At 63.6% G+C, this 113350-nt stretch carries 107 protein-coding genes (2 of these 107 only partly in view); 64 read left to right on the top strand and 43 right to left on the bottom strand.

The window, feature by feature from the left end; all coding sequences use genetic code 11:
- From PAN31117_RS18530 to PAN31117_RS18505, 6 genes are all read left to right on the top strand, one after another.
- Positions 1-49, top strand: the final stretch of a protein-coding gene (locus PAN31117_RS18530) for a GNAT family N-acetyltransferase (RefSeq protein ID WP_150739491.1). 473 nt of this gene lie to the left of the window's left edge; only the last 49 of its 522 coding nucleotides appear in the window; its start codon lies off the left edge, out of view; it ends in the stop codon at positions 47-49.
- Between the two features lie 576 nt (positions 50-625).
- On the top strand, positions 626-3571 hold the full coding sequence (locus tag PAN31117_RS18525; RefSeq protein WP_150739490.1) for a xanthine dehydrogenase family protein molybdopterin-binding subunit: 2946 nt from the start codon (positions 626-628) through the stop codon (positions 3569-3571).
- A complete protein-coding gene (locus PAN31117_RS18520; protein WP_150739489.1) occupies positions 3568-4266 on the top strand; it encodes a (2Fe-2S)-binding protein in 699 nt (232 codons plus the stop codon). Before PAN31117_RS18525 ends, PAN31117_RS18520 begins: the two co-directional genes overlap by 4 nt.
- A gap of 160 nt (positions 4267-4426) precedes the next feature.
- On the top strand, positions 4427-5668 hold the full coding sequence (locus tag PAN31117_RS18515; protein ID WP_150739526.1) for a c-type cytochrome: 1242 nt from the start codon (positions 4427-4429) through the stop codon (positions 5666-5668).
- An 81-nt stretch (positions 5669-5749) separates the two neighbouring features.
- On the top strand, positions 5750-6433 hold the full coding sequence (locus tag PAN31117_RS18510) for a helix-turn-helix transcriptional regulator (RefSeq protein WP_150739488.1): 684 nt from the start codon (positions 5750-5752) through the stop codon (positions 6431-6433).
- A 228-nt stretch (positions 6434-6661) separates the two neighbouring features.
- Positions 6662-7036 carry a VOC family protein gene (locus PAN31117_RS18505; protein WP_039402439.1) on the top strand — a complete coding sequence of 125 codons (375 nt, stop codon included), beginning with the start codon at positions 6662-6664 and terminating at the stop codon, positions 7034-7036.
- A 108-nt stretch (positions 7037-7144) separates the two neighbouring features.
- Here PAN31117_RS18505 and msrA (PAN31117_RS18500) read toward each other — a convergent pair whose 3' ends face one another.
- The 3 genes from msrA (PAN31117_RS18500) to msrB all read right to left on the bottom strand — a co-directional run bounded on the left by msrA (PAN31117_RS18500) (position 7145) and on the right by msrB (position 10445).
- Positions 7145-7903, bottom strand: coding sequence for a peptide-methionine (S)-S-oxide reductase MsrA (gene msrA / locus PAN31117_RS18500; protein ID WP_150739487.1), 759 nt, complete (start codon positions 7901-7903; stop codon positions 7145-7147).
- A gap of 45 nt (positions 7904-7948) precedes the next feature.
- Positions 7949-9760: a cytochrome c biogenesis protein DipZ gene (locus PAN31117_RS18495; protein WP_150739486.1), complete on the bottom strand. Its 1812-nt coding sequence runs from the start codon at positions 9758-9760 to the stop codon at positions 7949-7951.
- Between the two features lie 76 nt (positions 9761-9836).
- Entirely contained in the window at positions 9837-10445 is a 609-nt protein-coding gene (msrB, locus tag PAN31117_RS18490) for a peptide-methionine (R)-S-oxide reductase MsrB (RefSeq protein WP_174991021.1), read from the bottom strand.
- A 236-nt stretch (positions 10446-10681) separates the two neighbouring features.
- On the opposite strand from msrB, the gene PAN31117_RS18485 reads away from it, so the two are divergent.
- Positions 10682-11437: a response regulator transcription factor gene (locus tag PAN31117_RS18485; protein WP_150739485.1), complete on the top strand. Its 756-nt coding sequence runs from the start codon at positions 10682-10684 to the stop codon at positions 11435-11437.
- Positions 11434-12924 (top strand): sensor histidine kinase, encoded by a 1491-nt coding sequence (locus tag PAN31117_RS18480; protein ID WP_150739484.1) that lies wholly within the window; start codon positions 11434-11436, stop codon positions 12922-12924. Before PAN31117_RS18485 ends, PAN31117_RS18480 begins: the two co-directional genes overlap by 4 nt.
- Here PAN31117_RS18480 and PAN31117_RS18475 read toward each other — a convergent pair.
- From PAN31117_RS18475 to PAN31117_RS18435, 9 genes are all read right to left on the bottom strand, one after another.
- A complete protein-coding gene (locus PAN31117_RS18475; protein WP_174991020.1) occupies positions 12908-13915 on the bottom strand; it encodes a hypothetical protein in 1008 nt (335 codons plus the stop codon). The genes PAN31117_RS18480 and PAN31117_RS18475 overlap by 17 nt on opposite strands.
- A 290-nt stretch (positions 13916-14205) precedes the next feature.
- Positions 14206-15585: a DASS family sodium-coupled anion symporter gene (locus PAN31117_RS18470; protein WP_150739482.1), complete on the bottom strand. Its 1380-nt coding sequence runs from the start codon at positions 15583-15585 to the stop codon at positions 14206-14208.
- Positions 15586-15948: 363 nt separating this feature from the next.
- Positions 15949-17421 carry an NAD-dependent succinate-semialdehyde dehydrogenase gene (locus PAN31117_RS18465; protein WP_150739481.1) on the bottom strand — a complete coding sequence of 491 codons (1473 nt, stop codon included), beginning with the start codon at positions 17419-17421 and terminating at the stop codon, positions 15949-15951.
- A 77-nt stretch (positions 17422-17498) separates the two neighbouring features.
- Positions 17499-18878, bottom strand: coding sequence for an aspartate aminotransferase family protein (locus PAN31117_RS18460; protein WP_150739480.1), 1380 nt, complete (start codon positions 18876-18878; stop codon positions 17499-17501).
- Positions 18879-19130: 252 nt separating this feature from the next.
- Positions 19131-20516 carry an aspartate aminotransferase family protein gene (locus PAN31117_RS18455; RefSeq protein ID WP_150739479.1) on the bottom strand — a complete coding sequence of 462 codons (1386 nt, stop codon included), beginning with the start codon at positions 20514-20516 and terminating at the stop codon, positions 19131-19133.
- A gap of 79 nt (positions 20517-20595) precedes the next feature.
- Positions 20596-22071, bottom strand: coding sequence for an NAD-dependent succinate-semialdehyde dehydrogenase (locus PAN31117_RS18450; protein ID WP_150739478.1), 1476 nt, complete (start codon positions 22069-22071; stop codon positions 20596-20598).
- Between the two features lie 155 nt (positions 22072-22226).
- On the bottom strand, positions 22227-22706 hold the full coding sequence (locus PAN31117_RS18445) for an Lrp/AsnC family transcriptional regulator (RefSeq protein WP_150739477.1): 480 nt from the start codon (positions 22704-22706) through the stop codon (positions 22227-22229).
- A 204-nt stretch (positions 22707-22910) separates the two neighbouring features.
- Positions 22911-23855, bottom strand: coding sequence for a 2-hydroxyacid dehydrogenase (locus PAN31117_RS18440; protein ID WP_150739476.1), 945 nt, complete (start codon positions 23853-23855; stop codon positions 22911-22913).
- Between the two features lie 11 nt (positions 23856-23866).
- Positions 23867-24460, bottom strand: coding sequence for an amino acid synthesis family protein (locus PAN31117_RS18435; RefSeq protein ID WP_150739475.1), 594 nt, complete (start codon positions 24458-24460; stop codon positions 23867-23869).
- A 221-nt stretch (positions 24461-24681) separates the two neighbouring features.
- Here PAN31117_RS18435 and PAN31117_RS18430 point away from each other — a divergent pair, with 221 nt between their 5' ends.
- The 12 genes from PAN31117_RS18430 to groL all read left to right on the top strand — a co-directional run bounded on the left by PAN31117_RS18430 (position 24682) and on the right by groL (position 37742).
- On the top strand, positions 24682-26565 hold the full coding sequence (locus PAN31117_RS18430) for a helix-turn-helix domain-containing protein (protein ID WP_150739474.1): 1884 nt from the start codon (positions 24682-24684) through the stop codon (positions 26563-26565).
- A 119-nt stretch (positions 26566-26684) separates the two neighbouring features.
- The gene (locus PAN31117_RS18425) at positions 26685-27737 is read left to right on the top strand and encodes a flavin reductase (RefSeq protein WP_150739473.1); all 1053 of its coding nucleotides are present in this window, start codon (positions 26685-26687) and stop codon (positions 27735-27737) included.
- Between the two features lie 15 nt (positions 27738-27752).
- Complete coding sequence (locus PAN31117_RS18420; protein ID WP_150739472.1) at positions 27753-29264, top strand: aldehyde dehydrogenase; 1512 nt, start codon at positions 27753-27755, stop codon at positions 29262-29264.
- A gap of 36 nt (positions 29265-29300) precedes the next feature.
- Positions 29301-30443: an LLM class flavin-dependent oxidoreductase gene (locus PAN31117_RS18415; RefSeq protein ID WP_246189160.1), complete on the top strand. Its 1143-nt coding sequence runs from the start codon at positions 29301-29303 to the stop codon at positions 30441-30443.
- 18 nt (positions 30444-30461) lie between these two features.
- Complete coding sequence (locus PAN31117_RS18410) at positions 30462-31364, top strand: alpha/beta fold hydrolase (protein WP_150739471.1); 903 nt, start codon at positions 30462-30464, stop codon at positions 31362-31364.
- Positions 31361-31738: an NIPSNAP family protein gene (locus tag PAN31117_RS18405; protein WP_150739470.1), complete on the top strand. Its 378-nt coding sequence runs from the start codon at positions 31361-31363 to the stop codon at positions 31736-31738. The genes PAN31117_RS18410 and PAN31117_RS18405 overlap by 4 nt, the downstream gene beginning before the upstream one ends.
- Positions 31731-32777, top strand: a complete 1047-nt coding sequence (locus PAN31117_RS18400) for a quaternary amine ABC transporter ATP-binding protein (protein ID WP_150739469.1) — start codon at positions 31731-31733, stop codon at positions 32775-32777. Before PAN31117_RS18405 ends, PAN31117_RS18400 begins: the two co-directional genes overlap by 8 nt.
- On the top strand, positions 32770-33726 hold the full coding sequence (locus PAN31117_RS18395) for an ABC transporter permease (RefSeq protein WP_150739468.1): 957 nt from the start codon (positions 32770-32772) through the stop codon (positions 33724-33726). The genes PAN31117_RS18400 and PAN31117_RS18395 overlap by 8 nt, the downstream gene beginning before the upstream one ends.
- Positions 33727-33897: 171 nt before the next feature.
- A complete protein-coding gene (proX, locus tag PAN31117_RS18390) occupies positions 33898-34920 on the top strand; it encodes a glycine betaine/L-proline ABC transporter substrate-binding protein ProX (RefSeq protein WP_150739467.1) in 1023 nt (340 codons plus the stop codon).
- A gap of 61 nt (positions 34921-34981) precedes the next feature.
- Positions 34982-35365, top strand: coding sequence for a carboxymuconolactone decarboxylase family protein (locus tag PAN31117_RS18385; RefSeq protein WP_039396565.1), 384 nt, complete (start codon positions 34982-34984; stop codon positions 35363-35365).
- A gap of 390 nt (positions 35366-35755) precedes the next feature.
- Positions 35756-36046, top strand: a complete 291-nt coding sequence (locus tag PAN31117_RS18380; protein WP_039396568.1) for a co-chaperone GroES — start codon at positions 35756-35758, stop codon at positions 36044-36046.
- A 49-nt stretch (positions 36047-36095) separates the two neighbouring features.
- Positions 36096-37742: a chaperonin GroEL gene (gene groL, locus PAN31117_RS18375; protein ID WP_150577223.1), complete on the top strand. Its 1647-nt coding sequence runs from the start codon at positions 36096-36098 to the stop codon at positions 37740-37742.
- A gap of 167 nt (positions 37743-37909) precedes the next feature.
- Here groL and PAN31117_RS18370 read toward each other — a convergent pair whose 3' ends face one another.
- Positions 37910-38842, bottom strand: coding sequence for a LysR substrate-binding domain-containing protein (locus PAN31117_RS18370; RefSeq protein WP_150739466.1), 933 nt, complete (start codon positions 38840-38842; stop codon positions 37910-37912).
- Positions 38843-38944: 102 nt separating this feature from the next.
- On the opposite strand from PAN31117_RS18370, the gene PAN31117_RS18365 reads away from it, so the two are divergent.
- Positions 38945-40156: an MFS transporter gene (locus tag PAN31117_RS18365; RefSeq protein ID WP_150739465.1), complete on the top strand. Its 1212-nt coding sequence runs from the start codon at positions 38945-38947 to the stop codon at positions 40154-40156.
- A 108-nt stretch (positions 40157-40264) separates the two neighbouring features.
- Here the strand turns inward: PAN31117_RS18365 and PAN31117_RS18360 are convergent, their stop codons facing one another.
- The gene (locus PAN31117_RS18360) at positions 40265-40780 is read right to left on the bottom strand and encodes a MarR family winged helix-turn-helix transcriptional regulator (RefSeq protein ID WP_150739524.1); all 516 of its coding nucleotides are present in this window, start codon (positions 40778-40780) and stop codon (positions 40265-40267) included.
- A gap of 115 nt (positions 40781-40895) precedes the next feature.
- Between PAN31117_RS18360 and PAN31117_RS18355 the strand changes: the two genes are divergently transcribed.
- Positions 40896-41774, top strand: a complete 879-nt coding sequence (locus PAN31117_RS18355) for an EamA family transporter (protein WP_150739464.1) — start codon at positions 40896-40898, stop codon at positions 41772-41774.
- Between the two features lie 65 nt (positions 41775-41839).
- On the opposite strand, the gene moaC is transcribed toward PAN31117_RS18355, so the two are convergent.
- A complete protein-coding gene (gene moaC / locus PAN31117_RS18350) occupies positions 41840-42319 on the bottom strand; it encodes a cyclic pyranopterin monophosphate synthase MoaC (protein WP_150739463.1) in 480 nt (159 codons plus the stop codon).
- 174 nt (positions 42320-42493) lie between these two features.
- Here moaC and PAN31117_RS18345 point away from each other — a divergent pair, with 174 nt between their 5' ends.
- On the top strand, positions 42494-44086 hold the full coding sequence (locus tag PAN31117_RS18345) for a M48 family metalloprotease (protein ID WP_246189159.1): 1593 nt from the start codon (positions 42494-42496) through the stop codon (positions 44084-44086).
- A 50-nt stretch (positions 44087-44136) separates the two neighbouring features.
- Here PAN31117_RS18345 and PAN31117_RS18340 read toward each other — a convergent pair whose 3' ends face one another.
- The 5 genes from PAN31117_RS18340 to PAN31117_RS18320 form a co-directional block, all read right to left on the bottom strand.
- The gene (locus PAN31117_RS18340; RefSeq protein ID WP_150739462.1) at positions 44137-44787 is read right to left on the bottom strand and encodes a DUF2946 family protein; all 651 of its coding nucleotides are present in this window, start codon (positions 44785-44787) and stop codon (positions 44137-44139) included.
- A gap of 46 nt (positions 44788-44833) precedes the next feature.
- Entirely contained in the window at positions 44834-45871 is a 1038-nt protein-coding gene (locus PAN31117_RS18335; RefSeq protein WP_150739461.1) for a YheT family hydrolase, read from the bottom strand.
- Positions 45872-45887: 16 nt separating this feature from the next.
- Positions 45888-46343, bottom strand: a complete 456-nt coding sequence (locus tag PAN31117_RS18330; RefSeq protein WP_046292789.1) for a nuclear transport factor 2 family protein — start codon at positions 46341-46343, stop codon at positions 45888-45890.
- A 57-nt stretch (positions 46344-46400) separates the two neighbouring features.
- A complete protein-coding gene (waaF, locus tag PAN31117_RS18325; protein ID WP_046292788.1) occupies positions 46401-47426 on the bottom strand; it encodes a lipopolysaccharide heptosyltransferase II in 1026 nt (341 codons plus the stop codon).
- A 79-nt stretch (positions 47427-47505) separates the two neighbouring features.
- The gene (locus PAN31117_RS18320) at positions 47506-47700 is read right to left on the bottom strand and encodes a zinc-finger domain-containing protein (protein ID WP_039396595.1); all 195 of its coding nucleotides are present in this window, start codon (positions 47698-47700) and stop codon (positions 47506-47508) included.
- Positions 47701-48154: 454 nt separating this feature from the next.
- Between PAN31117_RS18320 and PAN31117_RS18315 the strand changes: the two genes are divergently transcribed.
- The 5 genes from PAN31117_RS18315 to fba all read left to right on the top strand — a co-directional run bounded on the left by PAN31117_RS18315 (position 48155) and on the right by fba (position 53522).
- A complete protein-coding gene (locus PAN31117_RS18315) occupies positions 48155-49003 on the top strand; it encodes an AzlC family ABC transporter permease (protein WP_246189164.1) in 849 nt (282 codons plus the stop codon).
- Positions 49003-49326, top strand: coding sequence for an AzlD domain-containing protein (locus PAN31117_RS18310; RefSeq protein ID WP_046292787.1), 324 nt, complete (start codon positions 49003-49005; stop codon positions 49324-49326). The genes PAN31117_RS18315 and PAN31117_RS18310 overlap by 1 nt, the downstream gene beginning before the upstream one ends.
- Positions 49327-49412: 86 nt before the next feature.
- Positions 49413-50618 carry a phosphoglycerate kinase gene (locus PAN31117_RS18305; RefSeq protein ID WP_150739460.1) on the top strand — a complete coding sequence of 402 codons (1206 nt, stop codon included), beginning with the start codon at positions 49413-49415 and terminating at the stop codon, positions 50616-50618.
- A gap of 274 nt (positions 50619-50892) precedes the next feature.
- Complete coding sequence (pyk, locus tag PAN31117_RS18300; RefSeq protein WP_150739459.1) at positions 50893-52326, top strand: pyruvate kinase; 1434 nt, start codon at positions 50893-50895, stop codon at positions 52324-52326.
- A 131-nt stretch (positions 52327-52457) separates the two neighbouring features.
- Complete coding sequence (fba, locus tag PAN31117_RS18295) at positions 52458-53522, top strand: class II fructose-bisphosphate aldolase (protein WP_150739458.1); 1065 nt, start codon at positions 52458-52460, stop codon at positions 53520-53522.
- Between the two features lie 93 nt (positions 53523-53615).
- Here fba and PAN31117_RS18290 read toward each other — a convergent pair whose 3' ends face one another.
- Positions 53616-54257: a SecDF P1 head subdomain-containing protein gene (locus tag PAN31117_RS18290; RefSeq protein ID WP_150739457.1), complete on the bottom strand. Its 642-nt coding sequence runs from the start codon at positions 54255-54257 to the stop codon at positions 53616-53618.
- Between the two features lie 455 nt (positions 54258-54712).
- Between PAN31117_RS18290 and PAN31117_RS18285 the strand changes: the two genes are divergently transcribed.
- The 5 genes from PAN31117_RS18285 (at position 54713) to PAN31117_RS18265 (ending at position 60032) form a co-directional block, all read left to right on the top strand.
- Positions 54713-56122, top strand: coding sequence for a hypothetical protein (locus PAN31117_RS18285; RefSeq protein ID WP_150739456.1), 1410 nt, complete (start codon positions 54713-54715; stop codon positions 56120-56122).
- 157 nt (positions 56123-56279) lie between these two features.
- Complete coding sequence (locus PAN31117_RS18280) at positions 56280-57170, top strand: phosphoribosylaminoimidazolesuccinocarboxamide synthase (RefSeq protein WP_039402467.1); 891 nt, start codon at positions 56280-56282, stop codon at positions 57168-57170.
- A 16-nt stretch (positions 57171-57186) separates the two neighbouring features.
- Complete coding sequence (purE, locus tag PAN31117_RS18275) at positions 57187-57693, top strand: 5-(carboxyamino)imidazole ribonucleotide mutase (RefSeq protein ID WP_150739455.1); 507 nt, start codon at positions 57187-57189, stop codon at positions 57691-57693.
- Between the two features lie 40 nt (positions 57694-57733).
- The gene (locus tag PAN31117_RS18270) at positions 57734-58927 is read left to right on the top strand and encodes a 5-(carboxyamino)imidazole ribonucleotide synthase (RefSeq protein ID WP_150739454.1); all 1194 of its coding nucleotides are present in this window, start codon (positions 57734-57736) and stop codon (positions 58925-58927) included.
- 82 nt (positions 58928-59009) lie between these two features.
- Positions 59010-60032, top strand: a complete 1023-nt coding sequence (locus tag PAN31117_RS18265) for an L-threonylcarbamoyladenylate synthase (RefSeq protein ID WP_150739453.1) — start codon at positions 59010-59012, stop codon at positions 60030-60032.
- 15 nt (positions 60033-60047) lie between these two features.
- Here PAN31117_RS18265 and PAN31117_RS18260 read toward each other — a convergent pair whose 3' ends face one another.
- Positions 60048-60914, bottom strand: a complete 867-nt coding sequence (locus PAN31117_RS18260; protein WP_150739452.1) for a sterol desaturase family protein — start codon at positions 60912-60914, stop codon at positions 60048-60050.
- A 242-nt stretch (positions 60915-61156) separates the two neighbouring features.
- Positions 61157-62578 carry a D-alanyl-D-alanine carboxypeptidase/D-alanyl-D-alanine endopeptidase gene (gene dacB, locus PAN31117_RS18255; protein WP_246189158.1) on the bottom strand — a complete coding sequence of 474 codons (1422 nt, stop codon included), beginning with the start codon at positions 62576-62578 and terminating at the stop codon, positions 61157-61159.
- Positions 62579-63039: 461 nt separating this feature from the next.
- Here dacB and PAN31117_RS18250 point away from each other — a divergent pair, with 461 nt between their 5' ends.
- Together PAN31117_RS18250 and PAN31117_RS18245 are read left to right on the top strand one after the other, a co-directional pair.
- Positions 63040-63744, top strand: coding sequence for a response regulator (locus tag PAN31117_RS18250; RefSeq protein WP_150739450.1), 705 nt, complete (start codon positions 63040-63042; stop codon positions 63742-63744).
- Positions 63744-65153 (top strand): ATP-binding protein, encoded by a 1410-nt coding sequence (locus PAN31117_RS18245; protein WP_150739449.1) that lies wholly within the window; start codon positions 63744-63746, stop codon positions 65151-65153. Before PAN31117_RS18250 ends, PAN31117_RS18245 begins: the two co-directional genes overlap by 1 nt.
- 78 nt (positions 65154-65231) lie before the next feature.
- Here the strand turns inward: PAN31117_RS18245 and PAN31117_RS18240 are convergent, their stop codons facing one another.
- Positions 65232-65657, bottom strand: coding sequence for a hypothetical protein (locus tag PAN31117_RS18240; RefSeq protein ID WP_150739448.1), 426 nt, complete (start codon positions 65655-65657; stop codon positions 65232-65234).
- 310 nt (positions 65658-65967) lie between these two features.
- On the opposite strand from PAN31117_RS18240, the gene PAN31117_RS18235 reads away from it, so the two are divergent.
- Positions 65968-67518 (top strand): DegQ family serine endoprotease, encoded by a 1551-nt coding sequence (locus tag PAN31117_RS18235; RefSeq protein ID WP_150739447.1) that lies wholly within the window; start codon positions 65968-65970, stop codon positions 67516-67518.
- Between the two features lie 120 nt (positions 67519-67638).
- Complete coding sequence (locus PAN31117_RS18230) at positions 67639-68088, top strand: carboxypeptidase-like regulatory domain-containing protein (RefSeq protein WP_150739446.1); 450 nt, start codon at positions 67639-67641, stop codon at positions 68086-68088.
- Positions 68089-68263: 175 nt separating this feature from the next.
- Here the strand turns inward: PAN31117_RS18230 and PAN31117_RS18225 are convergent, their stop codons facing one another.
- On the bottom strand, positions 68264-69298 hold the full coding sequence (locus PAN31117_RS18225; RefSeq protein ID WP_150739445.1) for an XdhC family protein: 1035 nt from the start codon (positions 69296-69298) through the stop codon (positions 68264-68266).
- A gap of 368 nt (positions 69299-69666) precedes the next feature.
- Between PAN31117_RS18225 and PAN31117_RS18220 the strand changes: the two genes are divergently transcribed.
- From PAN31117_RS18220 to PAN31117_RS18200, 5 genes are all read left to right on the top strand, one after another.
- Positions 69667-70284 (top strand): SRPBCC family protein, encoded by a 618-nt coding sequence (locus tag PAN31117_RS18220; protein ID WP_150739444.1) that lies wholly within the window; start codon positions 69667-69669, stop codon positions 70282-70284.
- A complete protein-coding gene (locus tag PAN31117_RS18215; RefSeq protein WP_150739443.1) occupies positions 70274-70831 on the top strand; it encodes a winged helix-turn-helix domain-containing protein in 558 nt (185 codons plus the stop codon). Before PAN31117_RS18220 ends, PAN31117_RS18215 begins: the two co-directional genes overlap by 11 nt.
- Before the next feature lie 248 nt (positions 70832-71079).
- Positions 71080-71715 carry a cytochrome b/b6 domain-containing protein gene (locus PAN31117_RS18210; RefSeq protein WP_150739442.1) on the top strand — a complete coding sequence of 212 codons (636 nt, stop codon included), beginning with the start codon at positions 71080-71082 and terminating at the stop codon, positions 71713-71715.
- A 50-nt stretch (positions 71716-71765) separates the two neighbouring features.
- On the top strand, positions 71766-72584 hold the full coding sequence (locus tag PAN31117_RS18205) for a molybdopterin-dependent oxidoreductase (RefSeq protein WP_150739441.1): 819 nt from the start codon (positions 71766-71768) through the stop codon (positions 72582-72584).
- Between the two features lie 135 nt (positions 72585-72719).
- The gene (locus tag PAN31117_RS18200; RefSeq protein WP_150739440.1) at positions 72720-73046 is read left to right on the top strand and encodes a pentapeptide MXKDX repeat protein; all 327 of its coding nucleotides are present in this window, start codon (positions 72720-72722) and stop codon (positions 73044-73046) included.
- Between the two features lie 130 nt (positions 73047-73176).
- Here the strand turns inward: PAN31117_RS18200 and modC are convergent, their stop codons facing one another.
- The 4 genes from modC to PAN31117_RS18180 form a co-directional block, all read right to left on the bottom strand.
- A complete protein-coding gene (gene modC / locus PAN31117_RS18195; RefSeq protein ID WP_150739439.1) occupies positions 73177-74292 on the bottom strand; it encodes a molybdenum ABC transporter ATP-binding protein in 1116 nt (371 codons plus the stop codon).
- Entirely contained in the window at positions 74282-74980 is a 699-nt protein-coding gene (gene modB, locus PAN31117_RS18190) for a molybdate ABC transporter permease subunit (RefSeq protein ID WP_039396645.1), read from the bottom strand. The genes modC and modB overlap by 11 nt, the downstream gene beginning before the upstream one ends.
- A 6-nt stretch (positions 74981-74986) precedes the next feature.
- Complete coding sequence (gene modA, locus PAN31117_RS18185; RefSeq protein ID WP_246189157.1) at positions 74987-75808, bottom strand: molybdate ABC transporter substrate-binding protein; 822 nt, start codon at positions 75806-75808, stop codon at positions 74987-74989.
- 355 nt (positions 75809-76163) lie between these two features.
- The gene (locus PAN31117_RS18180; RefSeq protein ID WP_150739438.1) at positions 76164-76820 is read right to left on the bottom strand and encodes a TetR family transcriptional regulator; all 657 of its coding nucleotides are present in this window, start codon (positions 76818-76820) and stop codon (positions 76164-76166) included.
- A 489-nt stretch (positions 76821-77309) separates the two neighbouring features.
- Between PAN31117_RS18180 and PAN31117_RS18175 the strand changes: the two genes are divergently transcribed.
- From PAN31117_RS18175 to PAN31117_RS18145, 8 genes are all read left to right on the top strand, one after another.
- Positions 77310-78551, top strand: a complete 1242-nt coding sequence (locus PAN31117_RS18175; RefSeq protein ID WP_150739437.1) for an efflux RND transporter periplasmic adaptor subunit — start codon at positions 77310-77312, stop codon at positions 78549-78551.
- Between the two features lie 15 nt (positions 78552-78566).
- Entirely contained in the window at positions 78567-81746 is a 3180-nt protein-coding gene (locus PAN31117_RS18170) for an efflux RND transporter permease subunit (RefSeq protein WP_150739436.1), read from the top strand.
- A gap of 3 nt (positions 81747-81749) precedes the next feature.
- The gene (adeC, locus tag PAN31117_RS18165) at positions 81750-83231 is read left to right on the top strand and encodes an AdeC/AdeK/OprM family multidrug efflux complex outer membrane factor (RefSeq protein WP_150739435.1); all 1482 of its coding nucleotides are present in this window, start codon (positions 81750-81752) and stop codon (positions 83229-83231) included.
- A 288-nt stretch (positions 83232-83519) separates the two neighbouring features.
- Positions 83520-83777 (top strand): acyl-CoA-binding protein, encoded by a 258-nt coding sequence (locus tag PAN31117_RS18160; RefSeq protein WP_150665958.1) that lies wholly within the window; start codon positions 83520-83522, stop codon positions 83775-83777.
- A gap of 234 nt (positions 83778-84011) precedes the next feature.
- Positions 84012-84341 carry a hypothetical protein gene (locus PAN31117_RS27195; RefSeq protein ID WP_174991018.1) on the top strand — a complete coding sequence of 110 codons (330 nt, stop codon included), beginning with the start codon at positions 84012-84014 and terminating at the stop codon, positions 84339-84341.
- Positions 84342-84385: 44 nt separating this feature from the next.
- Complete coding sequence (locus tag PAN31117_RS18155) at positions 84386-85321, top strand: PilW family protein (RefSeq protein WP_174991017.1); 936 nt, start codon at positions 84386-84388, stop codon at positions 85319-85321.
- Positions 85300-85941: a pilus assembly protein gene (locus tag PAN31117_RS18150; RefSeq protein WP_150739433.1), complete on the top strand. Its 642-nt coding sequence runs from the start codon at positions 85300-85302 to the stop codon at positions 85939-85941. The genes PAN31117_RS18155 and PAN31117_RS18150 overlap by 22 nt, the downstream gene beginning before the upstream one ends.
- Before the next feature lie 55 nt (positions 85942-85996).
- Complete coding sequence (locus tag PAN31117_RS18145; protein WP_174991024.1) at positions 85997-86494, top strand: GspH/FimT family pseudopilin; 498 nt, start codon at positions 85997-85999, stop codon at positions 86492-86494.
- 85 nt (positions 86495-86579) lie between these two features.
- On the opposite strand, the gene PAN31117_RS18140 is transcribed toward PAN31117_RS18145, so the two are convergent.
- From PAN31117_RS18140 to PAN31117_RS18130, 3 genes are all read right to left on the bottom strand, one after another.
- Positions 86580-87122, bottom strand: a complete 543-nt coding sequence (locus PAN31117_RS18140) for a DUF3318 domain-containing protein (RefSeq protein WP_174991016.1) — start codon at positions 87120-87122, stop codon at positions 86580-86582.
- 13 nt (positions 87123-87135) lie between these two features.
- Positions 87136-87519: a phage holin family protein gene (locus PAN31117_RS18135; protein ID WP_150739430.1), complete on the bottom strand. Its 384-nt coding sequence runs from the start codon at positions 87517-87519 to the stop codon at positions 87136-87138.
- 117 nt (positions 87520-87636) lie between these two features.
- On the bottom strand, positions 87637-87945 hold the full coding sequence (locus PAN31117_RS18130; protein WP_150739429.1) for an ElaB/YgaM/YqjD family protein: 309 nt from the start codon (positions 87943-87945) through the stop codon (positions 87637-87639).
- A gap of 213 nt (positions 87946-88158) precedes the next feature.
- Between PAN31117_RS18130 and PAN31117_RS18125 the strand changes: the two genes are divergently transcribed.
- A complete protein-coding gene (locus PAN31117_RS18125) occupies positions 88159-88797 on the top strand; it encodes a peroxiredoxin (protein ID WP_150577184.1) in 639 nt (212 codons plus the stop codon).
- Positions 88798-89014: 217 nt separating this feature from the next.
- On the opposite strand, the gene PAN31117_RS18120 is transcribed toward PAN31117_RS18125, so the two are convergent.
- The gene (locus PAN31117_RS18120) at positions 89015-90208 is read right to left on the bottom strand and encodes an acyl-CoA dehydrogenase (RefSeq protein WP_039396682.1); all 1194 of its coding nucleotides are present in this window, start codon (positions 90206-90208) and stop codon (positions 89015-89017) included.
- A 193-nt stretch (positions 90209-90401) separates the two neighbouring features.
- Between PAN31117_RS18120 and PAN31117_RS18115 the strand changes: the two genes are divergently transcribed.
- On the top strand, positions 90402-91250 hold the full coding sequence (locus PAN31117_RS18115; protein WP_246189156.1) for an IclR family transcriptional regulator: 849 nt from the start codon (positions 90402-90404) through the stop codon (positions 91248-91250).
- 294 nt (positions 91251-91544) lie between these two features.
- On the opposite strand, the gene kynA is transcribed toward PAN31117_RS18115, so the two are convergent.
- From kynA to PAN31117_RS18090, 5 genes are all read right to left on the bottom strand, one after another.
- Positions 91545-92516 carry a tryptophan 2,3-dioxygenase gene (gene kynA / locus PAN31117_RS18110; RefSeq protein ID WP_246189155.1) on the bottom strand — a complete coding sequence of 324 codons (972 nt, stop codon included), beginning with the start codon at positions 92514-92516 and terminating at the stop codon, positions 91545-91547.
- 16 nt (positions 92517-92532) lie between these two features.
- Positions 92533-93786, bottom strand: coding sequence for a kynureninase (gene kynU / locus PAN31117_RS18105; RefSeq protein WP_150739428.1), 1254 nt, complete (start codon positions 93784-93786; stop codon positions 92533-92535).
- 67 nt (positions 93787-93853) lie between these two features.
- Positions 93854-94549 carry an arylformamidase gene (gene kynB, locus PAN31117_RS18100; RefSeq protein ID WP_150739427.1) on the bottom strand — a complete coding sequence of 232 codons (696 nt, stop codon included), beginning with the start codon at positions 94547-94549 and terminating at the stop codon, positions 93854-93856.
- Between the two features lie 242 nt (positions 94550-94791).
- Entirely contained in the window at positions 94792-95262 is a 471-nt protein-coding gene (locus PAN31117_RS18095; protein ID WP_150739426.1) for a MarR family winged helix-turn-helix transcriptional regulator, read from the bottom strand.
- 8 nt (positions 95263-95270) lie between these two features.
- Positions 95271-95789 carry a flavin reductase family protein gene (locus tag PAN31117_RS18090; RefSeq protein ID WP_150739425.1) on the bottom strand — a complete coding sequence of 173 codons (519 nt, stop codon included), beginning with the start codon at positions 95787-95789 and terminating at the stop codon, positions 95271-95273.
- A 145-nt stretch (positions 95790-95934) separates the two neighbouring features.
- Between PAN31117_RS18090 and PAN31117_RS18085 the strand changes: the two genes are divergently transcribed.
- From PAN31117_RS18085 to msrA (PAN31117_RS18040), 10 genes are all read left to right on the top strand, one after another.
- The gene (locus PAN31117_RS18085; RefSeq protein WP_150739424.1) at positions 95935-96984 is read left to right on the top strand and encodes a 2,5-dihydroxypyridine 5,6-dioxygenase NicX family protein; all 1050 of its coding nucleotides are present in this window, start codon (positions 95935-95937) and stop codon (positions 96982-96984) included.
- Entirely contained in the window at positions 96981-97817 is an 837-nt protein-coding gene (locus tag PAN31117_RS18080; RefSeq protein WP_150739423.1) for an alpha/beta fold hydrolase, read from the top strand. The genes PAN31117_RS18085 and PAN31117_RS18080 overlap by 4 nt, the downstream gene beginning before the upstream one ends.
- Positions 97818-97838: 21 nt before the next feature.
- Complete coding sequence (locus PAN31117_RS18075; protein WP_052252558.1) at positions 97839-99083, top strand: acyl-CoA dehydrogenase family protein; 1245 nt, start codon at positions 97839-97841, stop codon at positions 99081-99083.
- 113 nt (positions 99084-99196) lie between these two features.
- On the top strand, positions 99197-100747 hold the full coding sequence (locus tag PAN31117_RS18070) for a class I adenylate-forming enzyme family protein (RefSeq protein ID WP_150739422.1): 1551 nt from the start codon (positions 99197-99199) through the stop codon (positions 100745-100747).
- 245 nt (positions 100748-100992) lie between these two features.
- Positions 100993-101739: an IclR family transcriptional regulator gene (locus tag PAN31117_RS18065; RefSeq protein ID WP_150739421.1), complete on the top strand. Its 747-nt coding sequence runs from the start codon at positions 100993-100995 to the stop codon at positions 101737-101739.
- Between the two features lie 39 nt (positions 101740-101778).
- Positions 101779-102516 carry a transporter substrate-binding domain-containing protein gene (locus PAN31117_RS18060; RefSeq protein ID WP_150739420.1) on the top strand — a complete coding sequence of 246 codons (738 nt, stop codon included), beginning with the start codon at positions 101779-101781 and terminating at the stop codon, positions 102514-102516.
- Between the two features lie 126 nt (positions 102517-102642).
- A complete protein-coding gene (locus tag PAN31117_RS18055) occupies positions 102643-103311 on the top strand; it encodes an amino acid ABC transporter permease (RefSeq protein WP_150739419.1) in 669 nt (222 codons plus the stop codon).
- Positions 103308-104090 carry an amino acid ABC transporter ATP-binding protein gene (locus PAN31117_RS18050; RefSeq protein WP_039396706.1) on the top strand — a complete coding sequence of 261 codons (783 nt, stop codon included), beginning with the start codon at positions 103308-103310 and terminating at the stop codon, positions 104088-104090. Before PAN31117_RS18055 ends, PAN31117_RS18050 begins: the two co-directional genes overlap by 4 nt.
- A gap of 85 nt (positions 104091-104175) precedes the next feature.
- Positions 104176-105132 (top strand): formimidoylglutamase, encoded by a 957-nt coding sequence (gene hutG / locus PAN31117_RS18045; RefSeq protein WP_150739418.1) that lies wholly within the window; start codon positions 104176-104178, stop codon positions 105130-105132.
- 194 nt (positions 105133-105326) lie between these two features.
- Positions 105327-105899, top strand: a complete 573-nt coding sequence (msrA, locus tag PAN31117_RS18040; protein ID WP_150739417.1) for a peptide-methionine (S)-S-oxide reductase MsrA — start codon at positions 105327-105329, stop codon at positions 105897-105899.
- A gap of 160 nt (positions 105900-106059) precedes the next feature.
- On the opposite strand, the gene PAN31117_RS18035 is transcribed toward msrA (PAN31117_RS18040), so the two are convergent.
- Complete coding sequence (locus tag PAN31117_RS18035) at positions 106060-106410, bottom strand: hypothetical protein (protein WP_150739416.1); 351 nt, start codon at positions 106408-106410, stop codon at positions 106060-106062.
- 482 nt (positions 106411-106892) lie between these two features.
- Between PAN31117_RS18035 and PAN31117_RS18030 the strand changes: the two genes are divergently transcribed.
- Positions 106893-108431 carry an MFS transporter gene (locus PAN31117_RS18030; RefSeq protein WP_150739520.1) on the top strand — a complete coding sequence of 513 codons (1539 nt, stop codon included), beginning with the start codon at positions 106893-106895 and terminating at the stop codon, positions 108429-108431.
- A 200-nt stretch (positions 108432-108631) separates the two neighbouring features.
- Positions 108632-109825, top strand: coding sequence for an enoyl-ACP reductase FabV (gene fabV, locus PAN31117_RS18025; protein WP_150739415.1), 1194 nt, complete (start codon positions 108632-108634; stop codon positions 109823-109825).
- A 49-nt stretch (positions 109826-109874) separates the two neighbouring features.
- Here the strand turns inward: fabV and PAN31117_RS18020 are convergent, their stop codons facing one another.
- From PAN31117_RS18020 to PAN31117_RS18005, 4 genes are all read right to left on the bottom strand, one after another.
- Positions 109875-111014 (bottom strand): DUF72 domain-containing protein, encoded by a 1140-nt coding sequence (locus PAN31117_RS18020; protein ID WP_150739414.1) that lies wholly within the window; start codon positions 111012-111014, stop codon positions 109875-109877.
- Positions 111011-112231, bottom strand: coding sequence for a class I SAM-dependent methyltransferase (locus PAN31117_RS18015; RefSeq protein WP_150739413.1), 1221 nt, complete (start codon positions 112229-112231; stop codon positions 111011-111013). The genes PAN31117_RS18020 and PAN31117_RS18015 overlap by 4 nt, the downstream gene beginning before the upstream one ends.
- A 115-nt stretch (positions 112232-112346) precedes the next feature.
- Positions 112347-112994, bottom strand: coding sequence for a pyridoxamine 5'-phosphate oxidase (gene pdxH / locus PAN31117_RS18010; RefSeq protein ID WP_150739412.1), 648 nt, complete (start codon positions 112992-112994; stop codon positions 112347-112349).
- Between the two features lie 297 nt (positions 112995-113291).
- Positions 113292-113350 carry the end of an AsmA family protein gene (locus PAN31117_RS18005; protein ID WP_246189154.1) on the bottom strand. 2059 nt of this gene lie beyond the right edge of the window, so the window shows 59 of its 2118 coding nt (coding positions 2060-2118); its start codon lies beyond the right edge, outside the window; it ends in the stop codon at positions 113292-113294.

Below are 113350 nucleotides of genomic sequence, written 5' to 3'. Positions count from 1 at the left end.
GTTTGGCCGCTGGCTCGATCTGACGTGCATGGAATTGCGCATCGCCTGAGAAAAAAACTGCACCGCACCATCGCTTCGATGCCGCTGTGTCCTGTCGGATATAGCGGCATTTCTCATTGGGCATAGGCAACATCACGCGAAGCAAATATCGCCCGCACGCGCCCGTCGCACGGTGCGTCGTACGTCGCGCAGCGCATGCGTTCTCACGCAGTGCGTCATGTCCAATCTTGTCAATCTCAGAGGTGGCGTGTAGCCTTGAAACGTCCGGTGTCACTCATGAAGCGTGTTCTTATAGAACTTCACGAGCGCATCACGGCACGCGAATGTCACGCATTGTGAACATGCATCGTGGGTCAGCGACGTTGTGCAGCGGCGTCGTGTTTTCCGTCGTGACCGCGTGAATCGTTGCAGTGCCGTTTTGTCGTTCGGGAGTTGCAGGGCCGCAATCGTGATCGTGGCACGTCCCCCCCAAAACAAGACGGACGGAACGCATATGCCGCGCCTGCCAAGAAAACACTGTCCGACAGCGGCTGTGTCGAGCGATGACGCTCGTCATGACGCTGCTTCCGAAACACCTCAAACACTCCCGAATTCCGCCAATCCCGAAGCGTCTGCTGGCTTCGCGATGACACGTCGAGGCTTTCTCAAGGCGTCGGTCGTCGCGGGCATCTCCGTGTATATCGCGCCGATGGGAAGTCGCGCGTTTGCGGCGCTCTTCGAGGACAAGAACCTCACGCCTATGGCGTGGGACGCCGTGAAGGGACAAGCCAAATTCCGTATCGACGGCACGGCTAAAGTCACTGGTAGCAAGATATTTGCGCGTGACGTACGCGCGCGCGACATGCCGGGCTGGCCCGCGCAGCAGGCGCATGCGTTCGTGCTTCGCGCGACGCTCGCGGACCGTCCGTATCTCGGCTTCGATCTCTCGCGCCTGGACGACGGTCTGCAACCCGACCGTGTGGTGACGGCCGAGGATCTCGCACGCGACGGCGTCGCGTTCCCCGAGTTCTACGGCGACGACATGCTGTTGCCCGTCGGCAAGACGCCCGCGTATCTCGGCCACGCGGTCGCCATCCTCATCTATCGCGACTTCGCGCGTTTTCGCTTCGCCAAAGACAAGCTCAAGTTCCACGACGAAATTATTCGCTACGGCGACGTCACGGGGCCGCTGGAGCGCGACCCGTGGGGCAGCTTCCGTTACGTGCGCGTGGGCGGCAAGACCGCGTATGACGACGACGTCTACTCAAGTCTCAAGGACGCCCCGATCTTCCCGAGCATGATGCGCAAGCACCTGCCGGTGTGGCCCGACGGCAACGATCACGGCAAGCTCGACGAGCAGGGCATGGCGTACGCGGGCAAGATCGGCGAATCGCTCGCGCATCCGCCGGCGAACTGGCTGGTGATGTCGCGCGAGTACCGCACGCAGTCCGTCGACACGGCGGCGCTCGAACCCGATAACGCCAACTGCTGGTACGACGCCGCCACGCAAACGCTGCACATGGTGGTGCCCACGCAGTCGCCGTCCGAAGTCGCGGAGAACGCAGCAGCGATGGCCGCGAAGGGGCATTTCCCTGTGAAGCGGCTGATCGTCTATCCGTGCTACACGGTGGGCTACGGCTCGAAGGACCACTACAACATGCCGTTCTACGGGCTGGCCGCTGCGATGTATGGCGACGGCCTGCCGGTGCGGCTCGCCAACGATCGCTACGAGCAGTTCCAGACGTCGCTCAAGCGTCACGCCTTCACGATGCGCTATCGCATCGGCGTCGACAAAGAGAGTGGCATGCTGCAAGCGTTCGCGGCCGACATGGAGTGCAACGGCGGCGGACGCATGAACTTCTCGCCGTCGGTGGCGATGGTGGGCGCGACGGCGGCCCAGTCGATCTACTACTTCCCGCAGAGCGATCTGGCGAGCGTGGCGATTGCGTCGCGCGCCATCGACGCGGGGTCGGCGCGTGGCTACGGCACATTGCAGTCGATGGCCGCGACCGAAATGATGATCGACGAGATGGCCGCGCAACTCGGCGTCGACCCGATCGACTTCCGTCTCAAGAATGCGCTGCGCTCTGGCATGAAGAACACGCAGGGCGCGATTCCTGCAGGCGCTGTGCGGGTGGACGAAGTGCTCGCCCGCGCGAAGGCGCATCCGTTGTGGACGCAGCGCGACAAGAAGAAGGCCGAGTACGAAGCGGCGCATCCGGGCCGTCGCTATGGCGTGGGATTCGCTTGCGTGCAGAAGGACTTCGGCACGGGGGCGGAGACGTCGTTCGCGCGCGTGGAGTTCGACGAAACCGGCAAGATTTCGCTGCATCACACGGCGGCCGAAATTGGTACGGGTACGTCGACGTCGCAGGCCGTGGCCGTGGCGAAATGGCTCGGCATGCCCGCCACCGAGGTGCACATCGCCATTACCGACTGGCCCGAATTGCCGGTGGTGACCAGCGGCGATCCGTATCTGATGTCGCAGGCCGATCAGGACAAACTCGCCGCTAATCCGCGTTGGTCGCCGGGGTACGCGTCGCCGTCAAGCGCGACGAACTCGGCGTTCTATTTCACGCACAGCACGCGCGAAGCGGCGCGTCTGTTGTTCCTGCAAGGGCTATGGCCAGCGGCGCTGTCGATCTGGCGTCGCGGACTGGGCGGCGGGCAGGCCGCGCCGCTCGTCGTGCGTGCGGAAGATGCCCGCTGGGTCGACGGCAAGCTCTCGGCCGCCGGACTCGAAGCGTTGCCGCTCGGCCTGCTGGCGAAGACGGCCTATGAGCAGGGCTTTGTGACGGGCGCGACGGTGCATGTCTTCAATCGCTGGCAGTGGGCCGAAGCGGACTGGGATCTGGGGGACGGTGTGACGCAGCGTTTGCCGGTCGATGGCATCGCCCTGCGCTTCGGCAAGGGCGGGGCCAACCCGTCGGCCGCTGCTGCGCAAGCGCCTGCCGCACAGACTCCGGCTGCAAAGAGCGCGCATCGCAGCGGTAACGCGCCAGCGAAGTCCGCGTCAGCGAAGGGTGCGCCGCAGCCGAACGCCGCAGCGGGTCAGCAAGTGGCCGCCCCTACGCCCGCGACCGGCTATCGCACGATGGATCGCAAGCGCGTTTATTACCCGCCTGTGCAGCGAAACAACGCCGCTGTCACGTATTACAGCGCCGTGGGCACGCTGGTGGAGCTGTCGGTACACGAAGCGTCGGGCAAGGTCGAATTGCTCACGCACCACTCCATCATGGAGTGCGGCAATCAGATCTCGCCGCAACTCGTTTCGGGCCAGTTGCAGGGCGGTCTGGCGATGGGCATCGGTCATGCCCTGCACGAGTACCTGCCGCTGTATGAAGACGGCCCCGGCAATGGCACATGGAACTTCAATCGCTATCACCTGCCGCGCGCGGTGGACGTCGCCGTGTGGACGCAGACAGGTGAAGTCCTGCCCCCGATCTCCGAGACGGATGTGCCCAAGGGCATTGCCGAAGTCGTGATGATCCCTGTGGTGGGTGCGATTGTGAACGGCCTCGCGCACGCGATCGGCCATCGATTTACAGAGTTGCCGGTGACGCCGGAGAAAATCCAGGAGGTACTGGCATGACGGATACGAGTAGCGCACCGCAGGCCGCGTCGAATGCAAACGCGGATGCAGGTGCCCAAGCGCCAATGAACAACGCCAGCGCGGCGAGTGCCGCTGCCGCAGCACCGGCTGTTCCCGCTGCATCACCTGCGTCCGCCAGCGGCAAGAAGCCGTGGGAGACGCTGCCCGTCACGGTCAAGGTCAACGGCGAGTCGCACGGCCCGATGGACGTGCCCGCCGGTCTCATGATGATCGACTTCCTGCACGAGACGCTGGGCCTGACCGGCTCGCGTCTGGGCTGCGGGCAGGGCATTTGCCACGCGTGCGTGGTGATCGTCGATCACGCCGATGGCACCAGCGAAACGGTGCGCACCTGCATTACCGGCGCGAACTATTTCGACGGCAAGACCGTACGTACGGTGGAAGGCCACGCGACGCGCGACACCGACGGCAAGGTCACGCTCGCACCCATCCAGCAGGCGTTCCTCGATCACTTCAGCTTTCAGTGTGGCTACTGCACACCGGGCTTCGTGAACGCGGCAACGGTGCTCATCGAGCGGCTCAAGCGCAACCCGATTGCGCGCGCCGATCTGGAGGCCGCGATCACCGACGGACTGAACGATCAGATCTGCCGGTGCACGGGCTATGTGCGCTATTACGAGGCCGTGCGCGACGTCGTGCTGAAGACGCCCGGTTGCATCAAGGACTCGAAGTGAGGGGCGCGAAATGAGGGAAACTGCCATGCACCTGACGCGCGTCACCCGATGGAGCGTTCGCGCGGCGTGTCTCGCCGCCGTGATGCTCGTGAGCGCGTGCAACGACTCCACGATGCCGAAGCCGCCCGAGCCCGGCCAGCCGCCGCAGCCGAAGACATCGATGGTGCCATCGCTCGTGACGAGCGCGATGGCGGCAGACGCGCCTGCTGCGGCATCGTCCGCATCCTCCGTCCCGGCCGCCGCAGCCGCGCCAGCCACGACACTGGCCGCCCCGTCCGAGCTGATTGCTCGGGGCAAGTATCTGGCGCGCGCGGCCGACTGCGCGGCGTGCCATACGAGTGCGGACGGTGCGCCGTTCGCCGGTGGCGTGCCGCTCAAGTCGCCGTTCGGCACGTTCTATGGCACGAACATCACGCCGGACAAGACGAACGGCATCGGCGGCTGGACGGCCGAAGAGTTCTACCGTGCGCTGCATGACGGCGTCGCGCCCGACAAGGCGTTGTACCCGGCCATGCCGTACACGTCCTACCGGCAGATGACGCGCGCGGACAGCGACGCCATCTACGCTTACCTGATGTCGGTGAAACCGGCCGCCGTGCCCAACCGCAAGCACGACCTTTCGTTCCCGTACAACGTCCGCATCGCCATGCGCGCGTGGGACTGGATGTTCCTCAAGGACACGCTGCCCGATGCGTCGAAGGGCCAATCGGCGGACTGGCTGCGCGGGCGTTATCTCGCCAACGCACTGGGACACTGCGCGGAATGCCACACGCCGCGCGGCACGTTCGGTCAACTGGACAAAGCGAAGCCGCTCGGCGGCGCTGCGCTCGCACGTATCGCCGCACCCGATCTGACGCCTGAGGCGCTGGCCGCACGCGGCTGGACGGTGAAAGACCTGCAAACGTTCTTCGGCACGGGCATTGCGCCGCAAGGCTCGGCGTTCGGCGAGATGTATCCGGTCGTGCATCTGAGTACGCAGTACCTCACGCCGGACGACCTGCGGTCGCTCTCGACGTATCTGCTCGGCGACGCACCGCCTGCACCGAAGCCGCTGCCGCAGAACCCCGACACGAGCAAGCTGATGGCGGGACGCAATATGTACCTGGCCGTATGCGCCGGATGTCATGCAGCGGACGGCACCGGCAAGCCCCATGTGGCGGTCTCGATGCTGGGCAATTCGACCGTGCGTCAGAAGGATCCGCGCAATCTCATCATCACGATTCTCGATGGCGTGGAAGCGCAGAAATTCCCGGGGCTGGAAGCGATGCAGGACATGCCGGGCTTCGACAAACGTCTGACCGATGCGCAGATCTCCGAGCTGACCAACTACCTGCGCGTGGCCTACGGCGGGCAGGCGGGCGACGTGAACTCCGAGATCGTCAAGCAACTGCGTCAGAAGTAATGCGCACGGTGTAAGGCGGAAGCCGATCCGACCCACCGCAGGGCATCGCATCGGGCGGGACATGGCGCATAATGACGCGCCATGTCTCGCACACAACGTCTCTTCTCCCTCATGCAATTGCTGCGCCGTCACCGCTATCCGGTGCCGGGGGCTGCGCTCGCCAGTTCGCTGGGTGTGAGCCTGCGCACGCTCTATCGCGACATCGCCGAATTGCAGTCGCAGGGCGCGCATATCGAGGGGGCGCCGGGGTTGGGGTACGTCCTCAAACCGGGCTTCATGTTGCCGCCGCTGATGTTCTCGGAAGAGGAGATCGAAGCGATCGTGCTCGGCTCGCGGTGGGTCGCCAAGCGCACCGACGGAGCGTTGGCCGATGCGGCGGCGAATGCCTTGGCGAAAATCGCGGCGGTACTGCCGTCGGACCTGCGCACCTCGCTTGAGGCATCGACATTGCTCATCGGGCCGGGCGATCCGCTGCCACTGATGATCGTCGATCTGACCGACATTCGCGAGGCCATTCGCGCCGAGCGCAAACTTCATCTGTCCTATCGAGACGAGGCCGGACGTCTGTCCGAGCGCATTGTCTGGCCGTTCGCGCTGGGCTTCTTCGATCGCGTTCGCATGATCCTCGCGTGGTGCGAGTTGCGCGACGATTTCCGCAGCTTCCGCGCCGACCGCATCGAAGCCATGACCGTTGCCGACACCCGTTATCCGCGCGGACGCCGCACCTTGCTCAAGGCGTGGCGTGAGACGACCGGAAAGGGTTGAGTCGAATGAGGGTTCCCGGCGATCCGATGCACCCCGAAGTATGAGAAAAATCCACCCTCGGATGCATCGAATTCACGTTTGAAATCGGCGTTCGACTGCTGACAAAATCTGACAGCATCGCTTCGTACGATGGCGTCCATGGCAGCGCGCAACGGCTTTCATTCTCCGAGTGACCGATGCCGTGCTGTCGATGAGAACGTCATTGATAACGAACGACAGGAGCTTGTCATGCTGCATCCGGATATGGTCAATTTGTATGTCGCGAGTCCCCCCGAAAGCGCGGGTTTCTACGCCGAGCTGTTCGGCATGGAGCCGGTCGAAGCGTCGCCGGGGTTTGCGTTATTCACGCTGCCTACGGGTATGAAGCTGGGGTTGTGGGCGCGCTATTCGGTGGCGCCGACGGTCATCGCGCCACCAGGTGGCAGCGAGGTAGTGTTTCCTGTGCAGTCCAAAGCACACGTCGACGCGACGTGGGAAGACTGGAGCGCACGCGGCATCACGATCCTGCAAGCGCCGACGGATATGGACTTCGGCCGGACGTTCGTGGCATCGGACCCCGACGGTCATCGTCTGCGTGTGTACAAGCTGTCGGACGAGCGCTAATGGTTGGGGCGGCGACTCCCGCAGCGAACGGGCTGCGGTGATGTGCCTTGCCAGCAAATTGCCAGCGCATAGCCGGTGTAATGACCGGCTGTGCGCTGGATGCGTCGATTACTTCGCCGACGCGGTTTTCACGAGGACCGGTGTGTCGCGGTACTGCGTGGGGAAGACACGCTTGAGGTCCTTCACCTTCGGCAGATCGTTGATCACGATGTACGGATAGTTCGGGTGCTCCGTCAGGAAGTCCTGATGATAGGTCTCGGCGGCATAGAAACCTGAGTATTTCTCCACTTTCGTTGCGATGGGTTTGCTGTAGGCGTGCGAGGCGTCGAGCTGCGCGATGTAGGCGGTTGCGACCTGTCGCTGTGCGTCGGTCATCGGGAACACGGCCGAGCGGTATTGCGTGCCGCTGTCCGGACCCTGACGATTCACCTCCGTCGGGTTATGGGCGACCGAGAAGTAAATTTGCAGCAGCTTGCCGTAAGACACCTGCTGCGGGTCGAACGTCACCTGCACCGACTCGGCGTGTCCCGTCGTGCCGCTGCTCACGGTCTCGTAATCGGCGGTCTTGGCGGTGCCCCCGGCGTAGCCGGACTCTGCTTTCATCACACCCTTCACGTGCTGGAAGACACCTTGCACACCCCAGAAGCAGCCGCCTGCGAAGACCGCTGTTTCGGTGCGCGCGCCGGTCGACGGCTCGTCGAGCTTCGGTGCGGCGATGACAACGGACGGCTCCGCGCCGCCGAAGGCGTACGCGCCGATCTGCCACGCGAAGACCCCGGAGGCGACGGCGGCAGCGCCGAGCAATACGCGCCGCAGGCGCGATGCTGGCGACTTCTGACTGTGATGCTGCGAATTGGACTGGATCATTTCAAACTCCCAGCGGTAACGGAAATAAGGGACATGTTGGTTCGCTCAACCAAACGTGAATGCATAAGCCGATGCGCCCGGATCGAGAAACTCGATGGTGAACGTGCGGTCTTGCACGTCGCCCGTCTGGCGCACCAATTGATAGAGACGCTGCGAGGTCACGGTGCCCGTGCCGTCGGCTGCCGCGTCGGTGCCATGCGCGTTGCCCGGGGCCTGGCCGTCTACCGCAACACGAAAGCGCACGGGCTTGCCGTTGGCGTCCGGCCCGAGCACGAGGTGCAGATCGCGGGCATGGAAGCGATAGACGATACGTGCTCCGGCTTGCGTTGCCGTGGCTTGTTCCGGGCCGACATTCCAGCGTCCGGCAAGCCCCCAGTTGTTCAGCGACGGTGAGGTCGGCGCGCGATAGTCGCTGACGGCGTCCTTCACCGCACCGCCCGGCGACGTGAAGTTTTCGGCGCGTTCGTACCCGACATACGTCTCCGGCGAGCGCACGTCACTCATGTCGGGCGCTTGCTGGACACCGGCGGCCTTCACATCGGCGATGCTGTCCGCGACTTGTTTCGCACCGGCTTCGCGCAACAATTGCTGGATCACGCGCTCCGACTCGGCGTAATTGCCTTCGCCGAAGTGGTGGTAGCGCACGCGGCCTTGTGCGTCGACGAAATAGTGCGCGGGCCAGTACTGATTGTTGAAACCGCGCCAGATGGCGTAGTTGTTGTCGATGGCAACCGGATAGTCGACGCCCAGATCGTTCACCGCCTTCTTCACGTTGTTGATGTCGCGCTCGAAGGCAAATTCGGGGGCATGCACGCCGATGACGACCAAGCCCTGATCGCGATACTTCTGTGCCCACGCCTTCACGTAGGGCAGGGTGCGCAGGCAATTGATGCACGAGTACGTCCAGAAGTCGACGAGGACGACCTTGCCGCGCAGTGCCTGTGCTGTGAGCGGGGGCGAGTTGAGCCATTGGACAGCACCGTCGAGCGAAGGCAACTGCCCCTCGACCGGCAGCGGCGCGGGTTCATTCGCGGCGGTGCGGACCATGGCGTTGTTCGCATCGGCTTGCGGCGCCTGTGGTGCGCTGCCACTGTCGGTGCCATTGGCATTCCGACGTGCGCCCAACTGATCGACCAGACGCTGTTCGATGCCACCGGTCGAGGCCGTCGAGACCTGTGCCAGCACGCCCGTATCGAGGCCGAGGGCAATGGCGCCGACGCCCGCGAGCATCAGGCCGCCGAGCACGCGGCGAATCCACTCGCCTGCGCCAAGCGAGCGCTTCATGGTGGCGAAGACGCGTCCACCGACGAGCAGCGCCAGTGCGAGCGACGTGGCGGCACCTGCGGCGTACGCGACGAGCAGCAGTGTCGTGCCGACGCTCGCGCCTTGCAGTGCGGCGCCCGTCAGCACAAGGCCGAGGATCGGGCCGGCACACGGTGCCCAGAGCAGGCCCGTAGCAATGCCGAGCAGGAACGACGCACCCGGGCCGGTGCCCTTGGACTCGCCTGCGGCGGTGTCGTCGCCCTGCGCGGATTGCGTCAGACGGTTGCCCAGCGACACGAGCGGGTGCGTAAGGCGTTCGGCCAGCTTCGGAAAGAGCAGCGTCGCGCCGAACACTGCGACGAGGGCGAGCGCGAGCCAGCGGCCGTACTGGTTGGCCTGCACGACCCAGCTGCCGCCGACGGCGGCCAGCGTGGCGACCAGCGCGAACATCAGCACCATGCCCGCGAGCATGGGCAGCACGCTGCGTGAGAACGACTGACCGGCACGCGAGAACACGAACGGCAGCACCGGCAAGATGCACGGGCTGACGATCGTCAGAATCCCGCCGAGGTAGGCAAGGATGAGCAAAGTCATGAAGCGCTCCTTGAGCGGCGTCCGACGTGCGGGCGCTGCGAGCTTTTATTAGGGGTTACGTCGTAGTGGACCGATATCAGGCGGCTTGCGGAAGGAACGTCATCGCAAGACCGTTCATGCAGTAGCGCAGGCCGGTCGGTTTGGGACCGTCGTCGAAGACGTGGCCCAGGTGGCCGCCGCAACGGCTGCAATGCACTTCCGTGCGCACCATGCCGAAGCTCCGGTCCGTATGGGTGCCCACGGCCTTGTCGAGCGGCGTCCAGAAGCTCGGCCAGCCGGTGTGGCTGTCGAACTTGGTGCGCGACGAGAACAGCGGTTGCGCGCAGCCCGCACAGGCAAAGGTGCCCGCACGGTGTTCGTCGTTGAGCGGGCTGGAGTATGGCCGTTCGGTGCCTTCCTGACGCAGGATCTCGTACTGGCCAGCAGAGAGGCGTTTGCGCCATTCGGCGTCGCTGAAGGTCACCTCGAAGTGTTCGGTGTTGTTGGCGCCTTCGGCCGCTACGGCCGGGCGCACCAGGCGCGGCACTAACCCGGCGGCGACGGCGGCGGCTGCGGCCGACGCGCTCAGCAGAAACAGGCGGCGCGCGGGTGTCGGGGCGGCGCTGGTCGCCACTGCACGTGCGGGCTGCGTCGTCGGTGTGGCGGGCGTCCGGGGTTTGGGCGGGTACAAATCGGACAATCTCATAACATCCTCCGGTCAGTGGGACGATCCGGCACGGGCTGGCCCCGCCGCCATAAGCTGGGGAGCGCGACGGCGGTGGTACGGCACAGAGGGGATCCGTGCCGGATCGATGACTGAAGGTTAGTCCCCCGGCGATGGCAAAGTCCTCACGTAAAATTAAACAATTCGTGATACCTCCAGGGGCGCGATCTGCGCACAATGGGGCCTTCAAGACTCACTTTCCGGGAGCTTCCCGTCCGATGGAATCGCCGCGCCGTGTCCTGCTCGTCGAAGACGACGTGCATATTGCCGACCTGCTCACGCTGCATTTGCGCGACGAGCGGTTCGAGGTCGTGCATTGCGCCGATGGCAACGAGGGCCTGCGGCGGCTAGCCGAAGGCGGCTGGGACGCCCTGATCCTCGATCTCATGCTGCCCGGCGTCGACGGGCTGGAAATCTGCCGACAAGCGCGGCAGATGACCCGCTACACCCCCATCATCATCACCAGTGCTCGCTCCAGCGAGGTCCACCGGATTCTAGGACTGGAGCTGGGCGCAGACGACTATCTTGCCAAGCCCTTTTCGGTGCTGGAGCTGGTCGCGCGGGTCAAGGCGCTGATGCGCCGCGTGGATGCGCTGGCCCGTAACGCCCGCATGGAGGCGGGCAGTCTGGCGATTGCCGGACTGTTTATCGACCCGATTGCGCGCGAGGCCACACTTGGCGGCAAGCTGCTCGATCTCACGCCGCGCGAATTCGATCTGCTGTACTTCTTCGCGCGTCAGCCTGGCAAAGTGTTTTCGCGCATGGATCTGCTTAACGCCGTGTGGGGATATCAGCACGAAGGGTACGAACACACGGTGAACACGCACATCAACCGGCTGCGCGCCAAGATCGAAGCCGATCCCGCGCAGCCCACGCGCATCCTCACCGTCTGGGGACGCGGTTACAAGTTCGCGAACGACGGCGCGCCAGAGGGTGCGGGCACTGGCGGCGGCACCGACGCAGGAGCCGCATGATGCGTCGCTGGAATCTCTCCCTGACTCAACGCCTGTCGCTCGTGTTCGCCGTGCTGCTGATTGTGTGCAGCGGCACGTCGGCATGGATGCAGGTGCAGGCGAACCGCATGCACGAAGCCGAAGTGATTCAGGGGCTCTCGCGTGGACTGGCCGAGCACATCGCCGCCAACGCGCAGTTAATGGATGCGAACGGCATGAAGCCCGATGCGGTGCGACGTCTGTTCGGGCAACTGATGGTCGTGAATCCGAGCGTCGAAGTCTATCTGCTCGACGAACAGGGGCGCATTACGGGGCACGCTGCGCCGGAAGGGCATGTGCGTCGCATGCAGGTCGATCTCGGACCGGTGCATCGTCTGATCGACGGCGAGGCGCTGCCGATCTACGGCGACGACCCGCGCAACGCCGACGTGCGCAAAGTCTTCAGCGCCGCGCCGTTGCGCGTGGACGGGCGCGAAGTGGGTTACGTCTACGTCGTGCTGCTGGGCGAGGCGCACGACCGGTTTGCCGAACGCGGGGCGACGAGTGCGGCACTCAATACGGCGCTGTGGTCGATCGGTCTCGTCGCGGCGCTGTGTCTGATTGCGGGTCTGGCGGCGTTTGCGCTCATTACGCGTCCCCTGCGGCGTCTGACGGAGACCGTGCGCGATTTCGACATCGATGCCGCACCTCCACCGGTGCCCGCCCTGTCGACGGATGCGCTGGCGGCGGAGCAGGCGCGTCCGAGCGACGAGATCACGGTGCTGGAGCGGGCGTTCCGTCAGATGGCCGAGCGTCTGGGCACGCAATGGCGTACGCTGACGCGTCAGGATCAGGAACGGCGCGAACTCATCGCCAACATCTCCCACGACTTACGCACGCCACTTTCGTCGCTGCATGGCTATCTTGAGACGCTTTCGCTCAAGGACGCGACGCTCACGCCCGACGAGCGACGGCGCTATCTCGGCATTGCGCTGGATCAGAGTCGCAAGGTCGGTGCGCTGGCGCAGTCGTTGTTCGAGCTGGCGCGTCTTGAGCATGGGTTTGTGCAGCCGGAGCTGGAGCCTTTCTCCGTGACGGATCTGATACAGGACGTCTTCCAGAAATTCGAGCTGAGCGCCGAGTCGCGCGGTGTGGCGTTGCGTGCGCAACTCGCGCCGCAGATTCCGGCGGCGCGGGCCGACCTCGGTCTGATCGAGCGGGTCTTCACGAACTTGCTGGAAAACGCGCTGCGTTATACGCCGTCCGGCGGCGAGATTACGGTGGCGGTAGCACCGGCCGGTTCGGAGATCGAAGTTCGGGTGAGCGATACGGGTCCCGGGATTCCGGAGAGTGCGCGTGAGGGCTTGTTCGAGCGGCCGTTCACTGTCGGCGGGGCGCGCCGCGAGGGCGGACTGGGATTGCGGATCGTGCATCGCATCCTGCAACTGCACGACCGGCGCATCACGTTGGTGGACACGTCCGGTCAGGCAGCGCAGGGCGCGACGTTCCGCTTTACTTTGCCGACGTAAGTTTATCGCTGCTGGCCGGTGCGGTCGATTCAGCGGCCGGTGCCGGTGACGCAGCCGGGGTCGCCGGTAAAGCGGGTGCTGCCACCGTGGTATCGAAGTAGGTCAGCTTTCGCACGAAGACATTCGCGAACGGATCGACTCGGTCGCCGGGGGCCGTAATGACGATACGCACGATGTTGCCGTGGCTGTCGTACTTGTAGTGGTATTCGGAGACGTGGCGCTCGCCGGTGGCCGCGTCGGTGCGGGTCACGCGGATGAGTTCGTGGCGCGGCGAGTACTCCGAGACCTCGTTGTCCCACGCGAGCGGCAGCCATTGACCATCGATGAAGGCGGCCGCGCCGTTGTCGCGCACGATGCGTCCGCCATCGGGCTTGCGCTCCACGTTGGCGAACGTGCGATACGACACCATCTTCGGTGCCGGGCGGGCGCGCCCGTCGGCGGTAATCACCTGACGCGCCTCGTTCGGCGCTTCCCACTGACGCGACAGCGCGAAGCATTCGTCGTCGAACTGACGCGCCTGAAGCGTGCCGGGGCGGCGATGGCGCAGGCTGTTCGAGCTGGACACCAGCGTGCGCGTCCATTCCAGACGCCCGTCTTCCTGACGCACCTGTTCCTTCCAAGCGGGATGCCGTGTTGCGTGCACGATCCACTCGTCCGGCCCTTGCCAGTCGACACTACTGCCGTTGATGCTGTACAGACGGCCATCGGCGTCGTAGGTATAGCGGCCGCGATCGGTGCTGGCGAGCAGGTGACCCTGTGCGTCGAATTCCATCACGAAGCGATTGCCGTTATCGAGCGGGCCGACTTTGCCCGTGACGCGGTCGTAGCTGGCGATGAATCGGGTTTCCTCGATCTTGCGAACGCCAGCGGGAATGCCGCCGAAGTTGCGCATGAGGTCGTCTTCTTCACGCAGCGAGGTTTGCACACACCACGGCAGCGGCGCGACGGCCTGCGGTGTTTCGGTGGACGCAGCGGCGGAGGCGGTGCTCATCGGCGACGTCGTCGCAGCGCGGGGGGGCTGCGGGCTTGCCGGGGAGGCCGAGAATGCGCCGGGTCGCGTGCCTGCACAACCGGCAAGCACTGCGGTGAGTGCGGCGAGTGCCAGAGCACCGCGCACAGGACGTAAAGAAAGCATGGATTGGACAGTTCGGGCAGGTGAAGCAGACATCATCGCAACGGATTGCCGGAGGTATTTTTCCTAGATTGTACCGGCTCCGTGTGACGAGTCTGTCTGAGCGTCCGAGGGGAGGGGCACGAGAGGTCGCCCCCCGGCTCACGCCATTAGCGCCAGAGCGCCCACGCGAAGCCCGTGATCACAAGGATGCAGACGATGTTGATGACGAATCCTGCGCCGACCATCGAGCGTTGCGGCACGCAGCCGGTGCCGAACACGATGGCGTTGGGTGGCGTAGCCACCGGCAGCATGAAGGCGCACGACGCGCCGATGCCGATCACCATCGTCAGCAGCGCTTCGGGCATGCCGAGCGAGACCGAGATCGCAGCAAAGATCGGCACGAGAATCGCTGCGCTGGCGGTGTTGCTCGTCAGTTCGGTGAGAAAGACGATGAACGCAGCGGTGATCAGCAGAACGACAAGCGTCGGGCTGGTCGCAAAAGCGCTCGATACGGCCTTTGCCATGACGACGCTCGCGCCCGAATCGCGCAGCACGACGCTCAGGGTGAGGCCGCCGCCGAACAGCAGCAACACGCCCCAGTCGGTGTGTTCCTGAATCTGCTTCCATGAGGCGACGCCTGTCGTCGCGATGAGGATGGCGGCGAGCAGGGCGATCAGCGTGTCGAGCTGCTTGACGCCGCCGAGCCACACCGAGATTTGCTGGCTGAAGATCCAGGTCATGACCGTCAATCCGAAGATGCCGACGGCGGCGATGCGCTGGCCGGTCCACGTCATCGGCTCGGCGTCGAGGTCGACCTTCTGGTCCAGACGCGGGCGCAACACCACATACGTCGTGACAATCATCAGCGGCAGCAGCACGGCGACCAAAGGCACGCCGAATTTGGCCCACGTCAGGAAGTCGATGCCCAAATGCGACGCGACCATGGCGTTGGGAACACTGCCGACGACCGTGCCCAGTCCGCCGATATTGGCGCTATACGCAATGCCGAGCAGCAGGAAGGTGAACGTGCGGCGGTCGCGACTGGCGTCGAGTTGCGAGAGGATGCCCATGGCCAGCGGCAACATCATGGCGGTCGTCGACGTGTTGTTGACCCACATCGACAGCATTGCGGTGGTGAGGAACAGCATGATCGCGGCCCGATTCATGCGTCCGCCAGCGAGTGTCAGGAGCCGGTTCGCGAGGAAGCGGTCGAGGCCTTGAATACGCATGGCGGTGGCCAGCGCAAAGCCGCCGAAGAACAGGAAAACGATCGGGTGGGCGAACGACGTCAACGCGGTGGGGACTTCGAGAATGCCGAGCAGTACGGCAAGGACCGGCACCATCAATGCCGTGGCCGTCAGGTGGACGGCTTCGGACAGCCACAACACGGCGATGAAGACGGTGAGTGCGAGTCCACGGTTGGTCTTGTCGTCGAACGGCAAGAGGGCAATGAGCGCCACCATCAGGATGGCATTGGCCAGCAGCACGCAGGCGTCGCGGGCGGACATCGCCCATGGGCGGGTGACGGTTGCGGCAAGTTCGTTCATCTCCTGGTACCTCGGTATGCAATTGTTCTTCGTGGAGCTTCCCGTCGTAGCAAGCTACGCGGGAGAGGCGGGCGCGACATGACGCATTGCGGCGCATGAAGCTGCGCGATGCACGACATGCGGCGGACAGGCCGACATTCGCGCGTTCGCCTTTGATGCCACGGATCTGCGGGAGGTGCCTTAGGAAATCGCTCATACGTAATGCTGTGTGGTGGGAATGCTCACCCGCGCTTGGCCGGAAGCTGCCTCATGTCCGGCTGGCCGGGCAGTGTCAGTTATCTGAGTGAGCCGGTGAGCGACCAGATGTCGAGATTCACTGAACTTTGAACCGGATCGCCAAGCAGGTCGCGCTCATCAAAATCATCAGTCCAGCCCGCCCTGGCAGACGTACTTGATCGACAGGTAATCGTCGAGCCCATACTTCGAGCCCTCACGTCCATAGCCGGAGGACTTCACGCCACCGAACGGCGCGGCTTCGCTCGCGACGGCGCCTTCGTTCATACCGATGACACCGGCTTCGAGACGCCGTGCCACTCGCTCGGCACGGCGCATGTTCTGCGTGTAGAAGTAGGCGGCCAACCCGAACGGCGTGTCGTTGGCGCGTTGAATCACTTCATCCTCGGTGTCGAAACGGAACAGCGGCACCACCGGCCCAAAGGTTTCCTCACGGCAGACGAGCATCTCGTCGTTCACATCGGCCAGCACGGTCGGTGCGAAGTAATGCGGCCCGAGCGACGGCAGCGTCGTGCCACCGGTCAGCGTGCGGGCCCCATGAGAGCGCGCATCCTCGACATGACGACTGATCTTCTCCACTGCCCGACGATTGATCATCGGACCGATCTGCGCCTGTGCGTCGCTGGCCGGTGCCACATGCAGCGCGCTCACGCGCTGCGACAGCAACTCAGCGAACCGGTCGTAGACACCCGCTTGCACATACACTCGATTCGGGCACACGCACGTTTGTCCGCCATTGCGGAACTTCGACGCCATTAAGCCCGCGACCGCCGCATCGAGATCGGCATCGTCGAACACGATGAACGGCGCATTCCCGCCAAGTTCGAGCGACAGCTTCTTGAGCGTGCCCGCCGATTCACGCGCGAGATGCACCCCGACTGCAGTCGATCCGGTAAACGTCACCTTGCGCACGCGTTCGTCGGCGAGCCAATCCGCCACGGCGTCAATGCCTTGCGTGCGCGACGCCGTGATCATGTTCAACACGCCCGGCGGCACGCCGGCTTCGAGGGCCAGCGCCGCGAGGGCGAGCGCCGTGAGTGGTGTGTCTTCGGCGGGCTTTGCAACCACGGTGCAGCCCACGGCCAGCGCCGGGGCGATCTTGCGGGCAATCATCGCGAGCGGGAAATTCCACGGCGTGATGGCGGCGACGACGCCAATGGGCTCCTTCACCGCCGACATGCGCTTTCCGGGCTGTTGTTGCGGAATCAGGTCGCCATAGACACGCGTCGCTTCCCCCGCGAACCAGTCGACGTACGACGCCCCATACGCCACTTCCCCACGCCCCTCCGCCAGCGGCTTGCCTTGTTCGAGCGAGATGATCCGGGCCAGATCGTCGGCGTTCCCAAGAATGAGTGCGTGCCAGCGCTTGAGCACTTCGGCGCGCTCGCGCGGTAGCTTGTCGCGCCACGCGGGCAACGCGCGGCAGGCGGCGTCAGTGGCGGCGCGGGCATCGGTGGCCGTACTGTCGGCAACGTCTGCCAGCAACGCATCGCTGGCGGGGTCGTGCACGGCGTAGCGACCGGCATCGCGGGCGTTGGTCCATTCGCCGTTGATCAGGTTCTGACGGCGCATCAAATCGGGGCGTGACAGGGAAAGCGGCATTCGAACGAATCTCCGGGAAAGCGGGGCAGAAGTTATCGGGTGTAGCCGTGGCGCATCAGCAGATCCATCAGCGGACATCAACCGCGCAACGCGGCGCGCACATCGGCGGCGTCGAGTACTTCGTCGAGCGTCGTGCGCACGCGAGCGAAGAGTTCGGCGACGTCGTCCGCCGTATAGCAAAGGGCGGGAGCAAAGCCGAGAATGTTGTCGCCGAACGCGCGGAAAATCACGCCGTTCCGATACGCGGCAGCGCCGATCCGCTCGGGGAGGTTCAGCGACGCGTCAAAGCGCTGGCGTGTCGACTTGTCGGCCACGAGTTCGAGCGCACCGAGCAGACCGCGATGACGGGAGTCGCCGACCAGCGGGTGCTCGAGAAAGGCATCCAGACCGTCGGCGAATGCCTTTGCCTGCGCCTGACCGTTCGCGAGCAAGCCGCCTTCGTCATAGAGCTTCAGGCAAGCCAGACCGATGGCCGCACTGACCGGATGCGCCGAGTACGTCTGTCCATGACCGACGGGCGTGCCGCGCGCGGCATCGGCCATGGCCTGATAGATGGCGTCGGACATCAGCACGGCGCCCATCGGTGCATAACCGGCCGTCAGCCCCTTGGCCAGCGTCATGAGATCGGGCGAGACGTCTTCCGCTTCGCAGGCGAACATCGGCCCGGTGCGACCGAATCCGGTGATGACTTCGTCGGCGACGAACAGAATGTCGAGCTTCTTGCAGGCGTCTCGCATGGCACGCAGCCAGCCCCTGGGCGGCACGATCACGCCTCCGGAGCCTTGCACCGGTTCGCAGAAAAACGCAGCGACATGCTCGGCCCCCAACTCGCCGACCTTGGCTTCGAGCGCGGCGACCGACGCGGCGATGATGGCCTGCGGATCGTTGGGCGTGGCGCTGCGATAGGGATAGGGCGATGCGATGTGATGCTGTGTCGGCAACGGCAGATCGAAGTTGCGGTGAAACGCAGGCAGGGCGGTGAGTCCTGCGCCGGTCGACGACGAGCCGTGATATCCACGCTCCAGCGCGATGAAATGCTTCTTCGACGGTTTGCCGATGGCGTTGTAGTAATGGGTGATGAAGCGCACGGCGGCGTCGACGGCGTCCGACCCGCCAAGCGTGAAATACACGTGCTGCAGCGACGGCGGCGCGAGTTCCACGAGCTTCTGCGCCAGCTTGATGGCGGGTGCCGAAGCGAAGCCGAAATAGCCCGTGGCATAAGGCAGCCGGTTCAACTGCTCGGTGGCGGCCTTGACGATAGACGCCTGCCCGTAGCCGGTATTCACGCACCACAGCCCGGCAAACCCGTCGAGCAGCGCGTGTCCGTTGGCATCGTGCAGCCAGGCCCCGTTGCCGCTGGTGAGCACCGTCGCCCCTCGCGCCTCATGCGCCCGGTAGTCGGCTACAGGATGGATCAGGAACTGGCGATCGGCCTCAATCAGCGATTCGATGGACATGCACGGTACCTCGGGAGGATGGGAGTGGAGAAGTGGCCCCTGAGTCCCCCCAGAACAGGCCACTGTGTCATCCCATTAAAGCTTTGTCGAAAAGGGAGGTCATCCTACGAACCGATGGAGAGGGCGCGCGATATGTCCTGCGATGTGCACGGTATTGCGACGTGCGCCGTGCGCCGGAGCGTTCCGGTTGCCCGCGCAGCACGTCATCCATGATCCATCGCGGCAATCATCCGCACGACTCGCCGATTGCGCTCAGCGCAGCACCTGCTCTGCCACATCGTCGACCGCAGCGCGCGCGATGCTCACCATCTCGTCGACGTCCGCCCGCGTGGCGATCAGCGGCGGCGCGAAGCCCAGGATGTCGCCGTGCGGCATGGCGCGCGCGATCATGCCGCGTGCGAGCGCGGCGGCCGAGATACGTGCGCCGATCTTCATGGCGGGATCGAACGGCTGACGCGCTGCACCATCGGCCATGAATTCGACGGCGGCGAGCATGCCGACGTTGCGTACTTCCCCGACGAGTGGATGTGCGTCGAACGCGGCGTGCAGCTTCTCACCGAAGTATCGGCCGACGTCGGCGGCGTTCTGCGTCAGGTTCTCGCGCGCCAGAATATCGAGATTGGCGAGTGCGGCGGCAGCGCAGATCGGATGACCCGAGTAGGTCCAGCCGTGTCCCATCGGGCCGTGTTCGCGGGCGCCGCGCTCGATCACGTCCCAGACACGTTCACCGACGATCACGCCCGAGAGTGGGGCGTAGGCGCTGGTCAGACCCTTGGCAATCGTGATGAGATCGGGCGTCATGCCGTAGTGTTGCGAGCCCATCGGCGAGCCGAGACGGCCGAAGCCGCAAACCACTTCGTCGGCAATGAGCAGAATGTCGTGACGACGCAGCACGGCCTGGATGGCGTCCCAATATCCGGCAGGCGGCGTGATGATGCCGCCGGTGCCCATCACCGGCTCGCCGATGAAGGCCGCAATCGTGTCGGCTCCTTCGCGGGCGATGAGCTTTTCGAGTTCCTCGACGCAATGCGCAACGAATGCCTGCTCGCTCATTCCCTGATGCGCCTTGCGGTACCAATGAGGGCACACGGTGTGATGCACGCGCTCGACCGGCAGATCGAAATGCTGATGGAAACTCGGCAGACCCGTCAGGCTGCCAGTCACGATGCCGGAGCCGTGATAACCGCGCTCGCGCGAGATGATCTTCTTCTTTTGCGGTCGAGCCAGCACGTTGTTGTAGTACCAGACGATCTTGATCTGCGTCTCGTTGGCGTCTGACCCGGAGAGCCCGTAATACACTTTCTTCATGCCCGCGGGCGACCAGTCGATGATGCGTTTGGACAGCTCGATGATGGCGTCCGTCGAATGCCCGACGTACGTGTGATAGTAGGCGAGCGAGGTGGCCTGCTTGTGGATGGCGTCGGCCACTTCGGTGCGACCATAGCCGATGTTCACGCAGTAAAGGCCAGCGAAGGCGTCGAGATAGCGGCGGCCCTCGTGATCTTCAATGTGCATGCCTTGTGCGGTGCGGATGATCTTGCCCGGCAGCGTGCCGCTCGCATGGTCGGCCGCGTGGGTGGACGGGTGCATGAAATGCGCGCGATCCTGCGCGAACAATTGGTCGGTCGAAGCGGCCATGGGACGTCTCCTTGATGTCGATGAAGTGAAGCAATGAGGTGGATGGGGCGTGAATGCGTCGAGGACGGTGAACTTGGCGTCAGGCGTAGTGCACGGGGATGCCGAGATTGCCGAGGCAGAAGTACTTGGTCTCGGTGAACGGCTCGAAGCCGTCGACGCCGCCCTCGCGCCCGAGCCCGGACGCCTTCATTCCGCCGAACGGAACCGGTGCGCCGGTGAATTTCACGCCGTTCACGCTGACCATGGCGAAGTCGAGCCGCCGGATCAGCGTGAAGATTTCGTCGACGCGACGCCCGCACACATAGGCAGCGAGGCCGTACTCGGTGTCGTTGGCCTTCGCGACGACATCGTCGAGTGAGTCGAACGCGCATACGGCCGAAATCGGGCCGAAGTTCTCTTCGTCGTAAATGCGCATCCCGGGGGCGGCATCGGCCACCACGGTGGGGCTGTAGAACCAGCCACCCAGCACATGGGGTTCGCCGCCAACGGTGATCTGCGCGCCCTTGCGCCGAGCGTCTTGCACACGCTGGGCGGTCGCGTCCAATGCCGCCTGATGAATGAGCGGACCCACGTCGACGTTTTCCGCGAAGGCGGGGCCGACGCGCAGTTTTGCTACGGCCTGCGTGTAGCGATCCACGAACGCACCGTAACGCGCGCGAGCAACGAAGATGCGGTTGGCGGCGCAGCAATCCTGTCCGGACGTCTGAAACTTTGCGGCGACGGCGATACGCACGGCCTCGTCGAGATCTACGTCGTCGAGCACGATGAACGGGGCATTACCGCCGAGTTCGAGCGCGAGCTTCTTCACGCCGCTGGCAGCGGCAGCCTGTGCAACCAACTGACCGACGCGCGTCGAGCCGGTAAAGCTCACGGCGCGCACGCGAGCGTCGCCCACGAGGGTTCGCATGGCCATGTCGGGCTCGCCCAGCACCACATTGAACAGGCCCGGCGGCAGCCCGGCTTCATCGGCCAATTGCGCGAGCGCCAGCGCGCTGAATGGCGTTTCATGTGCGGGCTTCACGACGACGGCGCAACCGGCAGCCAATGCTGCCGCCGCCTTGCGCGTAATCATCGCGAAGGGGAAGTTCCAGGGCGTGATGAGTGCGGCGACCCCGACCGGTTCGCGCAGGGTGCCCAGTTGGGCGCCGTCGACATGCGAGGTGATGGTGCGGCCATCGAGGCGGCAGGCCTCGTGGGCGTACCACGCGATGAAGGACGCGCCATAAGCGATTTCCCCGCGCGCCTCGCGCAATGGCTTGCCCTGCTCGCGCGCGAGCAGGGTGGCAAGGTCGTCGGCATGTTGTTCGATCAGAGCATGCCAGCGGAGCAGGGTGGCGCAGCGTTTTGCGGCGGGCGTCCAGCGCCACGTGGTGAAGGCTCGCTGGGCTGCGTCGACGGCAACGCGAATCTGATCGCGCGTGAGCATCGGCACGTGGCCGAGCGTGGTTTGATCGGCAGGATCGACAACGGCAATGGACGCGGCGTCCTCGCTATGCGTCCAACGGCCGTCGATGTAGCACAGCGATTTGAACAGCACCGGGTGGTCGAGCAGCATCGGCAATCTCCTGGCATGGCATTCGTTCGTCATGCAGAGATTGTCGGGGGCGCGAGGCCGATGTTTTTTCTGATCGGTGGGTACGGATTGCGGTTTTTTTCTGAGTTGACGGCATCACGTAGAAAAATTTTCGCGCATCCGGTGGCGCAAGCGGATCAGTCCGGGTCGACCCAGCCGGGAACGGCGTTGCCGTCGTCCTTGACGACTTTCGTGACGATGTACGTGAAGTAGCGCTCGATGCCGAAGTCGGCCATCAGCAGATCGTCGATGAAGCGCTGGTAGTGGTCGATGTCGCGCGCGAGCACGTGCACGATATAGTCGACGCCGCCGCCCGTGGCATGACATTGCACGACTTCGGGGGCTCCGCGAAGGTGGGCTTCGAAGCGATTCATGTCGTGCGCGGTGTGTCGCGCGAGCGTGATTTCCACGATGATGCGGCTCACCTGCACTACGCCGCTCCAGTCGACATCGGCGCGATAGCCTCGAATGACGCCTGCTGCTTCGAGTCGTTGCACGCGCTCCCACGTGGGCGATACCGACAAGTGAATCCGTTCGGCCAGACGTGACTTGGTAATGCGACCCTCACGGGCCAGCACCTGAAGAATTGCGATATCGAAGCGGTCGAGTTTCACCATAGGCGCAGCGCTGGAGGGAACGGATGGTCAGGCAAACCTTCGGGTCCTGCGGCGCGTCAGACCTGCACGTGGACGAAAACACAGAGCATGTCGCCCATGCCGACGCGCCCCGGGAAATGTCGGCCGATCAGCATACCATCGCGCGCCGCGCGGTACTCGACCGGGGCGGTGCCTGTGCGTGCGCTTCGTAATTGCGGTGCACGCTCAGTACCCCCGCGCCAGATCGACGTTGCCGGGAATGCGACCCGTCGCGCGGAAATTCCGGAGATTGGCGGCAATGACGGCCGCCGCCGTTTCGTGATCGGTCGGAGCGGAGATGTGCGGCAACACGGTGACCGATGGGTGGTCCCATAGCGTCGACGTCACCGGCAGCGGCTCCGCGTCGAAAACGTCGAGCACGGCATGCGAGAGATGCCCCCGGTCGAGCGCAGCGATGAGGGCGTCGGTCACAACGACAGGACCCCGCGAGAAGTTGATGAGCGCGGCACCCGGCTTCATCAGATTCAGACGCCGCACGTCGAGCATGCCACGCGTCTGGGCCGTCAACGGGATCAGGCTCACGACGATGTCGCTCGCGGCGAGCATCGCTTCGAGTCCGTCGTCCCCGGCAAGGGTTTCGATGCCGTCGAGCGCCTTGGGCGAGCGGCTCCAGCCGCGAACGGTAAACCCGGCATCGCGCAGCCTTGCGGCAGCCGCCTGACCGAGTTCACCGAGCCCGAGTAAGCCGACGCCCGTTTGCGAGGGCTTGCGATACGCTTGCTGCCGCCATTCGCGCCGTGCCTGCTGCTTCGCGTAACGCGGCATGTCGCGTTGCAGGTAGTAGGTCCAGGCAAGCACGGCCTCGGCCATCGTGCGAGACATTTCCGGATCGATTAACCGCATGATCGGCGGGCTGCCCACCGGTAGCGTGCTGACGAGCGATTCGACACCGGCCCAGAGACTCTGGATCCACAGAAGGCGGGGGAGATCGGCGACGTCGACCGGGTCCGGATTCGCGACGATGGCAACCGACACCTGTTCGCGCTGGACGGTCGAAAGCTCGGCGAGCGGCGCGACGATGTCGCCCGGCAGTGCCGCACGCAAGGCGTCGAGATAGGGACGCTGATAGTCGGCGGACATCCGGCTAAGGAAGGCAATGACGAGCGGCATCGTGCGCTCGCTCAGGCGGTGGCGGCTGCGTCGTTCGCCATCTCTTCCATGTCCTGGAAGCGGTCGGCGATGCGCGGGTGTACACGACCGCCGTCTGCCGCCCCGATGGCCAGCAGAATTTCGTCTGCGGCCGGTGCGTCCGTCATCTGGAACGTGGCGGTGATGAAGTGCGAGCGTTTGCCGGTTTCCGACTTGTGGATCATCGGCACCGACACCAGCGCGCCGGGGCCGACGCGCGTGTTGGTGAAGGGCAGGAATGCCGTGCCGCTCACCGCGCTGCGAAACAGATTGCCGAAGCGCAGCGTGTGGATGATGGCGGAGGCGTGTTCGATCTCGCCGTTGGTGCCGACGACGGCGGCCTTGCCGTAGGCCTGAACACGATCGCCGGGCATCACGTCGACGAGATGTTGCGTCATGAGTGCGCCAAGCTCGGGCGCCAGACGAAGGATCTCGGGACGCAGGTTCTCCACGAAGCCAAGACCCGCCCACGGATTGCGAATCACGGCGGCGACGACGACGGTCGTGACGGGGTCGGCGGCCGCCTTGCCGCCTTCACGGTAGGTCGTCTCGACAAAGGTGGCGATCTTGCGCAGCTCTTGTTTCACGGGTGTCTCCTGTTGCGGTGCAAAAACCCGCCGCGAGTGCGGCGTGGCGGTGTCGGGGAAGTGCGCTGACGGACTGGGGCGCGTGCGGCAAACATCGGAGGCTCGCCGATGAGACCCATGCTATTGCGCGGCGGGGGGCGGGTCTTCCCCCGGATCGTCGGAAGATCTTTTTTTTCTTCCGACGCTTTGGTGTAGATTTTCCGCAGGCAAGGAGACAGACAATGCCGGAACAACACCAGCGGCTCATGGCGTTGCGCCATGTCGCCAGTCAGATCAGCAACGACGAAGACATCGAGGCACTGTTTCGCGATCTCGTGCGTTGCGCGGTGCAGCAAGGCGGTTGGGATCTCGGCTCGGTCATGAGCATCGATCTCGCGCATGGCTACGGACTCGTGATTACGCGCTACGAGACGAGCATGCTGCCGCAGCACGTCGAGGACCGCTGGGAGCTTGCGACCAGTCCGTCGCTCATCGCGTTGCAGACGAACGAGCCGGTCTACATTCGCGACGCGCTCGAGAGTACGCAATTCCCCGGCTATCGGCGTGAGGCGCACGAGCGCGGCTATCGCACGGTGCTCGTGCTGCCCATGGCGTCGCGCGATACGGAAGGGCACCCGATGGTGCTGACCGTTGCGTCGCGCAAGGTGCGCGACGTCGGCGACGACGATCTGACGTTCATGTCGACGGTCGTGCATCTGGGGGCGATCGCCGTCGAACGGGCGCACCGTCAGCGCGCGCAGGTGATGGCGCACGAGCGGCTGCAACGCACGCTCGAAGCGCAACGCACGCTCCTTGGCGACGTGCTCGCCGGCGGCTCGCTGGAGCAGTTAACGTCGTCGCTGGGCGAGTTGCTCGGTCGGCCCGTACTCGTGATCGATTTCCTTGCGAATCAGTGGCACGCCTCGGCCTCGCCGGTACCGTCGCAAATGGACGATGCCGCCTGGGCACGATGGCTTGCCGGCGCGCAGGGGCGAGAACTCGGCGGCACCGTGCGCGATGCACTTCAGCGCTACCGACAGTCGCGTCTCGACGTGCCGCTCGGGCGGCAGTCAGGCCAATCCACCGTCAGTGCGGCCATCGAGCCCCTGAGCGTCGACGACGATCTCGTCGGCGCACTGCTCACCTTCGGCGACGAAGCCCCGGGCGACCTTCAGCAATTGCTTTTGGAAAGCGCGCGCTTTGCATTGAGCGTCCAATTGATGCGCAGCGTCGTGCGGTTCCGCTTCGAGACGCGCACGCTGACCGAATTGTTCTTCGAAATCGTCGAACGCCGCTGGCGCGACGAGGACGATGCGCTGGGTCGCGCACGCCGTCTCGGCGTGGCGCTGGATGCGCCGCTGCGCATGATGGTCGTCGACTATCCCGATCAACTCGGGCAAGCCGAGGTGGGACGGGCAGCAGGTCATTTGTCGCTGGAAAGTCATAGCACGGTGGAGTTGCTGGCGCGTCAGTTGAATGTGTCCTTGCATGTCGTGACGGTCGGGGGCGGGCTGGTGTGTCTGGTGCCGCAGGACAGCGCGTTGGACGATGTGGCGCTCACGCGTTTCGCCCGACGCGTGAGCGAGGCATTGGCGCGCTCGCTGGGGCGTGAGCCCATCGTGGTGATGAGCGACGTGTGCGACGGGCTTGAGCCGTTGGCGCGCGAGTGGGAGCGCTGCTGGCGCATGATTCGCGTGGCGCGCAAGTTTGGCCGCAGCGGGCCGCTCGATATGCCGGGGCTGGGACCGTTGCCCATGCTCATGGGCGCGGCGGATTCGTCCGACGTTCACGGCTTCGTCGATGGCACCATCGGCAAGCTGGTGGAGCACGACAAGCAGTCCGGATCCCCTTATCTGGAGACGCTGGCCGCCTATCTGCGCTCCGGCTGCCGCAGTCAGTCTTGCGCCGACGCCATGGGGCTGCACGTGACGACTCTGCGTTATCGGCTCACACGCATTCAGGAACTCTTCGGCATCGACGTCGAAACACCCGAGCGGCGATTTGCGGTAGAGCTTGCGATTCACTTGCATACGCTCACGCGGGGGGTGTCACCGATGGCGTCCATGGCATCGAAGGAATCGGCGTCTGCCCCACGCGCTGGCGCTCGCGTGCCACGGCATCCATGAAAACCCTGCCGCGCAATCGAGAGTAAATGATTTCACTTCTCCTGCGAATCGACGGAAGCTGACAAAAAAGTCCTCGCATATCGTTGACCTCAACGTAATGACGTTTCGAGGTGAACGACATGCAAGCTGTCGCCAAACAGCGCCAGACGGCAGACGCCGGTGGTGCTATCGCTCCGGCCAACCCGGGTGCTCAATCCGCACAATCCGCGAGCGCGATTTCCGCGATTGATCCGGTCGCGCTGCGCCGCGCACTTGGCACGTTCGTGACCGGCGTCACCGTCGTCACGACGCGCGACGACGAGGGTCGCCCGCGTGGAATGACGGCGAATTCCTTCACGTCCGTCTCGCTCGATCCGCCGTTGTTGTTGGTGTGTGTCGGCAAAGGGGCGGCGAGTTATCCGGTGTTTCAGGGCACTGAGCACTTCGCGGTCAATCTGCTGCATGACGGGCAGACCGACGTGTCGAACCTGTTCGCATCGAAGTCGGCGGAAAAGTTTGCCGCCGTGGGGCACGATGTGGTTCACACCGGCGCCCCCGTGCTCACCGACTGCCTGACGTGGTTCGACTGCACCGTGCATGACCGTGTCGACGCGGGCGATCACGCGATCCTGATCGGCCGGATTCAGGCGTTCGGCACGAGCCCGGCCGCACCGCTCGGCTTCTGCCGTGGTCGCTATGCCCACGTGAAGGACCCGCTGCCGCCGGGCTGGCTTTCGTCACACGACATGATCGTTGGCTATCTGATCGATGCCGACGGCAGCCTGCTCCTAGCGCAGGATGGCAAGGGCGGCTGGGTGCTGCCCAGCGCACCCCGCCGCCTGACCAACGGGCGTCTGCCGCTGGCCGGTGGGGGCGAACTGGCGCTGGTGCCGCACGACACCTTCCTCTACTCGGTGTTCGACACCGCCGAGAGCGATCCCGGTTACCTGATGTACCGGGCACGTCTCGCGCAGCCGCTCTCGCAGGCCGAGTTGCCGCCGCAGTTCCGTTTCTTCCCGTTCGACCAGTTGCCCTTCGACGACATCGCTTCGCGCGAGATTCGCTCGATGGTTCGCCGGTATGTGCGCGAGACCGCAGGCGGCCACTTCGGCATCTACATGGATTCACACGACGGCGGGCGCATCGCGATGGTGAGCGACGCGCAGCCGTGGACCCAACTCTCCCAAGTCTGACCCTGGAGTCAATCGATGCATACGACGATTCAAACGCTGGAGGGCTCTCGCCAGCAGTTGTTTATTGACGGGCAGTTCACCGCGCCGCATAGCGCCGAGTACGTGCCGAGCTATGACCCGACGACTGGCCGTCAATGGTACGAGTTCGCGCAGGCCGACGCCGTCGATGTGGACCGCGCCGTGCGCTCCGCGCAGGCCGCGCTCGTCAATCCCGCGTGGCGTCGCATGACGCAGACCGAGCGCGGCAAGCTGGTGCGCAAGCTCGGCGAACTGGTGCTGGCTAACGCCGATGCGCTCGCCGCCATCGAATGCCGCGATAACGGCAAGCTGCTCAAGGAAATGCGTGCACAGATGCGCGCAATTCCCGACTCGTATCTGTATTTCGCGGGCATGGCCGACAAGCTGCAAGGCGACACCATTCCCGTCAACAAGCTCGACACGTTGAATTTCAATACGCGTGAGCCGATCGGCGTGGTGGGCATGATCATCCCGTGGAACTCGCCGCTGATGATGCTGACCGGCACGCTCGCCCCTTGTCTGGCGATCGGCAACACCATCGTGGTCAAGCCGTCCGAACACGCGACGGCGTCCACGCTCGCGCTCGCGGAACTGGTGATCGAAGCCGGGATTCCGCCGGGCGTGGTGAATGTCGTAACGGGCGATGGTGTGACCACAGGCGATGCGCTGACGCGTCACCCGGGCATCGCCAAATACGTCTTCACAGGCAGCACGGTGACGGGCCGCAAGATCGCGGGCAATGCCGCACAAAACCTCGTGCCGTGCCAGATGGAGCTGGGCGGCAAGTCGCCGCACGTGGTGTTCGGGGACGTGGATATCGAGCGCGCCGTCAACGGCGTGGTGTCCGGCGTGTTCGCAGCGGCGGGCCAGACGTGCGTGGCCGGCTCGCGCTGCTTCGTCGAGGCGTCGGTGTACGACCGCTTCGTCGAGGCGCTGGTCGAGCGCACGCGCCGTGTGCGCGTGGGGCATCCGACGCATGAAGACACGGACATCGGCCCGCTGGCGTTGGCGTCGCAACTCGACAAGGTCGAGACATATGTCGCCTCCGGCGTGCACGAAGGCGCGCGCGTGGCGGCGGGCGGTCAGCGTCCGGCACGTGATGACCTCGCAGGCGGCTGGTACTACGAGCCAACCGTCATGACGCAGGCGCGCAACGAAATGCGCTTCATGCAGGAAGAGATCTTCGGCCCGGTCGTTGGTGTGATGCCGTTCTCGGACGAGGCCGAACTGATCGCGCTCGCCAACGCCACGGAATACGGCCTGGCGGCGGGGATCTGGACCCGCGACATCGACCGTGCACTGCGCTTCGCGCGCGACGTGGAAGCAGGCACCGTCTGGATCAACACCTATCGCTCGGCCGCCTATATGTCGGCCAACGGCGGCACCAAACACAGCGGCTATGGACGTCGTGGCGGCTTCGAAGTGATGCGCGAGTTCTCGCGCCTGAAGAACGTCGTGATCGATTACTCCGGGGCGATGCAAGACCCGTTCGTGATCCGTCTGCGCTGATCTCACTACACGCCACACTCACTGGAGACACACCTCATGAAATTCTCCGTTTCGCTCAGCATGGAGCGCTTTTCGCCGCAAGACACGATGAGCGACGCCGTGCGCAACATGCTGCACCTCGCGCGCATCGCCGACGAAGGCGGCTTCGAGACGCTGTGGACCGCCGAGCACCACACCATCGAATGCACCATCTCGCCGAATCCGTTCATCACGCTGACGTGGCTGTCGCAGCATACCGAGCAGATTCGTCTGGGTACGGCCACCATCGTTGCACCGTACTGGTCGCCGATCCGCCTCGCGGGCGAAGCGGCGATGTGCGATCACCTGACCGGCGGGCGCCTTGAATTCGGTATCGCCCGTGGGGCTTATCAATACGAGTTCGATCGCATGGCCGGCGGCATTCCGCAGCAAGAGGGCGTGGCGTATATGAAGGAGCTGGTACCCGCAGTGAAGAAGCTGTGGGAGGGCGATTACGCGCACGAGGGGCACTACTGGAAATTCCCGCTCGCGACGTCGGTGCCGAAGCCGCTGCAACAGCCGCATCCGCCGATCTGGGTCGCGACACGTGACCCGGGCAGCTTCGACTGGGCCGTGGGGGTGGGCGCGAACATTCTGTCGACACCCCTCGCGGCGCCCGTGTCGGAGGTGGCCGTGCTCGGCGAGAAATTCCGCAAGGCGGTGGCCGATCATCCGGAGCGTCCACGTCCGCGCTTCATGATGCTGCGCCGCACATGCGTGTACGACCGTCCGCAGGACTGGGAAGTCGCGGTGCGTCACAGCGTGGACTTCGGCCGCACGTTCGAGAACCTGATGCAGAACATCGGCTCGGTGACCAACGGATTCCCGGAGGCGGTGCCGTATGAGGCCGTTGTCGGACGTGCCAACTACGATCCTGCGTCGATCCGCGAAAACCTGATGTTCGGCACGCCCGACGAGATCGTGCGCAAGCTCGAAGTCTACGAGGCGCAGGGCGTCGACCAGTTCTGTCTCGGCCTGTCGTTCAACCTGCCGTTCGAGTTGCAAGTGAAGACGCTGCGCCTGTTCATCGATGAGGTGATGCCGCACTTTGCGGCGCGCGAAGCTCACCGCGTCAAAGAGGCTCACGAGGCACAGGCCTCGCAGGCAGCGCATTCGCACACCGCCGAGCGTCCGGCAGCGTTGGCATCGGCAGGCCGCTGACGCATGGGCGCGCACGCTATGACTCAACCTCCCGAGTGTCTTGAACGTCCTGAGCGTTCCGAAGCGTCTGAAGCTTCCGACGCCCCGCGTGAGCAGACCTTGCAAGTCGGCGACGTCACACTTGCCTACCGTCTGCTCGGGCGTGGCTCTCGTGCGCTCGTCTGCATTCACGGCGTGGGCTCGTATCAGGAAGCGTGGGACGACGTGGCTGCCGCACTGGCCGACGATTTTCGCATCCTGACCTTCGACCTGCGCGGCCACGGTCGGTCGTCGCGGGTGAAAGGGCGCTACGAAATCGACGACTTCGTGACGGACGCGCTGGCGCTGGCCGATCACGTGGGTTTCACCACGTTCGATCTGGCGGGCTTTTCGCTGGGCGGGTTGATTGCCCAGCGGCTTGCGCTGTCGCATCCGTCACGGCTGCGCCGTCTGGTGTTGCTCGCGACGGTGTCGGGGCGCACCCGCGAGGAGCGTGAGCGCGTGCTGGCACGTCTTGCCGCACTGCAAAGCGGGGAGCGCGGCGCACATTACGACGCATCGCTCTCACGCTGGCTGACCGAGGATTTTCAAGCGAAGCACCCGGCGCGGATCGCCTACTTGCGAGAGCGCAACGCCCAGAACGACCCGGATTGCTACGCGTCGGCGTATCGCGTACTGGCGGAGACGGATTTCGGCGGGTTCATCGATCAGATTCGCATGCCGACGCTCATCGTCACAGGCGAAGACGATCAGGGCTCGAACCCGCGTATGGCCCAATTCATGCATGAGTGCATCGTCGGCTCGCAGTTGGCCATCCTTCCGGGCATGCGGCACTCGATCCTGATCGAGGCTTCGGGGCAAGTGGCGGATCTGATGCGGGACTTTCTTGCCGCTGACAGCGAGAACGTGGGCGTGAGCGAAGGAGCAGGGAGCGGAGCATGATTGTCGAAGAGCGTATTTACCGCATCCGGAACGGCTGCATGAGTCAGTACCTGAATCTCGTGCGTACTGAGGGATTGGCCATCCAGCAGCCAATTCTGGGGCATCTCGTCGGCTACTTCACGACCGATATCGGGCCGTTAAGTCAGGTGACGCATCTCTGGGCGTATCCCAGTCTGGACGAGCGGGCACGCCGCCGCGCGTCGCTCGCGCAGGACAAACGTTGGCAGGCGTTCATTCCGCGTCTGTCCGAATTGATCGAACACGCAGAGAACCGCATTCTGATACCGACCGATTTTTCCCCGCTCACGGCGTTCACGCCGCAGGCACCCCAGGCAACTGACGTAAAGGAATCATGGGAGAGAAGCCGTGACTGACCGACTGAGAATCGAAAACCTGTACAAGGTCTTCGCCGACAAGCCGGCGCGTGCGCTGGCCATGTTGCGCGATGGCAAACGCAAGTCCGACGTGCTCGAAGCGCTGGGCCAGGTCGTGGGCCTGGACGACGTGTCGCTGACCGTGCCGTCCGGCGCCATCTACATGGTCATGGGGCTGTCGGGCTCGGGAAAATCGACGCTTGCGCGCTGCATCAACCGGCTTAACGAGCCGTCCGATGGCCGGATTCTGCTCGACGGTGAAGACATCTGCGCACTCGACGAACGCGGACTGCGCGAGGTGCGCCGCAATCGCATCTCGATGGTGTTCCAGCACTTCGCGCTGCTGCCGAATCGTCGTGTGATCGAAAACGTCGAGTTTGGCCTCAAGCTGCGCGGCATGCCGGCGGCCGAGCGTCGCCGCCGGGCCGAGGAAGTGCTGAGCGTGGTGGGGCTGGCGCGTTGGGCATATCACATGCCGCACGAACTGAGCGGTGGCATGCGTCAGCGGGTGGGCCTCGCCCGCGCGCTCGCGACCGAAGCCGACGTGCTGATCATGGACGAGGCATTCAGCGCGCTCGATCCGCTGATCCGCACCGAGATGCAGGACGAGTTGCTGCGACTCCAACACACGCTCAACAAGACCATTCTTTTTATCACCCACGACTTTCAGGAAGCGCTCAAGCTCGGCACGCGCATCGCGATCATGGCCGATGGCCGTCTCGTGCGCGAAGGCACGCCACAGCAGATCGTGCTGGAGCCAGGGAGCGACTACGTGGCGGCATTCACGCGCGACGTCGACCGTGCGCGGCTGTTCGACGCCCGCTCGGTCATGAAGCCGCTCGATGCCGCGCGCGACCCCAATCAGCGAATCGTTTGCGTGCCATCGGACATGCGTCTGGTGGACGTCGCTGCACGCGTGCGGTTTGATGAGCCGGTAGGCGTTACCGACGACGATGGCAAGTTGATCGGCGTTCTGGATGTGAATCAGCTACTTGCCCGGATCGGCACCGCTGCGGGCGCAGGAGAACACCATGCTTAATGCCGATCAACTCGCGGTATTTCCTATCGACCAATGGATTCAGGAAGGGGTGCAGTGGATGGCGATGCACATGCGTCCGCTGTTCCTGCTGATCAAATGGCCTGTCGAGCGGTTGCTGACCTTCAATGACAGTGTGATCCACGCCGCACCGTTTCCGGTGCTGGTCGTGATCGCCTTTCTGATTTGCTGGCGATTGGCCAGCCTGAGCGTGGCGGCGTTCAGCGCGGTGGTGTTCGTGGCAATCGCCGTGCTCGGTGTCTGGAACGAGGCGATGACGACCCTCTCGCTCATCATGACGGCGATCTTTTTCTGTGCGCTCATCGGCATTCCGATCGGCATCTGGAGCGCGCGTAGTGAACGGGTTTGGTTGGTGGTGCGGCCGGTGCTCGACATCATGCAGACGACACCCACGTTCGTATATCTCGTGCCGGTGGTGATGCTCTTCGGCGTGGGCAATGTGCCGGGTGAGGTCGCAGTGGTGACCGCTGCGATGCCGCCGCTTATCCGGTTCACGCATCTGGGGATTCGCATGGTCGAGCATGAGATCGTGGAAGCGGGGCTCGCATTCGGTGCGGACAAGCGTCAGTTGCTGTGGGAAGTGCAATTTCCCCTGGCGATTCCGACCATTCTCGGCGGTCTGAACCAGACGGTGCTGACCGCGATGGTGATGTCGGTCGTGGTGGCGATGATCGGCGCGGAAGGCCTCGGGCTGGTGGTGCTGCAGGGACTGGGGCGTCTCGATGTGGGACGGGCGGCTGTCGGCGGCATCGCCATCGTGCTCCTCGCCATGATGCTCGATCGCTTCACGCAGAAGCTCGCGAGAACCCGACCACGCGACCAGCAGACATTCCGTGCCGTCATCTGGCGCTTGTTTCGCGGGGAGCCGAGGCGGCAAGGCGGGGCCGGTGTGGGGCCGACGACGCAGGCAGACGCGCGCGAAGCCCTCTGAGCACGAGCACTGACCCTTTGAACCACTGAAAACCGGTTTTGCAACAAATGGAAGGCTGGCCCTGACGACGGGGTGTTGACGTCAGGGACCGGCACCCGTGCCCGCATGCGCACGTCAGGCGGGCCGATAACTCGACGATCCGATGGATCGAACAAGTCTTGGAGAGCAGCAATGAAAGGATTGGTTAAGGCTTTCGCTTCGTTCACGCTTTCGCTCGTCGTGGCGGGTGCGTTGCACGCGCAGACGCTTCCGGGCACGGGAAAGACGATTCGCTACGCGCAGAGCGATAGTTTCGGCGGGAATTACGTCGTCGCCCAGATCGTCTCGAAGGCATTCAAGGCGCTGGGCTACGACGTCAAGCTCAGCACGATGAACACCACACTGTTCTTCCAGGCGGTAGCGCAGGGCGATATCGATATTGCGACCGACGTGAACTTCCCGCAGCGCGAGCCGGGCTTTCGCGCCGTGGCGGCGCAGGCCATGGTGGTTGGCTCCGGCCTGATTTCGGGCGATGGCATCAACGGCTATCTCATCGACAAGAAGACGGCGCTGCAATATCACATCACCAGTCTTGAGCAGATGAAGGACCCGAAGATCGCCGGACTCTTCGGCAGGGACGGAAAGGCCGAGTTGATCAGTTGCGACCCGGGATGGAGCTGTGGCGATGTCGTCGATTATCAGATCGACAAGTTCGGCCTGAAGCAGACGGTCAAGGCGGTGCGCGGCAAGTATGAAGCGCTGATGGTCGAGGCGGTGACGAAGGTCAAACAGGGCAAGCCGGCGTTCTTCTATGCGTGGAGCCCGTCGTGGGTGACGAACGCGCTCGTGCCCGGTGTGGATGTCGTGTGGCTGCCGACGCCGGCAGACGCGCTGCCGCCGAACGTCCCGAACAAGGGCTCCGCGCTCGTGAACAACGTGGAAGGGTGTGCGGGCGGCGCGAATCCGTGCCGCATGGCGATGGCGTCGTGGAACTGGGGTTCGGTGGCGAACAAGCAGTTCGTCGCGGCGAATCCGGCCGTGAAGACGCTGGTCGAGCAAATTCGTTTCCCAGGCAAGACGTGGTCGCAGTGGGAAGCCATCATCAGCAAGGAGGGCGGTTCGCCTGCGCTGATCACGAAACTGTCCGACGAGTGGATTGCTGCCAACAAGGCGCAGATGGATCAATGGGTGGCGACCGCGCTCAAGGCGCATTGAGCGATGGCATGGCCGCTCACGCGGCCTTGCGTCAGCAGGCAGGACATGAGGAGAACGTTCGATGAGTTCGGAATTGTTTGAAAGAGGGTTGAAGACACGCCGCGAGGTGCTGGGCAGCGAGTACGTGGACAAGTCGATTGCCTCGGCCGATGCGTTCAATCGTCCGATGCAGGAACTGGTTACGGAGTACTGCTGGGGGGAGATATGGAATCGCCCTGGGCTGGACCGGCGTACCCGCAGTCTGCTCAACCTTGGCATGCTCACCGTCATGAACCGTCCGCACGAACTGAAATTGCACGTGCGCGGCGCGTTGACCAACGGCGTGACGAAGGAAGAAATCACAGAGGTCTTCCTGCAAGCGGCGATCTACGCGGGTGTTCCTGCTGCGATCGATAGCTTCCGGGTGGCGCGGGAGGTCTTCGATACCTTGGCCGCCGAAGCCTGAGCCGAGAGGTCTTCAGGGACCGGTGACGATGTCTGCTGTCGTCGTCGCCGGGCGCCCACCCGCCGCATCGTCAGTAGCAAACATGTGCGCCCGAGGAGGATGAGGGCCGCGGTTTTTATGTATGTTGTTGATTCAAAACGGTTTGTCTTGGCCGTCGATCTGGCGAGTTCAAAGTTGAGTGAACAAAGTTCAGCATTCAACGAATCTCGACATCTCGACCGTTAGGGATAAATCTCATCTCCGGGAAAACCCCGCGTCTTGAAATCGTAAAACCCCGTCCCTATAATTAGCACTCGTTGGCGCAGAGTGCTAACGCCATGAATTCACTAAATATGCAAATGTTTGCATATTTGGTTTTGACGATCTCACTGAGAGAAAGAGGAGCTTGTAATGAACCTTCGTCCCTTGCATGACCGCGTAATTGTCAAGCGCCTGGATAACGAAACGAAGACGGCCTCGGGCATCGTGATCCCGGAAGCCGCCGCCGAAAAGCCGGACCAGGGCGAGATCCTGGCCGTCGGCCCGGGCAAGCGCGATGATCAAGGCAAATTGATCGCACTCGACGTGAAGGTGGGCGACCGCGTTCTGTTCGGCAAGTATGCCGGTCAAGGCGTGAAGGTCGATGGCCAGGAACTGCTGGTCATGCGCGAAGAAGACATCATGGCCGTCGTGGCCGCCTAAGACTGTCTGCCCCCAGACATCTACGTAAAGAATCCAAGGAGTTAATGCAATGGCAGCTAAAGAAGTCGTTTTCGGCGATGCCGCTCGTTCCAAGATGGTTGAGGGTGTCAACATCCTCGCCAACGCCGTCAAGGTGACCCTGGGCCCGAAGGGCCGTAACGTCGTGCTCGAGCGCAGCTTCGGCGGCCCGACCGTGACCAAGGACGGTGTGTCGGTCGCCAAGGAAATCGAACTCAAGGACAAGCTCCAGAACATGGGCGCGCAAATGGTCAAGGAAGTGGCTTCCAAGACCAGCGACAACGCCGGCGACGGTACCACCACCGCAACGGTGCTGGCTCAGTCGATCGTTCGCGAAGGCATGAAGTACGTTGCCTCGGGCATGAACCCGATGGACCTGAAGCGCGGTATCGACAAGGCTGTCGCCGCTGCTATCGAAGAACTGCGCAAGATCAGCAAGCCCTGCACCACGAACAAGGAAATCGCTCAAGTCGGCTCGATCTCGGCCAACAGCGACACCTCGATCGGTGACTACATTGCCAAGGCAATGGACAAGGTCGGCAAGGAAGGCGTGATCACCGTCGAAGACGGCAAGTCGCTGCAAGACGAGCTGGATGTCGTCGAAGGTATGCAATTCGACCGCGGCTACCTCTCGCCGTACTTCATCAACACCCCGGAAAAGCAAGTCGCGATCCTGGAGAACCCGTTCGTCCTGCTGTTCGACAAGAAGGTGTCGAACATCCGTGACCTGCTGCCGGTACTCGAGCAAGTCGCCAAGGCTGGCCGTCCGCTGCTGATCATCGCCGAAGACGTCGAGGGCGAAGCCCTGGCAACGCTGGTGGTCAACAACATCCGTGGCATCCTGAAGACCTGCGCCGTCAAGGCTCCGGGCTTCGGCGACCGCCGCAAGGCCATGCTGGAAGACATCGCCATCCTGACGGGCGGCCAGGTCATCGCCGAAGAAATTGGCCTGACGCTGGAAAAGGCCACGCTGGCTGAGCTGGGTCAAGCCAAGCGCATCGAAATCGGCAAGGAAAACACCATCATCATCGATGGCGCCGGTGAAGCTGTGAACATCGAAGCGCGCGTCAAGCAGATCCGCGCCCAGATCGAAGAAGCCACCAGCGACTACGACCGTGAAAAGCTGCAAGAGCGCGTGGCCAAGCTGGCCGGCGGTGTTGCCGTGATCAAGGTCGGTGCTGCGACCGAAGTCGAAATGAAGGAAAAGAAGGCACGCGTGGAAGACGCGCTGCACGCTACCCGCGCTGCCGTGGAAGAAGGCATCGTCCCGGGCGGTGGTGTTGCGCTGCTGCGTGCTCGCGTGGCCGTGTCGGACCTCAAGGGTGCCAACGCCGACCAGGACGCCGGTATCAAGATCGTGCTGCGCGCGATGGAAGAGCCGCTGCGTCAGATCGTCACCAACGGTGGCGAAGAAGCCAGCGTCGTCGTGGCTAACGTCGTTGCCGGCAAGGGCAACTACGGCTACAACGCATCGTCGGGTGAGTACGGCGATCTGGTGGAAATGGGCGTTGTGGACCCGACCAAGGTCACCCGCACCGCACTGCAAAACGCCGCTTCGGTGTCGGGCCTGCTCCTGACGACCGACTGCGCCGTTGCCGAACTGCCGAAGGAAGATGCTCCGATGGCCGGCGGTATGGGCGACATGGGCGGTATGGGCGGCATGGGCATGGGCATGTAAGTCTCGCAAGAGACTGCATGACCGGGGTGCCGCAAGGTGCCCCGAATGCCCGGCTGTCGGGCTTTGCGCAAGGATCTCGATCCGGACGCCAAAGCCCGCGCCTGAAACGGCAACGAACTCCTCGGAATTCGTTGCCGTTTTTTTATACGAGCTTCAAATGTGTTGATTCACGCGGACTTGATCGGCGACGGCGTCAACGGCGCCGTGGCCGCAATCTCGTCCTGCATCCAGTCCCAAAAGGCATGAATCGCCCGCTCGCGCGGATGATTCTCCCGCCAGCTCACGTGGTACTCCAGACTCGGCGCAATCTGCACGTCGCCGATCTGCACCAGCTCCCCTGACGCCAGCGAGTCGCGCACCAGCAAGCTACGCGCGGTGGCCACGCCATGTCCCGCCAGCGCTGCGCGCAATAGCAGCCCCGAATCGTCGAAGATCGGCCCGCGCGTCGGCTCATGCGGCGGCAATCCGGCGGCCACTTGCCAGTCGCGCCATGATCGGTAGGCGAAGCGCAGCATCGGCAGCTTGGGCGTATCCGCCACCGTGAAGCCCGGCACGCTGGCGATCAGTTCCGGGCTGCACACGGCGATCACGACGTCGTCGAGCAATTTTCGGGTGACGAACCCTGGCGTTTCCACGCGCTGATGCCAGATGCCGAGGTCGACGGAATAGGGATCCGGCGCGGGGATGTCCGCGTGAATGCGCACGACCAGATCGATGCCGGGGTGAAGCTTGCTGAAGCGGTCGAGCCGGGGAATCAGCCATTGCGCGGCCAGATCCGTCATCACGCTGATTTCCAGACGGACGATGGCCGGCGCGGCGTCGGGCGTTATGCCTGCTTTGGCTTCGTTCAACGCCTCGTCCAGTTCCGTCATACCGATGCGTACCCGCTCGGCCAGACGCGCCCCGACGCTCGTCGGAATCATCCGCGCGCCGACCCGTCGGAACAGCGCCGTGCCCAATTGCTGTTCCAGCGAGCGCATATGGTGGCTGACAGCACTGTGCGTCAAATTCAATTCCTCGGCGGCACGGGTAAAGCTCCGGTGACGCACGGCGGCTTCAAGCGCACGCAGGGATTGGAGGGGAGGGAGGTGTTGGAACATGATGTCAAATTTTACTCACAATACGAGCACAAAGGTTTCGTTGGCTTCACATCACACTTGCACGGACAATCGATACCCAAGCAATTCATTAGGGTTTACTCCATGTCGAAAGCACTTCGAATATTCGTGCTGTTCGCCTGCGGATACTTCGTCTCGTACGTGTACCGCGGTGTGAACATCGGGTTTGCACCGTTCATGACGCGCGACCTCGGTCTCTCGTCTGCCGATCTCGGTCTGCTCACGAGCCTTTATTTCCTCGGTTTTGCCGGTGCGCAATTACCGGCGGGCGTGCTGCTCGACAAGTTCGGGCCGCGCCGGGTGTCTTCGCTGGTGCTGCTGCTCGCGGCGGCCGGTGCGGCGTTGTTCGGTCTGGCGCATGGCGTTGGGGCGCTGATGATTGGGCGTCTGCTCATTGGCGTTGGCGTGTCGGTGTGTCTGGGCAGTGCATTCAAGGCGCTGGCGCAGTGGTTTCCGGTGGCGCGTCTGCCGTTGCTCAATGGTCTGGTGATGGCTGTGGGCGGCATGGGTGGCGTGGTTGTCGGCACACCGCTGAACTGGCTGCTCGGTCTGACGGACTGGCGCGTGGTGTCGTTCGGACTGGCGGCGCTCACGGTGTTCATATCCATCGCACTGTGGTTCGGCGCGCCGGAGAAGCCCGGTTCGCATGCGCAGGGTGGTTTGTCGGAGGCATTGCGGGGCGTGCGTCAGGTGCTCGGTAGCGCGATGTTCTGGAAGGTGACGTCGCTCTCGGGCATCACGCAGGGCGTGTTCTACGCGATGCAGTCGCTGTGGATGGCGCCGTTCATGCGTGACATTGAAGGGTTGTCGGCGGCGGAGGCGGCGTGGCTCGTCTCGGTCGTGGGGTTGGCGATGATGGCCGGCAGCGTGGTGTTCGGGGCGGCCGCCCGCTCGCTGGAGCGTCGGGGGGTGAGCGTGTTCGCCTTCTCCGGCGTCGGCATGGTGCTGTTCGTCGTGGTGCAGTTGCTGCTGATGCTGCGCACGCCGATTCCGCCGGTCTGGCTGTGGGCCGCTTACGGCATCTTCGGCGGTGCGGGCATTCTGTCCTATGCCGTGCTCGCAGAGTACTTCCACGGCACGCTGATCGGACGCGTCAATACGTCGCTCACCCTCGTCATCTTCCTGCTGATTTTCCTGTGCCAGGTCGGCGTAGGCTCGGTACTCGGCGCGTACACGGCACATAGCCCGCAGGGACACTTCTCGGCGTGGACGGTGCTGGTCGTGCTGCAAGTAGTCGGTGCGGTGTGGTACTTCTGGCCGCAGCGCCAGAGCGTGGGCAAGGTCGCAGCGGCCTGATCCGCGGAAGGTGCGAGTAGGCCACAGGATGGCTGAGGCACACTGAAGTTCAAAAGGCTCGCCATCGCGAGCCTTTTTCTTGAGGTCGAGACAACCCGACTTAGCGCCTCATTTCACGCCTTCCAGCGCCTTTAGCCAGTCGCTCAGCCCGGACTCGACATTGATCAGCGTCGCCTTGGTGAGCGGTGCGAGCATACGGTGTTCGTTGGCCACGTGCGCCTCGACTGCACGTTCGATCAGGGCGAAGCCATCGTCGGTGAGCTGGACGAGCGTGCTGCGCGCGTCGTCCGGATTCGGCACGCGAGCGATCCAGCCTCGCGCTTCGAGACGCTGCAACCGGTGTGTCATGGTGCCCGACGTCACCATTAGCGTGGAGAAGAGCGCCGTCGGCGCGAGCCGGTAAGGCGCACCGGAGCGACGCAGCGTCGCCAGCATGTCGAACTCCCACCCGCTCATATCGAACTCGGCGAACGTGGCGTCGAGCTGCTGCTGGACGAGCGCTGCGCACCGCTTGAGGCGGCCAATCACACCCATGGGCGACACGTCGAGATCCGGACGCTCGCGATGCCACTGCGCGAGGATGCTGTCGACCGCGTCGCCGCTCGTCAACGTGTTGCCCTTCATCTCATTCCCTGCATTCCCCATTGGCCGCTTCGCCATGTTACCGACTCCTTTTGTCTTGACATCAAGACAAAAGAATACCAAACTTCGATTTATCTTGAATTGAAGATAAATTGCGATGACCCGAATTTCTGCGCAGACGACAAGCACCGCGTGGCTGGATGTGCTCTTCACCGCACTCGCCCCGATGATCTGGGGATCGACCTACATTGTGACGACGCAGGTGTTGCCCCCCGACCGACCGTTCACGGCGGCGCTGATTCGCGTGCTGCCCTCGGGATTGCTGCTGTTGCTCTACGCGCGACGCTGGCCAGCGCGCGGCGACTGGGCGCGCCTGCTGACGCTCTCCGCACTGAACATCGGCGCATTTCAGGCGCTGCTGTTCGTCGCGGCCTATCGACTTCCGGGCGGTCTGGCGGCGGTCGTCGGGGCGATCCAGCCGTTGCTGGTCATGGGGCTGGCATGGGGCGTGGATCAGCGGCGGCCGCTGATGACGACGGTGTGGGCGGCGATTGCCGGTGTCGTCGGGATGGGGGTGTTGCTGCTCTCGCCAGGCACGGTGTTCGAGCCGGTCGGCATCGCGGCGGCGCTTGCCGGCGCGGCATGCATGGCGGCAGGCACTTATCTGACGCGTCGCTGGCGACTGAGCATGCCGGTGCTGGCGCTCACCGGCTGGCAACTGTTGCTGGGTGGCTTGATGCTGACGCCGGTCGCGTTGCTGGCCGACCCGCCGCTGCCATCGCTCACATGGTGGCAGACCGCAGGATATGTCTATTTGTCGATGGCGGGGGCGTTGCTGGCGTACGCGTTGTGGTTTCGCGGCATCGCGCGTCTTGCGCCGGTGGCGGTGTCGTCACTGGGTTTGCTCAGTCCGCTGACGGCCGTTGTACTCGGCTGGGTGCTGCTCGGTCAGGCCATCAAGGGGCTGGCATTCGTGGGACTTGCGATGGTCTTCGCGAGCATTCTGGCGGTGCAGTGGACGGCGTCGAGGACGTGATCGCTTCGTGGGCCCTGTCGGGGCCGCCGTCCGATGTGCTTGCGATGGTGTCGCCGATGCCGTGATTACTCGGCGGCCACCCAATCACCCGACTTGCCGCCGTGCTTTTCCAGCACGCGAACGTCGGTCATCGTCATGCCGCGATCCACGGCCTTGCACATGTCGTAAATCGTCAGCAGACCGACTTGCACGGCGGTGAGCGCTTCCATCTCGACGCCGGTGCGCCCGATGGTCTCGACCTGCGCGCGGCAGTGCACGGCGTTCGTGCCGTCGTCGACGAGAAACTCGACCGTCACGCGCGTGAGGGCCAGCGGATGGCACAGCGGAATCAGATCGGCCGTGCGCTTGGCACCCTGAATCGCGGCGATGCGCGCGATGCCCAGCACGTCGCCTTTCTTGGCCGTGCCGGTGCGAATGAGCGCCAGCGTTTCCGGCTGCATGCGGATGGTGCCGCGCGCGACGGCGATGCGGTGTGTGCTGTCCTTGCTGCCGACGTCAACCATGTGGGCCTGTCCGGCGGTGTCGAAGTGGGTGAGTTCTGCCATGAGTCGATGCTGAGAAAGTGCGGGAAATCAGTCTGAAATCGTGCGCGATCGTGCGGCCCGCGCCTGCGAATTCGCCACTATTTTTATCGTTCGGGCGACGGTGCGGAACGTCCGCGTCTGGCTGCTATCATAGCAGCAGCCTCGAATGATCAGCGCCACGCCGCGCCCACACCCATGACGTCCATGCCGACGCACGCCCGTCATCCCAATCCCCTTGATTCAAGTTCATATGGCGTCGCCCGCTGGCGGCGCATTGTCGCCGCTTTGATGCTGCCGGTGATGACGGCGACGACGTTCGCCACCGCCGTCATTCCGACGCAAGCCGTCGCGCAAGGCTTGCCCACGCTCGGCCAAAGCTCGGCGGCCGACCTCTCGCCCGCGATGGAGCGCAAGCTGGGCGAGCGTGTGATGCGCGAGATCCGCGCCGATCCCGATTACGTCAACGATTTGCTGCTCTCCGACTACGTCAATGCGCTGGGCAGCAAGCTTGTCTCGGCCACCCGCAAGGTCGGCATCGACGCTAGCCAGAGCTTCGAGTTCTTCGTCGTGCGCGACGCTGCGATCAACGCGTTCTCGCTGCCCGGCGGCTTCATCGGCATCAACACCGGGCTGATCGTCACCACGCGGACCGAGTCGGAACTCGCCTCCGTGGTCGGACACGAGACGGGGCATGTCCTTCAGCATCACATCGCACGCATGCTCGGCCAGCAGGCGCAGAACTCGTGGATCGCGCTGGGCGGCCTGCTGCTCGGTTTGCTGGCCGGTATCGGCGCGCGCAGCTCGGATCTTGGGATGGGCATTGCCATGGGTGGGCAAGGGCTGGCCGTCGACAGGCAACTGAGGTTCTCGCGCGACGCAGAGCGCGAGGCCGATCGTGTCGGCTTCCAGTTATTGCAGGCCGCCGGTTTTGACACGTATGCAATGCCGACATTCTTCGAGCGTCTGCAACGGGCCGATTCGATCAATGAGGCCGGTGTGCCGGAATACGTGCGGACTCACCCGCTCACAACCGAGCGCATCGCCGACATGCTCAACCGCTCGCGCAGCGCCGGTTATCGTCAGCCGGAGCAGTCGCCGGAATATGCGTTTGTGCGTGCGCGTTCGCTGGTCTTGCAGCAGAAATCGGCGAGCGATTTCGCGGCCATTGCCGACGCGCAACGTACCGCCATCCGGACGCAGACCGCACCGAACGTGGCGGGGGCATGGTATGCGGTGGCGCTGGCCGAAGTGAAGCAGCGACGCTGGGAGCCCGCGCGTGACGCACTTGAGCGCGCACGCACGGCCTTTGGCGGCACCGGGCCGGGCACGCCGAGTCTGGCGGTGCTGGCGTCCGATCTCGCGCGGCTGTCCGGTAAGCCGGACGAGGCGCTGCGCATCGCCACGCAGGCGCGCGCAGCCTTCCCGCTGTCACAGGCGGCGGACATGGCCTACGCGGACGCGCTCATCGCCAGCCAGCGCGTTCCCGAGGCCACGAAGTTCCTGCAATCGCAGGTCGAGCGCTACCGCAGCGAGCCGATCTGGTGGCGTGCATTGGCTGGCGCTTGGGCTGCGGGCGGCAAACGGGCGCGTCAGCATGAGGCGCTCGCCGAGCAATATGCCTTGCAAGGTCAGTGGATGGCGGCGGTGAGTCAGCTCAAGCTCGCGCGCGACGCCGGGGATGCCGATTTTTACGAGATGTCGACCATCGACGCGAAACTGCACGAGTTCCAGCGCCGGTACAAGGAAGACAAGGAAGACGAGAAGGAATTCAACAAGCAGTTCGGCTGACGGGCGCTTGGGGCGTCCCGTCGCGAAGTCTGTCGGAGCGTGGCCGAAAATCAGGCGACCGGCGCCTGGGGATCTCGCTCGAAGCCATACGTCTGCGGCAACGTGCCCGCGTGAACGACGGACAGCGGCAGCGAATCTCCCGAATCGCCATTGCGCCAATGCAGACGCACCGCAGCCTTCGCGTCCGCCGTGTCGTCCGCTGTCTCCGCCATTTCGAACGCCTGCGCCAGATCCGACACCTGCGTGAGCAGATCGATATCGTGATCATGCAGTAGCGCCAGCGGCGCGGTCGCGTCCCCCGCGCCCTTCGTCCCCACAAAGGCGACGCTGCCATCCTCGTCGAGCAGGCAGGCTTGCGGCACGAACGTCTTGCCCAACTGATCCGTCAGCACGGGCGCACCGCGTCCGTCGTTCGCTGCGGCGTCCCACGTGAGGCGCACCACAAACGGCGCGTAAGCCAGCGAGACGTACACGCGTTGCGGGCCGTTCTGGAAGTACCAGCGGCCGACGTCGTCGCTAGCGTAATTGCGGGCGATGAACGCGATCAGCGCGGTATGTCGAATGGGGTCGCCCGCCGAGCCTTCCGCCTGCGTCTGTTCGTCGCGCATGCGCCACTGGCCGCGACGATCGAGTGCGAGCCAGCCGTAGCAGTGCGGCACATTGGGCCATTTGGCCATCGCCTGTCGAACGATCTCATCCATTAGGTAGGATCCCTTAATATGTGCCGACGCCCTGCGCAATCGTCATTCAGCGCTCTAAGGCGGATGGCAGAAATTGACGGAAGTAGTCGACGACAGTACGCGGCATCCACGTCAGCCCGCCCGGAAACGGCCCGCTCATGAAGCCGACGTGTCCGCCGTGTGCCGGTTGCAGCAGTTGAACGAAACGGCCGACATCGCCTTCCCCGGGCAGGGCGCTGGCGGGTTGGAACGGGTCGTTGCGGGCGTTGATGACGAGCGTCGGGACTTCGATGGCAGGCAGAATCGGTTTGCTCGATGCGCGCGTGTAATAGTCGAACGCGCTGTGATAGCCGTGCAGCGGTGCGGTGACCACGTGATCGAATTCACCGAGATCGCGTGCGGCCATCATCAGATTGCGATCGTAAAGGCCGGGGTACTGGTCGAGCTTGGCGAGCGCCTTCTTCTTGAGCGTGCCGAGGAAGTTGCGCGTGTACACCATGTTGAAGCCGTGCGAGAGCGCCAGACCGCCCGCGCGCAGATCGAGCGGGGCGGAGATCGCGCAGGCGGCGCTGACGACTTGCGTCGCGTGCCCCTCGCGCTCGCCGAGCCAGCGCAGCAGCACATTGCCGCCGAGCGACACGCCCGCCGCGAAGATCGGGCCGGAAGTGTGCGCGCGCAAGCGTTGCAGCATCCAGTCGATTTCGGTGCTGTCGCCGGAGTGATAAAAGCGCGGGGCGCGGTTCATGCGTCCGCTGCAACTGCGAAAGTGCGGAATCACGCCGCGCCAGCCCTGCGCTTCGACCTCACGCATCAGGGTGCGGGCGTAGTGACTGCCCGAACTCCCTTCCAGACCGTGGAACAGCACGACCAGCGGTGTTTCGACGAGACCGTCGGGGGCGGGCGGGGACTTCTGCGAAGCGGGCGGCGCGACCAGCCAGTCGACGTCGACGAAATCGCCGTCGGGCGTATTCCACGTCTCGCGGCGGAACTCGACCGACGGACGGCGGCCCAGCAGCGCGGGATAGATCGTCTGGCTGTGGCCGTCGGGCAGCCACCGGGGCGGCCGGTAATCCTGAGGCGGAAAGACGGCCGGGCGCGCTGTCATGCGAACACCGTGCGCTTTAGTGCAGCCCGTCCGGACGCGCGTGCATCATCAGGCTGAATTGCTCGACGGCATGCGGCGGCAGGGGGCTTGAGTGGATGTGGGCGAAGCGCCAGTCGCCTTGCTCGTGCACCAGCACGTAGGTCGTGTGGATGAGCTGGGCGGTCGTTTGCCCGGCGTCTTCCTTGCCAACGCGAATGGCCTCGGTCGCCGTGTGCACGACCGTGCCGACGGTGTCGTACTCGGTCGTGTCGAGCGAGTCGATCAGCACGACGCTCTGCGCGAACTGGGCGACGAGACCGCTGCGGATCTGCTCAAGGCCGTCCCAACGCGTGCCGTCGGCACGAATGTAGCTGACGAAATCCTCGTTCGCCCAGAGCGTCATCGCGCGATCCGTCTGACCACGGCGCAGCGCGTCATAAAAGGCCGTGATGGTTTCACTGGCGGCATCGAACAGACGGACAAAACGTGGCATGAGGATTTACCGTTGAGTGTTACCGGGATCGAACCGAAAGCTTGCCTTGCGCGGCGCTCAGCGCTGCGTCAGCAGAATGTTGCGCAGATTCGCGAACACATGCTCGGGCATCAACTCGTTCAGGCAGCGTGTGTGGCCCAGCGGACATTCACGGGCAAAACACGGGCTGCACTCCAATTGTAGCCACAGGATGTGCGCGTGCTCTGACAACGGCGGCGTGTGGCGCGGATCGGACGAACCGAACAAGGCTATCTGCGGGCGGCGCAGGGCGGCCGTCACGTGCATCAGGCCGGAATCGTTGCTCACTACGGCGTTCGCGCGTGCGAGCAGAGCGCAGGCCTCGGCCAGCGACGTCTGTCCGCAAAGATTGCGCACGAACGGCGCATCGGCGGCGATTTGCTGGGCCAGCGCCCCATCCTTGCCCGACCCGAGCGCGACGATCTGCGCGTACGGGAACGAGCGGCGCACCAATTGCGCGAGTTGCGCGAAGTGTCCCGGCGGCCAGCGCTTGGCCGGTCCGAACTCGGCGCCCGGGCAGAACACCACGAGCGGCACGCGCAGATCGAGGCCGAAGCGCGCGAACACACGGGCCGATTCGTTCAGGTCGGCTTCGATGCGCGGTGTCGGCAGCGTCTCGGGTAGCTTGGCGCCCGGGGCGAACGCGAGCGCAGCGTAATGCCGCACCATCGGCGGGCGCTCGTCCTTGCGCGGATTGGCGTGACGCACGTTGAGCAGGCCGTAGCGCTGCTCGCCCTTGTAGCCGATGCGCAACGGAATGCGCGCCAGCCACGGAATCAGCGACGACTTCAGGGAATTCGGCAGCACATAGGCGGCGTCGTACCCCTCGTCGGCCAGCACGCTCGCGAGCCGGTAGCGCTCGAGCGGCTGCAACTTGCCGTGCGCGAGGTCGGTGGCGACGACGCGCGAAATCTCCGGCATGCGTTCGAGCACCGGGGCGACCCAGCCGGGCGCGATCGCGTCGATGGTCAGACGCGGATGCAGACGCTTGAGCAGGGTAAACAACGGCTGCGCCATCAGCGCGTCCCCAATCCAGTTGGGGGCGATCACCAAGGCTTTATGCATCGTGGCGGAGACTCAATTCGTTAAGCGTGGCGATGAAGCGGGCCCGGCGGCCGGGCCGTTTCACGAGAAAGACGGACGATCAGTGACCCTTGATCACGGTGCCGGGCTTCAGGCGATAGCGCGTGCCGCAATAGGCACAGGCGGCTTCGCCGTGGCTCACGTCGATGAACACACGCGGGTGGCTGCTCCAGAACTGCATCTTCGGGTTCGGGCAGTGGACCGGGAGATCTTCAGCGCCGACTTCGACGACCGGCATTTGTTTGACTTCGCTCATGGGGTTCGGACCGTGGTGATATTCGATGGATTCGCGGTGTGCCGTGAATCCGAAGTTTTGAGGATTGCCCGGACGGTGTCGGTCACTGGGTGACGTCCGCCCGTTTACCAAAAGACGCTATTGTAAAGCAGCCGCCGCCCTTTGCGGATGGCTAGCCGCCCCGACGGCCATGGCGTGGTCCGCGTGGCGCGTATGCCACAGCGGCGGCGTTGCATCAGAAAAAACAGGCGAGTGACGGCTTTTCACGTACTAAGTAACTATTTACCGTGGCTATAATGATCTGACGTCCGCCGCCAATGATGAACATATTCACGAGACAATCCGGCAACCCTGGCGGGCGCCGTGACCGCTAGCGGTCATCTCGGGCGTGCCGGGCGCCGTCGGGACCGCTTCGCCCCGCAATGCCAGACACCGCGTCGCTCACCCCGGCGCTGCCCCCCAGCCGACCATGTCAATGTTTCGTTTGCCTGCCGCTGAACGTGAAGGGTTCGCGGCCGGTTTTCGCATTATTTCGCCGCTTTTGCCCGCCATTTTTTCATGGGGTCTGGTGACAGGCGTCGCCATGAGCAAATCGGTGCTGACCGTGCCGCAGGCCATCGGGATGAGCCTGATGCTCTACGCGGGGTCGGCGCAACTGGCCTCGCTGCCGCTCTTTGCCGCCGGTATGCCGCTCTGGACAATTCTGCTGACGGTCGGCATCGTCAATCTGCGTTTCGTGATTTTCAGCGCAGGCCTCCAGCCGCATTTCTCCTATTTGTCGTTGCCGCGTCGCATCGCGCTCGGTTACGTCAATGGCGATCTCGGCTTTGTGATGTTCATGAACCAGAACTTCGCGAATGGCTATGTGCCGGGCAAGGAGGGGACGTATTACGGCATCACGCTGAGCAACTGGGCGGTCTGGCATGTGTCGTCTATTCTCGGCATCGTGCTCGGTGCGCTGGTGCCCGATAGCTGGGGACTGGGATTCGCAGGCACACTCGCGCTCATTCCCATGATGGTGCACACCATCAACAGTCGCTCCACGATGCTGGCGGTGGCGCTCGCGTCGCTCGTCGGTGTGCTCGCGTTCGATTTACCGTATCGCCTCAATCTGGTGCTGGGCGTGCTCGGCGCGCTGGCTGCGGGCATGGTGTGCGACGAACTGGCGGCGCGCCACGCGAAGCGCCTTGCGCTGGCCAATCCGGTGAGGGTACCGATTTCGACGGGCGACGCGGCGGCAAATGCGCCAATAACGACGAAGGTAGGTGAGCCGCAGCCGGACGCTGTCCATGAAGAACGCCGCACGTCGGGAGAGCGTCGCTGATGAGCACCTTCGAAATCTGGTTCGCCTTCGTGGCGATGACGGCCATCACCATCGTCACGCGCACCTTCTTCTTGCTCGCCGGGGAGCGTGTGACGCTGCCCCAGCGTCTGCAACGTGCACTGCGCTACGCGCCAGCGGCGGCGCTTGCCGTCATCGTCGTGCCGGAGGTCGTGCTGCTCGATCATCAGTTCGCCATGCATCTGGGTAATCACAAGCTCGCGGCGGCGGTGGCGGCCACCGGCTGGTTCATCTGGCGGCGGAACATGATCGAGATGATCGTGATCGGAATGGTCGTTTATACGCTGGGGCGACTGTTCCTGTAGGTGGAACGCCGGACCTGCAAAATGGGCATCGGGGCGGTCGGATCAGTTAAAATGCATGTTTTTCCCACCATTTATTCCGGATTCTCATGGCTTCCGTCGTACGTCTTTCCGATTTGATCGCCCAGGGCCGCCTCGCCGGCAAACGTGTCTTCATCCGCGCCGACATGAACGTGCCGCAAGACGATGAGGGCCGAATCACGGAAGACACGCGTATCCGCGCCTCGGTGCCGGCCATCCAGATGGCACTCGACGCCGGTGCCGCCGTGATGGTCACCTCGCATCTGGGCCGTCCGACGGAAGGCGAGTTCAAGCCTGCCGACTCGCTCGCCCCGGTGGCAAAGCGTCTGTCGGAATTGCTCGGTCGCGACGTGAAGCTGGTCTCCGACTGGGTCGACGGCGGTTTCGACGTGGCCCCGGGCTCGGTCGTGCTGCTGGAGAACTGCCGCGTCAATAAGGGCGAGAAGAAGGACAACGACGAACTGGCGCAGAAGATGGCCAAGCTGTGCGACGTCTATGTGAACGACGCATTCGGCACGGCCCACCGCGCTGAAGCCACCACGCACGGCATCGCCAAGTACGCACCGGTCGCTTGCGCAGGCCCGCTGCTCGCCGCCGAACTCGAAGCGCTGGGCAAGGCGCTGAACGCACCGGCGCGTCCGCTCGTGGCCATTGTGGCTGGCTCGAAGGTCTCCACCAAGCTCACCATTCTGAAGACGCTGGCCGATAAGGTCGATCAACTGATCGTGGGCGGCGGCATTGCCAACACGTTCATGCTGGCCGCTGGTCTGCCGATCGGCAAGTCGCTCGCCGAAGCCGATCTGGTCGAGGAAGCCAAGGCGATCATCGACGCCATGGCCGCGCGCGGCGCATCGGTGCCGATCCCGACGGACGTGGTGTGCGCGAAGGAGTTCAGCGCGAACGCCGAAGCGACCGTCAAAGCGTCGGCCGACGTGGCTGCCGACGACATGATTCTCGACATCGGCCCGCAAACGGCCGCCAAGCTGGCCGAGCAACTGGGCAGCGCGGGTACCATCGTCTGGAACGGTCCGGTCGGCGTGTTCGAATTCGACCAGTTCGGTCACGGCACGGAAACCCTGGCGCGCGCCATCGCCGCAGCCAAGGGCTTCTCGATTGCCGGTGGTGGCGACACGCTCGCGGCCATCGCCAAATACGGTATTGCCGATCAGGTCAGCTACATCTCGACCGGTGGCGGCGCGTTCCTCGAATTCCTCGAAGGCAAGACGCTCCCGGCCGTCGACGTGCTGGAACAACGCGCGGCCCAGTCGAACTGATCGGGCGGATTGCGCGGAATTTGCGTTGGGTTTGCTCTGAAACGTGCAAACCCAGGTGGAGCGGGGCTTGCAGGGGAGTTTGTTGGCCCGGAAAACGTTCGCCGAGGGCGGTTTTGATCGCTTTATTGCGAACGTTAGAGATCGAATCAAACGATTTCGTACGGACAATACAAACTTTTTGGTTAACCTGCGACGGCCTAATTGCGTTACAAACCTCTAAGCGCCAGTAATGTCGAAAGCGCTGCTACCCAAAGAGGATGAAGAGATGGATGTAATGAACCGCTCCACCAAGATCGTCGCCACCATCGGTCCGGCATCGAGCACGCCGGAAGTGCTTTCGCGCATGATCGCCGCAGGCGTCGACGTCGTTCGCCTGAACTTCTCGCACGGCAAGGCGCAGGACCACATCGAGCGCGCCGAAATGGTGCGCGCGGCCGCTAAGGCAGCGGGCCGCGAAGTGGCCATCATGGCCGACCTGCAGGGCCCGAAGATTCGCGTCGGCAAGTTCGAGAACGGCAAGACCACGCTGGAAGCCGGCGCCAAGTTCATTCTGGACAGCGAGTGCGAACTCGGTAACGACGAGCGCGTCGGTCTGGACTACAAGGAACTGCCGCGCGACGTGCGCACGGGCGACGTGCTGCTGCTCAACGACGGCCTGATCGTGCTGATCGTCGACCGCGTGCTCGGCAGCGAGATCCACACGACCGTGAAGGTCGGCGGCGACCTGTCGAACAACAAGGGCATCAACCGCCAGGGCGGCGGGCTGACGGCACCGGCACTCACGTCGAAGGACATGGAAGACATCAAGACCGCGATGGCGCTGGGCGCCGATTACGTCGCGGTCTCGTTCCCGAAGAACGCTACCGACATGGAAATGGCGCGGCGTCTTGCGAACGTGGCGGGCGAGCCGTACGGCATCAAGCCGCTGATGATCGCGAAGATCGAGCGTGCGGAAGCGATTCCGGCCCTCGAAGAAATTCTGGCGGCCTCGGACTGCATCATGGTCGCGCGTGGCGACCTGGCCATCGAAGTCGGCAACGCGGCCGTCCCGGCGCTGCAAAAGCGCATGATCAAGCTCGCGCGCGAAATGAACAAGACGACCATCACGGCCACGCAGATGATGGAGTCGATGATTCACAACCCGGTGCCGACCCGCGCCGAAGTGTCGGACGTCGCCAATGCGGTGCTCGACGGCACCGATGCGGTGATGCTGTCGGCGGAAAGTGCGGCGGGCAAGTACCCGGTCGAGACGATCGAGACGATGGCGACGATTTGCGTCGAAGCCGAGCGCTCGGAAACGGTGGAACTCGATCGCGACTGGCTGAACCAAACTTTTACGCGCATCGACCAGACGATTGCGGCCGGTGCCCTGTTTACCGCGTATCATCTTGGCGCGAAAGCCATCGTGGCGCTGACCGAATCGGGCGCGACCGCGTTGTGGCTGTCCCGTCACAAGATCCATGTGCCGATTTTTGCGCTGACGTCGCAGATGAGCAGCCATCGCAAAATGGCGCTGTATCGCAACGTCTACGCGATGCGCGCCGACGCCACGCATGACCGCGATCACGCGCTCATGCAAGCCGAACAGCTGCTGCTTTCGAAGGGCGTTGTGAAGCGTGGCGACACGATCGTGCTGACGGTAGGCGAGCCGATGGGACAACCCGGCGGCACCAACACGTTGAAGATCGTTCAGGTGGGCCAGGCATGACGAAGCGGGCCGCGCGAGTACGGCGAGGCGGGGCACAAGCACCGACCGCGCCGGGCGCGAGTTGTCGTCATGTGGGGCGCCTCCGGATCGAAGAAAGATTTGCTTAGTTTTGTGATTCCAAGGAGAACATCATGCCCCTAGTCTCTATGCGACAGCTGCTCGACCACGCCGCCGAAAACGGCTACGGTCTGCCGGCCTTCAACGTCAACAATCTGGAACAGGTTTCCGCGATCATGGCCGCCGCCGACGAAGTTGGCGCGCCGGTCATCATGCAAGCCTCGGCGGGTGCTCGTAAGTACGCTGGCGAAGCGTTCCTGCGTCACCTGATCTCGGCGGCCGTGGAAGCCTACCCGCATATCCCGGTCGTGATGCACCAGGATCACGGCCAGTCGCCGGCGGTGTGTATGGCCGCGATCAAGAGCGGCTTCTCGAGCGTGATGATGGACGGTTCGCTCGAAGCCGACGGCAAGTCGGTCGCCAGCTACGAGTACAACGTCGAAGTGTCGAAGAAGGTCGTCGAGTTCTCGCACTACATCGGCGTGACGGTGGAAGCCGAGCTAGGCGTGCTGGGTTCGCTCGAAACGATGAAGGGCGACAAGGAAGACGGTCACGGTGCCGACGGTACGATGACCCGCGAGCAACTGCTGACCGATCCGGATCAGGCCGCCGACTTCGTGCATCAAACGCAATGCGACGCGCTGGCCATCGCTATCGGTACCTCGCACGGCGCTTACAAGTTCAGCCGCAAGCCGACGGGCGATATTCTCGCCATCGACCGCATCAAGGAAATCCACCGCCGCATTCCGAACACGCACCTGGTGATGCACGGTTCGTCGTCGGTGCCGCAGGAACTGCTCGCCGAGATCCGTGAATTCGGTGGCGACATGAAGGAAACGTACGGCGTGCCGGTCGAGGAGATCGTCGAAGGCATCAAGCACGGCGTGCGCAAGATCAACATCGATACCGACATCCGTCTGGCCATGACCGGCGCGATCCGTCGCTATCTGTTCGAAAATCCGAGCAAGTTCGACCCGCGCGACTACCTGAAGCCGGCGCGCGAAGCCGCCAAGCAGGTTTGCAAGGCACGCTACCTGTCGTTCGGCTGCGAAGGTCAGGCGGGCAAGATCAAGACGGTCTCGCTCGACAAGATGGCCGAGAAGTACAAGAGCGGCGATCTCGCTCAGATCGTGAAGTAAATACGCGCATTGTCGCCGCGCCGGGGTTACCCGCACGGCGAAATGCCCGACCTGCGAGGGGGGCGCTGACAAACGTCAGAGGCCCACTCCCCCTCAGGTCGCAGGCCCGGCTTTTGCCAGCACGCGCTGGAATAGAAGCCGGGCCTTTTCTTTGGGCATCTGCAACTGGAATTTGCCGCCCAGTTCGGAGCGGATGGTCGCGGTGATCATCTCCACGCCGTCGACGATCATCGTCATCGGTTCGTTCATGTGCTGACGTGAGAAGTCGCGCATGCGTGCGGTCGCGCTGTCGCGCAGGCTCATCGTGACGACGACCTCAGTGTCGGTCGACCCGGACGTTCCATTGGCCGCCTGCGCCGGAAACTGCAATCCCAACTGTTCGATGTCGCGCGCCGCATAGAGAGCGAAGCGCGGGATGGCGTCGTCGTCGTCCGGAGGCGCAATGGCGATCAGCCGGGGGAGGACGGGGCGCTCGCTGGCGTCGGCCGCGCTCCCGGCGGAAGCCGCGCGGGGTGGTGTTGCCCGATGGACGGGGGCGTGCTGAGTTTGGGGTGCGGCCGTCGGTGCTGCCGTCTGCGCCAGCGCCAGCGGGCTCGACAGCGAGAGCAGGGCGGCGGCGAGCGCGGCCGAGACAAGGCGTTCAAAGACGGGGCCGCAGTGGCCTTCGTGGGGCCATCTCCCCATTCGTGCGATGAATGGCTGCCGTACAGTGCGCGGTGTCGATGAGATCGTCATGGCAGCCCCCTCGGCCTCGTCAGGCCACTTTGGTCGGGTGAACGTTTCCATTGTAGGTAACATCCGGGCCGGTCGACGGACGTTACAACGCTTCGTTGCGCGTCCTGTCCCGCTTTTTTCCTGGTTTCGTCCCGCTCCCCAACACCGATGCAAAACGACAGGCATTCGCCCGTTCCCGGAAGTTCGGTGGGATGACGCGTGGCAGTCTCCTGCCTCCCGTCAACCTGCCCGTTCCGGGCACTCCGGAGTTATCGATGCCGTTCAATCGCTTCCCCAAGACAATAACCTGGTGTTTTGGAATTTCCAGACCCGAAGCGTCTCCACCGCCCACACGTTCTCACGAGATGGGAAGCACGCTGAGAGGTGCCCGCCATCCTGATCCGTCGACGGCCGGGACAAGTGGCGCTTCCCAAGTGCCTCAAGCGTCGTCCACCACCGACTCGCCGTCATTTGAGATGCGAACGACGATGGCGGCGGACTGGAAGCGTGCCACGTCGCACGATCTCCGCGACCCTGCCGCATCCGGTCAAAGCACCGTTGTCGCGCCTCAGATTTCGCTTTGGGAGTGCGACGACCCGACGCCCGACTGGGCGGTCTCGCTGCGCGAGACGGCGCAAGCGTGGGTCGAGCGCTATGGCGTGAACACGGCGACGCTTATTCGCGTGGACCGCGAGTGCACCCGCTTCGGCCTGCTGGAACTGGAGGGCTACCGTTTCATCGTGGGGCCGACGGCGACGCCAGCGGAAGCGCGCAGCCTCACGCACATGCTCAAGATGAATCCGCAGATCGGCGCGATCTTCTGTGTCGAGCCGGGCACGATGCAGTTGCCGCGCGAGGGCGAGGGCGACGGCGGTGCGTCGGACGGGCCGGGCTATCGGGAGCGTCCGATCAGCGATTACATCACCCGGGTCACGCGCCGGGGCGGTCGACGCAGCGCGCCGGACGCAGGCGGGGACGCTGGCATGCCGTCATCCGCGACACCCGGCCATCTCGATGGGGGGCTGTCGCACGTGCAGTTCATGGAGTTCACGGGCATGGAGCGCTTCGACACCCAGATCGACGGTGCAGCGCTCTGGCGCGCCGGTCAAGGCGTGGCGGATTTCATGCGGCAGCATCCGGGCAAGATCCCGCTCGTCTGCTCGGAGCGGGGGATCGCCCGGCCGTGCGCCGTGATTGCCAGCGCGGCGCTGCAGTTGCACGGCGGCGACGCCCGGCTGCGCAGCCTGCTTGCGCACGAAGTCGTCCGGCAACGCGCCGAAGCCAGCGATCACCATATCAACGTGGCGGCCCGCAGCTTCGACCTGATCGCGGAACTATCCCGGCTCACGAGCATGCTGCGCGAACCGGGGCGGGGCGAAACGCGCAGCGAGCGCAAGGTGCACATCCTCAAGCAGCAACTGATGGGAGAAGATCGAGGCGTAAAGATCGACTGGCAAAGCCGGAAGGGACGCCGCCGACTCGCCGACTATCTCGAAGCGAACTTCGAGAAAGTGTCGCCGTTGCTGGCGTCGGGCGGCTTGCCGCCCGGCACGGCCATGCTGTGGTTGCGTGACGAACTCGACGTGCTGAACGGCATCCGCTTCCTGGCGGCCGAGTACATCGATGGCCACACGGACCGGATCTCGCAGGAGGCCATCGCCGCCAACGATCCGAATGCGGTGCGGCTGGTGTCGTTCGACGACTACGGCCTGACCTGCGACAACAAGTATTACGACGTAAGTTCGGTGGCCAGCTGGTACCGACACTGTCTGGGGGCGTCGAAGCCGCTGTCGAATCCGGTCTCGCGTGAGCCGGTCGTGGCGCTGCTGGTGCAGGCGGGCGAAAAGTCGCGGCTGGAAGCGCAGTTCCGCCGCTGGCCGGTCTAAGCCGTCGAAGGGTAAAGGCGGCGCGCAGCCCGTAGGACGTGAAGATGGCGGCCCCCACGATTCGCCGGACCGACATCTTCGTGAAACGACCCTCGACGCGCGTATAATTACGCCTTTGCCCTTCCTGATATTGGGTCCCGCCGTGACTACCCCCGCTCTGAACGCCCTGTACGAATCCTCCCTCAAGAGCCTGCCGCTGCTCTCGCGCGGCAAAGTGCGCGATAACTACGCCGTCGGCGACGACAAGCTGCTGATCGTGACGACGGACCGCCTCTCGGCGTTCGACGTGATCATGGGCGAGCCGATTCCGGGCAAGGGCCGTGTGCTCAACCAGATGGCCAACTTCTGGTTCGACAAGCTCGCACACGTCGTGCCGAACCACCTGACGGGCGTGGCCCCGGAGACGGTTGTCTCCGCCGACGAAGCCGCGCAGGTCGCCGGCCGTGCGGTCGTGGTCAAGCGTCTGAAGCCGATCCTCGTCGAAGCCGTGGTGCGTGGCTATCTGGCGGGCAGCGGCTGGAAGGACTATCAGGCAACGGGCGCGGTGTGCGGCGTGAAGCTGCCCGCCGGTCTGCAAAACGCGCAGCAACTCCCCGAGCCGATCTTCACCCCGGCGGCCAAGGCCGAACTGGGCGAGCACGACGAGAACATCAGCTTCGACGACATGGTGAGCCGCATCGGTCGCGAACTGGCCGAGCAGATCCGCGAGATCTCGATCCGTCTGTACAAGGAAGCCGCCGCTTACGCCGCCACGCGCGGCATCATCATCGCCGACACGAAGTTCGAATTCGGTCTGGATGACGATGGCAAGCTACACCTGATGGACGAAGCCCTGACCGCCGATTCGTCGCGCTTCTGGCCGGCTGACTCGTACGCCGTGGGCAGCAACCCGCCCTCGTTCGACAAGCAGTTCGTGCGCGACTGGCTGGAAACGCAGCCGTGGGGCAAGACCCCGCCCGCACCGGCGCTGCCGACGGAAGTCGTCGAGAAGACGGCCGCCAAGTACCGCGAGGCGCTCGAGCGCCTGACCGGCCAGCAACTGGCCTGAGCGGGGCACTGAGACTATGAGCAACAAACAAGCCGTGGCCCCGCGCATTGGCGTGGTAATGGGGTCCAACTCGGACTGGGAAGTGATGAAGAACGCGGCCGCGATTCTGGCCGAGTTCGGTGTGCCTTACGAGGCGCAGGTCGTCTCGGCGCACCGCATGCCGGACGACATGTTTCGTTACGCCGAAGCCGCACGCGAGCGAGGTCTGGTCGCGATCATCGCCGGTGCCGGCGGTGCTGCGCACCTGCCGGGCATGATCGCCGCCAAGACGACCGTGCCAGTGCTGGGCGTGCCCGTGCCGAGCAAGTATCTGCGTGGCGAAGACTCGCTGCTGTCGATCGTGCAGATGCCCAAGGGCGTGCCGGTCGCCACCTTCGCCATCGGTGAAGCCGGTGCAGCCAACGCGGCGCTGTTCGCCGTCTCGATGCTGGCCGCCGACGACAAGACGCTTGCCGACAAGCTCGAAGCGTTTCGTGCGAAGCAGACCGAAGCCGCGCGCGGCATGACGCTGCCCGCGCTGTAAAAGAAAAAACGTCCCCGCTACCGTCTGTTCCTAAACGTCGATGAATTCCGTCTCCGCTGCGCCCGTCCTTCCCGGCCAATGGCTGGGTATGCTGGGCGGCGGCCAACTCGGCCGCATGTTCTGTTTTGCCGCCCAGTCGATGGGTTACAAGGTCTGTGTGCTGGACCCGGACCCACGCTGCCCGGCCGGTGCCGTGGCCGACCGTCTTATCGTCGCCGATTATCGTGACGAGACGGCGCTCGCCGAGCTGGCCGCGCTGTGCCCGGCCGTGTCGACCGAGTTCGAGAATGTGCCGGCGCAGTCGCTCGATTTCCTCGCGCAAACCACGACCGTGAGCCCTGCCGGGCGCTGCGTCGCGATTGCGCAGGATCGAGTGGCGGAGAAACGTTTCATCGAAAGCTGCGGTGTGCCCGTGGCCCCGCATCTGGTGATCGAGTCGAACGAGGCGCTTGCCGCCATTGGCGACGCGGCCATCGACAGCGTGTTGCCGGGCATTCTGAAGACGGCGCGTCTGGGCTACGATGGCAAGGGGCAGGTGCGTGTGAACACACCCGCCGAAGCCCGCGAAGCCTATGCGGCACTCGGTGGCGTGCCGTGCGTGCTGGAAAAGCGTCTGGCGCTGGCCTTCGAAGTGTCCGTGTTGAGTGCACGTGGCGCTGACGGCAAGGTCGCCACCTATCCGCTCGCGCAGAACGTCCACATCGACGGCATTCTCGCGACGACGACGGTGCCTGCCCCCGATGCGGCACCGGCCATTGCCGACGCCGCGCGCGCGGCGGCTGCGGCGATTGCGTCGCAAATGGATTACGTGGGCGTGTTGTGCGTCGAGTTCTTCATCCTGAAGGACGGTTCGCTGGTCGCGAACGAAATGGCGCCGCGCCCCCACAACAGCGGTCACTACACCATCGACGCCTGCGCTTCGAGCCAGTTCGAACAGCAAGTGCGCGCGATGGCCGGACTGCCGCTCGGCGAAACGCGTCAGCATTCGCCAGCCGTGATGCTCAACATTCTCGGCGACATCTGGTTCGACGGCCCGGCCAAAGACCAGCCGCGTACGCCTGCCTGGGCGGCGGTGGCAGCGCTGCCGTCCGCACGTGTGCATCTGTACGGTAAGGAAGACGCGCGCGTGGGCCGCAAAATGGGGCACATCACTTTCGCCGGTGCGACGCTCGACGAAGCCCGCAAGGCGTGCGTGAGCGCAGCGGCAAGCCTCGATATCCCGCTGGAAGACTAAGCGCGCGATGTCCACGCCCTCTACGCCCTCCACGCCCTCCACGCCCCAGACGACGTCCCCGTCCGACGCCCCGTGCATTGTCATGCCGTCGGCGGTTGCCATCACGCGAGCGGCCGAGCAACTGGCGGCGGGCGAGCTGGTCGCGTTCCCGACGGAGACGGTCTACGGGCTTGGCGGCGACGCGGAGAATCCGGCGGCTGTTGCGTCGATCTACGCGGCGAAGGGACGTCCGGCCAATCACCCAGTCATCGTGCACTTTTCGCCGGAAGGCGATCCCGGTTACTGGAGCGACGACGTCACGCCTGCCGCGCGCAAGCTGATGGACGCGTTCTGGCCCGGTCCTCTCACACTCATTCTCAAACGCGCACCGCATATCCCGGACGCCGTCTCCGGCGGTCAGGATTCGGTCGGTTTGCGTGTCCCGTCGCATCCGGTGTCTCAGGCGTTGCTGCGCGAGTTCGCCCGGGTCAAGGGCGGGCAGGGCGGCGTAGCGGGCCCGTCCGCCAACCGGTTCGGTCAGGTGAGTCCGACTGCTGCGCAACACGTGCGCGACGAGTTCGCCGGACTGCCGGGCGTCACCGTTCATGTGCTCGATGGCGGAGAAGCGGCCGTCGGTATCGAGTCGACCATCGTGGATCTATCGCGCGGATTCCCGGCGCTGTTGCGCCCGGGGCATATCACGCCGGAACAGATTGCCGAGGCGCTGGGCGAGATGCCGCGTCTGCCGGGGCAGGACAGTAACGCACCGAGGGCCTCAGGCACGCTCAAGGCGCATTACGCGCCGCGCACACCCCTGTATCTGTGTGATGCCGGGCAGTTCGCGGCGGCGCTGGCCATGCATCCTGTGGGCGAACGTGTGGCCGTGGTGGCTTTCGCGCCGACGCTGGCGACACTGCCCGCCGATATCGCCGCCTCCACCGACATCGTGAAGCTTGTGCTGCCTGCCACGCCTGCCGGGCTCGCAACCGATCTGTACGCGATGCTGCGCCGTCTCGACCGCGCCAACGTCACACACATTCTGTTCGAGCGTTTGCCGGACACGCCCGCGTGGGCGGCCGTCGGCGACCGCCTGGGCCGCGCCGCTGCGGCATTCGAACGCGCTTAAATCTCACCTACCGATTCAGGTCGTCTTTCCCTGCGGCATCGGCGTCGTCGCACGTGCATGACGCCATTCCGGCGGCCCGAACAACGCCATCCACTTGTTTCTCCAGCCCGGCATCGTGACGACGTCACGCGCCATCGTGCGCCATTCGTGGAACGTCAGCGTGATCGGGTTATGGGTGTGAATCTGATCGACGATGCCGTATTCGCACGGCTCGGCGTCGCTTTCCTCGACGTATGAGCCGAACATGCGGTCCCAGATCACCAGCACGCCGGCGTAATTCCGATCGATGTATCGCGGGTTGCGTGCGTGATGCGCGCGATGGATCGATGGCGTATTGAGCACGTACTCCAGCCAGCCGAGTTTAGGAATTGCCTGCGTGTGCACGAAGAACTGGAACGCGAGGTTGAGCAGCACCACGCCGACGATCTGGATCGGTGTGAAGCCGATGAGTGCCATCGGCGTCCAGAACAGCCACATGCCCGCGACGGGATACATCAGGCTCTGCCGGAACGCCGTCGACAGATTCAGCCGCTCGGACGAGTGATGCACGACGTGCGCCGCCCATAGCCAGCGAATGCGATGGCTGGCGCGGTGAAACACGTAGTAGAGAAAATCCTGAACGATGAAGAGCAGCACGAAGCCGACCCATCCGGCAGGCATCGTGTAAATGCGGTGATGGTCGTAGAGCCACGCGTAGAACGGCACGATGAGCAGCCAAGCGAGTTTGTCCGCGCCCTGATGCATGAGCGCGAGCGTTGCGTTGCTGATGGTGTCCTTCAGGCTGTACATGCCGGGACGGCGGCGTCGCCAGTACCACGCCTCGATGCCGATGCACAGCACGAAGACCGGCGCGAGCGCCAGCAGGATCAACTCGACGTTCATGACCTCGCGTCTCCTCACGATTGGGTCATCTGAACCGGTGCCCCCGCATCTCTTGACGTGCCAGTACATCTGGCACGTCCGGTGCAGGTGACACCGATGGAACGTGTATTCTGACGCGAATCGCCCTCGCTGGCGCTGTCGTTAGAGGGAAACGTCAAGTACCGCGTCGGGCCTCGCTTCTACGTCGATATCCGATGACGCGCCTTGTCGACGAAGACATCGGGCATCGACGCCAGCCCCACTCAAGGGGCGTTTTCGTACACCCACGAAATCAACGCGTCGTTGAACGGACGCGCGTTGCTGGCCTTCGGGTCGTTGATCAGCGAGACCACGACGTACGTGCTGCCCGAGCGCGTTGCAACGTAGCCCGCGACCGCCCCCACGTCGTCGAGCGTTCCCGTCTTGATGTGCGCATTGCCTGCTACGTCACGATTGGCCAGACGATTGCGCATGGTGCCGTCGACGCCGACCGTTGGCATCGATTCGATGAGCACCTGCCCGGTCGGACTATTGATGCCGTGTTGCAGCAGGCGTGCCAGTTCCGAGGCAGTGATGCGTTCCACGCGCGACAGACCGGAACCGTTCTCCACGACGAGGCCCGGCGTGGCGAGATCGTTCTTCTCGAGCCAGCGCGTGAGCACTTCACGCGAGCGCGCAATGCTCGCTGGCGTTTTGCCGTCGGCGGCCAATCCCAGCGTGAGGAACAACTGACGTGCCATCACGTTGTTGCTGAACTTGTTCATGTCGTGCACGACTTCGGCCAGCGTCTGACCGCGATGCGTGACGAGCAGACGCGCACCCGGCGGTACAACACCTGTGCGCACATTGCCTGAGAACTGTCCGCCGGACGCCTGCCACAGTGCACGGAAGCCGCCGAGGAAGAAGCGATCGCGATCCGGCGCGGCGATGTTCCATCCCTTGTCCTCGCATGACGTCGGATACGTTCCCGAGAAGTGCGCCACGTAGGCGCCGTCGGGGGTCGTGCTCAGTGTGGGATGAATCCGTGTGAGCCAGTCGCCGCAATTGCCCGCGGGCGTCGACGACATTTCGTTCGCCACCTGCAGGTTCGCGAGCGGGGGCAGCACGCCGACGTCAACGGTGCCGTTCGGATTGCCGGTGAAGCTGAAAGACATCGCCTTGAACGAGTACAGCAACGGATCCGGCGCGACGTTGTAGGGACGGTCGCTGTCGCCGTCGATAGGCCCTTGCGCGCCGATGTCCGCGCTATAGGCCGAGCGGTCGAGCACGATGTCGCCGTTGATGTTCGTCACGCCGGCGTTGCGCAGTTCGGCGACGAATTTCTCCATCTCTTCCGGCACCAGCTTCGGATCACCCGTGCCCTTGAAGTAGAGATTGCCGTTGAGCGTACGCCCGTCGAATGCACCGTCGGTGAAGGCCTGTGTGCGCCAGCGATAGTCGGGGCCGAGCGTGTCGAGTGCGGCAATCGTGGTGACGAGCTTCATCGTCGACGCAGGATTGCGCGGCACGTTCGGATTCACGGCAAGCAGCGGTGCAGGCACCGCGCCACGCGTTTGCAGCGGATTGTCCACTTTCGCGACGATCACGCTGACGTGCGACGCGGGCACTTTGCTCGCCGCCAGTACGCGTGCCAGCGGTTGCGGCAGCGGCGTGGCATGCGGCGCCGTCACCGGCACCTTCGGCATTTTGCGTTTCGCCTGCTTTTCGGTTTTTGCGTGCACAGGCACGCTTGCCAGCATGGCAATGGCCAGCACCGCGCCACAGGCGCGCGCAAAGTCAGGCGCTGGGGAAATGGCGGAGCGCGACGAAAGTGACGATGGCGGGGGGGAGCTGAGGCGAAGCAGTGCGTCGGACGCGTGACGAAGGGAATGCAAAGGACGGTGGGGCAGGCGTAGCAAACGCATGACGGGCGGGGTTCTCCAGTGTTGCGCGCTGCGAAACCCCACAGCGCGGTGCGATGCGTGCCATTGTAAGTCCGACGTGCAACGAACTGTCGCTACAATGAGTCGAATTCCGGTGAGTGTCACGCGAAGGCAACATTGAGCGATCCCTCGCGACGTGCGTTGCGTCGTACAAATCGGTGGACTCCCAACGTTTGCGACCGATGTCAGACACCCCCGGGCAAAGCCTCAACCGGTGCCAAACCATGCGAATTTTGTTGGTGGAAGACGATACGATGATCGCCACGGCCGTCATGAAGGGTCTGCGTCAGGATGGCTGGACCGTCGACCATGTCGGCGATGGGCAGCGCGCGCTCGACGCGCTCGCCGTGGAGTCGTACGACGCGCTGCTGCTCGATCTCGGTTTGCCGCGTCGCGACGGCATCGACGTGCTGCGCACACTGCGCGGTCGTGGCCAGACGCTGCCGGTGCTCATTGCCACCGCGCGCGACGCCGTGGCGGACCGCGTCAGGGGACTGGACGCCGGTGCCGACGACTACCTTGTCAAACCCTTCGATCTCGACGAACTCGCGGCGCGACTGCGCGCATTGGTACGGCGTCAGGCCGGACGCAGCGAGCCGTTGCTGCGTCATGGCGGCATCGTGCTCGACCCGGCAACGCGTCAGATTACGTGCGACGGCGCGCCCGTCGTGCTCTCGGCGCGCGAATACGCCGTGCTCGAAGCCTTGCTCAACCGCCCCGGCGCGGTGTTATCCAAGTCGCAGCTCGAAGAGCGCATCTACGGCTGGGGTGAGGAAGTCGCGAGCAACGCCGTCGAAGTCCACATTCACGGGTTACGCAAGAAGCTCGGTGCGGATGCGATCCGCACGGTGCGTGGCGTCGGCTACATGATGCCCGCGCAGACGAACGAGACCCCGAACGGTGGTACATCGGCGTCGGAGGCGAACTGATGCGCTCGATTCGTCGCCGTCTGCTCTTCGGCTTGCTCATTACGCTCGCGATTGCGCTGGTGCTCGCAGGCATCGCCATCTTCCGTCAGGCACGCACCGAAGCCAACGAATTGTTCGACTTCCAGTTGCAGCAGATGGCGTTGTCGCTGCCTGCCGAATCGTTCTCCAGCGTGCCGGGCGAGCACAACGACACGGAAGGTCTTGTCATCCAGATATGGAGCCAGAACGGCGTGGAGTTGTACTATTCGCACCCGCGCACCCCACTGCCACCCCGTGCCGAACTCGGCTTCACCACTGTGCAGACTCCCGTCGGCGACTGGCGCGTCTACGCGGCGCGCGTAGGCGATAACGTCGTGCAACTGGCGCAGCCGATGGTGATCCGCGACTCGCTCGCTGTATCGATGGCGTTGCGCACGCTGCTGCCGCTGATTGTCGCAATGCCGTTGCTTGGCTTGCTCGTATGGATTGTCGTGGGACGCGGATTGAGGCCGTTGCGTCGTGTGACGAAGGCGCTCGATGCGCGTGCGCCGGGCGCATTGGAGGCGTTCCCCGAAGCTGGTTTGCCGGACGAAGTGCGTCCGCTGGTGCGTGCGCTCAACAGCTTGCTCGGCCGACTCGACGACGCACTGGTTCAACAAAAGGCCTTCGTTGCAGACGCTGCGCATGAGTTGCGTACGCCGCTCGCCGCCTTGCAGCTTCAGGTGCAGTTGCTCGAACGCGCGCACAGCGATGCAGAGCGCGCCGAGGCCATGCGCGATTTGCGTGAGGGCGTGCGTCGTGCGTCGCACATGGTGGCGCAGTTGCTGACGCTGGCGCGTCAGGAACCGGACGCCGCGCGTGCGGCAGCGGCGTTCACCGACTTGCCGTTGGCGCCCTTGTTGCAGGACGTCGTGGCGCACCACGCGGCGCTGGCCGTCGCACGCGGGATCGATCTGGGGCTGGACGCGCCCGACGCGCTGGCGCAGATCAGTCGTGTGCGCGGCGATGCGAACGCCCTGCAGACGCTCTTCGGCAACCTTGTCGACAACGCGCTGAAATACACGCCGCGCGGCGGACACGTGGATGTGCGTCTGATCTCGGCCACACCATCGCCGGTGGTTGAGATCGAAGACACCGGCCCGGGCATTGCACCGGCCGAGCGCGAGCGCGTGTTCGATCGATTCTTCCGTGGCGGCGCGGCCGCGACGGATGGCACGGTGCCGTCCGACGCGTCGGGCCAGTATCCAGCGGACGCGGTAAGCGAGCCGGACGCGCCGCGTGCGCAGGGCAGTGGTCTGGGTCTCGCCATTGTGCGAAACATCGCGCAGGCGCATGGCGCGCAGGTGGAATTGCTCGACGCTCGCAACGGTCGCGGATTGCGCGTGCGCGTGAGCTTCGGAGGCGCGACCTCGGTGCCGCCGGCGCTGTGATCCCGCGGGTGTCGTGGGTATCGCGTCTTGCGGTGCCGACGCTCGCGCCGACACCGCGTTGGCGACGGACTGCGTCACTCATCCGCGCGTCACGCTCGTGACTTTGTCGTTTTCAATCGTGAGTGTGCGCCGATCCGGCCGATGATCGCGCGTCGTCGGCATGGCCTTTCCGTCCTGCATGCCTATGCGCCACGGACACCCTTGTAGCATCGACTTCGCTTCCGCGAGCGACTTGCCGACGATGGCCTGATCGGCCGGTGCATCCTTCGAACATTCACCGTTCTGGCTTTGCATTTGCCCGGACATCGCCCCTTGCGTCGGTGTCGAGTCGGCCGGGCCCTGCGTACCCACCCCGTTGCCCGATGCGGCCTGCGCAGACATCGCCAGCGTCAGACAGAAAAACGCACCAGCCGCGCCGATCCAGCGCGAAGCACGGCGCGCGTGATAACGGGGCTGGGAGGACGTGGCCGCTTCGGATGTGCCCGACATATCGGTCTTGCGCATGGTGATTCTCCTGTCGACGAAAAGGCGCGGCGCGAAATTGCACCACCCAGCCACCGTAGACAGCGGCACGCGACGTACGCAAGTCGAACCACGCGAGGTGCGCCTTCAAACGCCAGTAACCGTGACGCATAGCAATCACTATCGCCCCGAATCGTCCTCGATGAATGACATTACGGCGTCGACGCCTTTTTCGTCGAATGGCTGCGTTGCCGTCCTAAAGTGTTCTTAAGTTTCGTCTTAAGGTTCTCTTAAGGGAGCCTCTCTACGATGACAGTCATGTTCAAACGTGGTCGTCGGTAAGGAGAGACTCATGCAGACTTCGAAGCTCACTCGTACGTTGGTTGCCGGTGCCGTGCTCGTCGCCCTGACGGGCGGCTATGTGGCCGGCCGTCAGCACTGGCAGACGCCTTTGACCTCGGAAATGGTCAGCGACGCGAGCGCTGCAAGCTCTCCGGCCGCGACCCCGGTCGCTGCGCCAAATTCTCCGAACACCGCGCCCCGCATGCTGGTGCCGGACTTCTCGCAACTGGCGGAACAATACGGACCGGCCGTAGTCAACATCAGTGTGACGCACGATGGGAAACCTTCGGCGCAACGCGGTTCGGCTGCGAATCAGTCGAATCAGTTGCCCCCGGGCATGGATCCGAACGATCCGCTGTTTCAGTTCTTCCGCCACTTCTACGGTGCGCCGGGCAATGACGGCGGCGACAGCGGTGGCGACGACGGCAGCAACGGGCCGACGCGCAGCCTTGGCTCGGGCTTCATCGTGAGCCCCGACGGTTACATCCTCACCAATGCCCACGTCGTCGACGACGCGAGTCAGGTGACGGTGAAGCTCACCGACAAGCGCGAGTACAAAGCGAAGGTCGTGGGCAGCGACAAGGCGAGCGACGTTGCGTTGCTGAAGATTGCCGCTACGGATTTGCCGACGGTGAAGATCGGCGATCCGTCGAAGTCGAAGGCGGGTGAGTGGGTTGTCGCCATCGGTTCGCCGTATGGCTTCGACAACACTGTGACGGCGGGTATCGTGTCGGCAAAAGCGCGCGCGTTGCCCGACGAGAACTACACACCGTTCATTCAGACGGACGTGCCGGTCAACCCGGGTAATTCGGGTGGACCGCTGTTCAACCTGAACGGTGAGGTCATCGGCATCAACTCGATGATCTACTCGCGTACCGGTGGATTCCAGGGCTTGTCGTTCGCGATTCCGATCGACATGGCGATGAAGGTCAAGACGCAGCTTCAGCAGTACGGCAAGGTGAGTCGCGGTCGCATCGGTGTGGCGATTCAGGAAGTGAATCAGTCGCTCGCGAAGTCGTTCGGTCTGCCCAAGCCTACCGGTGCGTTGGTGTCGTCCATCGACAAGAGCGGCCCGGCGGCGAAGTCGGATCTGAAGCCGGGCGACGTGATTCTGGCGGTGAACGGCGCGACCATCGAGGATTCGGTGCAGTTGCCGGAGAAGATTGCGGATATGCGTCCGGGGCAGACGGCCACGCTCACCGTGTGGCGTAACGGCGCGAAGCAGGATGTGGCGGTGAAGATTGCCGCGCTCAGCGACAAGAAGGACGTGGCGAGCACTGACGATTCGGCAACGCACGGTCGTCTGGGCCTGGCGGTTCGCGAACTGTCACCACAGGAGAAGCAGGCGGCGCAGGTGACGAATGGTCTGCTGGTCGCCCGCGCGGGTGGTCCGGCGGAGCAGGCAGGGGTGGAGGCGGGCGACATCATTCTGTCGCTCAACGGCACACCGGTCACGAGCGCCGCGCAACTGAGCGAGAAGCTTAAAAAGGCAGGTAATAATGTCGCGTTGCTCGTGCAGCGCGACGGGCAACAGATTTTCATCCCGGTCGATCTCGGCTAAGCCATTTACGCAACACCGGCCCCGAGAAAGACGCCAAGGGGTGCCACGCACTACCCGGGTACCGACGGCTTCGCTGTCGGTACGAACCGCATCGTTAAGTCATGCAAGGGGAGGTTGAATATGTGGCAACAACAATGGCAACGCTGGTCGGTGGCAGCCGCCACCGCCGCAGCACTGACGGGCAGTCTGGGCGGCATTTCCGTCGCTCATGCACAGGGCGGCACATTGCCCCCGACGATGCAGCAGGGCAACGTGACGTACGTGTCCGGCGGCATCGACAGCGACGAGTCGGGCACGTTCAAGCGTGAAGCGTCGCGTTGGCCGCTGTCCATCATGATGGCTGCACGCGGCAATGGGGCGAACGAATACATTGCCGATGCACAGGTGCAGATCATGCGCGGCGGCACGACAGTGCTCGATACGCGCTCGAAAGGGCCGTACATGCTGGTGAAGTTGCCCGACGGCGACTACACCGTGAAGGTGACGTACGAGGGCAAGCCCATGACGAAGGATGTGAAGGTTTCCGCCAAGGGGCATGCCGTCGCATCGTTTCTGTGGCCGCACGAATGATGTGCCGATCGGTCGGGCGAATGTAGTGCCACAGATGTTTGACGCGTAAGTTGAAGTTACCCAGGCAGTACCAGGCAGTACCACTCTGCAACGAGTGAGCGAGTTGCGCCGCCATGTTCTTCATGGCGGCGCTTTTTTTTGCAGATTCGGAAAGGGGGGGCGAGAGGCCGAGCTGTCAGGCGGCGCTGCGGCACGTGGCAGCAGAGGGGGCGTCGTCGTCTGACGCGTCAGATGCATCGTCGACACGCACGGCAAACGTCTGCGTGACGGCGATGCCGTTCTTGATCGCGGTCATCTCGGCAAGAATCGCCACGGCGATTTCGGCAGGGGTGCGCGCGCCGAGATGCATGCCCACGGGGCCATGCAGCCGCTCGATCTCCGTCGTGCTCAGATCGAACAGCGACAGCCGTTCGCGACGCCGCGCATTGTTCACGCGCGACCCGATCGCCCCAATGTAGAACGCTGGCGACTTGAGCGCTTCGAGCAGCGCCATGTCATCGAGCTTCGGATCGTGCGTGAGCGTGAGCACGGCACTGTGCGAATCGAGTTGCAGGCGGACGATGAGATCGTCCGGCATCTCGCGCGAGAGTTCGGTGCCTTCGACCTGCCATTCGTCGGCATACTCGCTGCGCGGGTCGCAGACGATCACGTGATAGTCGAGCGCGCACGCCATACTCGCCACATACTTCGAGAGCTGCCCTGCGCCGATCACCACCAGACGATGGCGCGGCCCATGCGACGTGATGAGACGCTCGCCGTCGAATTCGACGGACGGCGTGTGGTGTCCCGGCGCCATGCGGACCGCGCCGGTTTTCATATCCAGTTCGCGCACGACGAGCCGGAATTTACCGATGCTGTCGAGCAGTTCGGGAATGCGCGACGTCTCACGCACAGGTTCGAGCACCAGTTGCAGCGTGCCGCCGCAGGGGAGCCCGAAGCGATGCGCTTCCTCGGCGGTCACGCCATAGCTGGTGATTTGGGGGCGGTCCTGCGGCCAGTCGCCGTCGCGAATACGCGCGACGAGATCGTCTTCGACACAGCCGCCGGACACCGAGCCGACGAGATGACCGTCTTCACGGATCGCGAGCATCGAGCCCACGGGACGAGGGGCGGAGCCCCAGGTGCGCACAACGGTGCCCAGCGTGACGAAAAAGCCTGCGCGGGTCCACTGTACGGCGGACTTCAGCACTTCCAGATCGACACTATCCATAGCACTCTTCCTTCGCCAATACGCGAGCGGCTGACCGCTGGCCAGGGGACATTGGCTGCGATGGCTCTGATTTTGCGCCGCTCGATCTGATGCGGCGAAGTATATCGCGCCTTGGCTTGCGCTGTATTTCAGCCGATACTCCGGTCGGACGGGGTTCCGGTGGTGGTCAACGTGCGGTGGGGCGGCATCGCCATCCCGGGGATGCGATGCCGCAGCCGCGATCTGACGAGCGGTAACTCGTGTCACAATAGTTCGATGTTCGAGACAACGCCGCAATGCCGCAATATCCGTACGTCGCCACGTCGCGATGCTCCCATGCCACCTGAGAGATCAACGTCCATCGGGCGCAGACGCTAAGGAGAGAGGCTATGGAACTACAGAACAGTCGGCAGTTACCCGTCGCGCGGGACGTCGCGTGGATCGCGCTGAACGACCCGGGCGTACTGCAGGGATGTATTCCGGGATGCGAGTCGATCGAGCGCGTGGACGACACGACGTGGACCATCGCCATCGCAGCGACGCTCGGCCCCGTCGGCGGACGCTGGACCGGGCGCATCAAGCTGACCGACGTGATCGTGCCGACCTCTTACACACTGCATTTCGACGGAATAGGTTCGTCGGCTGGCCACACACGGGGTCAAGCCGCCGTGACGCTGCAACCGCAAGGACCGATGGGCACATTGATGACTTACGACCTGAAGGCGCAGTTCGGCGGCGAGTACGCCAAGCTCGATACGCCGCAGGTCGACGGCGCGGCCGCCGCGCTCGCCAACGAATTCTTCCGACGCCTGACGGCCGCCATCGCGCCACACCACAAGCTGAACGATCCCATTGCCGCCGATGGTGAAGTGGCCGCTGCGCTGGCGACCGACGCCGCCATGCGCGACATGCCTTCCATGCGTGGCAAATTCACGCGCTGGTGGCCATGGGCAGTGGCGTTGCTGATCCTGATCCTTATCGTGATGTGGGGCAACCATGCCAGCTGAGCGCCGTCAGGGCAAATCCGCGTCGGCCGATGCCGCATCCTCGCCACCCTCGCCACCCTCACCACCCTCGCCACCGTCACCGCAGGAAGACGCACGACGCGACTCGCTTGCGCGCGAGTTGCTGGCGACGGCCGAGGCGCTCGAAGCGGCTGGCAAGGAGCCGGCGTCGCCGGGCGTGGCAGGGTATGACGTGCGCGTGCGCATTCGGGACGGCGAGACGCCGGTGTTCGGCCCGGGGCGTCTCACGCTACTGCGCGCCATCGATGCAACGGGGTCGATCTCGGCAGCGGCGCGTCGCATGAACATGTCCTACCGTCGCGCCTGGCTGCTCGTCGAGGCGATGAACCACGAATTTCGCGAGCCGCTCGTGACGCGCCACATCGGCGGCGTGTCGGGCGGCGGGGCGCAGTTGACGCCGTTCGCGCAGAACCTCGTCGCGCACTACGACACCCTCATCAAGGAAATCCGCTCGCTGCTCGACGCGCACGTGCCGACCTTCGACGCCTATCTCAAAGACGGCAAAACCGTCGACCCGGACGACGAGTGAGTTTGTCCTGAGGCTCCCGACGTTCTTCACGTCCGGGGCGGCCGGGCAATCGTTCCGGCCCGCTTCGGCCCGCTTCCAACGATTCCCCTGCTGAACTCCCGGGCGCGGCGGCACCGCAACACCGTTTAACGGCCGGTATTCCCGCCTGCCCCGATCATCACGAAAAAGTTAATTCTTCGTGAGGACTTCGTCACCGGCACGCGGCGACACTGACTCCATCGAATAACACTTCTGCGATGGAGACCGCGATGACCACGATCACGAAGTCGGTGCCCCCGGCGGCACAGCCTCCGGCGCGTCCCGCTACGGTTCAGCCGTGGTGGCTGCGCGTGACGCACTGGCTCAACGTGCTGGCCGTCGTCGTGATGGTCATGAGCGGCTGGCGCATCTATAACGCATCGCCGATTTTCCCCTTCCGTTTCCCGAACGAGATCACGCTCGGTGGCTGGCTCGGCGGTGCGCTGCAGTGGCACTTCGCGGCGATGTGGCTGCTGGTCGCCAACGGTCTGATCTATCTGACGACGAACGCCGCGAGCGGCCGCTTCTTGCGTCGCTTCTTCCCGCTGACGCCGCGCGGTGTGCTGCACGATCTCTTCGCTGCACTGCGCGGTCGTCTGACGCACGACGATCCTCGCCACTACAACCAGGTGCAACGCGCCGCTTATCTGTTCGCGGTACTCGACCTGGTGTTGCTCGTCGCGTCTGGACTGGCTATCTGGAAGCCCGTGCAACTCGGATGGTTGTGCACGCTGTTCGGCGGCTTTCAGGGCGCACGTCTTGTTCACTTCATTGCGATGGCCGGCCTCGTGGGCTTCGTCGTCGTCCACGTGGCGATGGTGGCGTTGGTGCCCCGCACGCTGCGCACCATGATTACCGGTCGTTGAACGGGTGTTGCCCCCAGTTCATCGCACGCCGACACTAAGGAAGCCCCGCCATGACACCCCAACGCAAGTCCTCGATCCTGACGGCCGACGCCCCGGTCGTGCGCGACGGCGAGGCGATTCTTCACGAAGCCCGTGCGTTGATGACACGTCGCGTGTCCGAGCCATCGCGCCGCGCGTTCCTCACGCGCACCTTGTCGCTCGGCGGCGTCGCGTTGCTGTCCGGCTGTTCCCTCGACGACAACGCCAGTGTGGAGTCGGCGCTGACCAAAATCTCACGCTGGAACGATCGAGTGCAGGCCGCGCTGTTCCGAAAGAGTGTGCTGGCCCCGACGTTCCCGGCCTCGGCCATTACGCGTCCGTTTCCGTTCAACGCGTTCTACTCGATGGACGAAGCGCCCGTGGTGGACGAAGCCGAGTACCGGCTGGAGTTGTCCGGCCTGATTGCCGACAAAGCGCCATGGCGGCTCGACGCCCTGCGCGACTTCGCTGCACCGCGTGCTGCCGAGCAGATCACGCGTCACGTGTGCGTGGAAGGGTGGAGCGCCATCGGACGCTGGGGCGGCGTGACGTTCGCAGACTTCCTGCGCCGCATCGGCGCGGACACGTCGGCGAAGTACGTCGGCTTCAAGTGTGCGGACGACTACTACACGAGTATCGACATGCCCACGGCGCTGCATCCGCAGACGCTGCTGGCGCTCACCTACGACGGCCAGACGCTGCCCCGGGAGTACGGCTTCCCCATGAAGCTGCGCATCCCGACCAAGCTCGGCTACAAGAATCCCAAGCATATCCGCGCGATCTACGTGACGAACACGTACTCGGGCGGGTATTGGGAGGACCAGGGATACAACTGGTTCGGCGGCAGTTGATGCCGGGGCCGGTGGCGGAACGATCGCTCACTGGCTGGCACGGCTGCACGACTTACGAGACGTCGGCAAACGGTTGATTGTCGGTTGAACGCCAGATCGTCTCGATGGAAATTCTCACTCTTGGAGGTAACCGCAATGAAGAAGCAAATTCTGGCAGTGATGGCACTGGGTCTGGCACTCGGCACGGGCGCTGCTTTTGCGCAGGACGCAATGGGCAAGGGCGATGCAATGTCCAAGGGAGACGCCATGAGTAAGGGCGACGCCATGGGCAAAGGTGGCGCGATGAGCAAGCACGACGCCATGTCGAAAGGCGACGCGATGTCCAAGGGTGGCGCCATGAGCAAGGGCGATGCGATGGGCAAGGGCGGCGCGATGTCCAAGGGCGATGCCATGGGCAAGGGCGATGCCATGGGCAAGGGCGACGGGATGGACAAGAGTGGCGCGATGAGCAAGGGCCAGTAAGCACGCGCCGACGCTATCGAAGGGTAGCGAATGGCTCAGAACGGCTCAGCAGGACCCAGAGGAAACAAGGCGTCGCAACGGAACTCCGCTGCGACGCCTTGTGTTTTGCCGTGCGACTGTCTGCGCGCGATCACCGTGTCAGCGCCACCGATTTGATCAGCAGATAAACATCCCGCCCCGGGTGGAGTTGCAACTGATCGGCAGACAGGCGTGTGATGCGCGCGCGCAGCACGGTGCCTCTTTCGAAGTCGCGGCTTCCCTGCAACGTGACGTCAACTTCGACGGAATCGCCGAGATCGCGCAACGTCCTGATCGTCCCGGGAAGTACGTTCAGCACGCTGGTATCGACGGGGGGCGACGTCGCGACGGCTACATCGCGTTCGCGCACGAGAATTCGGCAGCGATCGCCGGGCTGACCGCTCGCGCGTGGCACGCGTAGCCGGATGACCTCGTCGCCGTACACGGCGACTTCCGTCAGGCCGTATTGCGCGTCGTGCGCGACGATGCGCGTCTCCAGCACCGTGCCCGGCGATTCGGTGATGCCGTCGAATGCGTCGCGATGCAGATTGAGGACATCGGCCGGTGCGCCCTGCGAGATCGTGCGTCCCTCCTTGAACAACACCACCTGATCGGCCAGCCGCATGACCTCGTCCAGCGAGTGCGTGACATACAGCACGGGTAGCTTCAGCTCGTGACGAATGCGGTTCAGGTAGTCGAGGACCTCCAGACGCCTTGCATGATCGAGCGAGGCCAGCGGCTCGTCCATGAGGAGCATGCGCGGGCACGACAGCAGCGCTCGGCCGATGCCTACACGTTGCTTCTCGCCGCCCGAGAGTGCGCCCGGACGACGATCGAGCAAGTGACTGAGGTTCAGCACATCGACGACATGTTCAAGGGCGATTGCGCCGCTACCTGCCGCAGCCACATCGCGACGTCGCAACCAGCGCCCGAAGAGCAGGTTCTGGCGCACGGTGAAGTGCGGCATCAAGCGTGCATCCTGGAACACGTAACCGATGCGGCGCTGCCAGGTCGGCAGTGCGATGCCGGCGGCGCTGTCGAAGAGCACGCTATCGCCCACGACGATGCGTCCGGCGTCGGGTTTGAGCAGGCCGGAGACGGCATTGACCACCGTGCTCTTGCCACTGCCGGACGGACCGAACAGGGCCGTCACGCCCATGCCCGCGGCGAACTCGGCGTCGAGCACGAAGCTGCCGAAGCGGTGTTGGAGACGAACTTCAACCGTCATGACCCATCGCCTTGCGGTTGCCGAAGCGAATCAGCACTTCGGAGAAGATGAGCGTGGCGACGGCCAGTACGACCGAAATCGCGCACATGCGCCAGACCATTGCGTCACCGTCGGGGACTTGCGTGGCCGTGTAAATCGCTAGCGGCAGCGTCTGCGTCTGTCCGGGAATGTTCGAGACGAAGGTGATCGTCGCGCCGAACTCGCCCAGTGCACGCGCAAATGCCAGCACGAAGCCGTGCAGCACGCCGGTCGCGGTGAGCGGCAGCGTCACGGTAAGAAAGGTGAGCCAGGGGCCGGCACCGAGCGTCTGTGCGGCCTGCTCAAGCTTCGTGTCGGACGACTCCAGCGCTTGCCGGATCGCACGCACGAGCAGCGGAAAGCCCATGACGCCAGCCGCGAGCGCAGCGCCCGTCCAACGAAACGCGAAGGTGAAATTGAACCACTCACGCAGCAGCTTGCCGATCGCGCCTTGCGCACCGAACAGGACGAGCAGTGCGAAGCCCACGACCACCGGCGGCAGTACGAGCGGTAAATGCAGGATGGCATCGAGCAGCGCCTTGCCGGGGAAGTGCCGGCGGGCGAGTAGCCAGGCGGCCGCGTAGGCGAAGGGCAGGCTGCAAAGCGTGCCCCACAGACCTACGCGCAGGCTAAGTTCGACGATGCCCCATTCTTCCGGGGTGAGGCCCATGCCGAATTACGGACGGCTGAAACCGAAACGCTGGAACGTGGCCTGAGCCGTCGGCGTTTGCAGGAATTTGAAGAACGGATCGGCGTCGGCGCGGTTGGCCTGCTTCGTCACGGCCACCGGGTAGACGATGGGTGCATGGCTGTCGGCGGGGAAAGTCCCGGCGATGCGCACACGCTTCTCGGCGTTGGCGTCTGTCTTGTAGACGATACCGTACGGCGCTTCGCCACGGGCGACCAGCAGCAGTGCGTTGCGCACGTTGTCGGCGGCGGCCACCTTGCCTTGCACCTTCGACCAGATGCCGAGCTTTTCAAGCGCAGCCTTACCATAGAGGCCGGCCGGCACGTGAGCGGGGTCGCCCATGGCGAGCTTGCCATTGCCCAGCTTTGCGTCGAGATCCGCACCCGACTTGAGGTCGACGTCACCCGAGGTCGTGGCAGGCGCGATCAGCACCAGTTCGTTTCCGAGCAGGTTGGTGCGGGTCTTCGTGTCGATCAGGTCGTGCTTCTGCGCGTAGTCCATCCAGTCCTGGTCGGCCGAGATAAAGACGTCGGCGGGCGCGCCTTTCTCGATCTGACGGGCGAGCGTCGAGCTTGCGCCGTACACGAGCACCGGCTTCTTGCCCGTCTCCTTGGTGTAGGCGGCCGACAGGTCGTCGAGGGCATCCTTCATGCTGGCGGCAGCGAACACTTGCTGGGCTGCGGCGTGGCCGGCAAACAACAGGCTGGCACCGACGGCGGCAACGCCAAGGGCGCGGCGCAGCATCGTGCCGGTGGTATTCGAGGCTTGGGACGTTTGGCTAACAGTGACAGTGGTTGCGACAGCTTTCACGAAAGTGGTCTCCAGCGTGTGATGGCAAGGCTGACTCGGCTGACTTGGCATTCGGTGCGCAGCGCCGTGAGTCGGCTCATGGATACGGTCGGGCAGCGAGGCCGGACCTTCGGCTGCGCGGGGTGCGCAACGCGTTGTGTAGGATTATATATAACGATGCGGCGCTGTACAGCGATACGCCTTATCACGGCATCTGAATGGCGCACGGCGCGGCGATGGCGCGTCGCGAAACGGAGAATTCGGGACAATGTGCACGTTCGCCGGACATGGCGAAAGCGAGATTCGGGTGTGATGTCTGTTAATTAATATATGTAGTAAGTCGCAAGGGGCCACGAATGGGCCCCTGGGTCGCATCTCAGGCTGCCGCCGTCTGCCCGCCCGGGCGCAACATCGCCGGGCTGGTGCGCAGCATGTCGAAGAAGCCGTCTACGACGGCGTCGCACTCTGCGCCGAGATCGTAGTCGGGCAGGAAGAGCCAGTCCGACATCATGCCGACAACCAGTGCGTGCAGCATGATCGCGGCCCGCCGTGTGTCGAGCGCCGCAGGCAACTGGCCGCGCTCGATGGCGCGTTCCATGTCACGCGTAATGCGCTGCTTGCCGTCCGCGCGGGCTTCGCGCTGACGCTCCAGCACCGAGAGCATCTCGTTCGTGTATTCACACTTGTGGAACAGAATGTCCAGCACGCGGCGGCGGCGCTCGTTGCGCGCAGTTTCCTTGAGTACCAGCTTGCAGATCTCATGCATGCGCTGCATCGGGTCACCGTCTTCCGGCTCGGTGCATTCCTCGTCGATCATGCGCTCCATCGGCAGACGGATGCGATCCGTCATGGCGTTGAAAAGATCGATCTTGTTCTTGAAGTGCCAGTAAATGGCGCCGCGCGTGAGGCCGGCGGCTTCGGCGATGTCGGCCAGCGACGTTCGCGACACGCCTTTCTGAGCGAACACCGTCTCGGCGGTGTCTAGCAACAGATTGCGGGTCTCGATCGCTTCTTCTTTCGTTCTGCGGGCCATCGTCGTGTCACAGGGGCAGCGGAAATTTGTGAAATGACATGTAAACAGCGCCGCACTATGGTGCGACGCAATGTGATTTACATACATTCATGAATGTATCTATAATAGCAGCCGCTTGCTCTATTGCACAGGGACCATTTAAGCTGCCTCCTCTAAGGGATAACTCCCTGACCGGAGAGAGTGAATTGATGAAGCTGCGCCGCCTGATTGGGGGTTAGGTGCGTGAGTCAAGGTCGCCTGATGTCCCGGAGCCTGTTCGACGATCTCAAACGAGTGCCAGCGTGCGCGGCCAGTGCCGTGCCCGGGGACGTCTTGTTGGCCCGCCCGTCCCATCCGGCGGGCCTGTCTCCGATGGCCCGCTCAACCGGGCCTTTTGGTATTTGCCGCCCGCCTTTGTGCGACGGGATTGCGGACCGGCCTTCGCCGTCGCAATCGTCGCAACGTTATTCGTCATTTTGTTTGACCGCATTCCATTTATCGGGGGCGTATATGCACGTCAAAAGAAGTTCACTGGGGATGGTCACTGCCGTCGCACTCGCGGTATTGACCCTGGCCGCGTGCGGCAAGAAGCCGCAGCAGCCGCAGGGCATGGTGCCGGAAGTCGGCGTCGTGACACTGCAACCCCAGAGCGTCACGCTGACGACCGACCTGCCAGGCCGTACCGCGCCCTACCGCGTCGCCGACGTGCGTGCGCGCGTCGACGGGATCGTGCTCAAGCGCGATTTCACCGAGGGCGGTGACGTCAAGGCTGGCCAGCGTCTGTACAAGATCGATCCGGCAACGTATCAGGCCGCTTACGAGAACGCCAAGGCAACGCTCGCGAAGGCTGTGGCGAATCAGGCGTCGACCAAGCTGTTGGCCGATCGCTACAAGCAATTGGTCGCCGTCGAGGCCGTCTCGAAGCAGGACTACGACAACGCGGTCGCCGCCGCACTGCAAGCCGACGCCGATGTGCAGGCCGGCAAGGCTGCCGTCGATACGGCGAAGATCAACCTCGGCTATACCGACGTGCCGGCCCCGATTTCGGGTCGCACCGGTCTGTCGCAAGTGACCGAAGGCGCTTACGTGCAGTCCGGCGCCGCCACGCTCATGACGACCGTGCAGCAGATCGATCCGATGTACGTGGACGTGACGCAATCGGCCGCCGATGGTCTGCGTCTGCGTCGCGCGCTGGCCGACGGCAAGCTGCAAAGCGCTGGCAAGAACGCCGCCAAGGTCGAACTGACACTGGAAGACGGCACCGCGTACCCGCTCGAAGGCAAGCTCCAGTTCTCGGACATCACCGTCGACCAGACGACCGGCTCGGTGACTGTGCGCGCTATCTTCCCGAACCCGAACCGCGAGTTGCTGCCCGGCATGTTCGTGCACGCCAAGCTTCAGGAAGGTGTGAAGGAAGGCGGTCTGCTCGTGCCGCAACAAGGCGTGACGCGTGACCAGAAGGGGCAGCCGACGGCACTTATCGTGAACAAGGAAGGCAAGATCGAACTGCGTCAGCTTGTGACCGACCGTGCGATCGGCGACAAGTGGCTGGTGAGCTCGGGTCTTGCCGCAGGCGATCAGGTGATCGTGTCGGGTCTTCAGAAGGCGCGCCCCGGTTCGCCTGCGAAGGCAGTGCCGGCACAGTTGCCGGGTGCTCAGGCGCAGCAGCCGGCAGGTGCGAGCGCACCGGCCGCCGCCAGCGCCTCGGGTGCCTCGCAGGCCGACGCCGCCTCGAGCGCCAAAGCCCAATAACGCGGAGCCTTATTCATGGCAAAGTTTTTTATCGATCGCCCGATCTTTGCTTGGGTGATCGCCATTGTCATCATGCTGGCCGGTGCGCTTTCGATTCTGAAGCTGCCGGTCTCGCAGTACCCGCCGATCGCACCGCCGTCCGTGCAGATCACCGCGACCTATCCGGGCGCTTCGGCGCAGACCGTGCAGGATACGGTCACGCAGGTGATCGAGCAGCAGATGAACGGTATCGATCACCTTGAGTACATGTCGTCGACGTCCGACGGCTCGGGTACCGCTCAGATCACGCTGACGTTCGCTCAGGGCACGAACCCGGACATCGCCCAGGTGCAGGTGCAGAACAAACTGCAACTCGCCACGCCGCTGCTGCCGCAGCAGGTGCAACAGCAGGGTATCAAGGTGGCGAAAGCGACCAAGAACTTCCTGCTGGTGATCGGCGCGTATTCCGATGACGGCAACATGACCGACATCGACCTGGCGAACTACATCGCAGCCAACGTGCAGGATCCGATCAGCCGTGTAAACGGTGTGGGTCAGGTTCAGCTGTTCGGTTCGCAGTACGCCATGCGCGTGTGGGTCGATCCGCAGAAGCTCAACGGCTACAACCTGACGGTCATCGACGTCTCGAACGCCATTCAATCTCAGAACGTGCAGATCTCGGCCGGTGAGCTGGGTGGCGCGCCTGCGGTGAAGGGCCAGCAGCTCAATGCGACTGTGACGGCGCAAAGCCGTCTGCAAACGCCGGAGCAGTTCCGCAAGATTCTGCTCAAGGTCAACAAGGACGGCTCGCAAGTGCGTCTGGGTGACGTGGCGCGCATCGAGCTGGGCGGCGAGTCGTATCAGGTGGTGGCACGTTACAACGGCAAGCCCGCCGCCGGTCTGGCGATTACGTTGGCGACCGGTGCGAACGCACTGCAAACGGCAACTGCCGTCAAGCAGGCGGTCACCGAGCTTGAGCCCTACTTCCCGCAGGGCATGAAGGTCGACTACCCGTACGACACCACGCCATTCGTGAAGATCTCGATCGAGGAAGTGATCAAGACCCTCATCGAAGGTATCGTGCTCGTGTTCCTCGTGATGTATCTGTTCCTGCAGAACCTGCGGGCAACGATCATCCCGACGATTGCGGTGCCGGTGGTGCTGCTCGGTACGTTCGGCATCATGGGGGCGGCAGGCTTCTCCATCAACACGCTTTCGATGTTCGGCCTTGTGCTGGCCATCGGTCTGCTCGTCGACGATGCCATTGTGGTGGTCGAAAACGTCGAGCGGGTGATGGCGGAAGAAGGGCTGAGTCCAAAAGAAGCGACGAAGAAGGCGATGGATCAGATCGTCGGCGCGCTGGTGGGTGTGGCGCTCGTGCTCTCGGCCGTGTTCGTGCCGATGGCATTCTTCGGCGGCTCGACCGGTGCTATCTATCGTCAGTTCTCGCTGACCATCGTGGCGGCCATGGCGTTGTCGGTGCTCGTGGCTATCGTGCTCACGCCGGCCATGTGCGCAACGATCCTCAAGCCGATCAAGAAGGGTGAGGTTCACGAGAAGCGCGGCTTCTTCGGTTGGTTCAACCGCAAGTTCGACAGCGGCTCGAAGGCCTATCAGGGGCAGGTGGAGCGCTTGCTCAAGCGCACCACGCCGCTCGTGATCGTCTATGTGGTGATCGTGGCGGTCGTCGGCTTCCTGTTCGTGCGCATGCCGACCGCGTTCTTGCCGGACGAAGACCAGGGCTACTTCTTCAACCTCGTGCAATTGCCGCCGGGCGCGACGCAGGAGCGTACGCTCGACGTCATGAAGCAGGTCGAGAAGCATTACCTGGAGAAGGAAAAAGACTCGGTTCGTTCGATCTTCACGGTGACGGGCTTCGGCTTTAACGGCCGTGGTCAGAACGTGGGCCTGGCGTTCACGATGATGAAGCCGTGGGAAGACCGCCAGGCATCCGACCTGAAGGTGCAGGCCGTGATTGCGCGTTCCTACCAGGCGTTCGCCAGCGTGAAGGACGCCATGATCTTCGCGATCAACCCGCCGTCGGTGCCGGAACTCGGTAACGCGGGCGGTATTGACTTCGAGTTGCAGGATCGTGCAGGTCTGGGTCACGACGCCCTGATGGCCGCCCGTAATCAGATGCTGGGCATGGCGGCGAAGAACCCGAATCTGGCGAACATGCGCCCGAACGGTCTGGACGACACGCCGCAGTACAAGGTCGACGTCGACGAAGAAAAGGCCGCGGCACTGGGTCTGTCGATTGCCGACGTGTATCAGACGTTGTCGGCATCGTGGGGCTCGTCGTACGTGAACGACTTCATCGACCGCGGTCGTGTGAAGAAGGTGTACGTGATGGCGGAACCGAAGGACCGGATGCTGCCGCAGGACATCAACAAGCTCTACGTGCGTAACAGCAGCGGGACGATGGTGCCGTTCTCGGCCTTCGCCACGGGCAAGTGGACGTACGGCTCGCCGCGTCTGGAACGCTACAACGGTGTGCCTGCCGTGGAAATTCAGGGTATGCCTGCACCGGGCAAGTCGTCGGGCGACGCGATGAAGGCAGTGGAAGAAATCGCGAAGCAACTCCCGCCGGGTATCGGTCTGGAGTGGACGGGGCTGTCGTTCGAAGAGCGTATTTCGGGCTCGCAGGCCCCGGCGCTGTATGCGATCTCCATCCTGATCGTGTTCTTGTGTCTGGCCGCGTTGTACGAAAGCTGGTCGATCCCGTTCTCGGTGATTCTGGTGGTGCCGCTGGGCGTGTTGGGTGCACTATTGGCCGCCACGTTGCGCGGGTTGTCCAACGACGTGTACTTCCAGGTGGGTCTGCTCACCACGGTGGGTCTGTCGGCGAAGAACGCAATTCTGATCGTGGAATTCGCCAAGGATCTGCAGGAGCAGGGCCGCACGCTGATGGAAGCGACGATGGAAGCCGTGCGACTGCGTCTGCGACCGATTTTGATGACGTCGATGGCGTTCATTCTCGGTGTGCTGCCGCTGGCGATCTCCAACGGTGCCGGCTCGGCTTCGCAGCACGCCATCGGTACCGGCGTGATCGGCGGTATGCTGGCCGCGACGTTCCTCGCGATTTACTACGTGCCGGTCTTCTTCGTGCTGGTGCGTAAGCGCTTCGCCCATGAGGATCTGGACACGGTGGAGCATCCGGAAGCGCGTCATGAGAACCCGGACGCAACCAACGGTCCCGCCAAGGAAGGAAACTGACCTATGAAGCACAAAGCATTGCCGATTGCCTTGGCGGCAGCGTTCCTGGCAGGCTGTACCCTTGCGCCGCACTATGAGCGGCCCGAGGCACCGGTCGCCACCTCGTTCCCCACGGGCCCGGCTTACAAGACGCCCGGCGCGGCGAACCAGAACGGTGCCGCTGACAGCAATGTCGTGGCCGCCGATCTGGGATGGCGAGATTTCTTCGCCGATCCGCGTCTGCAAAAGCTGATCGAGATCGCGTTGGAGAACAACCGCGATCTGCGTGTCTCGATGCTCAACGTCGAAGCCGCACGTGCGCAGTACCAGATCCAGCGCTCGGCGCTGCTGCCCTCGGTGGGGGCGGCAGGTCAGGCGTCGGTTCAGCGCTCGCCGGCGGATCTGTCGTCGTCGGGGCGTGCGGGGATCAGCCGCAGCTATCAGGTCGGCGTGGGTTTCACGTCGTACGAACTCGATTTGTTCGGTCGCATCCAGAGCCTGAAGGATCAGGCATTGGAGTCGTACCTGGCGAGCGAGGACACGGCCAAGGCGGCGCATATCACGCTCGTCTCGGAAGTGGCGACGGCATACCTCACGTGGCTGGCCGATCAGGAGCTGCTCAAGCTCACGTCGGACACGCTCAAGAGCCAGCAATCGTCGTATAACCTGACCAAGCGCAGTTTCGACGTGGGCACAGCCTCCGGGCTGGATCTGCGTCAGGCGCAAACGCCGGTCGATACGGCGCGTGCGAACTTCGCGCAGTACACGCGTCAGGTGGCGCAGGACGAAAACGCGCTGGCGCTGCTCATCGGCCAGCCGTTGCCGGCCGATTTGCCGCCGGCACGTCCGCTCGACGGGCAGGGTCTGCTGGCCGATCTGCCTGCCGGGCTGCCGTCGGACTTGCTGCTGCGTCGCCCCGACGTGACGGCTGCCGAGCACACGCTCAAGGGTGCCAACGCGAACATCGGTGCAGCACGTGCAGCGTTCTTCCCGTCGATTTCGTTGACGGCGAATGCTGGCACGGCGAGCGCATCGCTGAGCAATCTGTTCAAGGGCGGGCAGGGCGCATGGTCGTTCGCACCGACCATCACGCTGCCGATTTTCGCGGGCGGGCAGAACATCGCCAACCTCGATCTGGCCAAGGTGCAGAAGCGCATCGAGATCGCCAACTACGAGAAGGCGATTCAGACGGCGTTCCGCGAAGTGTCGGACGGCCTGGCTGCACGCGGCACGTTGGACGATCAGATTGCGGCGCAGGAATCGCTCGTGAAGGCGAGCGACGAGAGCTACAAACTCTCGGACCTGCGCTACCGCAATGGCGTCGACAGCTATCTGAACGCATTGGTCGCGCAACGCTCGCTGTACTCGTCGCAGCAAACGCTGATCGCGACGCGTCTGGCGCGCTGGACCAACCTCGTCACGCTGTACAAGGCGATGGGCGGCGGTTGGGAAGAACGCTCGGTGCCTGCGAATGCAGGTGCCGCGTCGGCGGCCTCTGCGTCGTGACGTAAGGTTCGATGATCGAGAAAAAACGCCCGGCGATGCCGGGCGTTTTTCATTGAGGCGTACGGTACGTCGTGATCGTTTCGTAACAATCCACTCAGTTCCCGAGAGGTTTAGACGCGGGGTTCTACGCTGGCCCCTACCTTGCGTAGGCCTTCATCGCTATCCTTGTTCGCGTTGTATTCGCAACATCCCGAGCGTCGACGCATGCGCTGCATTTGATTTGGCGGACATTGCCCAGTTATCGCTCGGGTCACATATAAGCTGACTGTTTTTCCAGGGAGAGACACCATGAGCGATCTTCAAGCCCGCTTCGACGAGGCGGTAGCCCAATCCAAGACGCTGCCCGAACGCCCCGACAATCTGACGCTGCTGCGCATCTACGCGCTGTTCAAGCAAGGTACGGAAGGCGACGTTTCCGGCTCCCGCCCCGGTGCGATGGATTTCGTCGCCCGCGCTAAATTCGATGCCTGGGAAATGCTCAAGGGCAAATCGAAGGAAGAAGTGCAAACGGCCTACGTCGAACTCATCGATTCCCTCAAGGCGTGATGACGGTGCATGGCGCGTTGGCGGTGTGCGATATGCCATAGGCGAGCATCGATGAGAAGAGAGACGGCGACCTCGGTCGCCGTTTTTTTTTGTGCGGGGGATGTGACATGTGTGAAAAGCGAGGTGGCGCATAACGGGGTGGGTTTTGCGGTGTTGTCCGATTGGTCGGGAGATGGCGATGCGCGACGATGGACACGTCAGCAACTAGCCATCAACGAGCTGAGGAATCGCACCATGCAACAGGATCGTCATCACATGCTGCAACGCATCGGGCATCACACGTCACGCGATGTACAGGTGAATCGTGTGCGCGCATCGTCCCCGCCGACACCACCGAGACCGCATTCGCCGCACGTTCGTTGTTGCCGCGTGATGCGAGGGGCGGCGCTGCTCGACGTCTTGTTCACGATGACCGCGCTCGTCGCCGGTGCGCAGGGTTTCGCACACTGGCAAGCGGCGGGCGGCGTATCGTCGGCCACAGGGACTGCTGCGCACAGCGTGGTAACAACCGCATTGCCTTCGCCTGCGACGCACGCCCTCATGGCTGTCGACCGTCAGCCATGACGACACCGCCAATGATTTGTCGTCTACCGGCATGCAAACGTCGCATGCACGGCTTTACCCTGCTTGAATGGGTGATCGCCATGCCGCTGGGGCTGCTGATCGTGATGGCTGCGACGGCGATCTACCTCGCGGGCATTCGACTGTGGCGTGTGCAGGCAGAACGATACGAGGTGAACGAGCGTGCCGCCTTCGCGCTGAACCAACTCACGCGTGCTGTCGGCATGGCCGGATATCGAAACTGGGATCCGTTGGAAGGCCCGATCCTCAACGCAGATCGATCTGTTCAACCCGGGCTAGGCGATTGGCCTTCACTGCGAGCTAGTGCCGAATGCGCAAGCACGGTCGACACCTGCCCGAAGCGAGGCTGGCAGGGCAGCACGATGCTGGAAGTGCAGTACCACGGTGCGGGTTTCGGAGACGAAAGCAGCAATGGCAACGGCGCGATACAGAACTGCGGCGGGGCAAGCGTCAGGGCGCGAAGCGATGGTGACGACCGTAACGTCAGTGCGTTCTACGTCGACAAAGGCGAAGACGGTGTCCCTTCGCTGTTCTGTCGGTACGGCGACCGGGGATACAAGATCACGACGCTGCGTCCTGCGCAGGTGCTGGTCATCGGTGTCGAAGCGATGTATATCCGGCTAGGCGTGCGCGCAGGGGCAAACGGAAACGGACCATTGCAATGGATGACACCGGTGAAGAGCGCGCGACGCAAACCACCCAGTGCGCCCGCAGGGTCCGGTGGCTGGGAGAACGTGAGTGCCGTGGCATTTTCGCTCGTGTTAAGGGGCGCACCACGACGTGGAGGAAAACAGCATGCGGGCCGGACGGTCGAAGTCTTCGATGCGACGTCCGGTGGTCGCGAGTACAAGTGGCTGACCAATGCCGGTGACGTCCATTTGCATGTGTTCACTGTGGTGGCCTACCGGCGCAACGATGGCGGTATTCGCGAGGAGGCGAAATGGTTGGTGTCTTCATCGTGATGTGGCTCGCGGCTCTGATGGCGCTGGCGGCCTCAGGGATGCAGCATCGTGAACTGGCGACCCGCTTCATCGCGTACACGAACGATAGAGTGTTCGCTTTCGGCGCGGCACACGATGCACTCCGGGCGGCCCGCGAGCGATTGGTCGACGGTGCTGAGGCGCCCGATATCGCCGAACCATACGAATTCGACGAGGGGCCGCACGGTGTTATCGGTGCGCGCTATCGAGACGGAAGCCGCGAGCCCAATCAAATGGCTAACTGGGTTGGGATTGGCTGGAACGATGTGCGCGTCGTTTCTGTGAACAGTGCGCGGTACTTCATCGAGCGAATCGCGTTCACCGAGTATTTGCCGGACGCGCACGCGGCGAAGGCGGCAAGGGAGTCGCTCGTGCGCCGCTACCGTGTGAGTGCGATGGGATGCGGCAAGTTGCCCGGGACACGGGTCTTCCTGCAAGCGATATATGAGGTTCGCGCGTCTCGCGGACGCAAGGCTGCGGGAGGAGCTGCGCCGATCTCGTTCTCGTCGCGCAGGTTGAACTGGCGCGAAGTCGCGACCTGGCACGACAGCGCGATAACGACGCATATGCCAGGCGCTAGACGTGAGCATTGCGATGCGTGATGGGAGCGGCGTGTCGCGACGGCGCGATAGGCGCGATAGGCGCGAGGCACGGCCGATGCGTGGCGTCACGCTGATCGAATGCCTTGTGGCGATGGCGGTGCTTGCGGTTGCGTTGTTTGCTGTCGCGCCGTCGATCGAGGCGGTGCGGCGTCGTGTGGCGGTGGAGACGACGGCGCGCGCATTTCTGGCGACCATGCAAGCGGCGCGCGCTGAGGCATTGGGGCGACAGCGGCGTATCGCGGTCGCGCCGCACGACGGCGTGAGTCTCAACAGTGGCTGGGTGACGTTTGTCGACGAGAACCGAAATCACCGGCTGGATGCGGGCGAGACGCTATTGGGGCGCCATGCGCCGCTGCCATCAGGCGTGCGTATCGAGGCGAGGTGGGGGCTGTATTACACGGAAGGGCTGGCGTTTGCCGAAAGCGGGTTCATCCGGACCGAGGCGCGCAAGTGGTTGTCGGGCACGGTGCGCATCGCAGGGCATGATCGACGCATCTGCATCACCATCAACGCCTACGGCCGCGCACGTGTCGCAAAGCGTTGCGAAGCGTAGGCGGCCGTATGGGCGAGGGGCGCGAGTGTGTGTCTGTGTAAGCGCAAACCGGACCCCGATGGCCAGCTTGCCGCGAATACCGTCATTACATCAACGGCGGGGAGCCGCGATCATTGTCTTTTGGGACTGCCGGTGATGGGGGCGTAGCGGAATTCGTGGAGGTCGCCCCGTTGGTCGAAGCGTCGGCTTGTGTCGACGATCCTTTCGTCGATTCTTGCCAGAGCTTGATGCCTTGCCACGCGAGCAAGCCGAGGCTGCCCCACTTGAGTCCGCGTCGGGCGATGCGTCCGACAGGCGTGTGGGAGAGGCCTGTGAGCGCAATCGACGCCACTGAGCTGACGAGCGGATAGCGTTCGAGCAGACCGCCGAGCTTGAGGCCGGAGTTGGCGAGGCCACCTAGACCGCCGAGTCCGGAGAAGCGGGCGAGACCACCGGGCAACAGGTAGCGAACCCAGCGGAAGTTGCGCAGGCGCTCGCGCGTCACATGCGACGCCTGAATCAGTTCGGCACGCTCGACGGCAATGCGCGTGAGCACGATCTCCTTGCGAATGGCGAGGAGTTCGTGACGGGAGCGTCGCGACTGGCGCGGGCGACGCGGTCGTTGAGGATGGTTCTGTTCCAGCGGCACGGGCGGGTCTCCTTCAGTCCGGACGCAAGGCGTCGCGGTCCTTTTCGAACTCGGCCAGTGTGGCTTCGAACGGCATCGGGGCATCGCGCAGAATGTTGCGCGCACGCATGGCGCACCAGCTCGCGAGCAAGAGATACACGACGAATATGCCGGTCATGGCCTGGAGGCGATAGGTGTCCCAGAAAATGACGATGACCAGCGCGGTCAGCGACACGAGGGCGAGAACACCGAAGAGCATTGCGGCAAGACCGAGAAACGCAACGCCCATCAGGCGTTCCTTCTCTTCGGTCAATTCGATGCCGATGAGTTCGATGCGCGACTGAAGGATCTCGAGCAACGCACCGGCGATGCGCCGCAGCGAAGGCCGCGGCGGGGTCGTGCGATCATTGTCGGTCATGGGCTGGACGGGGCGGCCCGCCCGACCCGTCGCACCGGTCAGGCAGGCTCCGCCTTTGGCAGAGTGGGCGAGAAAGTGACTTGTGCTGGTCGCGCTGACTGCGCGTATTCAGCGAGCTTACTTGCGGTTAAGCAGCAGGCCGATCACCACGCCAATACCGGCGGCGATGCCCACGGCTTGCCACGGATGATCGTGCACGTAGTCGTCAGTTGCGCGAGCGGCCTGCTTGCTCTTCTCAACCACGACGACCTGAACGTCGGAGGCCTTTTCCTTAGCTTGCTTGAGCAGGGTGAGGGCCTTGTCGCTCAGTTCGGAAGCACGCTCACCGGTCGTGTTGGCGGCTTGCTTGAGCAGGTCTTCGGCGTCGGCCAGTACGGATTTGATATCGGTCATGAACTTCTCCTTGTTGGTAGGCACTTGCGACATAGTCGTTACCCGTTTCTGGGAGGAAAATGCGGGGATCTGCGGCTGATATGGGGGTTATCGTACAGCTTTCAACGCGTCGTTGCCAGAAAACAACAGACAGGCTGCCGTATATTTCCAGAAATCATTTGGAACAAATTTTTTATTCGTTCTGACTAAGCTTAGCATCCTTTAGTCTTGTTCCCACTGAGTGAAAGGTTCTCAAGGAGACCGTAAATGACATTGCGTTTGGGTGATATCGCTCCCGACTTCGAGCAGGATTCGTCGATCGGCACGATCAAGTTTCACGAATTCCTCGGCGATGGCTGGGGTGTCCTTTTCTCGCACCCGGCCGACTACACGCCGGTGTGCACGACTGAACTGGGTCTGACTGCAAAACTCAAGGGCGAGTTCGAAAAACGTAACGTGAAAGCCATCGCCTTGTCGGTGGACGATGCGGAGTCGCACAAGGGCTGGATCAGCGACATCAACGAAACGCAGAACACCACGGTCAATTTCCCGATCCTGGCCGACGGCGATCGCAAGGTTTCGCAGCTGTACGACATGATTCACCCGAATGCCAGCGAAACCGTGACGGTGCGCTCGCTGTTCGTGATCGATCCGAAGAAGAAGGTGCGTCTGATCATCACTTACCCGGCAAGCACGGGGCGCAACTTCGATGAAATTCTGCGCGTCATCGATTCGCTCCAACTGACCGACAACTACTCGGTTGCTACGCCGGGTAACTGGAAGGATGGCGAAGACGTGGTGATCGTGCCGTCGCTCAAGGACGAGGCTGTGCTGAAGGAGAAATTCCCGAAGGGCTACAAGGCCGTGCGTCCGTACCTGCGCCTCACGCCGCAGCCGAACAAGTAATCGACGGGTGATGAATGGGCGGTTGCATATCGATGCGCCGCACATGCTGCATCACGAAACAAAAAGCCAGCTCGTATGAGCTGGCTTTTTTGTTGGGTACGCGCCGTCGCTCGTTGGATTGACGGCCCGCGACATGCGGCTCGAGAAACGACGCGTACCTAACAACGTTGCAAAGAAGTGGGCGCGATTTCGCGCCCACTTCTCAAACCTCCGGGAATCAGAAGAACGCCTGAATACCCGTCTGTGCGCGCCCCAGAATCAGGGCGTGGATGTCGTGCGTGCCTTCGTAGGTGTTGACCACTTCGAGGTTCACGAGATGGCGGGCGATGCCGAATTCGTCCGAGATGCCGTTACCGCCGAGCATGTCGCGGGCCAGACGCGCCACGTCGAGTGCCTTGCCGCACGAGTTGCGCTTCATGATCGAGGTGATCTCGACCGCGGCCGTGCCTTCGTCCTTCATGCGCCCCAGACGCAGGCAGCCTTGCAGGCCCAGCGTGATTTCCGTTTGCATGTCGGCCAGCTTCTTCTGAATCAATTGGTTGGCGGCGAGCGGACGGCCGAACTGTTGGCGATCGAGCACGTACTGACGTGCCATATGCCAGCAGAATTCGGCGGCGCCCAGTGCCCCCCAGGCGATGCCGTAGCGGGCCGAGTTCAGACACGTGAACGGACCCTTCAGGCCGGAGACGCCCGGCATCAGGTTCTCTTCCGGCACGAAGACCTGATCCATCACAATCTCGCCGGTGATGGACGCACGCAGGCCGACCTTGCCGTGAATCGCGGGGGCTGACAGACCCTTCCAGTCTTTTTCCAGAATGAAGCCGCGGATCTTCTCTTCGCCGTTTTCGTCGGCGAGCTTGCCCCAGACGACAAAGACGTCGGCGATGGGCGAATTCGTGATCCACATCTTGCTGCCGCTCAGCTCATAACCGCCGGCGACTTTCTTGGCGCGCGTGGTCATGCCCGCCGGGTCCGAACCGTGGTTCGGCTCGGTCAGACCGAAGCAGCCGATCCATTCGCCGCTGGCGAGCTTTGGCAGGTACTTCTGCTTCTGCGCTTCGCTGCCGAACTCATAGATCGGGACCATGACCAGAGACGACTGCACGGACATCATCGAGCGATAGCCCGAATCCACGCGCTCGACTTCGCGGGCGATCAGGCCGTAGGCCACATAGTTCAAACCGGGGCCGCCGTATTGTTCGGGGATCGTCGGGCCGAGCAGGCCGATCTCGCCCATCTCGCGAAAGATCGATGCGTCGGTACGCTCGTGACGGAACGCTTCGAGCACACGCGGTGCGAGCTTGTCGTTCGCATACGCAGCGGCTGCGTCGCGAATCATCCGCTCGTCGGTGGTGAGCTGCGCGTCGAGCAACAGCGGATCTTCCCAGTGAAACTGTGCATTGCCTGCCATGACCCATCTCCTCCAATCAACTTGACGAAAGTTCCGCAATGCGGAACAATGTTCTGAAATCGAAGTTAGTTTAACACTAAAATTTTTCGCCGGGCAACGGCCAGTGCATGCACTGGCCGAATCTGTTTGATCTTGTTCAATCCTGCTTGCCCGGTATGTTCAATGTGAGTGCGAAGTCGATGCGGAGTGCGCGATGGCTGTGATCAAAACGTCCCTGTCTGCCCTTACCGGTGCGCCGGCTCATGGTGTGTCGCCGTCGCACGACGAGCGCAAGTTCGTTACGGCGTTGGCGCGTGGCCTCGAACTGCTGCGCGCCTTCGGGCCGGACGACATGCTGCTCGGCAACCGCGATTTCGCGGCACGCACGGGCTTGCCGAAAGCAACAGTGAGCCGTCTGGCCTACACGCTCACCGAACTCGGCTACCTGCGCTACGACGCGGAGCTCGGCAAATATGCGCTGGACGCGGGCGTGCTGGCCCTCGGTTATGCCTTCCTGAACGGCACCGATATGCTGACGCTGGCGCGTCCTCATATGCGCGCGCTTGCCAGAGAAATGGGATGTTCGATCTCCCTCGGCTGTCGCGAGGGCGTGGACATGATGTATCTGGAGACGATTCGTAGCGACTCCGCGCATCTCACGCTTGGTCTTACAGCAGGCTCTCGTCTGTCGATGCTGACCAGTTCGATGGGGCGCGTCTACCTCGCGGCTATGTCGCCGACCGAGCGCGAGACGATGCTCTCGGATCTGCACGATGCCTACGACGCGAACCCCGCCGCACTACGCAACGTCGGCTGGGACGCACTGCAATCGGGCGTCGACAAAGGGATCGAATCGTACAAGCGGGAAGGGCTCTGCTACTCGTTTCGCGAGTGGCATGAAGGCGTCAACGCCGTTGCCGTGCCGCTTCGCGACATCCGGCAGAACCGTTGGCTCGCGATCAGCTGCAGCGGGCCGTCTTCTTCGATTCCGGATTCGGTGTTTCGGGAGGAGATCGGACCCCGATTGAAACAGTTGGCCGCTCGTCTTAGCGGAAACGCTTAATCGGTCTGTGGTCAATCGGGTTGGGTGTCGCCCGCGGCGCTCCACGACCTTTTAAGTCGCACCGCGGGCGACACCCAACCCGATTCGTCAGCGCTATCGATGCGACGACACCACGCGGTTAATAACCGTGCCGGGTTCTTGGACATCCGATGGCGGTGATTGTCCGGCCCCTGACGTAGCGACTTAAAAGGTCCTGGAGCGGAGTCAGGGGCCGGGCAAGCGCCGCTGCCCCGGGCGTGGGGCGAGGGCGCTAAGCGCTTCTATACGACGGTTTTCACAACACAACAAAAACACTCACAGCAACGTCCGCACGTGCCAAAGCTCGGGGAACAGCACGACGTCGAGCATCTTGCGCAGGTACGGCGCACCATTCGTGCCTCCGGTCCCTTGCTTGAAGCCGATGATGCGCTCGACCGTGGTCACGTGACGGAAGCGCCACTGACGGAAAGCGTCCTCGAGATCGACCAGTTCTTCGGCCATCTCGTATAGCTCCCAGTGTTGCGACGGGTTGCGATACACCTCAAGCCAAGCCGCTTCGACGGTCGTGTCGTGCGGCGTCGGCTTCGTCCAGTCGCGCTCCAGACGCTCCGGCGCAATCGCAAAGCCACGACGCGCGAGCAGACGCACCACTTCGTCATAGAACGACGGCGCGTTGAGCGCAGCTTCGACCTGCTGATACAGGTCCGGGCGATGCGAATGCGGCCCCAGCATCGCCGCATTCTTGTTGCCCAGCATGAACTCCAGAATGCGGTACTGATACGACTGGAAGCCCGACGAGCTACCCAGCGACGGACGCATCGACGAATACTCCGACGGCGTCATCGTCGCCAGCACGCTCCACGCCTGCACCAACTGCTCAAGAATGCGCGACACACGCGCCAGCATCTTGAACGCCGGCGGCAGTTCGTCGTTGTGAACGGCCGTGCGCGCAGCCTGCAACTCGTACAGCGCGAGTTTCATCCACAGTTCACTCGTCTGATGCTGAATGATGAACAGCATCTCGTTGTGATCGGTCGAGCGCGGATGCTGTGCATTCAGAATCGGATCGAGCGACAGGTAGTCGCCATAGCTCATGCTCTTCGAGAAATCGAGTTGGGCATCGTGCCACTGCGTGGCATTGGCGGACGTGCTGGCGGACGGGGAGGACGCGCCGCCGCTCGCTTCGCTCCCGTGCCCGAACGGGCACCCGCCCTGAGCGGGCGAGGCGGATGAAGAAGCGAGCGAGTCGGACGTCGGCGTCGTAGCCTTGGGGGACGGCTTGGTCATGCTGACAACTCCTTGCTCAGGTCACCGTGCCACGGCGATGGAACTCGGGCTTGTCCCACGAACCGGTGCTCAGCACGTCGCGCAGAATCTCGACCGAATCCCACACGTCGGCAAAGCTCGTGTACAGCGGCGTCATGCCGAAACGCATGATGCGCGGCTCGCGATAGTCGCCGATCACGCCGCGCGCAATCAGTGCCTGAATCACGGCGAAACCTTCCGGATGCTCGAAGCTCACCTGCGAACCACGCGACGCATGATCGCGCGGCGTCACCAGCGTCAACGGGAATTCGGCGCAACGCTCTTCGACCAGCTTGATGAACAGATCGGTCAGCGCGAGCGACTTGCGACGCAATGCGTCCATCGACGTCTGCGCAAAAATGTCCAGACCACATTGCACCAGCGACAGCGAGACGATCGGCTGCGTGCCGCACAGGTAACGGCCGATGCCGTCGTCCGGCGTGTACTCCGGCGTCATCGCGAACGGCGTGCGGTGGCCCCACCAGCCCGACAGCGGCTGCCAGAACGTGCCCTGATGCTTCTTGTTGACCCACACGAAAGCGGGCGAACCCGGGCCGCCATTCAGATACTTGTACGTGCAACCCACGGCGTAATCGGCGTCGGCACCGTTCAGATCGACCGGCACAGCGCCCGCCGAGTGGCACAGATCCCACACCGCCAGCGCGCCGCTCGCATGAATCTCGGCCGTGCGCGCCTTCATGTCGTACATCGCGCCGCTGCGGTAGTTCACGTGCGTGAGCAGCACCACGGCGACGTCGTCGCCCAGCGCGCTTTGCAGCTCGTCCGGCGAGTCGATCAGACGCAGCGAGTAACCGTCGTCGAGCAGACGCGTCAGCCCTTGCACGATGTACAGATCGGTCGGGAAGTTGCTGCGCTCGGAGATCACGACCTTGCGCTTGGGCGAACGCTCACGCTGCGCGTCGAGTGCGGCGGCCATCACCTTGAAGAGGTTGCTCGACGTGGTGTCCGTCACCACGACTTCGCCCTTGCCCGCACCGATGATCGGAGCAAGGTTGTCGCCGAGCGTGCGCGGCAGTGCGAACCAGTCGGCTTCGTTCCAGCTGCGGATAAGGCCCACGCCCCATTCGCCGGTAATCACTTCCTGCGCGCGCTTGGCCGACGCGATCGGACGCGCGCCCAGCGAGTTGCCATCGAGATAGATCACGTTCGGCGGCAGGTCGAACTGTGCGCGCAGAGGGGCAAGGGCATCGGCCGCGTCGAGGGCCAGACAATCGTTGCGAGAAGACGTCATGGTTTGCGTAGTTGAGTAATGAGTAAAAGCGTCGGATGAAAAAAGAAAATTGTGTGTGCCGCGATGCTCAGAGGGCGCGAAGCACTGCGCGCACCGGACTCGCATCGAGCCGCATGAATTTCAGCGGCAGCGCAATGAGTTCGTAATCTGCTGGCGTGATGGCGTCGAGTACCAGCCCTTCGAGGATCGCCATGCGATGCGCACGAATGCGGTGATGAGCGTCCATCGTCTTGCTCTGCTGCGGATCGAGCGAGGGCGTATCGATGCCCACGAGCTTCACGCCGTGCGACGCCAGCAAATCGATCGTCTCCGGTGCAACGGCGCAAAACTCGCTGTCCCAGCGCGAGACCGGCGCTTGCGTGTAAGTGCGCAAAAGCACGCGCGGCGGAACGTTGGCGAGGTGCGGCGCGACCATCTCGGGTGTGACGACCGGCGACGCCCCAATGCAATGGATCACCCGGCACCGCCCCAGATACGTCTGAAGGTCGACTTCGCCGATGCAAACGCCCGCGTCGTCGTAATGACGCGGCGCATCGGCATGCGCGCCGGTGTGTGGAGAGAGCGTGATGCGGCCGACGTTGACCGGGCAGCCGGGACCGATCTGCCACACGGCTTCCTCGGTCAGCGGCGTGTCGCCGGGCCATACGGGCGTGTCTGCGGACAAGGGCGCGCTGATGTCCCACACACGACGTTCGGTCGTGGTGGCCACTTCTGCGGTGTTGGCTGCTGTATTCGGAGCTTCCGGAGCGTTCGAAACGTTCATACGCAAGCGCTTGATAAGGCGCGTTTTGTGGAGGAAGAAATCCCAGATAGTGTAGGAAATTCTTCGCCGCAGGTGCTTGCGTATTCGAATGGCCGGGCAGCCCGAATTGAAATCAGGCAAACATTTACGCCGATTTCGCGGTGGATTCTTTTAAGTTTTGCGAATTTGATCGAATTCGATGCGAGTTCGCCTGAATTCGTCGGCGAGGTAATGCGAGGGGGATGAGTGAGCGCAGAGGGCGACTAGCATCGATGCGTCATCTGGTGGATGAGCTCGCGCAGCGCTTCCTTGAGTTGTGCCGACTGCGGCTCGCCGAATCGCGCGAGCACACTCGCCTCATGATGTCGCGCACCCGCCAGTAGCGGGGTGACGTGGGCGATGCCCGCGTCGGTGAGCGAGACCAGCGATTGTCGGCGGTCAGTGGCGCTCTCGCCCCGAACGACGTCGCCCGATGCTTCGAGCCGATCGATGACCTTGGTGACGGTCGGCTGCTTGGCGAGCACGATGTTTGCCAATTGATTGATGGTGCGCGCCTGCCCGTCGGACAACGTGGCCAGCACGCGCCATTCCAGCACGCCGAGCCCGGCGGCGGCCACTTCGCGGTGAAACTCGTCCGACACGAGCGCGCTCGCGCGGGCGAGCAGATACAGCAGATAGTCGTCGACGAACGGTGTGTCGGAGGAAGCCGGGGTGGCCGACCGCGCAGCGGACATGATGTACCTCAGCCCAGCGATTGCGGTTTGTGGAAGCTGCCTGCGTGGAAGATCAGCGGCATGCGCTCTGCCACGTCCGTATGCACGCCGCAACGCTCCACCTCACCCACGAAGATGACGTGATCGCCTTCGTCGTAACGGCTGCGGTTGTGGCATTCGAACCAGGCAAGCGCGCCGTCCAGCACCGGCGTGCCCGACGCCGACAGCGTGTACGGCACGCCCGCGAACCGGTCGCCCTTCATCGTCGCGAAGCGCTTGCAAAGATCGAGCTGATCGGCGGCGAGCACGTTCACGGCGTAATGTGTGTTGTCGCGGAAAACGGGCATGCTGCCCGCTCGCGTGGCAAGACTCCACAAGATGAGCGGCGGCGTGAGCGACACCGAATTGAACGAACTGGCGGTGATGCCGATGAGCGAGCCGTCGTCGGCCCGCGTGGTGATCACGGTGACACCGGTCGCAAATTGACCGAGCGCACTGCGAAAAGCTGCGCTGTCGAAATCAGGCGCCGAAGCGCGATTGGCGTTCACTTTCCCTGCACTCCCGTCCGGCTAATTTGATCGGGTTGATTTGTATGAATATTCATATACTATGGCACGAACAACAGATCGACAAGACGCGTGACGGCCAACGTTGCCCGGCAAGGGCGCAAGGGTCAGACGCTCAGGAGACGATATGCTGATCGAGCGAATCGAGCATAAGTGGATCGACGTATTTGCCGAGACCTTGCGGCGCTGCGACATACGACCCGGTGATGTGGTGGCGATTGTAGCTGAAACGCAATCCCGGCCTGTCAATGTGGAATTGGCGCAGTTGGCCGCCGAGGCGCTTGGCGCAAGGCCGTTCCGGCTGGTCGTACCCAGTGCGCGTGTCAGTGCGCCGGTGCCTGTGCGCTCGACCGGCGCAAGCGACGCGCTGGGGCAACTGGCCCCCGTCGTGGCCGCCCTCAAGGCGGCGACGCTCGTCGTCGACTGCACCGTCGAAGGCCTGTTACACGCCCCCGAACTGCCCGAGATTCTGGGCGGCGGCGCGCGCGTGCTGATGGTGTCCAACGAACATCCCGAGATTCTGGAGCGCTGCGCCACCGACCCGGCGCTGGAGCCGAAGGTGCGCGCCGCGATCAAGCGTTTGCGCAGTGCAGCAGAAATGCACGTGACGTCCGCTGCCGGTACCGATTTGCGCATCGGACTTCGCGACGCGCGTGTGGGGGGCGTCTGGGGCTGGTGCGCCAAACCGGGGCAGGTCGCGCATTGGCCTGGCGGCCTCGCGCTGGCGTTTCCCGCTGCGCATAGCGTCAACGGCCAGCTCGTGCTCGCACCGGGCGACATCAATCTCACCTTCAAACAATACTTGCGGGATCGCATCGCGCTTACCGTCGAGGACGACTATGTCGTGGCCATCGACGGAGAGGGCGTGGACGTCGATCTCATGCGCGACTACTTCGCCGCGTGGGGCGACCGCGAGGCGTACGCCGTGTCGCACGTCGGCTTCGGCCTGAACCCGCGCGCCCGCTGGGACGCACTCGCCTGCTACGACAAGCGCGATTGCAACGGCACGGAGCAGCGCGCCTTCGCAGGCAACTTCCTTTATTCGACGGGGGCCAACGAGGTCGCGGGACGCCACACGCTGGGTCACTTCGATCTGCCGCTGCGTAAATGCACGATCGCACTCGATGGCGACGTGGTTGTGCGCGAAGGGCAACTGCAAGGCGAATTCGCATCATGACGTCGCCCACGATGGCCGCGCCTGCCTGCCCTGCCTATCGCGAGTCCGGCGACGGCCCACTCACGCTCGTCCTGTTGCATGGTATCGGCGGCAACCGTCACGTGTGGCCCGGGCAGTTCGACACGTTCGTCGCCGCTGGTTACCGGGTCGTGGCGTGGGACATGCCGGGCTATGGGGACAGCGCGATGCCAGCCGAACCGACGATGGCGGCGCTTGCCGACAGCCTTCTCGTGTTGCTCGATACGTTGCGCTCGACGTCGCCTGCATCAGTCGCACCACGCTTTGTCCTGGTCGGACACAGCATGGGCGGCATGGTCGTGCAGGAACTGATGGCGCGCGGCGCACCCTCGACCTGCGACGTCGCTGGCCTCGTGCTGTGTGGCACGTCACCGGCATTCGGTAAGCCGGACGGCGACTTCCAGCGCGAGTTCGTGCGTCAGCGTACCGCGCCGCTCGACGCGGGCAAGACTCTGCGCGAGATGGCCGAAGCGATCGTGCCGGGCATGCTCGGCGAGCCTGATGACGTGACACGCGCGAGCGCACATGCACTGGCCGTCGACGCGATGGGCGCGCTCACGCCGCCCGCCTATCGCGCCGCGTTGCAGGCACTCGTCGGCTTCGAGCAGCGCGCGGCACTGATGCGTCTGAACGTGCCGGTGTTGCTGATCGCGGGCGAACACGACACCAACGCGCCGCCGAAAGTGATGGCGCGCATGGCTGAGTCGATTCCCGACGCGCGCTACGTCTGCCTGCCCGGCGCAGGCCACCTCATGAATCTGACACATCCGGCTGCCTTCGATGCCGAGGTGCGCACCTTCCTCGCAACGCTCTAGAACAAACATCAGGAGACAACCGTGGCCTATCAGCCTCCCTCGATCGTCGGCGAGCACTTCCCGCTCACGGACAAGCAGCGGCGCCTGCTGGCGCTGGCAGAACAGGTCGGCCGTGAATCGCTCGCCCCGCGCGCGGCGCGCTGGGACCGCGAAGCGTCGTTCCCGTTCGAGAACTACGACGACATGCGCGCCGCCGGTCTGTTGAAGTTGTGCATCCCGGAAGAAGACGGCGGGCTGGGCGCCGACTTCGCCACGTACATGATGGTGTCCGCCGAGCTGGGCCGTCATTGTGGTGCGACTGCGCTCACGTTCAACATGCACACCTGCTCGATGATGTGGACCGGCATTCTGTCCGACGATCTCGACATGACGCCCGAGCAACGCGCTGAACATGCGGGCTATCGCAAGCACCATTTCGAGCGTGTAATTCAGGACGGCGCGATCTACGCGCAGCCGTTCTCGGAAGGCAGCGCAGCGGCCGCAGGCAAAGCGCCGTTCGGCACCACGGCGACGAAGGTCGACGGCGGCTGGATGATCAACGGCCGCAAGATCTTTGCATCGCTCTCGGGCGCGGCGAACTACTACGGCGTGCTGTGTACGGAAGACAAGCCCGAGCTGTCGATGAAGGACACGTTCTACATCGCCGTGCCGGGCGATGCCCCTGGCGTGACCGTCACCGGCGACTGGGATCCGCTCGGCATGCGCGGCACCGTCTCGCGTACGCTGCTCTTCAAGGACGTGTTCGTCCCGGACGAACTGCAATTGATGCCACGCGGCGTCTACTATCAGGCTGCGAGCCGCTGGCCGCACATGTTCATGACGCTTGCGCCGACCTATATGGGGATCGCGCAGGCAGCGTACGACTTCACCGTCAAATATCTGCGCGGCGAAGCCGAAGGCATGGGTGCGCCGGTCAAGCGTCGCATGTATCCGACGAAACAGATCGCCGTCGCGCAAATGCACATCATGCTGGAGCAAACGCGCGCGCTGTTCCTGCGGGCCTTGCAGGACGGCCGTGCCGATCCGGGCAAGGAAGCCCGTCTGCGCGCGTATGCAGCGCAGTACACGATCATGGAGAATGCCAACGAGTTGTGCCGTCTCGCGATTCGCACGTGCGGCGGCCAGTCGATGCTCAAGACCTTGCCGCTCGAACGCATGTATCGCGATTCGCGTTGCGGCGCGCTGATGTTGCCGTGGACGGCCGAGCTGTGCCTCGACCGCATTGGCCGCGAAGCGTTGTACGAGCCGGGCGAGCGCGACGAGTAAGTTATCCGCGGGCGAGGCTTTCGCATCGCCCATCCGGAGTGCCGTGGTTCAGCGAATCGGCGAGGTTGCCAGGTGGCGATCGCCTCGCCGTCTCTCTTGTGACGGAGAAGAAGTTGACGCCTTTTGTAGAAGCGCTTGCCCGTCATGCGCGCGCCACGCCCAAACGGCTGGCGCTGCGCTGCGGTTTCGGTGACGAAGCCCTCACGACTGATTACGCCGCGTTATGGCGACGCGTGGAGCGCGTCGGCGGTCATCTGCGCGAGACGTGGCGCATTGCGCCGGGCGACCGCGTCGCCTGTCTCGGTCTGAACGACGAATTGCAACTGGCGCTGCTCTTTGCCTGCGCGCGCGCCGGTGCCATCTTTCTGCCGCTGAACTTCCGACTTGCCGTGCCGGAGCTGGCTGCCATCGTGCGTCATGCGGGCGTTCGCGTGCTGTGGTTCGACGCCACGCATCGCGACGCAGCACGTCAGATTCGTGACCTGCTCGAACAGGACGCCATCACCGATCTGCCGCCGCCAGCCATCGCGCCCATCGACGGCCTGATTGCGGTGCCGTCGGTCAAGCCGGTCGACTACCCGGACGTGCCTGCCGATGCCCCCGTGTTGCTGGCTTATACGTCCGGCACGACCGGCGAACCCAAGGGCGCGTTGCACACGCAGGCCGGGCTGCTGGCCAATGCCGAAGCGAGCTGGTGGTCGCACGATATGTGTGCCGACGATCACATTCTTTCGACACTGCCGATGTTTCACGTCGGCGGTCTGTGCATTCAGACGCTGCCCGCGTTGCTCTGCGGCGCGAGCGTCACCTTACATCCGCGCTTCGATCCGGCGGCGTGGCTCGCCGATGTCGCACGGCATCGTCCGACGCTCTCGCTGATGGTGCCCGCCACTCTGCGCGCGGTGCAAACGCACCCCGCGTGGGCGGCAAGCGATCTCTCGTCGCTGCGTGGTGTGATGGCGGGATCGAGCGTCGTGCCGATGTCCGCTATCGACGCCTTCCACGCACGCGGTATTCCGCTCGGGCAGGTGTATGGCGCAACGGAGACGGGGCCGGTGTCCATCGCGTTGCGATTCGGCGAGGCGAAGGCGCATCCCGGTGCGGTGGGGCGTGCGTGTCCGGGTGTGGAAGTGCGTTTGGTCGACCCGGCGGGGCAGGACGTGGCACTCGGCGACGTCGGCGAAATTCTCGTGCGGGCACCGAACGTGATGCGAGAGTACTGGCGTGCACCCGGTCACGTGTCGTTCGCCGACGGCTGGTTCCACTCCGGCGATCTGGCGCGCTTGCGTGAGGACGGTCACTTCGAAGTCGTCGGCCGCAGCAAGGACATGATCATCTCGGGCGGCGAGAACATCTATCCCGCCGAAATCGAAAACGCGCTGGTCGATTGCCCGGGCGTGCTCGAAGCATCGGTCGTCGGCGTGCCGGACGAACGCTGGGGCGAAGTTCCGGTGGCCGTGGTGGTGGCAACACCGCAAGCGGGTGCGACGCAGACCTCCGTACTCGATTTTCTCGGCACACGCATCGCACGCTTCAAACTGCCGCGACGCGTCGTCATTTTTGAGAACCTGCCCAAGAGCGCACTTGGGAAAGTGCAAAAACCGATTCTCATCGAGTGGCTATCGGACGCTGCGAATTCGCAAATGGCTACCAAGAGTCGCTAATCAGAAGCTTTATTCAAATCTTGCTTAAAAGCGCCAGATGCCTTGTCACACAAAGGCTCTGGCGTTTTTTTATGCCGAACTTCCGCGATGCATAAGGGAAAGTCCCTATGCGTAATCTCCCAATTTGTTACCATCCGGTGAGAATCACATTTTTTACTTTGGGAATTGCATCGCAAGATAGCGCCCATGTCGTCATCAGCGGCACAGCCTGCTGATTTTTTTGCTTTCTTTGGTTTTTGAAGACGATGGACACCACCGAAGCTCATTCGGTCTCCGAGCGCGTACTGCAAGTCCTCGTGACTGTAGCGCGTCATGGACGCCCGATCGCGGCACGCGAGATCGCCGCGCAAACGAGCCTGCCGCTCTCTACGGTTTACCGCCACCTCGTTCCGCTCAAGAAGTGGGGGCTGGTACAAGAGCACGCCCATGAGGCGCTCTACGAGCCGGGTCCGGTCGGCGTGCAGTTGGCGTGGGGTTTCGACCACAACTCGCATCTTGTGACTCAGGCACGTGAAGAGATCGACGCCCTCGTGCAGCGCACCGGGGAGACTGTCGGCCTGCTCGTCGCCGCCAACGGTCAGGTCGTCTGCCTCGACATGCACGAGAGCGAGCAATCGCTGCGTTGCTCGTTCGCGAAAGGCCGCGCGCACCCGCTGGTGCATGGCGCCTCGGCCAAGGCCTTGCTCTCCTTCCTGCCTCAGACCACCCGCGAGAATCTGATTGGCCGTCAACTGGCTGGCCAGCCGGTCGCGCAGGAGCGTTTGGCCGCGCAGATCGAAGAGATCCGCAAGCAACGCTATGCGGTGTCGGAGAGCGAAGTCGATTTCGGCGTCTGGGGCGTGTCGGCCCCGGTCTTTGCCGCGAAGGAACATCTGGAGGGCACCATCACGTTGATGGCGCCGGCCGTGCGTGTGGCGCAGCGCCACGAAGAGCTGATCCGCCTCACGGTGGCGGCAGCCGAGCGTATTTCGAATCGATTGCAGTACTTTTAACCGGTTTTTCCGAACCGAGACTACACGAAGGAGTACCAGATGAAATTGCGTCACATCCTGTTCACGATGGCGCTGGCCGTCACCTGCTCGAGCAAGGTCTTCGCTGCTGACGACGTGCTGCGTGTTGCCACCGACGCCACGTTCCCCCCGTTCGAATATGTGGATAACGGCAAGCGCACCGGCTTCGACGTCGAAATGATCGAAGCGCTGGGCAAGGCCATGGGTAAGAAGGTCGAGTGGACGGATATCGACTTCAAGGGTCTGATCCCGGCCGTGCTGTCCAAGCGTGTCGACGTGGCCGCATCGGCCATCTACATCACCGACGAACGCCTGAAGGCTGTGAACTTCACGCACCCGTACTACACCGGCGGTCTGGCCATCATGGTCAAGGCCGATAACACCAGCATCAAGGAACCGGCCGATCTGAACGGCAAGAAGGTGTCGGTGCAGGTCGGTACGAAGTCGGTGCAGTTCCTGACGGAGAACTACCCGAAGGTCTCGCGCGTGGAAGTCGAGAAGAACGACCAGATGTTCGAACTCGTGAAGATTGGTCGTGCCGACGCCGCAGTGACGGGCAAGCCGGCCGCGCTGCTGTACGCAAAGGCCAACCCGAGCGTCAAGGTGCTCGACAAGACCCTGACCATCGAGCGTTATGGCTTCGCACTGCGCAAGGACGACAAGGCGCTGACCGAAGAAATGAACAAGGCGCTGGAGAAGGTGCGTGCTGACGGCACCTACGCCGCGCTGGTGACGAAGTACTTCGGCACCTCGAAGTAAGTCGCGTCATTCGCATCACGTATTACCTAAGCAATACCGGGCGGGTTGGCCGTCACTTCTGCTGGAGTGACGTCGCTCGCCCAAGTAATAAAGCAATAGCGCAGTAGAGCAACTGACGGAGTACGCATGGAACTCGATTTTTCGCCGGTGTGGGCAAACTGGATGGACCTGGCGCGTGGCGCGCTCGTGACCGTCGAAGTCACCGCCTGCGCCCTGGCCCTCGGCTGTGTCCTGGGTTTGCTGGTCGGTATGGGCCGACTCAATCCGGCCAACCGCATTCGCTACGGCATCTGTACCGCTTACGTCACGTTCATTCGTGGCACGCCGCTGCTGGTGCAGCTCTTCATCCTGTTCTTTGGTCTGCCTCAGTTCAATATTCTGCTGCCGGCGTTCGTGTGCGGCGTGCTGGGTCTGGGCATCTATAGCGGTGCTTATGTCTCGGAAATCGTGCGTGGCGCCATCCAGTCGATCGAGCGCGGTCAGATGGAAGCCGCCCGCTCGCTCGGCATGCCTTACGGTCAGGCCATGCGCTCGGTGATTCTGCCGCAGGCAGTGGTGCGCATGATCCCGCCGCTGGGCAACGAATTCATCGCGCTGATCAAGAACTCCGCCCTTGTGTCGCTGCTCACGATTCATGACGTGATGCACGAAGGTCAGAAGATCATCAGCGTGTCGTATCGCTCGCTGGAAGTGTATCTGGCGATTGCTTTTGTTTATCTGATTCTGACCGGTGTCACCACGCTGCTGCTGCAGCGCGCCGAGAAGTCCCTGCGTGCCGGAGGTGCCGTGCAATGAGCGAAGTGAAGACAACCAACGGCGCCCCGATCCTCAAGATCGAAGGGCTGGGCAAGGCTTACGGCAGCCATCAGGTGCTCAAGGGCATCGACTTTGAAGTGCAGCCGCGTCAGGTCGTCGTGGTCATTGGCCCGAGCGGTTCGGGCAAGAGCACCTTCCTGCGTTGCTGCAACGGTCTTGAAACGGCTGAGCAGGGCACCATCGAGATCGTCGGCAAGAAGCTCGTAGATCACGGCAAGATGATGGGCGAGAACGCACTCAATCATTTGCGCACGGAAGTGGGCATGGTGTTCCAGTCGTTCAACCTGTTTCCGCATCTGACGGTGCTCGATAACGTGACGCTCGCACCGCGCAAGCTGCGCGGCATGAAGAGTGCCGACGCCGAAAAGCTCGCTCGCGAACTTCTCACCAAGGTGGGTCTCTCCGCGAAGGCGGACGTCTACCCGGGCACGCTGTCGGGTGGCCAGAAGCAGCGCGTGGCGATTGCCCGCGCGCTCGCCATGCAGCCGCAGGTCATGCTGTTCGACGAACCGACGTCGGCACTCGATCCGGAACTGGTCGGCGAAGTGCTGCAAGTCATGAAAGCGCTCGCGAACGACGGGATGACGATGCTCGTCGTCACGCACGAAATGGGCTTCGCTCGCGAAGTCGCCGACGTGGTGGTCGTGATGGATCAGGGCCGCATCATCGAAGCCGGCTCGCCGGAGCAGATTTTCACTGCGCCGCGCGAAGCGCGTACGCGTGAATTCCTGCAAGCGGTCATTTCGCGTTCGGCGTAACGACCTGGCGGCACCGGCAGCGCCGGTGCAAGGCAACGCAGAACGCAAAGTAATTCGGTAACGAGCAGGTAAGGCAGGAAAACGTATGACAATCGATCGAGCGGTCTGGCAAGGCCGTGTGGATACCGGCGAAACAGGCCACACGCTGCGTCTGCATCAGGTGCTGCGCGACTACGATGCTTGCGAAGCATCGGAAGTGGCGGGCGGCGCAGTGGTACTGGGCTTTTGCAGCGACGAAGGCGTGCGCCGCAATCATGGACGTCAGGGCGCTGTGGCCGGTCCGGACATGCTGCGCCGGGCACTGGCGAGCCTGCCCGTGCAGGGCACGCCGTCCGTGTTCGACGGCGGCAACATCGTGTGTGCCGACGAACGGCTCGAAGCGGCGCAAGCCGCGCTGGGCCATCGTGTAGCGGAAGTATTGGCGGCGGGAGCGCGTCCGGTGGTGCTGGGCGGCGGACACGAGATCGCTTATGGCACGTTCCTGGGCGTGGCGGAACACTACGGTGACCGTCTTCGCGACGAGCCGATTCTGATTCTCAACTTCGACGCCCACTTCGATCTGCGCGCCCAGCCCACGGCCAGCTCCGGCACGCCGTTCTGGCAGATCTCGCAGTTGCTGGCGGGCCGTCAGGCGCCGTTCCATTACGCGTGCCTCGGTGTGAGCCGTTACAGCAACACCGACGCGCTGTTCGAGCGCGCCACCGCGCTGAATGTCGACTACTGGCTCGACTCGACGATGCTTGCGCATCGTCTACCGGAAATGTGCGAACAGTTGGAGAAGAAGCTGGCGAAGGTGAGCCACGTTTATCTGACCATCGACATGGACGTGCTCCCCGGCGAGAAGGCACCGGGCGTGTCGGCACCGGCAGCGCACGGCGTGGCGTTCGAAGTGGTGGAAGCGCTCATCGGCGTGGTGCGTCGTTCGGGCAAGCTGCGCGTGGCAGACATCGCCGAGTACAACCCGACGTACGACCGCGACGGCCTCACGGCACGTGTCGGTGCACGTCTGCTGCATCCGCTGATCACGCAGTTGCAGGGCTGAGCGGCGTAGCTGCGGCGCGTGCGCAACGTCACGCCCCGCGCAACGCCTAAGGTTATTTGCGCCGTTCGCGGGACTTCTGCGCGACAATAGGGCGGGCGATCGAACTCTCGATCGCCCGCCCTATTTGTTTGGTGCACTGCGGCATGCCGGTCCGACGCAAGTGCGCACAATCGCAGTCGACAAGCGAGGTCAAGATGACAGAGCAGACGAACTCCCTGAGCGATACCCGTACCGAAGTCGCCACGCTGGCCGGCGGCTGTTTCTGGTGTCTCGAAGCCTGCTATCAGCAACTGGACGGCGTGAAGTCTGTCGTCTCGGGTTATGAAGGCGGCCATGTCGACAATCCCTCGTACGAGCAGGTTTGTGAAGGCGACACGGGCCACGCGGAAGTGGTCCAAGTGACCTACGACCCGGACGTCGTCACGTTCGAAGAAATCCTGATCGTCTTCTTCCAGATCCACGATCCGACTACGCTCAACCGTCAGGGCAACGATGTCGGCACGCAATATCGCTCGGCAATCTTCTATCACAACGACGCACAAAAGACGGCTGCCGAACATCTCATTGCCGAGCTGATGGCGGAGATGACGTACCAGCATCCCATCGTTACGCAGGTTGTCGCGACCCAGACGTTCTGGCCCGCCGAGGCGTACCACCAGAACTACTTCCGTCAGCATCCCGACCAGGGCTACTGTGCCTATGTCGTCGCGCCGAAGCTCAAGAAATTCCGCGAGAAGTTCGCCCGCCGGTTGAAGCCGGCGGCATAAGTTGGCGGACCAAGTCGAGCGCTGTGCGTCCTGCCCTGCCGTAACGCAATCGCCCGACGGGGCGCGGCGCTCGCGAGATCGTCCGATGCGTCAGAGAATGACGCAGGCGGGACCGGTCTACATCGTGTCCGCCCGCGGACCCCTCGAACGTCTACCGCATCTACCCGGCGACGCTTGCCGCGCCACCTGTCGCCGAAGCGAACAGGATCAGGCACGGCTCGCCCACGTCTGCCGCATGCCCATAGGCGGCGTCGAAGTGATCGAAGTAGAACGCTTCGGCCGGGCTGGGCACTTGCTGCGTGACGATGGCGAACTGGTGGTGATCGAAACGAATATCGAGATAGGTGAGGCTTGAGTAAAACCAGACGACATACCCGGCATTAGGCAATGTCGCGGGAGGTGCCGGAAGTGCGGCCGTTGTCTGAGCCGCCTGCTGTGCGTGAGCCGATGTCTCGCCGCGTTGTGCGTTCAGCCAGCGTCGGTAGTCTTCGCGCGCAGGGCGATGTTTCATGGGCGTATCTCCAGAAATGTGACGACGACGCTTTCCGAAGCGTCGAGCGATGGTGCGGCCGTTGTTAAAGCGCGGTTTTGGCGTATGCGCCCGGAATTGACGCATTTACTGCGGTGCGCGCCCGGTCAGGACACATCGATGATGCCCGCCGCGAGGTGATGCGGGGTTGTGGAGCGTCCGAAAGAGGTGTCGGACAACGCCCCGATTTGAGGGGACGAGGTGGCAATGCGAGTCGTGGATCGGGCCTTGGTTGAATTTTTTATTGATATTCGTTGAATTTTTTCGTTGGTGACTTCGCGACATGACAGGAGGAGGGGGATCGACGTAGAACAAGGCATACCGGGGGCTTCCGGCCGGAAATACGCGTCATGCATAACCGTTCATATATTCATTATTTTTCGCATAAAATGGCGGCTCCCCTCCATGAAGTCTTCAGGTAGTCTGCCGTGCGCCCCCTGCCTTTCCGCGATGCGTTGATGGCCATGATCGGCATCGCGCTCGTCAACATGCTGGTCGCCCTCGACCAGACCGTCGTCAGTACAGCACTTCCCTCCATCGTCGCCGAGCTCAAGGGTTTCGAGTATTACGCCTGGATTGCGAGCATTTACTTGCTGGCCTCCGTCGTGACCGTGCCGGTATTTGGGCGGCTCGGCGATTACTTCGGTCGACGCAAGTTCGTCATCGCGTCGGTGCTGACGTTCACGTTCGCCTCACTGCTGTGCGGCCTCGCCCCCAACATGCCATTCCTCGTGTTCGCACGCGGCCTGCAGGGCATTGGCGGCGGGATGATGGTCGGCACGGCGTTCGCGTCCGTCCCGGACCTCTTTCCGGACGCCCGTTCGCGCGTTCGCTGGCAGGTGGTGATCACGACGGCCTATGGCATCGGTACGGCGGCTGGCCCGTCGCTGGGCGGTCTGCTCTCCGAGCATTTTGGCTGGCGGTCCACCTTCTTCGTCAACCTGCCGGTCGGGCTGGCGGCGCTTTACTTCGTCTGGCGCTATCTGCCGAAATTCCCCCCGGCCCATAAGGGTGACGTTCGCGTCGACTGGCGCGGCGCGCTCTGGATCGCGGTGGTGCTTGGCGGTTTTCAGGTGTTTATCGAGAGCGTGCCCGAGCACGGCGCGTCACTCGTCAACCTCGCGCTGATCGCGGCTGTCGCCATCGGCTTCTGGGCGTTGCTGCGCACCGAGCGGCGCGCGACGCATCCGATCGTGCCGCTCGACATGTTCCGGCACCCGCAGCTCGTGGTGCTGTTCACGCTCTCCGTGCTGATCGGCTTTGTGATGTATTCGCTGATCTTCTTCGCGCCGCTGTTGTTGCAGGGCGGGTTCGGCCTCAGCCCGCAGGCCGCCGGGCTGATCGCGACGCCGATTGCGGCGTGCATTGCGCTGGGCAGTTTCATCAACACGCCGGTGGTCGTGCGTCTCGCGCGACCGACGAACATGCTGGTCATTGGCTTCTGCCTGCTGGCGGTAGCGTCGGCGGGTGTGGGGCTGGCGCACAACACGACGCCGCATGGCCTGCTTGCGTTGGCGATGGCCTGCGCGGGCATCGGTATCGGCTTCATTCTGAACAACATGAACGTGTTCGGGCAGGAGATCGCCGGGCGCGAGCGCTTCGGCATCACGACCGCGCTGCTGCAATCGACGCGGATGGTCGGCGGCATGCTGGGTACGACCATCGTGGGTACGCTGGTCAATCACTGGTACGCACGCGGTGTGGCGGGTGCCGTGACAAGCTACGACGGCACGCCCGCAGCACACGCGGTGGCGCGCGCCCTCGATCCGCGCATCCTGATCGACCCGGCGTTGCGCGCGGACTTGTTGACGGACCTTCGTGCCATGGGCATCGACGGCCTGCCGCTGGTCGAAACGGCACGTCAGACGCTGGTGAACGCTGTGCACGCCGGCGTGCTGCTCACGGGCGTGGCCGCTATCGTAGCGGCTTTGCTGGTGCGCCGCATTCGTCAGATTCAGTTCCCCAAGCGGGTCGACCGTACGGTCGTTGTTGCACCGGAATAGCACCGGAATAGCACCGGAATAATCCGAATATCGTTCGGCGCTGTCCGACCGGACATTGCCGATCAACGGAATGTGGCCGGAAATCGGGCGGTAGGCCGGGCAAAACGGTCTCAAACTGCCGGGCCCGGCCCGACCTCGTTTACAATGCGCGGTGTTTGCCGGGTGAGCCGGCATCACCGAATTTTGTGAACGAGGTTTCCATGATCATCAAGCCACGCGTGCGCGGCTTCATCTGCGTCACCACCCATCCCGTCGGCTGCGAAGCCAACGTCAAGCAACAGATCGAATACGTGAAGGCGCAAGGCCCGATCGCGAACGGCCCGAAGAAGGTGCTCGTGATCGGCGCGTCGACCGGTTACGGTCTGGCCGCACGGATTACGGCCGCCTTCGGCAGCAACGCCGACACGCTGGGCGTGTTCTTCGAGCGCGCAGGCAGCGAGACCAAGCCCGCCACGCCGGGCTGGTACAACACCGCAGCCTTCGACAAGTTCGCCACAGAAAAGGGCCTCTACGCGAAGAGCATCAACGGCGACGCCTTCTCCAAGGAAATCAAGGCCAAGACCATCGAGACGATCAAGAACGATCTCGGTCAGGTCGATCTGGTGGTGTATAGCCTGGCCGCGCCGCGCCGTACGCATCCGGAAACGGGGCAGGTATTCAACTCGGTGCTCAAGCCGGTCGGCAAGTCGGTAACGCTGCGCGGCATCGATACGGACAAGGAAGTCGTTAAGGAGTCGGTGTTCGAACCGGCCTCGCAGGAAGAGATCGAGAACACGGTCGCCGTCATGGGCGGCGAAGACTGGCAGATGTGGATGGACGCGCTGGCCGACGCCGGTGTGCTCGCCCCGGGCGCCAAGACGACCGCCTTCACGTATCTCGGCGAGAAGATCACGCACGACATCTACTGGAACGGCTCCATCGGCGCCGCCAAGAAGGATCTTGACGAGAAGGTGCTGGGCATTCGTGCGAAGCTCGCCCTGAGCGGTGGCGATGCGCGCGTTGCCGTGCTCAAGGCGCTGGTCACGCAGGCCAGCTCGGCGATCCCGATGATGCCGCTGTATCTTTCGCTGCTGTTCAAGGTCATGAAGGCCAAGGGCACGCATGAAGGTTGCATCGAACAGATCTACGGTCTGTACAAAGACAGCCTGTACAACGCTTCGCCGCTGCTCGACGAAGAGGGTCGTGTGCGCACCGACCAGAAGGAACTGTCGCCGGATGTGCAGAGCGAAGTCTCGGCGCTGTGGGACAAGGTGACGAACGAGAACCTGTACGAACTGACGGACTTCGCGGGTTACAAGCACGAGTTCCTGCGTCTGTTCGGCTTCGAGATCGAAGGCGTGGACTACGACGCCGACGTGAATCCGGACGTCGCGATTGCGCACCTCGTCGCGTAAGCACTTCGCGTTCGAATGACAATGGCCTGAGCTCGGCGTGATTGCCGGGTCAGGCCATTGTCGTTTCTGACGTCTGCGACAACTCGGAAATGCGCTCGGCCAGCGCCTTGCACGACAACGGCGACGAGCCTTCGGCCTTGTTGTTGACGATGACGTAGACAGGGTGCCCGGCCATCGCATAGTGCGTGGCCAATGCGGCGAGCACGTCGCGCGTTGTCGGATCGGGATCGATTATTTTGTCGAACGGCGCGTACTTCGCTTTCGCCTGCTCGTACTTATGGCCGCTGTTCAGATTCCAGCGCACAACGAGCGGTCCCGCGCCCATCTCATCAAGCAATGCCAATGCTGCGGCCTGACGCTCCACATGCGGCATGCGCGCGTGCAGACCGATGCAGTAACGCACACCCAATTGCCCCAGCGTGCGCATGAGACGCGGCGTCAGCAGCGCGCCATCGCGAATCTCCAGTGCGTAGCATGGCCCGGGCACTGTCGTTCCGTCGCCAAGCGTTTCGCCTTGAGGTAAGGGGGGGAGGGCGGAAAAAAACGCCTCGATGCGTTGAATCAACGAGGGGATGTCGCGCAGCAGCTCGGTTGGCAGCGGCGACACCTGGAACACCAGCACACCGGCCTTCGGCCCCAGCCCGGCGAGACACGGCGCGACGAACTGTTCGGTGGCGATGCGCGCATCGAGAAAACACGGATTCGTGCTGAGACCTTCGCCTTTTTCCCCACGCACAACGGCATCCGTCACGACACTCGGCGCTTTCACCAAAAAGCGAAAATCCTTCGGAACCTGCTCGGCGTACTTCTGGTACTCGACGATCGACATCGGCTTGTAGAACGACCGGTCGATGCCGACGCAACGCAGCACGGGATGGCGGGCGTAGGCGGTGAGTCCCTGACGCGAGAGTTTGGTGTCGCTGTAATCGTCGTCCCAGACGATGCCTTTCCAGCCGGGGAACGACCACGAGGAGGTGCCAAGACGGATGTTGCCGGGCAGTTGTTCGCCCAGCGCTTGCACTTCAGGCGGGAGATCGGCCGCGCCGACGCCGCCCGGACGCTGATCCGGACGTCGACCTTTGGAGACGGGGGCTGCGGCAGTAGAAGCGGACTTGCCATCGACCTGCCCTGCACGTACGCCTGGCGGCGGATCGTCAGGCGGCGTGCCGAACAGATCGATCTGACTCATTGATTGTTGCGATTCTCGTACATGTAACGGCGTGACCACGGAAGCTGCTTCGCCGATTGCCCTGCCTTGCGGCACACGACCTGATAGATCGAGACGTGATCATGCTCGAACGCATAGGCGCATCCCGCAAGATACACGCGCCAGACACGGAAGCGTTCTTCTCCGGCCAGCTCGCGCAGACGCGGCGCGTTCGCTTCGAAGCGCTCCGACCACAGCGTGAGCGTCTGGGCGTAGTGACGGCGCAGACTTTCCACGTCGCTCGCCTCCAATCCGCCGCGCTGCATCGACTCCAGCGCCAGGCTGATGTGCGGCAGCTCGCCGTTCGGGAACACGTACTTGTCGATGAACTCGCCGCCACCCATCGCCGTCTCGCCGCTGTCGGGATCCGTCGACGTGATGCCGTGGTTCATGGCGACGCCGTCGTCCTTGAGCAGCGAAGCCATCTTCGCGAAGTAGTCCTTCAGATTCTTGCGCCCGACGTGCTCGAACATGCCCACGCTCGTAATCCGGTCGAACTGACCTTCCACGTCGCGGTAATCCTGAATGCGGATCTCGATCTTGTCTTCCAATCCGAGCTTTTTAACACGCTCGGTGGCCAGTGCGAACTGATTTTCCGAGAGCGTCACGCCGAGGCACTTCGCCCCGAACTTCTGCGCGGCGCGAATCACCAGTGCGCCCCAGCCACAGCCGATATCGAGCAGCGTCTGGCCGGGTCGGAGTCCGATCTTCGTGAGGATGTGATCGATCTTCTTCTCTTGCGCCGTGTCGAGATCTTCGTCGCCATTTTCGAAATAGGCACACGAATAGACCATGTTCTTGTCCAGCCAGAGCTGGTAGAACTCGTTCGACACGTCGTAGTGGAACTCGATCGAGCGCTTGTCGGACTTCTTGGTGTGATTGAAGTGACGCACGGCACGCTCAAGCGGACCGATGGTCGTCAGACTGCTGCCCGCGAGCGCGTAGCTCATGTCGATGACGTCGGCCAGTCGGCCTTCGACATCGATCTCACCCTTCACATATGCCTCGCCGAGATTGTCGAGGCTTGGACTCAGTAGACGCGTCATGGCCGCAGGGCCATTGATGCGCAACGTTACGCTGGGGTTGTCGAAGGCACCAAAGTCGTATTGCTGACCGTTCCAAAGCGCGAGGCGAATGGGCAGGTTCGAAGAGGTCTTGACGCCGCTGACCCAGTTTTCGAGTTTTTTCTCCCACAACATGGATGTGCTCCAAGTGTCACCAAAAAAACTTTCATCCGTACCGTCGGCACGGTGACGTCTCCTCGTCAAACGGGCGGGCAGGCGTACCGCGTCGGCGTAGCCGACACAACAAGGTTCAGGGGGACAGGCGCGCGATGCGCCACGCTCCATCGGCAAGCCGGAAAAATTTGATTCGATCGTGCAGGCGCGATTCGCGACCCTGCCAGAACTCGATGGTTTCCGGCACAAGCCGGTATCCACCCCAGTGCGGCGGGCGCGGCGGGGCGTCGCCGAACTGGCGCCGGAACTCCGCTTCGCGTTGCTCGATGATTGTGCGATCGGCCACTTCGGCGCTTTGCACCGAGGCCCACGCGCCAAGCCGGGAACCCACCGGGCGCGAGTGGTAATAAGCGTCGCTTTCTTCTGCGCTCACTTTCTCGACACGTCCCTCGATACGCACCTGACGCTCAAGCTCGATCCAGTGAAACAGCAGACAACCGTACGGCGTGGCCGCCAGTTCCTGACCCTTGCGCGAATCGTAATTCGTGAAGAACGTGAACCCGCGTTCGTCGGCGCCCTTGATCAGCACGATCCGTGCATCGGGGCGGCCGTCCGGCGTGACGGTGGCGAGCGTCATGGCGTTCGGCTCGGCCAGTTGGGCGGCGAGCGCTTGCTCAAACCAGAGCCGGAATTGGTCGAACGGGCTGGACGCGACGTCGGTCTCCGAAAGTGAGCCGAGGGCGTAATTTTTGCGCAGGTCCGCGAGAGAAAGCGTCTGGGTCACGACGATCGTAATCGGTCTGGTGCGTTGGGGGTTGCGACACAGTATAGCGAAGAGTTAGGGAAATTGCGCACGTGGCGATTTGTCGCGTCACGCGCGCAACGATCCGCCGAACGCCCCGTGGAACGGGCATCTCGCGCTATGTGCTTGATATTTAATGAGTGAAGTATTTCCGTCCGGGGCCGCACCCTGTCCCGAAAATCACTCCGGAAGGCGACGGCAAATCCATCACGTTGGCATGGGCATTGCTTCGTATTTTGTGTGCCGTCGGCCGTGCCACGCCCATGCAACGCGAATCGGTCAGGGCTTCTCGCTCCCGGAGCCGACGGCGGCGGCCGGCGGTGACGACTGATGGGCGC

It is taken from the genome of Pandoraea anapnoica, from assembly GCF_902459765.1.
Classification (GTDB): domain Bacteria; phylum Pseudomonadota; class Gammaproteobacteria; order Burkholderiales; family Burkholderiaceae; genus Pandoraea; species Pandoraea anapnoica.
This window is presented reverse-complemented; position numbering and strand designations above follow the sequence as displayed.

What these genes read in the sequence shown, in the direction of transcription:
- PAN31117_RS18525 (WP_150739490.1), top strand. Translation starts at nt 626, where the DNA reads ATGACACGTCGAGGCTTTCTCAAGGCGTCGGTCGTCGCGGGCATCTCC.
- PAN31117_RS18520 (WP_150739489.1), top strand. Translation starts at nt 3,568, where the DNA reads ATGACGGATACGAGTAGCGCACCGCAGGCCGCGTCGAATGCAAACGCG.
- PAN31117_RS18515 (WP_150739526.1), top strand. Translation starts at nt 4,427, where the DNA reads ATGGTGCCATCGCTCGTGACGAGCGCGATGGCGGCAGACGCGCCTGCT.
- PAN31117_RS18510 (WP_150739488.1), top strand. Translation starts at nt 5,750, where the DNA reads ATGTCTCGCACACAACGTCTCTTCTCCCTCATGCAATTGCTGCGCCGT.
- PAN31117_RS18505 (WP_039402439.1), top strand. Translation starts at nt 6,662, where the DNA reads ATGCTGCATCCGGATATGGTCAATTTGTATGTCGCGAGTCCCCCCGAA.
- msrA (WP_150739487.1), bottom strand. Translation starts at nt 7,903, where the DNA reads ATGATCCAGTCCAATTCGCAGCATCACAGTCAGAAGTCGCCAGCATCG.
- PAN31117_RS18495 (WP_150739486.1), bottom strand. Translation starts at nt 9,760, where the DNA reads ATGACTTTGCTCATCCTTGCCTACCTCGGCGGGATTCTGACGATCGTC.
- msrB (WP_174991021.1), bottom strand. Translation starts at nt 10,445, where the DNA reads ATGAGATTGTCCGATTTGTACCCGCCCAAACCCCGGACGCCCGCCACA.
- PAN31117_RS18485 (WP_150739485.1), top strand. Translation starts at nt 10,682, where the DNA reads ATGGAATCGCCGCGCCGTGTCCTGCTCGTCGAAGACGACGTGCATATT.
- PAN31117_RS18480 (WP_150739484.1), top strand. Translation starts at nt 11,434, where the DNA reads ATGATGCGTCGCTGGAATCTCTCCCTGACTCAACGCCTGTCGCTCGTG.
- PAN31117_RS18475 (WP_174991020.1), bottom strand. Translation starts at nt 13,915, where the DNA reads ATGAGCACCGCCTCCGCCGCTGCGTCCACCGAAACACCGCAGGCCGTC.
- PAN31117_RS18470 (WP_150739482.1), bottom strand. Translation starts at nt 15,585, where the DNA reads ATGAACGAACTTGCCGCAACCGTCACCCGCCCATGGGCGATGTCCGCC.
- PAN31117_RS18465 (WP_150739481.1), bottom strand. Translation starts at nt 17,421, where the DNA reads ATGCCGCTTTCCCTGTCACGCCCCGATTTGATGCGCCGTCAGAACCTG.
- PAN31117_RS18460 (WP_150739480.1), bottom strand. Translation starts at nt 18,878, where the DNA reads ATGTCCATCGAATCGCTGATTGAGGCCGATCGCCAGTTCCTGATCCAT.
- PAN31117_RS18455 (WP_150739479.1), bottom strand. Translation starts at nt 20,516, where the DNA reads ATGGCCGCTTCGACCGACCAATTGTTCGCGCAGGATCGCGCGCATTTC.
- PAN31117_RS18450 (WP_150739478.1), bottom strand. Translation starts at nt 22,071, where the DNA reads ATGCTGCTCGACCACCCGGTGCTGTTCAAATCGCTGTGCTACATCGAC.
- PAN31117_RS18445 (WP_150739477.1), bottom strand. Translation starts at nt 22,706, where the DNA reads ATGGTGAAACTCGACCGCTTCGATATCGCAATTCTTCAGGTGCTGGCC.
- PAN31117_RS18440 (WP_150739476.1), bottom strand. Translation starts at nt 23,855, where the DNA reads ATGCCGCTCGTCATTGCCTTCCTTAGCCGGATGTCCGCCGACTATCAG.
- PAN31117_RS18430 (WP_150739474.1), top strand. Translation starts at nt 24,682, where the DNA reads ATGCCGGAACAACACCAGCGGCTCATGGCGTTGCGCCATGTCGCCAGT.
- PAN31117_RS18425 (WP_150739473.1), top strand. Translation starts at nt 26,685, where the DNA reads ATGCAAGCTGTCGCCAAACAGCGCCAGACGGCAGACGCCGGTGGTGCT.
- PAN31117_RS18420 (WP_150739472.1), top strand. Translation starts at nt 27,753, where the DNA reads ATGCATACGACGATTCAAACGCTGGAGGGCTCTCGCCAGCAGTTGTTT.
- PAN31117_RS18415 (WP_246189160.1), top strand. Translation starts at nt 29,301, where the DNA reads ATGAAATTCTCCGTTTCGCTCAGCATGGAGCGCTTTTCGCCGCAAGAC.
- PAN31117_RS18410 (WP_150739471.1), top strand. Translation starts at nt 30,462, where the DNA reads ATGACTCAACCTCCCGAGTGTCTTGAACGTCCTGAGCGTTCCGAAGCG.
- PAN31117_RS18405 (WP_150739470.1), top strand. Translation starts at nt 31,361, where the DNA reads ATGATTGTCGAAGAGCGTATTTACCGCATCCGGAACGGCTGCATGAGT.
- PAN31117_RS18395 (WP_150739468.1), top strand. Translation starts at nt 32,770, where the DNA reads ATGCTTAATGCCGATCAACTCGCGGTATTTCCTATCGACCAATGGATT.
- proX (WP_150739467.1), top strand. Translation starts at nt 33,898, where the DNA reads ATGAAAGGATTGGTTAAGGCTTTCGCTTCGTTCACGCTTTCGCTCGTC.
- PAN31117_RS18385 (WP_039396565.1), top strand. Translation starts at nt 34,982, where the DNA reads ATGAGTTCGGAATTGTTTGAAAGAGGGTTGAAGACACGCCGCGAGGTG.
- PAN31117_RS18380 (WP_039396568.1), top strand. Translation starts at nt 35,756, where the DNA reads ATGAACCTTCGTCCCTTGCATGACCGCGTAATTGTCAAGCGCCTGGAT.
- groL (WP_150577223.1), top strand. Translation starts at nt 36,096, where the DNA reads ATGGCAGCTAAAGAAGTCGTTTTCGGCGATGCCGCTCGTTCCAAGATG.
- PAN31117_RS18370 (WP_150739466.1), bottom strand. Translation starts at nt 38,842, where the DNA reads ATGTTCCAACACCTCCCTCCCCTCCAATCCCTGCGTGCGCTTGAAGCC.
- PAN31117_RS18365 (WP_150739465.1), top strand. Translation starts at nt 38,945, where the DNA reads ATGTCGAAAGCACTTCGAATATTCGTGCTGTTCGCCTGCGGATACTTC.
- PAN31117_RS18360 (WP_150739524.1), bottom strand. Translation starts at nt 40,780, where the DNA reads ATGAAGGGCAACACGTTGACGAGCGGCGACGCGGTCGACAGCATCCTC.
- PAN31117_RS18355 (WP_150739464.1), top strand. Translation starts at nt 40,896, where the DNA reads ATGACCCGAATTTCTGCGCAGACGACAAGCACCGCGTGGCTGGATGTG.
- moaC (WP_150739463.1), bottom strand. Translation starts at nt 42,319, where the DNA reads ATGGCAGAACTCACCCACTTCGACACCGCCGGACAGGCCCACATGGTT.
- PAN31117_RS18345 (WP_246189159.1), top strand. Translation starts at nt 42,494, where the DNA reads ATGACGTCCATGCCGACGCACGCCCGTCATCCCAATCCCCTTGATTCA.
- PAN31117_RS18340 (WP_150739462.1), bottom strand. Translation starts at nt 44,787, where the DNA reads ATGGATGAGATCGTTCGACAGGCGATGGCCAAATGGCCCAATGTGCCG.
- PAN31117_RS18335 (WP_150739461.1), bottom strand. Translation starts at nt 45,871, where the DNA reads ATGACAGCGCGCCCGGCCGTCTTTCCGCCTCAGGATTACCGGCCGCCC.
- PAN31117_RS18330 (WP_046292789.1), bottom strand. Translation starts at nt 46,343, where the DNA reads ATGCCACGTTTTGTCCGTCTGTTCGATGCCGCCAGTGAAACCATCACG.
- waaF (WP_046292788.1), bottom strand. Translation starts at nt 47,426, where the DNA reads ATGCATAAAGCCTTGGTGATCGCCCCCAACTGGATTGGGGACGCGCTG.
- PAN31117_RS18320 (WP_039396595.1), bottom strand. Translation starts at nt 47,700, where the DNA reads ATGAGCGAAGTCAAACAAATGCCGGTCGTCGAAGTCGGCGCTGAAGAT.
- PAN31117_RS18315 (WP_246189164.1), top strand. Translation starts at nt 48,155, where the DNA reads ATGTTTCGTTTGCCTGCCGCTGAACGTGAAGGGTTCGCGGCCGGTTTT.
- PAN31117_RS18310 (WP_046292787.1), top strand. Translation starts at nt 49,003, where the DNA reads ATGAGCACCTTCGAAATCTGGTTCGCCTTCGTGGCGATGACGGCCATC.
- PAN31117_RS18305 (WP_150739460.1), top strand. Translation starts at nt 49,413, where the DNA reads ATGGCTTCCGTCGTACGTCTTTCCGATTTGATCGCCCAGGGCCGCCTC.
- pyk (WP_150739459.1), top strand. Translation starts at nt 50,893, where the DNA reads ATGAACCGCTCCACCAAGATCGTCGCCACCATCGGTCCGGCATCGAGC.
- fba (WP_150739458.1), top strand. Translation starts at nt 52,458, where the DNA reads ATGCCCCTAGTCTCTATGCGACAGCTGCTCGACCACGCCGCCGAAAAC.
- PAN31117_RS18290 (WP_150739457.1), bottom strand. Translation starts at nt 54,257, where the DNA reads ATGACGATCTCATCGACACCGCGCACTGTACGGCAGCCATTCATCGCA.
- PAN31117_RS18285 (WP_150739456.1), top strand. Translation starts at nt 54,713, where the DNA reads ATGCGAACGACGATGGCGGCGGACTGGAAGCGTGCCACGTCGCACGAT.
- purE (WP_150739455.1), top strand. Translation starts at nt 57,187, where the DNA reads ATGAGCAACAAACAAGCCGTGGCCCCGCGCATTGGCGTGGTAATGGGG.
- PAN31117_RS18270 (WP_150739454.1), top strand. Translation starts at nt 57,734, where the DNA reads ATGAATTCCGTCTCCGCTGCGCCCGTCCTTCCCGGCCAATGGCTGGGT.
- PAN31117_RS18265 (WP_150739453.1), top strand. Translation starts at nt 59,010, where the DNA reads ATGCCGTCGGCGGTTGCCATCACGCGAGCGGCCGAGCAACTGGCGGCG.
- PAN31117_RS18260 (WP_150739452.1), bottom strand. Translation starts at nt 60,914, where the DNA reads ATGAACGTCGAGTTGATCCTGCTGGCGCTCGCGCCGGTCTTCGTGCTG.
- dacB (WP_246189158.1), bottom strand. Translation starts at nt 62,578, where the DNA reads ATGCCGAAGGTGCCGGTGACGGCGCCGCATGCCACGCCGCTGCCGCAA.
- PAN31117_RS18250 (WP_150739450.1), top strand. Translation starts at nt 63,040, where the DNA reads ATGCGAATTTTGTTGGTGGAAGACGATACGATGATCGCCACGGCCGTC.
- PAN31117_RS18245 (WP_150739449.1), top strand. Translation starts at nt 63,744, where the DNA reads ATGCGCTCGATTCGTCGCCGTCTGCTCTTCGGCTTGCTCATTACGCTC.
- PAN31117_RS18240 (WP_150739448.1), bottom strand. Translation starts at nt 65,657, where the DNA reads ATGCGCAAGACCGATATGTCGGGCACATCCGAAGCGGCCACGTCCTCC.
- PAN31117_RS18235 (WP_150739447.1), top strand. Translation starts at nt 65,968, where the DNA reads ATGCAGACTTCGAAGCTCACTCGTACGTTGGTTGCCGGTGCCGTGCTC.
- PAN31117_RS18230 (WP_150739446.1), top strand. Translation starts at nt 67,639, where the DNA reads ATGTGGCAACAACAATGGCAACGCTGGTCGGTGGCAGCCGCCACCGCC.
- PAN31117_RS18225 (WP_150739445.1), bottom strand. Translation starts at nt 69,298, where the DNA reads ATGGATAGTGTCGATCTGGAAGTGCTGAAGTCCGCCGTACAGTGGACC.
- PAN31117_RS18220 (WP_150739444.1), top strand. Translation starts at nt 69,667, where the DNA reads ATGGAACTACAGAACAGTCGGCAGTTACCCGTCGCGCGGGACGTCGCG.
- PAN31117_RS18215 (WP_150739443.1), top strand. Translation starts at nt 70,274, where the DNA reads ATGCCAGCTGAGCGCCGTCAGGGCAAATCCGCGTCGGCCGATGCCGCA.
- PAN31117_RS18210 (WP_150739442.1), top strand. Translation starts at nt 71,080, where the DNA reads ATGACCACGATCACGAAGTCGGTGCCCCCGGCGGCACAGCCTCCGGCG.
- PAN31117_RS18205 (WP_150739441.1), top strand. Translation starts at nt 71,766, where the DNA reads ATGACACCCCAACGCAAGTCCTCGATCCTGACGGCCGACGCCCCGGTC.
- PAN31117_RS18200 (WP_150739440.1), top strand. Translation starts at nt 72,720, where the DNA reads ATGAAGAAGCAAATTCTGGCAGTGATGGCACTGGGTCTGGCACTCGGC.
- modC (WP_150739439.1), bottom strand. Translation starts at nt 74,292, where the DNA reads ATGACGGTTGAAGTTCGTCTCCAACACCGCTTCGGCAGCTTCGTGCTC.
- modB (WP_039396645.1), bottom strand. Translation starts at nt 74,980, where the DNA reads ATGGGCCTCACCCCGGAAGAATGGGGCATCGTCGAACTTAGCCTGCGC.
- PAN31117_RS18180 (WP_150739438.1), bottom strand. Translation starts at nt 76,820, where the DNA reads ATGGCCCGCAGAACGAAAGAAGAAGCGATCGAGACCCGCAATCTGTTG.
- PAN31117_RS18175 (WP_150739437.1), top strand. Translation starts at nt 77,310, where the DNA reads ATGCACGTCAAAAGAAGTTCACTGGGGATGGTCACTGCCGTCGCACTC.
- PAN31117_RS18170 (WP_150739436.1), top strand. Translation starts at nt 78,567, where the DNA reads ATGGCAAAGTTTTTTATCGATCGCCCGATCTTTGCTTGGGTGATCGCC.
- adeC (WP_150739435.1), top strand. Translation starts at nt 81,750, where the DNA reads ATGAAGCACAAAGCATTGCCGATTGCCTTGGCGGCAGCGTTCCTGGCA.
- PAN31117_RS18160 (WP_150665958.1), top strand. Translation starts at nt 83,520, where the DNA reads ATGAGCGATCTTCAAGCCCGCTTCGACGAGGCGGTAGCCCAATCCAAG.
- PAN31117_RS27195 (WP_174991018.1), top strand. Translation starts at nt 84,012, where the DNA reads ATGCAACAGGATCGTCATCACATGCTGCAACGCATCGGGCATCACACG.
- PAN31117_RS18155 (WP_174991017.1), top strand. Translation starts at nt 84,386, where the DNA reads ATGCACGGCTTTACCCTGCTTGAATGGGTGATCGCCATGCCGCTGGGG.
- PAN31117_RS18150 (WP_150739433.1), top strand. Translation starts at nt 85,300, where the DNA reads ATGGTTGGTGTCTTCATCGTGATGTGGCTCGCGGCTCTGATGGCGCTG.
- PAN31117_RS18145 (WP_174991024.1), top strand. Translation starts at nt 85,997, where the DNA reads ATGCGTGGCGTCACGCTGATCGAATGCCTTGTGGCGATGGCGGTGCTT.
- PAN31117_RS18135 (WP_150739430.1), bottom strand. Translation starts at nt 87,519, where the DNA reads ATGACCGACAATGATCGCACGACCCCGCCGCGGCCTTCGCTGCGGCGC.
- PAN31117_RS18130 (WP_150739429.1), bottom strand. Translation starts at nt 87,945, where the DNA reads ATGTCGCAAGTGCCTACCAACAAGGAGAAGTTCATGACCGATATCAAA.
- PAN31117_RS18125 (WP_150577184.1), top strand. Translation starts at nt 88,159, where the DNA reads ATGACATTGCGTTTGGGTGATATCGCTCCCGACTTCGAGCAGGATTCG.
- PAN31117_RS18120 (WP_039396682.1), bottom strand. Translation starts at nt 90,208, where the DNA reads ATGGCAGGCAATGCACAGTTTCACTGGGAAGATCCGCTGTTGCTCGAC.
- PAN31117_RS18115 (WP_246189156.1), top strand. Translation starts at nt 90,402, where the DNA reads ATGGCTGTGATCAAAACGTCCCTGTCTGCCCTTACCGGTGCGCCGGCT.
- kynA (WP_246189155.1), bottom strand. Translation starts at nt 92,516, where the DNA reads ATGACCAAGCCGTCCCCCAAGGCTACGACGCCGACGTCCGACTCGCTC.
- kynU (WP_150739428.1), bottom strand. Translation starts at nt 93,786, where the DNA reads ATGACGTCTTCTCGCAACGATTGTCTGGCCCTCGACGCGGCCGATGCC.
- kynB (WP_150739427.1), bottom strand. Translation starts at nt 94,549, where the DNA reads ATGAACGTTTCGAACGCTCCGGAAGCTCCGAATACAGCAGCCAACACC.
- PAN31117_RS18095 (WP_150739426.1), bottom strand. Translation starts at nt 95,262, where the DNA reads ATGTCCGCTGCGCGGTCGGCCACCCCGGCTTCCTCCGACACACCGTTC.
- PAN31117_RS18085 (WP_150739424.1), top strand. Translation starts at nt 95,935, where the DNA reads ATGCTGATCGAGCGAATCGAGCATAAGTGGATCGACGTATTTGCCGAG.
- PAN31117_RS18080 (WP_150739423.1), top strand. Translation starts at nt 96,981, where the DNA reads ATGACGTCGCCCACGATGGCCGCGCCTGCCTGCCCTGCCTATCGCGAG.
- PAN31117_RS18065 (WP_150739421.1), top strand. Translation starts at nt 100,993, where the DNA reads ATGGACACCACCGAAGCTCATTCGGTCTCCGAGCGCGTACTGCAAGTC.
- PAN31117_RS18060 (WP_150739420.1), top strand. Translation starts at nt 101,779, where the DNA reads ATGAAATTGCGTCACATCCTGTTCACGATGGCGCTGGCCGTCACCTGC.
- PAN31117_RS18055 (WP_150739419.1), top strand. Translation starts at nt 102,643, where the DNA reads ATGGAACTCGATTTTTCGCCGGTGTGGGCAAACTGGATGGACCTGGCG.
- PAN31117_RS18050 (WP_039396706.1), top strand. Translation starts at nt 103,308, where the DNA reads ATGAGCGAAGTGAAGACAACCAACGGCGCCCCGATCCTCAAGATCGAA.
- hutG (WP_150739418.1), top strand. Translation starts at nt 104,176, where the DNA reads ATGACAATCGATCGAGCGGTCTGGCAAGGCCGTGTGGATACCGGCGAA.
- msrA (WP_150739417.1), top strand. Translation starts at nt 105,327, where the DNA reads ATGACAGAGCAGACGAACTCCCTGAGCGATACCCGTACCGAAGTCGCC.
- PAN31117_RS18035 (WP_150739416.1), bottom strand. Translation starts at nt 106,410, where the DNA reads ATGAAACATCGCCCTGCGCGCGAAGACTACCGACGCTGGCTGAACGCA.
- PAN31117_RS18030 (WP_150739520.1), top strand. Translation starts at nt 106,893, where the DNA reads ATGATCGGCATCGCGCTCGTCAACATGCTGGTCGCCCTCGACCAGACC.
- fabV (WP_150739415.1), top strand. Translation starts at nt 108,632, where the DNA reads ATGATCATCAAGCCACGCGTGCGCGGCTTCATCTGCGTCACCACCCAT.
- PAN31117_RS18020 (WP_150739414.1), bottom strand. Translation starts at nt 111,014, where the DNA reads ATGAGTCAGATCGATCTGTTCGGCACGCCGCCTGACGATCCGCCGCCA.
- PAN31117_RS18015 (WP_150739413.1), bottom strand. Translation starts at nt 112,231, where the DNA reads ATGTTGTGGGAGAAAAAACTCGAAAACTGGGTCAGCGGCGTCAAGACC.